A 115,343-nucleotide genomic window follows, 5' to 3' on the forward strand; every position below is an offset into this window, starting at 1 on the left:
GCGAGGGCCGGGGTTTCATCCCGTGCCCCCGAGAGGCCCAAGGGCACGCGCAAGGGGCCCCCAGGTCAAGCCGACCCACCGCTGGAAGCCCAGCGCCCCACGCTGGAAGTCCGGCCAACTCCGCTGGAAGCTCAGCCCACGCAAGCAAGAAGCCCAGCCACGCAAGCAGGAAACCCAACCAGGAACACCATCAAGGCGTCCCGTTGCCACCGTGGATCGCCAGATGAGACCCGGTCATATAAGGGAAATCCGCCGAAGCCATGGTCAGCACGAACGCCGCCACCTCATCCGGCGTCGCCATCCGCCGCAGCCCGCGCACGTTCGACTTCCCCCAGTTCGCCGCCATGGCGTCCCACACCGCGTCCGGCAGGTCCATGGCCCCGCCGACGCGCCGCGTGAACTCGGAGTTCACGGTGCCGGGCAACACCGTGTTGATCTGGATGCCCTGCATCGCGTAGTCGAGCGAGGCGGACTGGACGAGCCCCACGAGCCCGCTCTTCGAAGCGGCGTAAGCACTTCGGTCCGTACCGCTGAGCTTCGCGTTGCCGGAGGAGGTGATCACGATGTTCCCGCCGCCGCGCCGGAGCAGGTGCGGGATCTGGTACTTCATCGAGAGGAACACGCCGCGCAGGTTCGTGCCGATCACATCGTCCCACTCGCCGGAAGTGAACTCGTGCAAGGGTTTCTGGTTGGTGATACCGGCGTTGTTGAAGCATACGTCCAGCCCGCCGTACGCCGACGCGACGCGATCGACGAAGCGCTGGACCTCCGATTCCACCCGCACGTCGGCGCGCACGTACATGGCCTCGCCGCCCGCCGCGCGGATCTCGCGCTCGACCTCGCGGCCGAGGTTCTCGCGCCTGCCGCAGAAGCCGACCTTCCCGCCCTCGGCGGCGAAGCGCACGGTGGCGGCGCGGCCGATGCCGCTGGTGGCGCCGGTGACCACGACGACCTTCCCGGCGTAGCGCCGCGCGGCCGACGGCGTGATCGTCGGGGTCGGCGCGCCGCCCTGCACCAGGGCGACACCGGCGGCGAGCCCGGCGACGGCTCCGGCGCCCGCGGCGACGCCGCCGGTGGTGAGCACGCGGCGTCGGCTGTAAGTCTTGTTCTCGTCCACGCGCCCAGCCTCACCACGCGGGGCGCGAGCGGCATCTGTCGATGTGACCGGTCATCACTACGCTGGGCGGTGTGATGCACGGCCGGGAGCGCGAGCAGCGCCGGATCGACGAGGTCCTGGAGCACGGGGGAGCCCTCGTGCTGCGCGGTCCTGCCGGGATCGGCAAGAGCACGCTGCTGGCCGAGGTGCCCGCGACGTTGCGCGCGTGCGGCGTCGAAGCCGAGGTCGAACTGGCTTTCAGCGGCCTGCACCAGCTCCTCGGCCCGCTGCTGGACCGCCTCGATGAGCTGCCGGAGTCCCAGGCGGACGCGCTGCGCCGCGCGCTCGGCCTGAGCACGGGGGAGACGACCGACCTACTCGTGTGCGCGGCGGTCTGCGCACTGCTCCGAGCCGCCGAGCCCCAGGTCGTGGTGATCGACGACGCGGACAACGTGGACCGCGCGTCGATGCGGGCGCTGCTCTTCGCCGCGCGCCGCCTCGACGGCAGCCGCAGCGCGATGCTGTTCGGCGTGCGGGACCTGGACACCGCCGACCTGCCGGAACTCGTCCTGACCGGACTTGACGACGAGGCCGCCGCGCGGCTCCTGCCCGATCTCGCGCCCGCCACCCGCGCTGTTCTCGTCCGCGCCACCGGCGGCAACCCGCTCGCGCTCCGTGAGCTGAAGCCGGACCGCGCGGTGCTCGACGCGCTGGCCACGGGCACGGTCCCGCTCGGGGAAGCCCTGCGGAAAGCCTTCGCTGACCGCATAGCCGCGTTGTCCCAACCGGAACAAGATGCCTTGCTCGTCGCGGCAGCCGAAGGTGCGGGCCGACCGGAGACGATCGTCGCCGCATGTGCGGAACTGGAGCTACCCGAGCCGCCAGAGTTCGCCCATCCGCTCATGCGCTCCGCCGTGTACCGATCCGCGAGCGCGGAGCGCCGTCGCAAAGTCCACAGTGCACTGTCCACAGTGGAAACCAACTCGACAGCAAGACTGCACCGTGCGCTCGCCACTCCGAACACCGACGAATCCCTTGCCGCAGAACTCGAAGCGGACGCGGCGTCATGCACCTCGCGTGGCGGATTGGCCGCGTCGATCTCCGTGCTGACCGAAGCGGCACGTCTCAGCGGAACCCCGGAAGCGCGAAACAGGCGGCTCGCCGCGGCAACCTACGCGGCGTGGAAGTCAGGTCATCCCGAGCTGGTCGCCGCGGAGCGCGTGTCGACGCGACTGCGCGGGCTGATCGAGCGCTACAGCGGCGATCAGGTCACCGCGTTCGAGTACCTGTCCAGAGCCGCGAAGTCCTTGTGGGACAGCGATCCTGAGCAAGCGGCGGACCTGGCCTTCCTCGCCGGTGACGCCGCGGTCCACGCCGGACTGCTGGACGAGGCGATCGCCACCGTGAACGAGGTCGCCGAGCGCGCGACCGACCCCGGGTACCGGAACTTCGGCCGCTGGCTCGCCGCCTGGGGAGACAACGCCCCGGAGCCGTGGCAGGTCTTCGACGCGGCCCCTGGGGCGATCAAGCGCTCCGGCGCGCACAAGTGGCTGGTGCCGATGGCGATCAGCATGCGCGGTCCGCATCTGCGCCAAGCGCGCGAGTTCGGCCTGGAAGCCGTCGCCGACCTGCGCGAGCACGGGATGTTGGCGATCCACGCCGTCCCGCTGTACTGGCTGGCGGAGATGGAGTTTCGCCTCGGGCTGTGGGACGAGGGGATCGCACACGCGCAAGAGAGCCTGCGCGCGGCCCAAGACGCAGGTCAGCGGCCCGGCGAGGCGAACGCGCACGCGCTGCTCGCCCTGTTCGCCGCAGGACGGGGCGAGGCGGGGGAGTGCCGCGCACACGCCGCCAAGGCTCTCGGAGCGGCGCAGCCCGTGCGTGATCGCCTCGCGGCGGCGCGCGCGACCTGGGCCCTCGCGCTGCTGGACCAGGCGCTGGGCGAACACGAGGCCGCGACGGAGCGCATGGCCGTTCTCTCACATGATCTCGTTGTGCGCCAAGCACAGCAGCGCTCCGAAGCGCATCCCTTCGACCGGGCGCGGACAGCCCTGGAACTCGGGCAGGAACTGCGCAGGAACAAGCAGGTGAAGGACGCGCGCGAGCCGCTGCGGCTGGCTGCGGACCTCTTCGACGTGCTCGGCGCGGCGCCGTGGGCCGAGCGCGCCCGGACCGAACTGCGTGCCTGCGGAGCGTCGAACGGGCGGACCGGGGGAGAGCTGACCCCGCAGGAGTGGGAGGTCGCCCGGCTCGCGGCGGCCGGGCTGAGCAACCGGGAGATCGGCGAGCGGCTGTTCCTGAGCCCCCGCACGGTCGGCTACCACCTGCACAAGATCTTCCCGAAGCTCGGCGTGGCCAGACGGTCCCAGCTCAGGGCGGCGCTAGGCTCCGCGCATGCTGGAGGCGGCCGACTACCGCGCGATGTTCCGGATCCTGGAGGCAGTTGAGCGGCTGGACACCGCGGAGCGGTTCTCCGCGACCCTGGTGGAACAGCTGGCCAGAGAATTCGGCTGGCGTTCGCTCATCTTCCAGTTGTCCCCCACGGACTTCAGCGACTTCCGCGCGGGCCGGGTCTGCCTGCGCACGGTCCGCTTCACGCACAACGTGCGCCCCGGTCTGGTGGACGAGATGGTGGAGCGCTGGGGCGATTACCACCCGCTCGGGCCTGGAGTGAGCGTCGGCATGATGCGCTCTGGTGTCGTCGCGGCGTCGCAGCTCGACACGGATGCCAACGAGATGTTGCGGGACTACTTCGACAGCTACGTCCACCGCCGAGGGGTCGGTGACGTGCTGCACGCGGCGACGGACGCCGGTGCGCGGGGCGGCCTCGGGCTGTGCGCGTACACCGACAACGGTCCGCGTGAGCGCCTCGTGCTGGCCAAGCTGTCCAAGATGCTGGTGCCCTTCCTGCGCCAGCACCCGGCGGTGGTGGACACGCGCGACGACGGGCTCACCGAACGCGAGGCCCTGGTCGCCCGCCTGGTCGCGGAGGGGCACCCGAACCAGGAGATCGCGCTGCAGCTGGGGATCTCACTTGGCACGGTGAAGAAACACCTTTCCAGAGCGTTGGCCAAGACAGGCAGCACCAGCAGGACCCAGCTCGCGTTCCGGCTGGCTCGGCGGGTGGAACCCGAGTAGCCCGGCCCTCGTCATGATCGCGTCGAGGTGGTGCTTCGGCACCAGCCAGCCCCACTCCTCGATGAAGCCGAAGTCGTCGGCGTAGCGCACCCTCGTGCGCCACAACGCCTTGGCGAAGGTCATGATCGCGTCGCCGAAGGGCACCCGGGTGGCGAACTCCGGGTCGCCGCGCCGCGGGCTCTCGTCCACGCAGCCGTGCACCGCGATGCCGACGTGGCCGATGTGGTCCAGCGACATGTCGAGGAAGGCACTGCCCGACCAGCGGACGCTGACGCTGCGCCTGCCCTCGGCCAGGTCCGCGACCGCGACGACGAGGTCGGTGAACACGTACGGCTCCGTTACCGGGGTCAGCGCGTGGTCGTCGAGCACCAGCGAGCACCGGCCACCGTGGAACTCGATGGCAACCGAGAACGTCATGCCGGGCAGCCAAGCGGTTTCCGTGCTGGAAAGACATGGGTCGAAGGTGGAACATTTCACGAATATGAATGGCATTCGTCAATATGGGCGCTTGTCGTCGTGGCCGTCGACGGCACACCCTGGGGGGCCCACACATCCTGGAGGGCACCGCGCCGCCGCAGCCGAAGCAATGCGAGGAGCACCATGCCCAGTCCGGCGCGAAGACTGTTCTCCATCGCTCTCGCCGCCATAACGGCGCTGATCATGACGCCGCCCGCGGTCGCGGCTCCGCCGGTCTTCCAGCACCCGGGGGTGCTGGTCAGCAAGCCACAACTGGACTTCGTCCGGGGCAAGGTGAACGCGGGGGCACAGCCGTGGCGCACCGCCTTCGACCGCCTGCTCGCCAGCCCCTACGCGTCGTTGTCACGCACCCCGAAACCGCGCGCCGTCGTGGAATGCGGGCCTTATTCCAAGCCCAACAACGGTTGTACCGATGAGCGCGAGGACGCGATCGCCGCGTACACGCTCTCCCTCGCCTGGTACCTCACGCAGGACGCGAAGTACGCGAACAAGGCCATCGCGATCATGGACGCGTGGTCGGCGGTGATCCGGGACCACACCAACTCCAACGCGCCGTTGCAGACCGCGTGGTCGGCCTCCTCGTGGACCAGGGCGGCGGAGATCGTCCGGCACACCTATACGAGCTGGCCGGGGGCCGGGCGGTTCGCCACGATGCTGCGCTCGGTCTACCTGCCCGAGGTGATCAACGGACGCGCGAACACCAACGGCAACTGGGAACTGACCATGATGGAGGCGACGCTCGGGATCGCCGTGTTCACCGAGGACCGGGCCGCCTACGACCGCGCGGTCGGCATCTTTCGCACCCGTGTCCCCGCCTTCATCTACCTGACCGGCGACGGCGCGCTGCCGAAGACACCGCCCGGCTCCGGCATCGACACCCGGCCGGAGATCATCGCCTACTGGCACGACCAGAGCACGTTCGTGGACGGCCTGAGCCAGGAGACCTGCCGCGACTTCACCCACACCGGGTACGGACTGGCCTCCATCGCGAACTTCGCCGAGACCGCGCGGCACCAGGGCCAGGACCTCTACGCCGAGGTCCGGGACCGGCTGCGGCACGCGATGGGGCTGCACGCCAGGTACCAGCTGGGCGAGGCCGTGCCGTCATGGCTGTGCGGCGGCAGCGTCAAGCGCGGCCTCGGCCCGGTGCTGGAGGTCGGTCACAACGCGCTCGCCAACCGGCTGGGCATCCCGATGAGCAACACCCAACGGCTGATCGAACAACAGCGCCCCGAAGGCACCAACAACCTCTTCGTCGCGTGGAACACCCTGACCCACGCGAACAACCCGCACTAAACAGTCCACATCGGACAGTCCACATCAGGCCCAGCGCGGTTCCCCCGTCTTCAAGTACCCCGCACCCCCACCACAGCGGTCGCAAACCGCCGCATACCTCGACGTGCGCGCCGGGTTCACCACCGTTTGCGACCGCTGGGACCTGGGTGCGGGGTACTTGAAGACGCACCAACCACGGCGTCAGACGGAGGAGAAGACCAGCGCGGTGTTGTGACCGCCGAACCCGAAGGAGTTGCTGAGCGCGGCGGGAACCTCCATGTGCCGCGCCTCGGCCCTGGTCACCTCGACCGGCAGATCGTCGTCGGGGTCGTTGAGGGTCGGCGTCGGCGGAACCACCCCGTGGTGCACCGAAAGCACCGTCGCCAGCGCTTCGAGCGCACCGGCCGCGCCGAGCAGGTGCCCGGTCATCGACTTGGTCGCGCACACCAGCGCGGCGTCGCCGAACACCTCGTGGATCGCGCGCGCCTCGTTCCCGTCACCGGTCGGCGTGGACGTGGCGTGCGCGTTCACGTGCACGATGTCCTTTTCGGACAGTCCGGCCTCGGCGAGCGCGTGCCGCATCGCGCGGACCTGGCCCTCCTCGGCGGGCGCGACCATGTCGTAGGCGTCGGAGGTGACCCGCGCCCCGGCCAGCCTCGCGTACGGGGTGCGGCCGCGAGCGGCGGCGAACTCGGCGCGCTCGATGACCAGCACCGCCGAGCCCTCGCCGAGCACGAACCCGTCGCGGGTCTTGTCGAAGGGCCGCGAGGCGGTCTCCGGCTCGTCGTTGCGCGTCGAGAGCGCCTGCGCCTGGCCGAACCCGGCCATGGTCAGCTGGTTCACGCACGCCTCGGTACCGCCCGCGATCACCACGTCGGCGCGGCCCAGCCGGATCAGGTCCAGCGCGTGCGCCACCGCCTCGGCCCCGGACGCGCAGGCGCTGACCGGCGTGATCGCCCCGGCCCGCGCGCCGAACTCCAGGCTGATCACGGCGGCGCTGCTGTTGGGCATGATCATCTGGATCATGCGCGGGGAGACCCGGCGCGGCCCCTTGGTGCGCAACGCCTCCTCGTTCTCCAGCAGGCTGTTGATCCCGCCGATGCCGGTGGCCACCACGACCGCGAGCCGGTCGGGGGCGACGGCACCCCCGTTCTCGGACAGGGCGAGACCCGCGTCCGCCCACGCCTCCCGCGCCGCGACGAGCGCGGCCTGGGTGGAGCGGTCCATCTTGCGGGCGACCACGCGGTCGATCTTCTCGGTCGGCTCCTGCGCCATCCGGGCGGCGATGCGCGCCTTGAGCGGTTCGGCCCACTCGTCGGTCAGCGCTGCGGCGCCGGAGCGCCCGGCCAGCAATCCCGCCCATGTGGAGGCGACGTCACCGCCGAGCGGAGTGGTCGCGCCAAGGCCGGTGATCACTGCGTCGGTCATCGATCGTCCTTCTGGTCAGCCGAGGTCGTTCGACGTCCAGACTATTTGATGGCCTCACGGCACTTCTTCTCCGGCAGGTTCGCCGCCGCCCAGTCCGCCAGGCTTTCCAGCACCGGCAGCAGGTTCTCGCCGCTTGACGTCAGCCGGTAGCTCACCGACAGCGGCGGCCCGGGGGTGACTTCCCTGCTCAGCAGCCCCGCCGCGGTCAGTTCGGTGAGCCGGTCGGACAGCATCGAATCGCTGATCCCGGTGATCGCGCGCTTCAGTTCGGCGAAGCCGGCCGGGCCGTGCGAGAGCGTGCCGATGATCACGCCGTTCCACCGCTTGCCCAGGAAGTCGAAGGCGCGCGCCAGCGCCCCGTCGCAGGTCCGCGCGTCCTTGTGGGCTCTGGGCACGGGCTCAGCCTATCTGAACTACTGAACCGGTAGCCACTTCGAATCTAGTAGTGCTACGTTTTCCGTAGTGACTCCGGATAACCGATCCGGTCGAGCACGGGGAGAGCCCTGGATGGAACTGGACAAGGCCGCGCAGGAGCTGCTGTTCACCGAGGCGCGCACCGCCAACGCGTTCAGCCCGGAACCGGTGTCGGACGAGACGCTGCGCGCGATCTGGGAACTGGCGAAGTGGGCGCCCACGGCGATGAACAGCAACCCGCTGCGCGTGGTCTACCTGCGCACCGAGGAGGCCAAGGCCCGGCTGATCCCGCACATGAGCGAGGGGAACCAGGCGAAAACCGCAACGGCGCCCGTGGTCGCGGTGCTCGCCGCCGACTCCGCGTTCCACGAGCACATGCCGCACCTGTTCCCGATCCGCGAGGGCATGCGCGAGTACTTCGCGGGCGACGACGCCGCGCGCACGCACACGGCCGAGTTCAACTCGGCGCTCCAGGCGGGCTACTTCCTGCTCGCCGTCCGCGCGGCGGGGCTGGCCGCCGGGCCGATGGGCGGCTTCGACCGCGCGGGCGTCGACGGCGAGTTCTTCGCCGACGGCCGCCACCGGTCGATCATGGTGGTGAACATCGGCAAGCCGGGCGAGGGCGCGTGGTTCGACCGCCTGCCCCGGCTCGACTACGACGAGGTCGTCACACTGGCCTGATGGCTGACTTCCTCGACGTGGCCGACGACCTGGTGCGGCGTTCGGGGGTGGTGGTGGACCGCCGCAAGGGCTCGCCCCACCCCCGCTTCCCGCTCGCGGGGCCGGACGTGTTCACCTGGGTGTACAGCGGGTTACTTTCGAGTAGAACTCGTATTAACGCCTTAAAAGTGACCTGTTTTACATTTCGCCGAGACGGTTAATCAAAAGCAGATCAAGTGTTATCAAGCGAAGGTCAAGGTTGCTTGACGCTGCTCTCGATTCCTGTCACCTTTTGTGCGTCGAACGCAATGGGGGGCGGAAAAGAGGAGTGAGAACAATGGGTAGCCACCAGTCGAACATGAACCCGGCGCGCGTTTCCCGGCAGGGCGCGAGTTGTCGGTCCCAATGCGAGAACGCGAGCTGTTTCCTCGCGTGCGTCGCCGCCAAGACCCGCGAGCAGGGCAACCCCTGGTTCACCAGTGGGGTCGTCACTTCCCCCAGGTCCCGCCGCCCGCTCGCGCCCGAGCCCGCCTCGCGCCGCCCCCGCGCCGCCGCCTGGCCGACCGCCTTCTGACGGAACCCCCGCTCGTTGCCCGAGCCCCTCCGCCACCGATGCGCGGACGGGGCTCTTGTTTTGTCTGAACCGAAATGAAATCGCTCTCGCTAGATCATCCGGAATAGGGCAACGTTTGCGCGGCGTAGCCCGCGTCACATTGTTCGACTGTCACTCTTTCGAGGAATGAACACCCGGCCACGAAGTGGTATTGGCCAGCAGGCCGAGCATCCCGGAGATCAACCTCATCTGGTCCACGGTGCGGATGTCGGCCTCCAGCAGCCGCGGCGAGCACACGAGGACCGCCACCGCCTGGGCGCGGGAAAGCGCCACGTTCAACCGATTGCGGGACAACAGGAACTCCAGCCCGCGCGGGAGGTCCACCGCCGTCGACGAGGTCATCGTCGCGATCACCACCGGCGCTTCCTGACCTTGGAAGCGGTCCACCGTCCCCACCCGCACGTCACCGAGCCCCGCCGCCTCCAGCTCCCGGCGCACCACGCGGACCTGGAGGTTGTACGGCGCCACCACCATGACGTCGGCCGCGGTCAGCGGGCGCGGCTCGCCGTCGGTCCACGTTCGACCGACGACGTCGGCCGCGATCGCCGCCACGGCGCGCGCCTCCTCGACCGAACTGGTGATGTTGTCGCGGTGGTCCACCGGGTGCAGGTGCAGCCCGGCCGGGACACCGGCCAGCGCGCGGGCCGCCGCGGACGGGTGGGCGTGCAGTCGGCCCGCGTAGGACAGCTCCGACACCGGGCGGCAGACCTCGGGGTGCATGCGGCGGGACTGGTCCAGGAAGTAGCCGAGCCCCGGCGGGATCACGTCGGCTTCCCCGATCAGGTGCCCCAGCGCCGAGGCGTCCGCCCCCGCCGGGTGCGTGCCCTGGACGACCTGGGGCAGCTGCTGCGGATCGCCGAGCAGGACCAGGTTGCGGGCGCACATCGACACCGCGAGCGCGTCGGCCAGCGCGAACTGCCCCGCCTCGTCGATGATCAGCACGTCGAAGGGGTCGGCGCGCAGTGCCGAGTTCGCGAACGTCCACGCGGTCCCGCCGACCAGGTGGCCGCCCGGGTGATCGGCCCGCCAGCTCGCCAGCGCGGCGGTGCTCTTCGGTTGCTCCCAAGGGTTCGCCGGATCGGCCGCCTTCTTCGGGCGCTTCGCCGAGGGCACCGCGGCACCCGTCCGCCGCACCGCGCCGAGCACGTTCTCCACCGCCTTGTGGCTGGTGGAGGTCACCGCGACCTTCTTGCCGTTGCCGACCAGGTGCGCGATGAGCCGCCCGGCGAGGTACGTCTTGCCCGCGCCGGGTGGCCCCTGCACCGCCAGCACCGAGTTCTCCAGCAGGTCCACCGCGCCGATCACGGTCTCGACGAGGTCGGGACCGGGCGGGGGCAGCGGCCGTCCTCCGCGCAGCCTCGGCGTGCGGCTCAGGAGGTCCACGCCCGGGTGCGCGGGGAGCAGCGGGAGGAGTTCCACGACCTGCTCCGCGAGCTCGGCCACCGCCTCGTCCTTGGGGCTCGGCCGGACCGGGCTCCCCGGCAGCACCGCGACGGGCACGGCGCGCTGATCGAGATCGGTCGGCTGGGCGCTCTCCTGGAGGACCAGGGTGTCCGAGCCCGCCTCCTGCACCTCCGCGTCGCGCGTCCACCCCTGGTAGAGCAGGCGCACCTTGTCGCCGACGGTGAACGGGTGCGGGCGCTCGGGATCGCAGGAGGCGCGCACCAGCCGCTTCGCGGTCCTGATCCGCCCGGACGGCATCGTCCAGTCCGCCACCGCCACGGAGATCGGCACCGCGCACTTGCTGTCGGACTCCAGGTCCGGCACGGGCGCGGCGACCTGGCGGAAGAAGTCCCACCACGCCGGGTTGGTCTCCCTGCGGTGGTAGCCGACCGCCGCCGCGAGCAGCCCCCGGGCGCGCTCGTCGTCGCTGGCCAGCGCGGGATTGTCCGGGAGATCCTCGACCAGCGGTTCGACGATGGCCGCGAGCCGCGCCGCGCGCTCCGCTCGACGGGCCGCCGCCTGCTCGTCGTTGGCCGACTCGATCGCGGCGTCCAAAGAGGACAGTTCGATGGCGCGCGCGGGCTCGATCCCCGCTCCTTCCCTTACCCGCAACAGGAATTCGTACAACCGGTGCGTGGACACGCAGTCGTACTCGTTGTAGTCGCTGATCGCCGCGAGCACCGACGCGGCCCGCTCCGGCTCGTGTTCCAACAGCGACAGGTAGTCCTCGTACGCCTCGATGCTCGACGCCGCGGTCTGCACGTCGCCCGCCCGCGAGGTCGGCATGTACAGCGGCTCCAGGTACTTGATCGAGTACGACCGCTGCGAAACCCGCAATGCCTTGCGCACCACGGCGTACAGGTCGACCAGCGCGCCAGCGCGGAGCAGCTCGTCGACCTCGTCCTCGCGCGTGGAATGCAGTGCTGCCAAGCGTTTCAGCGCCGAAGTCTCGTATGGGGCGTAGTGGTAGACGTGCGCGCCCGGGTGCTCGGCCAAGCGCTCGCGGGCGAAGTCGACGAAGTCCTCGAACGCCTTCTTCTCCTGCGCCCGGGTGTGCGCCCAGAACGGGGTGAAGTCCTCGTCGGCGCCGGTCACCGCGCCGAACAGGTACTCCAAGCCCGTGCCGCCCAGCGCGTACGGATCGCCTTCCATGTCGAAGAAGACGTCACCGGGGCTCGGCGCGGGCAGCTCCGCCAACGCGTCCGGCGAGACGATCTCGTAGGTGACCTCGCCGACCGGGTCGTCCTCGGTGCGCGTCGCGTCCTGCCGGATCTGGATCGTGGCCTGCGCGCGCAGCCCGGTGAACGTCGCGATGGACAATGTGGACGGTCGGTCCTCCGGCGTCGCGGTGGCCAACGCGTCGATCGTGTCGATCCCGGCGGTGACGAGCTTGCGCCGCTGATCGGTGCGCATCCCGGCCACCAGGGAGAGGTCGCGGGCCTCGGTGCGCCCGGCCTCGCAGTGCTTGGCGAAGCGGCAGGAGGCGCACGCGGGCCGCTCGTCCGCCCACAGCCGCTCCGGCAGCTCCACCGGCTTGGCCAGGCACTCGCGCAACCGCGACCGCAGATGTGTCAGCAGCGGCAGGAAATCCGCCACCCGCAAGGTGTGCTGCGTGCCGTCGCCCAACATGAGGTGCATGTCCGGCCCGGCCGGATGCCCCGCCCGCGCGAGCGCGTCCGCGTAGGCGGTCAGCTGGAGCACCGCGGCCGGGCGGGCGTGCCGGGCGAGCTTCGCGTCGTAGGGCTCGTACTCACCGGTGCTGGTCAGTACCAGGAAGTCGGCGTGGCCGTAGAAGCCGTCGTCGTAGAACACCGGCTGGTACACCACGAGCGCGCCCGCCTTCAGCGCGTCCCGGGTCTCCTCGGCCGCCTTGGCCAGCGCGCCCGGCGTCGGAGCGGGCTGGTCGATCTCCACGACCCCGGCACCGTGGCGGGCGCGAAAACGTTGCAGCACCGCCTGTTCGTGCGCGAGCCCGTGCTTGGCGACCAGTTGCGCCCCACCCGGGTCCGGCCGCGGCGCCCCGCGCACGCCCGTCGCGAGCGCGTGGGCGAGCAGGCTCCGGTGATCGCACTCCATCAGGTCGACCAGGTCGGTCGGGGAGAGGACGAGGCCGTCGGCTGTGCTGAGCATCGCGAGCAGTCTGCCCCGCGGCGCCGACTGCCCGCTCAGCGGGCACCGGTGAACGCTTTCCGGAGAGAAGGGTGCGAGGGGGCGAATCCCGCCCGTCCACGTTCGCCCGTTCGCTGCTGTCACGCCCGCGCCGCTCGCCGGTAGCGTGGTCATCTTCGCCAGGGGAAACCGTTCCGCACACGGGATTGGGGTACTGGCCGACACGTGCGGCCGGTGCGCTGGACACTGTTCACTGGGCACTGTTCATGGGGCCACTCGGCACCGGTAAGGGCACACGCGACCGCTTCGCCTCGGAGCGGGTCCTTGCCGACCGGTGAGGCCCGGCCAGGGGCCCTGACCCGGCCGCGTTCCGCGCTCGCGGCCGGGTCAGGGTGCCGCCTCTCTGCTTTAGTGCGTTGCGGGGTGCGCACAGCAAAGGGGTGGGGACAGTGGCGGGGACAAATCCTGAACGGGGCCGACCCGGCTATGAACCTGTGGGGATTCCGCAGGTCAGCGTCGGCGGAGTGGGTGAGTCCGGCGGCTACACCGTCGACCTGGACGGCGCCCCACGATTGCTCCAGGCCTTGCGCGAAGCGCGCGCCAAGCTCGCCGAACTCAGCGACCTTCACAAGGATCTCAGGTATGTGCCTATGCCTGACGGAGATCCGTACAGCATCGCCGCTTGCGACGTGATCATGCGGAGGCTGGGTGATGAGCCAGGTGGCTACGCTTGGGCGAACAAGGCGGGGATCGCGCAGCTGGACACGTTGATCGAGAAGCTGGAGACGTCGCCGAAGATCTACCGGGACGCCGAAGAACGCAACCGTCGCAAGTTCGGCCGGGGGGTGTGATGCGGCGCTGGGCGATCTGCTCCGTGCTGGTTCTGGCCGGATGCGCTCCGGTCACCGCCGGGGAGCCGACGGAAGTGGTCAGAGGTCCCGACAGCACGGTTCCGCCGCCGATCACTCAGCCCACGTTGTCGTTCGAGAAGTTCCTCGCCAAGCCCTGTGATCTCCTTTCGCGTGAGCAGTTGGCGTCGATCGGCATCACCACGGACCCAGGTAAGGCGACCACGGAGGTCATCGGTCCCAGATGCAGATGGGAAGCTGACAAGTCGATGGACACCGGTATCTCGGTGACCCTGATGACCTACTCCGACGGGTTGGACTCGGCGTACCACCGGCGCGATCTCGGCTACTTCAAGGAGACCGCGATCGGTGGCTATCCGGCGGTCAACACCGACAACGCGAAGCCGGTTGGGCGGACAACGCCGATCGGTTCATGTGACACGGCGGTGGGGATCGCCAAGTCGGTCGCCTTCAGGGCAGGAGTGATCGCGCACAAGCCGAACCCGGACTACGAGCAGCCGTGCACGGCGTCGGACCGGGTGGCGTCGTGGGTGTTGGAGAAGCTGAAAACGGGGACCTGAGCGGGGGCGCAGCACCTAGGGTAGGCGACTGTGAACCGCACCTTTCAAGTCGACCTGCGCGGCGTCGTTGACCTGCTCAGCCACCACCTCTACTCCAGCCCCCGCGTCTACCTGCGGGAACTGCTGCAGAACGCGGTCGACGCGGTCACTGCCCGGCGCGCGGCCGACGAGGCGGCCCCGGCGGAGATCGCCGTGCGGGTCACCGGCCGGACCCTGACGGTCACCGACTCGGGCATCGGCCTGACCGAGGAGCAGGTGCACGAGCTGCTGGCGACGATCGGCCGCAGTTCCAAGCGCGACGAGCTCGGTTTCGCCCGGCACGAGTTCCTCGGCCAGTTCGGGATCGGCCTGCTGTCGGCGTTCCTCGTCGCGGACGAGGTCCACGTGCTCACCCGTTCCGTCGAGGGCGGGCAGGCCGTGGAGTGGATCGGCCGCGCGGACGGCACCTACCGGATCGGCCCGGCCGAGCGCGAGCTGCCGGGGACCACGGTGGAGCTGACGGCGCGGGAAGGCGCCGAGCAGTGGTTCGCCGAGGAGACCGTCACGGACCTGTGCGCGCTCTTCGGATCGCTGCTGCCGTTCACGGTCACGGTGCAGGGCAAGGCGATCAGCGGTGCGGGAACCCCGTGGCGCAAGGACGATCGCGCTCCGGGGCAGCGCATGGCCGATCTTGTCGGCTACGCGCAGGACGTCCTCGGTTTCACGCCGTTCGACGTGATCGACCTGAACGTGCCCGAGGCGGGGCTGACCGGTGTCGCGTACGTGCTGCCATTCCCGGCGAATCCGGCCGAGCACGCCGGGCACCGCGTGTACCTCAAGCGGATGCTGCTGACGGAGAGCGCGGACAGCCTTCTGCCGGGCTGGGCGTTCTTCGCGCGCTGCGTGGTCGACGCGGGGGAGCTGCGGCCCACCGCGAGCCGTGAAGCGCTCTACGCCGACGGGCTGCTGGACTCGACGCGGGAAGCGCTGGGCGAGCACCTGCGCGGCTGGCTGGTCGGCTTGGCGCGCACCGATCCCGCACGGCTGGGCCGTTTCCTGGAGATCCACCACCTCGGGGTGAAGGCGCTCGCGCTGCACGACGAGGAGATGCTGCGGCTGGTCGAGCAGTGGATGCCGATGGAGACCAACGTCGGCCGGATGACGCTCGCGGACTTCCGCGCCCGCCACGGGGATGTGCGCTACACGCTGACCACCGACGACTTCCGCCAGATGGCCGCGGTCGCCGCCGCGCAGGGCCTCGCCGTGGTCAACGGCGGCTACACCTACGACTCCGAGATCATCGCCAGGCTGCCGCTGATCGACCCGGAGCAGTCGGTGCGGCGCCTGGAGCCGACGGACCTGATGACCCGCTTCGACTCGCTGCCGCCGGCGACCGAGCTGGAGCTGCGGCCGTTCCTCGCCGCGGCGCAGCGCGCCATGGACCAGCTCGGCTGCGAGGTCGTGCTGCGGTCCTTCGAGCCCGCTTCGTTGCCGGTGCTGTACCTGGTGGACCGCTCCGCCGCGTTCCAGGCCGAGCTTCGGTCCACAAAGGACAGAGTGGACGAGCTGTGGGCCGGAGTGCTCGCCGCCTTCGACAAGCCCGCCGACGACCGCCCGCAGCTGGTGCTCAACCACCGCAACGCACTCGTGCGCCGCGTGTGCTCGCTCCGCGAGCCGGAGAAGGTCGCCCTCGCCGTGGAATCCCTGTACGGCCAGGCGTTGCTGCTCGGGTACCACCCGATCCGCCCCGCCGACGCCGCCCTGCTGAACCGCTCTTTCCTTGGTCTCTTGGATGGCCTGCTGGACCAGACCATCCCCCTGGAGGATAAGCCGTGAGCATGACGCACCAGCAGCTCGACGAGATGATGGTGGCCGCGTGGCGGCTGCCGTTCGGCCCGTCGGCGACCGCCGCGGCCGAGGAGGTCGTCCGGCACGCCGACGCCAACATGTGGAAGGACCTGCAGTACGCGGGCCGCATCCTGGCCACCCGCTGCTACCAGTACGGCGCGGAGCCGGGCAAGGCGTTCGTCACGTTCTCGTGGTGCCTCAACGCCTACGACCGCGGCGAGGCGGACCCACGCTTCGACCACCAGTTGTTCTGGTACTTCAAGTGGATCGTGGGATCGCTGACCACCTTCCCCGAGGTGCCGCTGGACCGGGCGCACGCGGTGCTCGACGACATGGAGCGGCGCTACAAGATCGCCGGGCACGGGATGAACCCGGTGCACCAGCGCCGCGAGATGCTGGCGCGGCACGTCGGCGACCTGGACACCGCGCGCGAGCAGTACCGGTTGTGGAACGCCAGCCCGCGTGACGAGATGTCGGACTGCGAGCGCTGCGAGCCGAGTTCGAAGGTCAACCACATGGTGCGCCTCGGCATGGACGAGGAGGCCATCGCGGTCGCGCGGCCCGGCTTGGTCAGCGACGGGGACTGCACGGAGCAGCCGCAGGGCATCCTGACCAACCTGCTGCTGCCCTACCTGCGCACCGGCAGGCTGGAGGAAGCGGTCGACGCCCACCGCAGGGCCTACCGCGCCCTCCAGCACGACCGCGGCGAGCTGCACGCGATCGGCACGCACATCCGCTTCTGCGCGTTGACCGGCAACCATTCCCGCGGCCTGGAACTGCTGGAGCGGCACATCGGCTGGCTGGAGGAGCCGCCGACGCCGATGGCGGAGATGTGGTTCTGCGGTTGCGCGGCGAACCTGCTCGGCCAGCTCGTCGAGGCGGGCTACGAGGACATCACGGTGCAGCGCCAGGAGAGCGAGGTCGAGGTCCGCGACCTGCTGTCGGAGCTGGTGGACCGGGCGCGCGCCATCGCGGAGCGCTTCGACGCCCGCAACGGCACCTCCGAGCAGAGCGAGCGCGTCCGCCTCCTCATCGAGGGCGCGCCGATCGTGGAGTACCTCCCGCTGTCCGGCGTGGCCCGCCGTGCGGAGCTGCTGGAGGAGACCGAGCCCGAGCCGCTGCCGACGAGCTCTCTTGATTCCATTGTGGACCCAGCCGAGCTCGCCGACCTCGCGGAGCTGGAGTTCTTGCGGGACAACGACGATGCCTCGCTGCGCGCCTGGGAGCGCTTCGACGAGCTGTGCCCGGAACCCTCGACGCTGCTGCTCGCGCGCCGGGTGACCGGGCTCGGCGCGCACGCCGCGCGCGAAGAGCCCGAGGAGGCGGAGCGGCACTGGTTGCGCGCGTTGGAGCTGTTCACCGAGGCGGGCAACGAGGTGCTCGCGCTGTCCGTGCGCAGCCGCATCGGCATGATCCGCTGCCTGCTCGGCCGCGGCGAAGAGGGCCTGCCGATGGCCGCCGAGGCCGTGGACCGCTTGGCGGACAAGGGAGAGACCCATCAGCTCGTCCGCGCGCTGTCCCGCCTGGCGACCTGCCACCAGCTGCGCAACGAGTTCGACGAGGCGTGGGAGTTGTTGGCGCGCGCGGAAAAGCTCGCCGAGCCCGCCGGTGATCCCGAGCTGACCGCGGACATCGTCCTCGGCAAGGTCCCGTTGCTCGTGCAGCGCGGCGAGATGCCGGACGCCATGGCGACAGCAGAGCGCGCGATCTCCTTGTACAGCGGCGTTTCCGGCACGGACCGGCTGCGCCAGGCGCAGTTCATGGCCGCCAACCTGCGCGCGGGCGCGGGCGAGTTCGACACCGCGGACGCGCTGCTCGCCGAAGCCGCGCACAGCACTTCGGCTCTGTTGCGCGCCGCGGTGCTGCACACCAGGGGCCGCGTGGCGCTGGACCAGGACCGCTTCGGCAACGCGGTGGAGCACCTGACCGACGCGGTCGCGGTGTTCAGCAACGCCGGTGAGCCCGTGCACGCCGCCAACGTGCGCGTGGACCTCGCCGCCGCCGCGCTGAACAACGAGCAGTTCTCCGATGCCGCAGACGCGGCCGAGGAGGCGCTGCCGGTGCTGGAGCGCTCCGGCGACGCGGAGGAGAACTTCCGCGCGCGGTTCCTGCTCGCCAAGGCGTACGAGATGCTCGGGCAGCCCGGCCAGGCCGTCGACCTGCTCGGCCAGGTCGCGGCGCACTTCGTCAGCACGGGCAACATGCAGGGCGCGGCGCAGATGTTCACCAACGGCGGCGTGATCCTGGACCGGCTCGACCGCGACGGGGAGGCCGGGGCGCACTACGGCGCGGCGGCCGATGCCTGCAACGCGGCGGGGGACATGCAGCTGGAGGAGATCGCCAACCGCAGGGAAGCCGCGCTTTCCTGGCACTGGGCGCAGAACATGGAACGCAGCATGGCCGAACTGTCCACAGCGGACAGTCTCGCGTCCACCCTGCCCGAAGGCGACCCGCACGCGCTCTGGCAGCGCACCCTGGTCAACTACGACGGCGCGCGGATCTTCGCCAACGTCGGCGAGTTCGGGGTCGCGCTCAACCGGACCCTGGTCGCCATCAAGGGTTTCCGCGAGCTGGGCGCGAACGTGGAGGCCACCATCGCCGAGGTGCTGCGCGGCAGGCTGCTGGCCAACCTGGACCGCCGCGAGGAGGCGATCACCGTGCTGACCGCCGCCCTCGACGAGGTGCCGGAGGAGGCGGCGGGCCAGCGCGAGCAGATCGAGTCGCTGCTCAGCGAGCTGCGCGGCTGAGGAACCGTTCCACGGCAAGGGCGAACCCGGCCGGGTCGTCCTGGTACAGCCAGTGACCCGTTCCGGGCAGCTCGACCAACGTGGTGTCCGGCCGCTGCCGCGCCATCCGCTCCGCCATCGCCCGCAACAGCAGCGAGCTGTTGGCGGCGCGGACGAGCAGCGCCGGGCACGTCGAGGACGTCCAGTCCTCCCACCAGCTCCCGAGGTTGCAGTGCTGCGTCGCCATCATGTCGTCGTGGTCGAAGGCCATCCGCCACTGCCCGTCCTCCTCGACGACGCTGTCCAGGAAGTAGTCGGGCGCGGGCAGGCCGAGTTCGAGGTAGGAGGCCTCCAGCTCCTCCCGGCTCGCGGCCGTGCGCGGCCACCCGCTGACGTCGACGATCGGGTTCGGCACTTCGGTCGAGTCCGTCACCGCGCCGATGTCGGCCACCGCGAGCGCGCGCACCAGCTCCGGGTGCCGCGCCGCGAGCTGGTAGGCGTTCACCCCGCCGAGCGAGTGCCCGAGTACGATCGTCCTTTGTAGACCGAGGTGCCGGATGAACTCGGCCGTGTCCCCGACGAACTCGTCCCGCCCGAACGCCCCGCCGCGCTGCGAGAGCCCGTGCCCGCGCTGGTCGAGCGCGATCACCCGGTAGGCGGGCGCGAGGCGGCTCGCCAGATCGGCGAAGGTTCGACCTCGGCCAAAAGTCCCGTGCAGGGCCACGATCGGCTCGCCGTCGCCGCCGAAGTCCACATAGGAGAAACGCCGCCCCCGCAAGTGCACATCCCGTTGCTCCATCCCGACAACCTAACCCGGAGCACAACCGACTAGCCCGTGTCCCGCAAGCCCCGCCCGCACTCCGCACACCAGGTAAACTCTTCCCATGCCCTACACCCGCCCGCACACCCCAACCCCCGCGGGCGCCGTCTAGAGAACCCCGTTTCGTACTCATAGCGGGAAAAAGAGCGCTCCAAAATCCCGACAAGAGTACGAAACGGGATTTTGGGCTGCGCTGGTGACGGTTCGGGGGGTGTCACGATCGCTGGGGCCACGTGCAGGAGACGGCCTAGTCGAAGGTGTGCGTCTCGCGGCGGTACGGGATGTCGACCAGGGCGAGGCGGTGGGGCGGCCAGATGTCGTCCTGCTCGTTGACCGTCAGTTCACCGTCGCGGCGCAACAGCCAGATGGTTTCTGTCTCGCGGTGCAGGACCGCGTCGCCGGGCACCCGCTTCAGCACGCCCACCGTCAACGCGACAACGTCATCCTGCTGGTAGTGCACTGGATTTGATGTGTTGATCTGAAACTCCACTGATGAGGTGGGGGCGAACCCAAGATCGTCCGCGACCACGTCGTACGGCGCTTCCAAGGGCTCCATGACCTGCACCACGGAGCCGCCCTTGGCCAGCGCGCCGTCGCCGAGGATCTGCTCAAGGGTGACGGCGTCGCTGAACAGAGCAGCCTGACGACCGGCCTCGCGAACAGCATGCGCCACCTCGCCCGGTGACAGCTGTGTCGCGATTTCAAGACTGTAGGAGATGGCCATTCGTTCCTCGCTCGACCCGGTTACGGAAAGAAGTCAATCACGGTGTCGTTCTTGTCGATCACGATGACCTCGCGGAGCCCTGGGATCGGCCAGTCGGTCAGCTGGGACCTCATCGTGGCCAGGTCGATCGCGCTGTCGTGGACGTTGAGCACGATCCGGTCGGCCTGCTTCTTCGCCACCTTCTTGGCCATCTGCTGGGCGATGTTGCGCGCTACGTCTGTCGAAGGTGCGTAGTTGTCGAAGATCCTGCCCTCGACGCGGAAGTCCGGTCTCCTGCGTCCTGGTACCTGTGGTCGCTGTTCGACCAGGTAGCCCTGCCTGGCCAGGATGGCCGCAGACTCGTTCTCCCGAGTGATCCCGCGTACGGTCTCCGCTTCGTCATCGGGGAAGATCCGGGCCGGGTGCCCGCTGGGCTTCGCGTTCGGGTAGGGGGACCGGGACGGCCTGGTATGCGGTGTGTCCGGGGCGGTCGGGCGGTCGACCGCCTGAACGGGTGGCGCGGTGGCCGAGGCGATGCCGAGGATGTCGGTGCAGTACGACTCGATCCACGCCGCGGCCTCGCGGAGCCGCCGAGCCGAGGTGGTCGCGGTAGACGCGGCTTCCCGCAGCGCCTTCGCACTGTCGGTCAAGGACGTGTCGTTGCTGCCCCGCTGAGCGGCGAGAAGGTGACCGGCGGCGGCCTCGGCATCGGTCGAGGCGCGGTGCAGCAGGTCGACGGGCACGCGCGCCGCGATCCCCCGCAGCCGCGCGGCCAAAGCTCGACTCAAGGACACCCCAACACCCCCGCCGAGGACCGTAGATGATCATTGGCGCCGCGAGGGTGTCGATGCAGGCAACTGCCCGAGGGCCCTACCGGAAACCCGGCAGGGCCCTCTGCGGACAACTTCTACAAACGCGGGTCCACCGGCTCGGACTCCAGCGCCAGCGTCGCGAACACCGGCTCGTGCACGCGCCACAACGGCTCGCCCCGCACGGCACGATCGAGTGACTCCAAGCCCAGCGCGTACTCACGCAGAGCCATGGATCGCTTGTGCCCCAAGCGTCGTTCGCGCAGCCGCGACAGGTTGGCCTCTTCGGTGTAGTCGGGCCCGTAGATGATCCGGAGGTACTCGCGCCCGCGAACCTTGATGCCGGGCTGCGCAAGGCCACGCTGAGCGCGGCTGAGGTTCGCGTGCGGCTTGACGACCATGCCCTCGCCGCCCGCGGCCGTCATCGACTCCCACCACTCGATCCCGGCCGCGATCGACTCCGGGTCGGTCGTGTCGACGAGCAGGCGACCCGTGCGCCGCACCAACTTCGAGTCGGCCTCAACCAGGCGGTCGGCCACCGCCAGGTGCCACGAGTGGTCGTGGTGCTGGTACGTCGAACCCTCCGTCGCGAGCACCTGGAACGGCGCGAGCGAGATGCCGTCGAGGCCCGAAGTCGGCCAGCAGTACTGTCGATACGACTTGGTGAACGCCTCCGCATTAGCAGCCCGTGATGAGGTCCGCGACAGCAGCGAAGCCACATCGACACCGCGCGCCGCAGCACTCTCCAAAGTGGACACTGCGACGGGGAGTGCCGTGCGCGCCGCAGCACCGACAGCCGCGTACTGGTTGCGCAGCAGGTCTTCTGCCTTGGCAGACCACGGAAGAAGCTCGCAGTCCAGCATCAGCCAGCCGGTGTCCAGCTCCTCCCACAACCCCGCGGCCGTCACCGCCGTGCGCAGCCGCGCCAGCAACTCCTCGGTCAGGTCGCCGTCGAAGAACGGCCGTCCCGTGCGCGTGTAGATCGCACCGGTCGCCCCATTCGTCGCGCCGAACCTAGACGCGGCAACGGATTCGTCGCGGCACACGACGACGACCGCGCGCGAGCCCATGTGCTTCTCCTCGCAGATGACCTGCGCGATGCCGTCCGCCCGGTAGCTGTCGAACGCCTCAGTCGGGTGCTCCAGAACTCCTGGCAGTGCGGACGTCGCGCTCGGCGCCATGGTCGGCGGCAGGTAGAGCAGCCACCGAGGTTCCATGGCGAAGCGGCTCATCACCTCAAGGGCTCCGGCCGCGCTCTCCTCGCTGATGCTGATCCGGCCGTGGTGCGCGGTCTCCACCACGCGCTTGCCGAGCACATCGGTGACGTCCAACGCGTCAGGATCACGACGCTGAGGAGCAACCTCCACTGTGGACGACGGGAAGGGCTTCGTCGGCTCGTACCAGACCTTCTCGGCGGGAACGGAGACGACTTCCTTCTCCGGGTAGCGCAGCGCGGTGAGCTTGCCGCCGAACACGCAGCCCGTGTCGAGGCACATGGTGTTGTTGATCCACTCGACCTCGGGCGTCGGCACGTGTCCATAGAGGACCATCGCCTTGCCCCGGTAGTCGACCGCCCACGGGTACCGCACCGGCAGGCCGAACTCGTCGGTCTCGCCGGTGGAATCCCCGTACAGCGCGAAACTGCGCACCCGCCCGGACGCCCGGCCGTGGTAGGACTCCTTCAGCCCGGCGTGGGCCACGACGAGCTTTCCGCCGTCCAGCACCAGGTGCGAGACCAGTCCGTAGCAGAACTCCTGGACCTCCTTGCGGAACTCCTCGCTCTCCCGGCCCAGCTGCTCCAAGGTCTCGGCGAGCCCGTGCGTCACCTGGACGTTGCGGCCCTGCAAAGCGCGCACGAGTTTGTTCTCGTGGTTGCCCGGCACGGCGAACGCGTGCCCCGCGCCGACCATGCCCATCACCAAGCGCAGTACACCTGGAGAATCGGGGCCGCGGTCGACCAGGTCGCCGACGAACACCGCGCGCCGCGACGGGTGCGCGGCGTCGACGGCCCGTCCGGACTCGTCCCTGGCGATCGTGTAGCCCAGCGACACCAACAGGGTTTCCAGCTCCGCGCGGCAACCGTGGATGTCGCCGATCACGTCGAACGGGCCGGTCTCGTGCTTGTAGTCGTTGAGCAGGCGCTCGCGGACGATCTTCGCCTCCGCGACCTCCTCCTCGCTGTGCAGCACGTGGACCTTGCGGAAGCCCTCCTTCTGCAGGAAGCGCAGCGACCGCCGCAGCTGTCCGCGCTGACGCCGCACCACGTGCTCGCCGAAGTCCCGGTCCGGCCGCGACGCGTTGCGGTCGTGGCACACCTTCTCCGGCAGGTCGAGCACGATCGCGACCGGCAGCACGTCGTGCGCTCGGGCCAGCTCGACCAGCTTCTTGCGCGACTCCGGCTGCACGTTCGTCGCGTCGATCACCGTCAGCCGCCCCGCCGTGAGCCGCTTGCCCACGATGAAGTTCAGGACGTCGAAGGCGTCACCGCTGGCCGACTGGTCGTTCTCGTCATCGGCGACCAGACCGCGGCAGAAGTCGCTGGAGATCACCTCGAACCGGCCGAAGTGCTCCCGCGCGAACGTCGACTTGCCGGACCCGGAGGCGCCGACGAGCACCACCAGGCACAGCTCGGGAACCTCAAGAGTGCTCATTTTTCCACCCCCACAGTGTCAATGCTCGACCCCGCAAGCGGGTCTTCGGCGGAAAACACGGCCATCTGCGTCGGCGAACCCAACGAAGGGTCCTCGGGCCCCACGGGCAAATACCTGACGCCGTAGCCGTGCGCTGTCGCCACCCCGGACGCCCAGGCGCGGAACTCCTCGCGGGTCCACTCGAACCGGTGATCGCGGTGCCGCATCGTCCCGGCGGGCAGGTCCTCGTACAGCACGTTGTACTCGACGTTCGGCGTCGTCACGATCACCGTGTTCGGGCGCGCGTGCCCGAACACCGTCGCGGCGAGCGCGGGGAGCCTCGGCGGGTCGACGTGCTCGACGACCTCCATCAGCACCACGGCGTCGTAGCCGCACAGCCGCTCGTCGCGATAGGTCAGCGAGGACTGGACCAGCGTCAGCCGTTCGCGCTGCCGGTCCGGCATGCGGTCCAGCCGCAGCTTCCGGACAGCGATCTGCAGCGCGCGGTGCGAGACGTCCACGCCGAGCACCTCGCGGAAAGACGCGTCCGCCACGAGGTCCCGCAGCAGCGCGCCCTCACCACAGCCCAGGTCGACGACCCGCGCGGCTCCGGCCGCCCGCAACGCCGCCAGCACGGCACCGCGCCGCTGCTGGGCGAGCGAGACCTTGCGCTCCGGCGGCTCAGCCTCAGAAACGGCGTTGTCCAGCGCCTCCGGCTCGGCGTCGTCGACCTCGGCGAGCCGCCCGGTCGCGGTGATCACCAGCTCCCGGCGGTGCGCGAGGTACCGCCGCGTGATCAGCTCGCGGTCGGGGTGCGTGGCCAGCCAGCCCTCGCCCGCGCGGATCAGCTTGTCCACCTCGTCGGTGCTCACCCAGTAGTGCTTGGTGTTGTCCAGGACGGGAAGCAGGACGTAGAGGTGGTTCAGCGCCTCCGCGAGCCGGATCTCGGCCGTGAGCCGGAGATCGACGTAGCGCGAGTCACCCCACTCCGGGACCTCGGGGTCCAACGGCACCGGTCGCGCGTCGACGGTCCAGCCCATCGGCTCGAACACCCGGCGAGCCACCTCCGCGCCACCGCGGCACGGCAGCACGGGAATCCTGATCTCCAAAGGAAGTGGTTGCCCTGGCAGCTTCGGACGCGCCTTGCACTGCCCGGACATCGCCGTCCGGAAGACCTTGCCCATGGCCACCGCCAGCATCGACGACGCGGCGTAGGGCCGGTCGTTGACGTACTGGGTCAGCGAGAAACCGTCGCTGGGGCGACGGCCGCGCACCAGCGCGACCGGGTCCACCTCCAGCAGGAGGGCGGCGGTGCAACGCCGCTCGGTGGCCTCTGGGTAGAAGACGTGGGCGGAGCCGCCGGACACGGCGAAGGACTGGGCCTTCTCAGGATGCTTGTGCAGCAGGAAGCCCAGGTCGCTCGCGTGCTCGGCAGTGGAGGAGATCGTCAGCAACACCGCCGCAGTCTGTCACCCGGCCCGGTGACCGCGGAGCCGATTTTCCGGCTCCGCTCGCACGATCGGGTGTGACGTGGACCGAATCGCGTCAGAGCCCGCCGGACCGGTCGTCACCCCTGTGCCGCATCTCCAGGCGAGGGAAGGGACGAGGGCCATGAGCTCCGAACACTCCGAGATCCGTTCCGCCGCGATGTTCGACCTGCTGGCCGGAACCCCGGTCGCGGTCGAGGTCGAGTTCAGCTACTCCACCCGTGACCCGTACGCGATCCACGTGCTGTTCAACCCCTACGGTGACCAGAGCGTGCAGTGGATCCTCGCCCGCGACCTGCTCGCGGACGGGCTGCTCGCCGAGGCCGGTGAGGGTGACGTGCGGATCTGGCCGGTCATGGACGAGCTGGACGTGGTGGTGCTGGAGTTCAGCACGCCCGCCGGGCAGGCGCGGTTCGGCGCCGACCCCGAGGACCTGGTCGACTTCCTCAACGAGACCTACGAGCTGGTCGAGCCGGGCCAGGAGTCGCGGTGGTTCGACTTCGACCAGGAACTCGCCCTGCTCGGCGAAGCCAAGCAGTAACCCGCCTCCTGGCGCGGCGCGGGTCGGCAGGTCTTCAAGTACCCCGGACCCCCGCTGTGAAGGTCGTCAACGACGGCAAACCCGCCGAGCGGGACCGGGTTCGTGGCAGTTCACGACCCCGAGGAGGCCGGTTCGGGGTACTTGAAGACCTGCGCACCCCAACAACTGGCTCGGCCTACTCGGGCCCTTAGTCCGTCCCGCACACATGGCCGCCGCGGTCCGCGACGCGCTCGCCCGCGGCTGGAACCCGAAACTCAACGGCCCCACCCACCACATCAGTCACACCTGAGCCCGTTTCGTACTCAAAACGGCTTTTGGGAGCACTCTTTTTCCCGTTATGAGTACGAAACGGGGAGAGAGAGGCTGCGCCGATGTGGGGTGGCGGGTTGAGGATAGCGCGAGTGACGTGGTGTCAGTCCTGCTCGCGGTTGTTGAGGCCGTAGAGGATGCGCTGCATGACCTCGTGGCCGATGTCGGCGCCGTCGTCCACCGGCTGCTCGGCGGCGATGCGCTCGGCGGCTCGGGATCGCTTGCGCTCGCGGCGGGGCAGCGGCACCGAGGAGCCTGTCAGCCCAGCGGGCAGCGGCAGCGCGTGCGCGACCAGGCGGCCGTCGTCGACCTCGACCACCAGGCGGTCGCCGCTCACCAGCAGCCGCACCGTGACCAGGCCCGGGGCCTTCGGGTCGGCGTCGTCGACCTTCTCCGCGACCAGCTGGCAGGCCGCCCGGCTGGTCTCCTCCACCATAGGTCGCAGCGACCACTCGCTCAGCGTGAACCGGACGAAGAGGTCCGTGCAGTTCACGGCGCTGGGCAGCGCGATGAGTTGGAGATCGTCGACCTGTGCGGTGTCGGAGTTCACCCGGGTCCTTCCGTCGTCAACATGCCCTTGTTGAGAGCCGTATCTTGCCAACCCCGTCATTCGCCCTGAAGGCGGGTCTGGTTAGCCCGTTCGGGCAGTGCAACTTGCACGCTCCTTGGCCTCGCATTCTGCGCCCGCAATTTCTTCAGTGCCCGGTGAAATCAAGCTTTTCGAAGTACAACCTCCTTGCGTCGCTTGGCAATCGGTCCCAGCGGCGCGGTGATCGACAGCGCTGGGAAGGGGGCTGGGGACGATAAACCGAGCGGCTGCTCTAGTATTAACGACGTGACCGGTTCGGGGGAGCGCGTCGTCGCGCACAAGTCGTGGGAACAGGCCATCGTCTGGATTGGCGGGCCCGTGCTGGGAGCGGTCGTCGGCTGGCTGGTGAAGCCGCTCGCCGCGTGGGTCGCGACGCTGCCGTGGGCGCCGATGCAGGGGCCGTTCGAGCTCGCGGAGCGGATCCCGGGGTGGGTCCTGGTCGGCGGTGGCGCGCTGCTCGGCCTGGCGCTGGCGTTCTTCGTGTCGCTGGACATGCTGCGGGTGGTGGTCTCCGCCGAGCGCGTGGTGCTGCGGCGCGGGGACGACACCACCGAGGTCGACGGTGCCAAGGTGTCGGCTGTTTTCCTTGACGGCAAACGAATCGTGCTCCTCGGCGCGGACGGCGCGGAGCTGGCCGCGGAGAAGACCGACCTGAACGCGGGCGAGCTCCGGGACGCGTTCACCGCGTCGGGCTTCCGGTGGCTGGCCGAGGGCGACCCGCACGCGGGCGAGTACCGGCTCTGGGTGGAGGACACCCCGGACCTGCCGCCGGGCGCTGACGCGCTCCTGAAGGCCAGGAAGCGGGCGATCGGCAGCGGCGAGGACGAGGACGTGCGGCTGCTGCGCGCCGAACTGGGCAGGCTGGGCGTGGTGGTGCGCGATGACAGGAAGCGCCAGTACTGGCGGATGACCCGGACCGGCTGATGCCCAGGACGGTCGACCCGGCCAAGCACGAGGCGAAGCGCCTGCTCATCCTCGACGCGGCCGCGGAGTGCTTCGCCCGCAAGGGTTTCGAACGGACCACCACCGCCGAGATCTGCGCGCGGGCGGGGATCAGCTCCGGCAGCCTGTTCCACTACTTCCCGAGCAAGCGCGCGATCTTCGTCGCGATCTTCGAGCTGGACGGGCGGCTGCACGCCGACCTGCTCGACCGCGCGGGCCGCGCCGAGGACCCGGTCGCCGGGCTGCTGCAGGTGGTCGACGGGCTGGTGCGACCGCTGTCCGATCCGAGCGCCCCCGGGCTGGTCACCGAGGTGGCCGCGCAGGCGGGGCGCGATCCGGAGCTGGCGGAAGTACTGGTGCGCAACGAGATCCGGCTGCGCGAGGGGCTGGCCGGTCTGCTCCGCCGCGCCGCGGGCCTCGGCCGCATCGACACCGGGCTGGACCCGGACCGGGCGGCCGGGTGGATCGCGGCACTGGTGGACGCGGCGTTCGCCAGGGTGAGCGTGGAACGCGACCTGGAGCCGGACGCGGAGCGGGAGATGCTGCGCCTTATCCTGACCAGGTTCCTGCACATCCGTTAGCCGAAGGGGAGAAGCGTTGGGGCGCAAGCAGATCCCGGTCGTGATCGTCGCTGGGTTCCTGGGCTCGGGGAAGACGACGCTGCTCAACCACCTGCTCTCGGCCAGCGGGGGCACGCGGATCGGCGTGGTGGTCAACGACTTCGGCAGCGTCAACATCGACGCGATGCAGGTGGCCGGGCAGGTCGACTCGATGATCTCGCTGGGCAACGGCTGCCTGTGCTGCCTGGTGGACGCCTCCGGCATGGACGAGCTGCTGGAGCGGCTGGCCCGGCCGGGCCTCGTCGACGTGATCGTCATCGAGGCCAGCGGGCTGGCCGAACCGCGCGACCTGATCCGGATGGTGCTGGCCAGCGACAACCCCGGGCTCTGCTACGGCGGGCTGGTCGAGGTGGTCGACGGCGCGGAGTTCGAGTCGAGCAGACAGCGCCATCCCGAGCTGGACGGCCACCTCCGGTACGCGGACCTGGTGGTGCTCAACAAGATCGACCGGATCGACGCCGAGCAGCAGGCGTTGCTGCGCAAGACCGTCACCGAGCTGAGCGAGGGCAAGCCGGTGCTGCCGACCTCGCACGGCCGCGTCGATCCGGCGCTGCTGTTCGAGCAACGGCCCAAGCGTGACGAGGTGGCGCGGCAGCTGTCCTTCGACGACCTGGACCACGACGACCACTCAGGACATGCGCACGCGGCCTACGAGAGCGTGGTGTTCAGCTCGGCGAAGCCGCTGAACCCCAGGCGCCTCATGGCTTTCCTGGACTCGCGGCCCACCGGGCTGTACCGGATGAAGGGGTTCGTCCACTTCGGACTGCCAGGGCACCGGCAGAAGCACGTGCTGCACACGGTCGGCGGGTTCCTGCGGTTCGAGCGGTCCAGGTGGGAGCGGGACGAGGCGCACCACACCCACCTGGTGCTGATCGGCTCCGGCATCGACGCGGACGCGGTGCGCGCCGGGCTGGCCGACTGCGTGGAGACCGACCCGGCTCCGTCGGACAAGCAGGCGATGCTGCTGATCGCGCCGTACCTGCGCTAGGAGGCGCGGTGGGCGCCGACCGGGATCGGTGCCGCGAGGTCCTCCTCCAGCCTGCGCGCGGCGGTGCGCAGCCGGAGCAGGGCGGGGTGCAGCGCCGCGGCGTCGAAGGTCTCGGCCGACAGGGCGGCGCGGGCCTTGGCCAGCAACGCGACCGTGTCGGTGACGGGGCCGTGCGGGTCGCGGGCGGCGAGCGCGGTCAGGGAGGGTTCGATCACGGCGAGCTCGGCCTCGAACTGGATGGCGAGCTCGGAGATCGCGGCGATCGGCATCTGGTGGCCGGAGAGGCCGCGCAGGCCGCGAACCATGTCGTCGACGACCTGGCGCAGCGCCGCGATCACGGGCATATGACTCACGGGCGCAGTCTAGGCGAATGCTGGACCATTCGGGGCAGCCGCATGCGCCTTTTGGATCATGTGTGCGTTTTCGGGTGAAGATCGGCTAAAGGGGGGCCCTGGCAAGAACACCGCGCACCGCCGGATTCCGGCAAACGCCCAAGATGCCTGACGGGCAAGGGAAAATCTTCCACCGAAGAGGATTCGGGCGTTATCTTCCCGCCATGCGCACAGTCGCGGTGCTGGCCCTGCACGACGTCGTGCCGTTCGACCTGGCCATGCCGGTGGACACGTTCGGCCGGACGTTCCTGCCGGGCGGCGGGAACGCCTACGACGTCAGGGTCTGCTCGGAGGCCGGGGCGGGCAGCGAGGTCGACACGGGCTTCTACGGGGTGCGCGCGCCGTGGGGGCTGGAGGGACTGTCCACGGCGGACACGATCATCGTGCCCGGCCGCAACGACGCGACGATCCCGTTGGCGGAACCGGTGGCCGAGGCCCTGCGCGAGGCGCTCGACGCCGGGACCCGGATCGCGTCGGTCTGCGCGGGTGCTTTCGTGCTGGCGCAGGCGGGAGTGCTCGACGGGTTGCGCGCCACCACGCACTGGCTCGGCACCGCCATCCTCGCCCGCCAGTACCCGGAGATCTCCGTCGACCCCAACGTGCTCTACGTCGACAACGGTCAGGTGCTGACCTCCGCGGGCGCCGCGGCGGGGCTGGACATGTGCCTGCACATGATCCGCAACGACCACGGTTCCGCCGTCGCCGCGGGCGCGGCACGGACGATGGTGATGCCGTTGGAGCGCGCGGGCGGGCAGGCCCAGTTCATCGTGCACGAGCCGCCGACGCCGGACGGGGCGACGCTGGAGCCGTTGCTGCGCTGGCTGGAGGAGAACATGACGCGCGAACTGTCCCTTGAGGACATCGCGGTGCGCGCGGCGATGAGCGCTCGAACGCTCAACCGCCGCTTCCGCGAGCAGACGGGGACGACACCGTTGCAGTGGCTGCACCGGGCGCGGTTGCGGCGGGCGCAGTACCTGCTGGAGACGACGGCGCATCCGGTGGAGCGGATCGCGGCGGAGGTCGGATTCGGCTCCACCACAACGTTTCGCGACCGGTTCAAACGGCTGGTGGGGACGAGTCCGCACGCCTACCGCCGCGCGTTCCGGGGCGGCGGTGAGGCGGCTCTGGCAGGGAAAGCCGAAATCGCGGACTGACACATGCCCCCGGGGTTCGCGTGTCTTCAAGTACAGCGAACCCCGGTCGGGGCTGTCGCTAACCGCCTCCAACCCTCGGTGCGCGCCGGGGTTCGTGGCGGTTGGAGACGGTTGTGCGGGGGGTTGGGGGTACTTGAAGACCGGAGAACCCGGCTGGGAACGGTGTCGCGGCTGACAGGGTTCAGGCGTCAGCAGTTGCGGCTGATCACGTTGCGCCAGGTGCGGCCGTTGGCCTGGCCGTACTCGACGCCGTTGAAGAACGGGCGGACGCGTTCGGTCCCCGCGGCGCCCCACGAGGCGACGCCGTCACCGTTGCGGTCGAACGCCTGCTCGTAGTGCAGGTGCGGGTGGCCGTTGGAGGTCGGCCCGGTCTTGCCGACGCGGCCGATGATCTGGCCCTTCGCCACCCGGGCGCCGACCGCCACGGCGCGGGACTGCAGGTGGATGCCGGTGGTGAACCAGCCGCCGCCGTGGTTGATCTGGATCATGTTGCCCGCGTTGGAGTGGTAGTAGGACTGGCGTACCGTGCCCGCGGCCGAGGCGCGGTAGGGGGCGCCCTCGGTGCCGACCTGGTTCGGCTCCTTCACCATGTCCAGCGCGGGGGCGTGGGCCCAGGTGTCCAGGCGCCATTTCGCGTTGCAGTCGAACGGGAGCTGGAACGCGGGCCTGGCCTCGATGGTGATCTCGTCCGCGGCCGGAGCGGCCTCGGCGAGCGCGGGCAGACCCGCCGCGAGCAGGACCGCGGCGAACACGCCGATGGTTTTGCGGTGCATTCGAACCCTCCTGTGGTCGTCAGGAATATGAATCCCCGACCACGTTAGGTTTGCGCACTTGCACATCACCTACGTTTAACCACAGGCCAAATGGTCCAGCACGGAGCGAGCCGCCGCGCGGGCCTGGCCGACCGGATCGTCGAGATGGCCGATGAGCAGGCCGGTCAGTGCGCCCTCGTAGAGCAGCAGCACGCGTTCGGCCGCCTCCGCCGACCCGGTTATTTCCGTCAGGCGGGCAAGCAGGTCGGCCTTGTGCCGGTTGATCACCGCCCACGCGGGGTGCTCGCGGTCGGTCAGCTCGGCGGCCGCGTCGACGAAGGCGCAACCGCGCTCCACCTCGCCGGAGTCCGCCCACGCCCGCAGCGCGTCGAAGATCGACAGAGATTTGTCCATTGTGGACTCCGCGGCTTCGGTGCGCGCGGTCCAGCTCTCCGTCCAGCGCTCGTGCCGGTGTTCCAGGTAGGCCACCACGAGGCCGTCCTTGCCCGCGAAGTGGTGGTAGAGCGTCATCGTGGCCACGCCCGCGCGGCCGACCGCCTTGTCGACCGGGGTCGCGGCGATGCCGTCGCGGCGGAACAGCTCGTCGGCCGCGGCGATGAGGCGTTCGCGCGCGGTGCCGCGGGGCGGGGCGGGCTTGCGTTGCGTGGCCATGCGAGCGAGTATAACGTGCGTTCTAGTAGAACGGGCGTTATAGGAGGGCGTGTGCGACCCATCGAAACGCGGCTGGTCGCGGCCGGAGTGGCCGTCATCGCCGTCACCTACGGCCTCGGCCGCTATGCCTACGGGCTGTACCTGCCGGAGTTCCGCGCCGAGTTCGGCATGAGCGCGGCCACCGCGGGCGCGCTGGCATCGGGCGGCTACGCGGCGTACTGCCTCGCCGTCGTGCTCAGCGCGCTGCTCACCGCTCGCTGGACCGACCGGGGGACCGCGGTGCTGGCCGCGGCGACCGCGACGGTGGGAACCGCGTTGATCGCCACGGCGGGTTCGGGGACCGCGCTCGTGTTCGGCGTGCTCGTGGCCGGGGCGAGCACGGGGCTAGCCACGCCGCCGCTGGTGTCGATGGTCAATCGCGGTGTGGCGCAAGCACGTCGTGGCGCGGCGCAGGCGATCGTCAACGCGGGCACGGGTGTCGGAGTGCTCGTCAGCGGGCCTTCCGCGTTGTTCGCCAGCGGGAACTGGCGAGTGGCGTGGGTGTTCTTCGCCGCGCTCAGCCTGGTGGCGACCGTCGCTATCTTCTTCGCGGGCCGGGATTTGCCGCCGCACCAACGCAAAGCGGTTTCGTCGGGCGAAAAGCCGGCGAGGTTGGTGATCGCCAGCGCTGTTGTCGGGGCGGCGAGCGCGGCGTTCCTGACCTTCGGGCGGGACCTGGTCGTCACGGTCGGCGGATTCGACGGTGGGCAGTCCGCTCTGTTCTGGATCGTCCTTGGCGCCGCTGGGATCGTGGCCGCGGTGACCGGGGACGTGGTGGCGAAGGTGGGATTGGAGCGGGCATGGCGGCCGTTGACCGGCGCGCTCGCGGCCTCCACGGTTTTCCTTGCTGTGAAACCGAATTCGGTACCAGTGACCTTGATCGCCGCAGCGGTGTTCGGTGCCAGTTACGTCGCGCTGACCTCGGTCATGGTGCTCGCGGCGGGGAACGCCTCTGCGGTGGCGGCGTCGTTCCTGGCGTTGTCGACGGGGCAGGTCGTCGGGGCCGCGGCGGTGGGCTGGTTGATCGACGGAGCTGGCTGGCTGCCCGCGTTCGCGATCGCGGCCGGAGTCGCGCTCGTCGCACCGGCCGCGACCGCGGTCACGCCAGAGCCGATGAGCCGGCCAGTCCCTGGAGCTCGGTGACCGCCTTGGTGACGGCCTTCGTCGCCGTGGGCCACGAAGTCCCCTTCGGCCAGCTGGTCAGCACGACGACCACGTAGTTGTGCTTGCCGCTGACCATGCCCGTCGTGTTCAGCACCATGCGGTCGTCCGTGCTGCCCCAGCCCTGCTTGACCGCCCACTCCCGGCCGGACAACCCGGTGGGGATGCCGAAGTACTGGTCGAAACCGTCCGCCGCCGTGCGCGGCGCCGAGGAGAGCGCGTCGGTCAGCGTGATCCGCCGCTCCTTGGGCAGCTTCGCCGAGATGTGCTGGTAGATCCGGGCCACGTCCGCGGCCGAGGTCAGCGTCTCGCCCCAGCGGCCGGGCCGGGCGGGCGGCCGCGTGTGCTGGAGGCCGATCCGCTCGCTCATCCGGTGCACGATCGCCGCGCCGCCGTTGGCCGTCCACAGCTCGCTGGCCACCTCGTCGTCGCTGGCGGCGAGCATCCGCTCCAGCCCGGCGGGCTCGGACTCCTTGCCCGCCAACGCGTCCAGCGCGATCAGCAGCTTCACCACGGAGGCGGACGGGAACAGCGCGGAGGCGTTCGCCCCGGCCACGTCGGTGCAGCCGGTCAGGTCCACCATCGCGATCCCGGCCGTCGCGCCGCGCGCGGCCGACTGGATCGCCCGCGCGGCGTCCTTGACCTCGGCGGACTGGCGGGTCGGGGTGATCTCCCCGGTGCACGAGGACGCCCACGCGTCCCGGCTGGGCCACAGCGCGAAGCCGAGTGCCACGGCGAGGGCCACGGTCACCACCGGGGCCACGACCAGGAGCGTGCGTCGTTTCATGCTTGGAGGACGCGCCGTCCCGACGGGGGTTGCACCCTTTCACCAATTAAGTAGTGAAAGGGTCCTCAGTGGCGGGGGAAGTGCTCCGCGCGCACGTCGGTGTACAGGGCATCGATGTCGTCCCGGCTCAGCCCCGCGGCTCGCGCGTGGCCCACCCACTTCGCCAGCTCGTAGCGCAGGGGTGAGTTGCGGCCGGTCTGCCCCGAGCCCAGCGAGCGCCGGACGAAGGTGCCCATCCCGCGCTTCGCCTCGACCAGGCCGGAGCGCTCCAGTTCGCGGTAGGCCTTCAGCACGGTGTTGGGGTTGATCGCGGTCGCCTCGACGACCTCGCGCGCGGTCGGCAGCTGGTCGCCGGGGGCGAGCACCCCCAGGCGCAGAGCTTGTTCGACCTGCTGGACCAGCTGCACGTACGTCGCGACGCCGGACCGCTGGTCGATCCGGAACTCGATCACGCGGCTCAGCATAGCCGTGGACGGCGTGCGGTTCCCGCCGTCGCTGTCCGTACATGAGCGGTGACCTGGCAAAACGCGTGGACTCGGCAGCTTAGACTCCCGCGCATGACTACTGGGGGAGTGTGGATCGGCATCGCGGCGGGGGTCCTCGCGGCCGGACTGATCGCCGGAGGGGCGATCTGGCTGTTCGACGAGGACCTGCCGCTCGGCACCAAGGAGGGCGCGGAGGCAACGGCCTTCGGCCCCGACCGCTTCGGCAAACTCAAGATCGGCATGACCAAGGACGAGGCCATCGCCACCGGCGCCCTCGGCCCGTCCCCGGTGGCCGTGGTCACCGGCTGCGAGGACTACTCGTTCCTCGGTGGCCCGTTGCCCGAGCCCGCGCGAATGGCACTGGAAGCCGCCACGGAGAAGCAGTACGAAGCCGCGAAGAAGGAGAACGACGAGATCAGGGCCAAGCTCGACGCGCACCGCGGCCAGTCCGCGCAGTCCGCGCAGGACTACGCCACCCGCGCCGAACTGCTCGCGAAGTCGGCCGAGGCGCTGAGGAAAATGTCCATCGCCTCGGCCGAGTCGTCCGGGCGGTCCTCATTCCGGATTCGACGCGCTAATGAGCATGGTGGAGTGTCGTTTGGGCAGGGGAAGCTGCGGTTGATCTCGGCGCCGCCTTTTGCGAAGACTGCGGAGGGGATTGGGCGGGAGTCCTCTGTTGAGGATTTGAAGAAGGCTTATGAGGGGCGGGGGATGGTTGAGGATCGGGGGCGGTATGAGGTGCCTGTGGAATCGGACTGGGTTCTGGCATTTGATGTGTCGGGTGGGAAGGTGGCGAACTTCTTGTTGTTGAGTAAGGGGATTCGGTGTAGGTAGGGCTTCCTGCTTGGCTTCCAGCTTGCGTCGGTACCAGCGGTGGGGTCGGCTTGACCTGGGGGCCCCTTGCGCGTGCCCTTGGGCCTCTCAGGGGCACGGGATGAAACCCCGGCCCTCGCGATAAGCGTATGGCACGCGCACCCCAGGTAAAGCCGACCCCGATTTCCAGCCCGCCCTCGCCTTTTCGCTGGGGTTGCGTTTCGGGCTTTTCGGGTGCCTGGGAATTCATCCTTTAGGGCCATGATCGTCTATTATTGTGCGATAGAATGGGGACATGTTCCCTGTAGATCCTGACCATAAACTGATGGTCTACTTCGCTGCGATGGGGAAAGCGTCGGCGGACTTCGCGGTCGTGTTGATGGAGTATGTCGCTCGGCTGGAGTTGTGTGATCGTGAGTTGGCCGAGGAAATCCTTATGCGCTTGTTGGCGGTCTCGAAGACGAAGGCCGCCCGGCTGTTGCAGCGCGCGGAGGATTTGACTGGTCGGCCTGTGGTGTTGCGGGCGCTGGCCGAAGGCCGCTTCGACGAGGGCAAAGCGTTGATGATCGTTGACCTGCTCTCCACCCTCACCGCCGTGCACGCAGCGATCGCCGAGCAGGACTTCCTCGCCTTCGCTGAAACGCACAACTACACCGCGACTCGCAGGCATGCGGTGCGGTTCATCACCAAGCTGGACCCGAAGGCTGCTGAGCGTCGGCATAAGGAGAAGCGCAAGGCGAGGTTGGTGGAGAAGATCCCCCAAGACGACGGCATGTGTCTGCTGCGGATGTTCTTCCCGGCGTTGCAAGCCTCTCTGATCTATGACCGGATCGACCGCATCGCCAGGGCTCTACCGAAGGATCACCGGACGTTGGATCAGAAGCGGGCCGATGTGACGATGGATGTGTTGATGGGTAAGGAAACCGGCGCACCCCAAGGCCAGGTCACCGTCTACCTCACGATGCCGATGGGTTCCTTCCTCGGTCTCAGCAATGAGCCCGCCATGCTCCACGGATACGGACCCCTGCCCGCGAAGATCGCCCGGGATGTGGCCGCGAACGGGATCTGGAAGCGCATCCTGACCGACCCGGTCACCGGGATCGCCGAGGACGTCACCACCTACCGGCCCTCAGCCAAGCAGCGGGAGTTGATCCACGCCCGCTACCCGACGTGCACGGCGATCGGCTGCAACCGACCGGCGCACCGTTGCGATCTGGATCACTGCTGTTCGTTCGACGGGACAAACACCACGGTCGATAACTTGCGGCCGAAGTGCCGCAGGCATCACCGGATGAAGCATGAATCCAACTGGAGCTGCGAGAACCTCCCCGATGGTCGGCACGTGTGGACGACACCGAACGGGAAGACTTCGGAGACGGAAGCGGAACCGATCGCGGAACCGGCGCCGTTCTGAGCGGGAGCTAGGGTGACGCGGTGAGACGTCGGCCCAAAGCACCGTTGCCGCAGCGCAACGGGCTTGATCCCGCCCGGTTGCGGCTGCCCGCCGAAGGGGAGTGGGTGACAGTGCGGGACCACCTCGTGGAGCGGTTGCCGAGGGTGGCGCCGGAACGCATCGACATGATGCTGCGCGAGGACCGGATCATGGGGCTCGACGGACCGATCACAGTGGACACTCCGTACGCGCCCGATTCCTACGTGTGGTTCCACCGCGACCTGCCCGTCGAGGTGCCGGTGCCGTTCGAGATCGGGATCGTGCACCGGGACAACGACCTGCTCGTGGTGGACAAACCGCACTTCCTCGCCACGATCCCGCGCGGACAGCACGTGATGGAGACGGCTCTGGTGAAGTTGCGGCACGACCTCGGGTTGCCGGAGCTGGTGCCCGCGCATCGGCTCGACCGGGTCACGGCGGGGCTGGTGATGTTCGTGGTCCGCCCGGAACTGCGCGGGAAGTACCAGACGATGTTCCGGGACCGCTTGGTGCACAAGGAATACGAGGCCATCGCGGGGCACGATCCCGGCTTGGTGTTGCCGTGCACGGTGCGCAGCCACATCGTCAAGGAGCGCGGGGTGATCACCGCGCAGGAGATCGACAGCCCGCCGAACAGCGAAACCCTCGTCGAGCTCGCGGAACACCGGGGTGGGCTCGGCCGCTACCGGCTGGTGCCGAGGACGGGGCGGACGCACCAGCTGCGGTTGCACATGAGCGGCCTGGGCGTGCCGATCCTCGGTGACGACTTCTACCCGGTGCTGACCGAGAAGCCGCTGGACGACTTCACGCGTCCGTTGCAGCTGTTGGCGAAGGTGCTCGCGTTCACCGACCCGGTCAGCGGTGCGGCGAGGCGGTTCGAGAGCAAGCGCGAACTCAGCGCCTGGAGCCGTCCCGGGGAGTGGGCGGCAGGCTGAGCGCTTCGGTGACGCTGTCGAAGACGGCGATCGTGCGGTCGAGGTCGGTCAGGCTGATGGGGCGCAGCACCGGAGCGGTCGTGGCGACCACGCGCAGCGGCGTGCGGTGGCGGGCGCAGACCTCGTGGTGGTGCGCCAGCAGGGTGAGGCCGTCGGAGGAGAAGTACTCCACCCGGGTCAGGTCGAGCACCACGGGAGCCGGTGGGGTCGCGAGGGCCGACGCGGTGGCGATCTCGGTGTTCAAGGTCGGGCCGCTCGCGAGATCGATCTCGCCGAAAACCGTTACCACGACGGCAAAACCCCGGAGCTCGCGCTGGATGTGCACGCCACTGTCAACGGGAAGCACTGCGACCCTCTCCCTTCGGACCCGCCAACGGCAGGGACGACGGGGAAGGCTGCCGTGGCGACGCCCTAGGACAGTAGTTGGGCTTCCGCCAGGGTCAAGCCGCTGATCAGGGAAAACGCTACGTCCGATCGGGTTATCTGGTGTACGCGAGCGCCGTCATCGGTACTCCGGTCGCCTCGACCACCCGGCGACCGATGCCCGCCGGGTCCTCCGAAAGGCACGCGATCCCAACGACGGTTGCGCCCTCCTCGCGCAGCACGCGCACCAGGCTGGCGATCATGTGGCAGTCCGACAGCGCCGCGTCCACGACCAGCACGCGAGTACCCGCCAGCTGGTTGTAGGTGAACAGCTCCGCACCGCGCTGGCGGGGCAGCCTGCTCTGGTTCAGCCGCCACGCCAGGTGGTACGGCAGGCCCGAGGCCAGCGACATCGCCAGCGTCGGCACGATCCCGTCGCCTTCGAGGCCGAGCAGCACCTCCGGCCGCTCGTGCCCGGGATCGGAGATCCACTGCGACCACATCGCGTGACCGACCTCCAGCAGGCGCGTCGGCTCCACGGGGTGCGCGACCCCGTCGAGCTCGTGCACGACCCGGACCGCGGGCACCTCCGGCGGCAGGTCCAGGCAGAGGATCTGGCAAGCCTGGAAGTCCACCGCGGGGGTGTCGGCGCGGTCAAGAGCGGTCATCGTGCTGCTCTCCCTTCCGGCCTGCCAGCCGTGACCGAGGGAACACGGTCGGCTACAGACGATGAGGGCATCACTCTATGAAGTGACTCCACTCGGTGAATGGGCGTTGAGCACAGCGTGAGTCGGCCGCACTGTGCGACCCGCTAGACATGGGATGTCTTGTTTTCACGTTCGGTGTTCGTTGCGCAGGTAGGCGCCGTGCACTGCCCGGGCCCACCTGGCTGTCCGTCGTGCACAGATGATCCATTCGGCCGCTGGCTAACCTCCGCGCCATGGGCGGAGCACGGGTCTCGATGGACATCGGTGGCACGTTCACCGACGTCGTCGTCTACGACGAGACCGACCGCCGCCACCGGATCGGCAAGTACCCGACGACGCCCGCTGATCTCGCCGCCGGCGTGCTCGAAGCGGTCGCCTCCGTGGTGGACCAGCCCGCCGACATCTCCTTCCTCGTGCACGGGACCACGCAGGGGCTGAACAGCCTGTTGCAGCGGCGCGGCGTGCGCGTCCTGCTGCTCGCCTCCGCCGGGGCGCGGGACGTCTACCACATCGCGCGCGGGCCCCGGACCAGGATGTACGACCTCCACTTCAGCAAACCACGGCCGCTTGTGCCGCGCCGCGACGTCGCCGGGATCGACGGCAGGCTGGACGCCTCCGGTGCCGAGCTGGAGCCGCTGGACGAGCGGGCCGTGCGCACCGCCGCGGCGCGCTACCGGGACGAGGGGTTCGGCGGGATCGCGGTGGCCTACCTGTTCAGCCACCTCAACCCGGTGCACGAGCTGCGCACGCGCGAGATCCTGCTGGAGGAACTGGGCACCGAGGTCACGCTGTCGTTGTCGCACGAGACGGCCAACGAGTGGCGGGAGTACGAGCGGACCTCCTCCGCCGTCGTGGAGTCCTACATCGGCCCTGCCGTCCGCGGGTACCTGGCGCGGCTCGGTGATGAGCTGGCGCGGCGGGGGATGACCGTTCCGCTGCACGTCATGCAGTCCTCCGGCGGCATGATCACCGCGGAGTCGGCGCGGCGGCGGCCGTTGCAGACGCTGCTGTCCGGGCCGGTCGGCGGGACCATGGGCGGTGTCGCGCTCGCGGCGGCGATGGGGCGGCCGAACCTCATCTACGTGGACATGGGCGGGACGTCCTTCGACGTCTCCGTGGTGGTGGACGGCAAACCCGACGTCGCGCCCGAGGTGCGGCTGGACGGGCTGCCCATGCTGATGAGCGCGGTCAACATCCACACCGTCGGCGCCGGTGGCGGGTCGGTGGCGTGGGTGGAGGCGGGCGGCCTCCGGGTCGGCCCGCGCTCGGCGGGGGCGCGGCCGGGCCCGGCCTGCTACGGCAACGGCGGTGAGCAGGCCACGGTGACCGACGCCAACCTGGTGCTCGGGCGGATCGAGCCGGAGTCCTTCGCGGGTGGGCGCGTCGCGCTGCACCCGGAGGCGGCTCTCTCCGCGGTCACCGGGTTCGGCCGTGCCCTCGGCATGGACACCCTCTCCGCAGCGGAAGGCATCTGTGCGGTGGCGAACGCGAAGATGGCGCAGGCGATCCGGACGATCACCGTGGCGCGCGGCATCGAGCCGAGGGACTTCGGCCTGGTCGCCTTCGGTGGCGCGGGGCCGATGCACGCGGTGTTCCTCGCGCGTGAGCTGGGCATCCGCGAGGTCGTGGTGCCGCGGTTCCCCGGCGCGTTCTCCGCGTGGGGGATGCTCCAGACGGAGATCCGCCGCGACCTGACAGAGCCGTACTACCGCCTCGACGCGGACGTGGACGGTGCCGAGCTGGCGGACCGGCTCGCGGGGCTGGCCGAGCAGGGGCTGCGGGCGCTGGACGGCGAAGGGGTGCCGGAGGCCGCGCGGCGCGTCGAGCACGCGGTCGATCTCCGTTACGCAGCACAGGAATACGCGCTCACGGTGCCTTTGGAGGGCGCCGACGAGCCCGCTCGGCCGGCCTTCCTTCAGGCGGTCGCGGCCCGCTTCGGCAAGCTGCACGAGCAGCGGCACGGACACGCCAACCCGGGTGCCCCGGTGGAGTTCGTCGCGCTGCGCACGACCGTCTACGGCGATCTCGGCAAGCCCGCGGCAGAACGGCTCGCCCGGGCGGAGGGCGACTTCCCGCGCCGCGGCCGCCCGGTGGTCTTCGACGGCGAAGCGGTCGAGTCGCTGATCGTCGACCGCGCCGATCTGCTTGCGGGACATGCTTTCCAGGGCCCGGCACTGGTGCTCGAACCCACCGCGACGACCGTGGTACCGCCCGGGTACGCGGTCCGCGTCGACGACCTCGGCTCCCTTGTCATCGAAGAGGAACGCTGATGATCGATCCGGTCACCGTCGAGATCATCCGCAACGCGCTCACCTCGGCGGCCGAGGACATGAACGCGATGCTGATCCGCTCCGCCTACACCCCGGTGATCTACGAGTGCGGGGACTGCGTGGTCGCCCTGCTCGACGACCGGCACCGGGTGCTCGGCCAGTCTGCGGGGCTGCCGATCTTCCTGGGCAACCTGGAGGTCTGCACCCGGTTCACCGAGGAGCGCTTCGGCCGCGACGTGTGGCGACCGGGGGACGTGTGGATCCTCAACGACTCCTACCTCGGCGGCACCCACCTCAACGACGTGACGATCTTCGGGCCGGTGTTCACCGGGGACCGGCTCGCCGGGTTCACCGCGACCAGGGCGCACTGGATCGACGTCGGCTCCAAGGACCCGGGCGGGTCGATGGACTCGGTGAACATCTTCCAGGAGGGCCTGCGCCTGGGGCCGCAGAAGCTGGTCTCGGGCGGGGAGCCGGTGTACGGGGTGCTGGACACGGTGCGCACCAACGTGCGCTTCCCGTACCCGACGATGGGCGACCTCAACGCCATGATCGCCACCATCGAGATCGGGCAGCGGCGGCTCGCCGAGCTCGTCGGGCGGTTCGGCACCGAGACGCTGCGCCTGGCCGCCGAGGAGATCTTCGACCAGACCGAGCGCCTGGAGCGGGCGGTGGTGCGCGAGATCCCGGACGGGGTCTACCGCGCGGAGGGCTCGCTGGACAACGACGGCATCGACCTGGACACGCCGGTCCCGGTGCGGCTGAAGATCACCGTCTCCGGCGAGGACATCACCTTCGACGTCACCGAGTCCGCCGACCAGACCGTGGGGCCGGTCAACTGCGGGGTCGCCCAGGCGGTCTCCGCGTGCCGGGTCGGCTACAAGATGTTGGTCAGCCCGGACGTGCCGGGCAACGGCGGGTCGTTCCGGCCGCTCACCGTCGAGGTCCGCGAGGGCTCGGTGTTCGGCGCGCAGGCCCCGGCGGCGTGCCAGTGGTACTTCTCCCACCTGGGCCTGCTGATCGACCTGGTGGCCAAGGCGTTGGCGCCCGCGCTGCCGGAGCGGGTGGCCGCGGCGAGCCACGGCGACTCGATGATCGTGCAGTGCGCCGGGACCGATCCGCGCACCGGCCGCGACTACGTGAGCCTGGAGGCCACGCTCGGCGGGTGGGGCGCGTGGGCGGGCGGCGACGGCGAGACCGCGTTGATCAACAACGTCAACGGTTCGCTGAAGGACATGCCGATCGAGGTCTTCGAGACGCGTTTTCCCTTGCGGGTCACCGAGTACGGCATCCGCACGGACTCCGGCGGGGCCGGGCGGTGGCGCGGCGGCAACGGGGTGGTCCGCGAGTACGTGGCGCTGCACGACTGCTCGCTGTCGCTGTGGTTCGAGCGGTCGGTCACCCCCGCGTGGGGGCTGTTCGGCGGAGCCGGCGCGGCTCCGCCGGAGGTGGTGGTCAACCCGGGCGAGCCGGACGAGCGTCGGTTGCTCAAGTGCAACGGGCTGAGGTTGTCGGAGGGCGACGTGGTGCGCTGCCTGACCGGTGGAGGCGGTGGCTACGGCCCGCCGTCCGAACGCGACGTGCGGCTGCTCGACGCGGATCTGCTCGACGGAAACGTCTCCCCAGGCCACGCTCTGCGCGAGTACACCGCCCGCGTTTCGCCCGTTTCGTACTCTTAGCCGGGAAGAGAGCGCTCCCAAATCCCGCTATGAGTACGAAACGGGAGTTCTCTGGCTGGCCCGGCTCAGGAGGGGTGGGGGGCCGGGTGGAGGGGCACGGGGGAGAGTCTAGTCGGCGGACGAGCTGGTTGGGCTGGTGGCGCGGGCGGGACTACGCAATACGGTCGACAGTGGTTCGACACTGACGCCGTCACGGTGTATTGATCACCCCCGGGGCCGACGAGCGGCCGGCGGGGAGAGTTCATGCGCATTGGTGTCCGGTTGGGCGCGCACGGCGCCGACGGGACCCTCGTCCACGCTGACCGGGTGCTGGCCGCGGCGCGCAGACCGGACGGCGGCTGGCGCGGTCTTCCTGCCCTGTTGCGCGAACTCTCCGCCGCCGCACCGTCCACAGTGGACACGATCGACACTGTTGTCTGGAACATCGCGCCGCTGATCGAGCACGCCCTGCTCGCGGCGGGCCCGCGTGCCCCGGCGCCGCCCGCGTTCACCGTCCCGCCCGCCGTTCCGGTGGCGTCGCTGCTGGTCATGCCGCGCGCGCCGCGGGCGTTGGCGCATCCGTCGGAGCTGGTGCGGTCGCTGATCTCCTGGCGCGGGGTGATCCCCGGCGGGCACGACCTCTTCGGCGCGGAGCTGGTCCCGGTGGACCTCGACGCCGCCGTGCGCGCGGCCACCGAGGCACGGGCGGCCGGGCTCGGCACGCTCGCCATCACCGCGACCGGGGCCTCCAACAGCGTCGCGCACGAGGAGGCGGTCGCCGCGCGGGTTCGCGAGGAGTTCCCCGACCTGCGCATCCGGCTCTCCGGCGACTCGGGCGGCCTGGGCCTGCTCGAACGCGACGCGACCACGGTCATCAACGCCGCGCTGCTCGGTACCGCGGAGGAGCTGGTCGACCGCTGCGAGCGGCTGACCGCGGCCCTGCCCGGCGAGCCCGGCTGCTGGTTCGCCACCGGCGACGGCGGCCGGGTCTCGGCGAAGCGGCTGCGCGCGGTGCCGGTGCGCTGCCTCGGCGCGGACGGCGCGACCGCGCTGACCGGCTCCGCCGTGCTCACCCGCAGGCCGGACGCGCACGTGGTGCTCGCCGCGCGCGGGTTCATCGCGCTCGGCCGGGTCGACGCCGGGCGCCCCAGGATCGCCCCCGACCTGGCGGGCAAACTCGGCGTGCGCACGGTGAGCCCGATCCCCGTGCTCAACGTGCGGGGCACCGCCGCCGAGCCCGCGCTCGCCGCCGAACTGCGCAGCTTGGTCGGGCCGAGCGTGATCGCCGCGTTCGACCGGGAGGCCATGGACATCGCCGACCGGCTGTGCGCCGAGGTCGGCCCCGCGCTCGTGCCGCTGCGCTCAGAGGCGAACCCCAGCGCGGTGGGCGCCGCGTGCAGTGAACCGAGCGCGTGGCTGGACATCGTCGTGCCTGCGGACACCCTCGATGAGCTGCAACGACAGCAGCACCTGGCCGAGCGCCAGGCCATGACGCTGGTCGCCGCGGCGGGCGCGCGCCCGGGGAGTGAGCGGGTGATCAGCTCGGTGGCGACCGCGCTGGCGTTCCTCGGCCGCGACGTCTACCGGCTGCACGTGCGCGCGAGTACCGACAGCGAGTCCGAGGGGGACCGCGCGTGATCACCGAGATCACCGTCGAGGACCTGCCCGCGCTGGAGACGGGCAGCCAGTTGACGTGTTCCTCCGCGGGCAGCACGCACTTCGACGGCACCCTGGCCAACATCGCCGAGCTGCTGCGCGAGCGCGGCCCGGTGCGCATGGTCGGCCTCGACGAGCTGGACGGGGACGCGTTGTGCGTGGCCATCGGCGCGATCGGCGGCTTCGGCCCGATGCTGGAGCTCCCGCCGTCCGGCGACGAGGCGGTCTCCGCCGTGCGCGCCCTGGAAGCCAGGCTGGGCAAGCGCGTCGACGCGATCGTATCGCTGAATGCCAGTGGTCCCAACGCTTTCGCCCCGGTCGCGGCCGCCGCGGCGCTCGGCCTGCCGCTGGTGGACTGTGACGGCATGGGGCGCGTGCTGCCGCTGATGAGCCAGACCACCTACGCGCTGGCCGGTCTGCCGATCGGCCCGCTGGCCGCGGCGAGCCTCGCCGGTGACGTGATGGTGCTGGACACCTCGACGGCGCGCTCGGAACTGCTGCTGCGCTCGGCGATGCAGGCCGCGGGCGGGTTCATGCTGTGCGCCAGCTATCCGTCCATTGTGGACCAATTGGCGAAGTGCGCGATCCGCGGCTCGACCAGCCGGGTGGTGGAGGCGGGCAGGCTGCTGCGCGGCGCACCAGACCGCGGGACGTTGCTGGCCGGGCTCGCTTCCATTGCCGGAGCACGGGTTCTCGGCGGCGGGCGGGTCGTCGAACTCGGCCACGCGACCAGAACCGTTGGCGCGCGGCAGTACCCGGCGGTGCCCACCAGCGTGGTGGTCCGCGAGCCGGGCCCGGACGGGCGGATGATCCGGCTGGAGGGGCAGAGCGAGATCTTCCTCGCGGTGGCCGACGGGGTGGTCAGCGCGGCCGTCCCGGACGTGCTGTGCCTGCTGGACCAGCGCGAGCCGCACATCGTCGGGCTGGAGCGGGTCGCCGTCGGCAACGACGTGGACGTGCTGGTGATGCCCGCCGACCCGATGTGGCACAGCCGGGCCGGGCTGGCGCTGGCCGGTCCGCGCGCGTTCGGTTTCCCGGTCGAGCACCCCCGCGAGGTGGTTTCGTGAACCGCAAGGACGTCGTCGAGCAGCTGAGCGTGGCCGAGCTGGTCCAGTTCGGGCCGCTGGGCCAGGCCAAGGTGTTCGCGGGCGAGGAGCTGGACCGCCAGGTCTCCGGCGTGGTCCTGGTCGCGGAGCTGGAGGAGATCCGGCAGTGCGAGCCGCACTCCGCGGTGGTGCTGCACGGCGCCGCGGCGCAGGGCGCGTGGTCGCTGGAGTCCGCGCTGCGGCTGGCCTGGGAGCGCAACGCCTCCTGCGTGATCGCCCCGGCCGACATCGCGGTCGGCAACCCCACCGCGCAGCTCGCCGAGCGGTTGCGGGTCCCGCTGTTCGTGGTCGCCGACCCGGCGCGGCACGCGCTCGAACTCTCCGCGGCGGTCGCCGACACCGATGCGGCGCGGGCCCGGCTGACCGCGCGCTGCGCCGTGCTCTTCGGTGAGCGCGGCACCCTCCGCGACATCGTCGGAGTGATCAACATCGAGGTCCCCGGCGTGCAGGTCGCGCTCATCGCCGAGGACGGGCACGTGCTCGCCGGGCGGGCCGCCGCCGACCACGCCGAGGGCAAGCGCCGCGTCGAGGTGCACGTGCCGGGGCCGGACGGGCGCCCGTGGGCGCGGCTGGTCGGGCAGCTCGCCGCGTGGTCGCCGTCGTGGGCCCTGACCGTGCGCACGGTCCTGGGCCTGGCGCGGGCGCCGCTCGCCGCGTGCGTGGGACGCGCCTGGCTGCGGCCCGTGCGCCAGGCCGCGAGCGACCGGGTCCTGCTGGACCTGCTGCTCGGCGAGGACGGTGACGACGAAGGGGCGCGCGCCGCGGGGTGGTCGGTCGACGGCAACCACGTCGCCGTTTTCCTCCAGGTCCGCGAGGCGGGCGACGCCGATCAGGAAGCGATGGCGCCGCGGGTGCTCGCGGCGTGGCAGGAGGCTTTCCCGCACCTGCCGCTGATCCCGCGCGGCGAGGGCTGGGTGAGCTGGTGGACCGGCGCCGAGAGCCCGGACGCGGTCGCCGGGCTGCTGCGCCCGTACCTCCAGGCCACGCGGCCCGTGCAGCTCGCCGCGGGCGTCGGCCTGCCGGGAGAGGGTGTCGCGGGTCTGCGCCGCTCGGTCGACGAGGCCCGGCTGGCCGCGGCGGTGGCCGGTCGCCGCGACGGGGAGACGGTCGAACTGTTCGGCGCGCTCGGCCCGCGGGCGGTGTTGGCCTGCATACCCGTGCCCGACGTCGCCGCCGCCGCGCGCGTCGCGCTGGCCGATCTGCTGGCGGCACCGGACGCGGACGTGCTGCTCACCGCCCTGGTCGCGCTGCTGGACTGCGCGGGCTCAACCGGTCAAGCGGCGGCCCGGCTCGGTGTGCACCGCAACACCGTGCTCAGCCGAATCGAGCGCATCCGGGCGCGCGGGGTGGACCTCGACTCGCCAGAACAACGCCTCGCGCTGCACCTCGCGTGCTACTCCCTGCTCAGCGCCACCTGACGGTAGTCTGGATGATCTGAACATCTGGTTCAGTCATCCGACTGGAGGTGGCCGTGCGCCGAGACCTGCCGAAGTGCTCGTTCTGCGGCAAGGACCAGGAGCAGGTGCGCAGGCTCATCGCGGGCCCGGTCGGTGTGTACATCTGCGACGGCTGCGTCGGCCTGTGCAACGAGCTGGCCGCCGAGGACGACGTCCCCGTTGCCGACTCGCCCCTGCTCAAGCCGCGTGAGCTGCGGGAACGGCTGGACGAGTACGTGATCGGGCAGGACGCGGCGAAGCGCGCGCTGTCGGTGGCGGTCTACAACCACTACAAGCGCGTCGGCGGCCCGGAGTCCGACATCGAGCTGGGCAAGTCGAACGTGCTCCTGATGGGGCCGACCGGCTGCGGCAAGACCTACCTCGCCCAGACCCTGGCGAAGCTGCTGAACGTGCCGTTCGCGATCGCCGACGCGACCTCGCTGACCGAGGCGGGCTACGTGGGCGAGGACGTGGAGAACATCCTGCTCAAGCTGATCCAGGCGGCCGACTACGACATCGAGCGGGCGCAGCGCGGGATCATCTACATCGACGAGGTCGACAAGATCGGCCGCAAGAGCGAGAACCCCTCGATCACCCGTGACGTCTCCGGCGAGGGCGTGCAGCAGGCGCTGCTGAAGATCCTGGAGGGCACCACCGCGAGCGTGCCGCCGCAGGGTGGCCGCAAGCACCCGCACCAGGAGTTCATGCAGATCGACACGACGAACATCCTGTTCATCGCGGCGGGAGCTTTCCCTGGCCTCGAAAGCAAAGGCGGCGCGCCCATCGGGTTCGGCGCGCGGGCCGTTCCGGACTCGGACGGGCCCACGGCGCGCGACCTGGTCGAGTTCGGGCTGATCCCGGAGTTCGTCGGCCGGTTGCCGGTGATCACCTCCGTGCGGCCGATGGACCGGATGACCCTGACAAGGGTGCTGACCGAGCCGCGCAACGCGCTCGTCCGGCAGTACCAGAAGCTGTTCCGCTATGACGGTGTCGAGCTGGAGTTCGCCAGGGGCGCGCTCCCGGCGATCGCCGAGCGAGCGCTGAACCGGGGCACGGGCGCCAGGGGCGCGCGGGCGGTGCTGGAGGAATTGTTGTTGCCCGCCATGTACGAGGTGCCCAGCCGCGACGACATCGCGAAGGTCCTGGTCACCCGAGACTGCGAAGTCGTCCTGGTTCCCCGGGAGCTGCGGGCGACTGGTTGAACGTCAGCACGACGCGGAGGTTCAGCTCGGCGTCGTCGGCGTCCAGCCAGGCCAGCTGCGCGGCGTACTCGCGCAGCTCGGTCGCCAGTGCCGCCAAGGGAATTTCGGGGTTCGCGCGGGCGCGTGCGGTGATGACGCCGAGCGAGAGCGGCAGGCCGTCGCAGTAGCTCAGCAGCTCGTTCACGGCGGCGGGCTCGGCCTGCATGCGTTGTACGCCAAGGTGATCCTTGAGTAGATCGCGTGCGTGTCGCTCGCCGAGAGGTTCGACCTTGAGGGGCTGCGCACCCCTCGTGGTGATCCCCTCTCGGCTCGTGATGATCACGGTGCACGCGGGATCGTTGGGCAGCAACGGTTCCAGCTGCTCGTAGTCCCGCGCGTTGTCCAACACCAGCAGCATTCGGCCCTCGGCCCGAGCGGGCTCGACGGGGGCGCTCAGGTCGACGTAGCGTTGCCCGTCCGGAAAGCGGTCGAGGTTGTCGTGCGCCCACCGCAATGCGAGCCAGCTCTTGCCGACACCGCGTTGCCCGTGGATGGCGAGCGTGACCGCTCCCTCTTCGCGCTGGATGGCGAACCGTCGTTCGAGCGCGGCCAGCTCTCCGCCACGCCCGACAAATCCTGTTGGCGCGTCAGGAAGTTCTCGCGGCACAGGTCCGGAGGGTTCCGGCCTGTCGCCGTAGAGTCCGAGCAAAGCCCGGCCGATCTGCCGCTCGTGGTCTTCCGTGTCGGAGGCGAGCAGGTTCGGCAGCAGGCCGCCATGTCCGGCGGTTCGGAGCTGGCTGTCGTTGTCGTCCAACGCCGCGCCGAGCCGCTCGGCCAGCAACGCCGTCCGCGTCTCGTCAGCCCATGGACTGTCCATTTCGGACAGTGGCGTGCCGCGCCACAGCTCCAACGCCTCCGCCGGGTTCTCGGCTGCTAGAGCCCGGAAGCGGTGGAGGTCGATGCTGTCCTCCGGGGCGGCGAGGCGGTAACCGTCGCCGGTGCGCTCGATCTCCACCTCCGGCAGGGCTTCCCGCAGTCGGGAGGCGAAGGCGCGCAAGGTGTTCCCGGCCCGGGGTGGCGTATCGGCTCCCCACACCCGCTCGCTGAGCACGCGGAGCGGGATCACCTGGCCCACCTCGACGAGCAGCACGGCGAGCATCGCCCGCGCCCGCCCCGCCGGGAGCTCTACCCGCCGCCCCTCCCGCAGCGCGACGAGCTCGCCGAGCACTCCGAACCACACCCGCCCATTAGAGCAGGCGGTCCTGGTGCGCGGCGGCCTCCTTGCGGACGCGGTCGAAGAACGCCTTGTCGCGGTCGGCGCGCTGCGGAGCCGGGGTGTTCGGGGGAGCGGCGTCGTCCTCGTAAGCGCGGTAGAGCAACCAACAGCCCCGGATGCCGTCGAGCAGGTCTTCGAGGAGGTCGTGGGCCGGGCGCACCGGGTCCAGCGGGGTGATCCGGTCGGGCACCGTCGCCTCGAAGTCCTCGTCGTCGCCGCTGAGGTCCTCGCCCGCCTGCACGAGGAGCACCATCAGGCCCTCCACGTCCGGGATGCGCCCGTCCGCCACCGCCATCGCGTCACCGACCAGATCGGTCACCACCTGGCGGGGCGACTCCCCGTTGGCCAGCCGCTCCAGCACCAGCGTCGGCGTGTCCACCGCCAGCGGCTCCAGGTCGTCGGCCTCGATCACCACCTCGGTCGGCGCGGTCTCGGCCATCTCCGCTGCGATCTCCGCCGCCACCTGGAGCCAGTGCGCCGCCGCCACCGACGCCGCGGTCGCGTCGACCTCGCTGAACAACGCCGCCGAGCCCAGCGGGTCCTGCTGCAACAGCGCGTCCGCGGCGGCCACCTGCAACGGTGAGGCATCTGCCCTGGTCAGCCGCACCGCCTGGCGGGCACGCCCGGTGAGGTCCCCGCGCTCGGCCGCCTCGATCGCGGCCAGCTCCGCCTCCACCTCGGTGACCAGCTGCTCGGTCAACCCGAGATCGGAGATCCCGTGCAACTCCCGGCCGACCCGGTGCGCCGACTCGATCACCGGGCTGTAGGACTCCAGCAGCATCCCGTCCTCGGGCAGGTTCGGCGCCCGTATCGCCGCCACCACATCGGCGAGGGCCGCGCGTTCGTCCGTGCGCTCCCAGCCCTCGCCGTCCAAGTCCAGCTCGGCGTCGTCCAGCGGGCTGCCAGGATGGGTGTAAGTGCGCCACGCGGCCCGGGAAAGCCCGTTGAGCACGTGCGTCAGCAACAGCGCCTGATCGGTGGAGACCGCGTCGGGCAGATCCGCGGCGGTGTGCGCGATATTGCCCAGTCCCGAGCTCCACATCGCCACCAGTGCGTGCCGATCGGTGTCGACGCCGTAGTCCGTCATGGCGCCATCGTGGCGAAGATCCGGCGATCGCGGGGGGAAAGCGGGCAGGGACACGCGAAGAGGGCTCAAGATCGCCCTTTGTGGCGGGGGGTTCCGGCGGGGGTACGGCTGAGCTTCCAGCTTGCGTGGCTGGGCTTCCAGCGGGGGTACGGCTGAGCTTCCAGCGTGGGCGCTGGGCTTCCTGCTTGCGTGGGCTGGGCTTCCAGCGGAGTTGGCTGGGCTTCCAGCGTGGGGGTCGGCTTGACCTGGGGGCCCCTTGCGCGTGCCCTTGGGCCTCTCAGGGGCACGGGATGAAACCCCGGCCCTCGCGACAAGCGTATGGCACGCGCACCCCAGGTAAAGCCGACCCGCTTTCATGTGCGGCTTGCTGTTTCGTGGGGGTTGCGTTTCGGGCTTTTCGGGCGCCTGGCAATTCACCCTGTAGAGCCATGATCGACTATTTGTCTGCGATAAAATGGAGACATGCCCCTCGATATCACTGATGCGAAAGTCAAGGCAACGTTCACCGGTATCGGTAAAGCCGTCGTCGAATTCCTGGTGGCGTTGATGGAGTACGTCGCTCAGCTCCGGCCCGCCGAGCGTGAGTACGCCGAGGAGTTGCTGATGCCGTTGTTGCGGATCTCGAAGGAGAAAGCATCACGACTCCTGGCGAAAGCCTCAGATTTGACCGCGCGTCCCGTGGTCTTGCAGGCGCTGGCCGAAGGCCGCGTCGACGAGGGCAAAGCGTTGATGATCGTCGAACTCCTTCAGGGCCTCTCGGCGGTGCAGGCGGCGACGGCCGAGGAGGCGTTGTTGGCGCATGCGGAGAACAACGCCTACTCCGCGACCCGTCAGTACGCGCGCCGCTACATCGACCGGCTCGACCCCAGCGCCGTCGAACGCCGCCACGAGGAGGGACGCAAGCAGCGCAGGGTGGAGAAGACCAACCTCGATGACGGCATGGCATCACTCCGGTTGATCATGCCCGCGCTGGACACCGCCCTAGCCTTCGACCACATCGACGCCATCGCACGCGGCCTCCCCAAAGACGGCCGCACCCTCGACCAGAAACGCGTCGATGTCGCCCTGGATCTCTTGTTGGGTAAGGAAACCGGTGCCCCTCAAGGCCAGGTGACGGTGAACCTCACCATGGCGATCAGCTCCCTGATCGGCATGGACGACGACCCCGCCATCCTCCAAGGCCACGGGCCCCTGCCGATCAACATCGCCCGGGATGTCGCAGCGAACGGGATCTGGAAGCGCATCCTCACCGACCCGGTCACCGGCATCGCCGAAGACGTCACCACCTACCGGCCCACCGCCAAGCAGCGCGAACTCATCGCCGCCCGCTACCCGCACTGCACGATGATCGGATGCCGACAGCCCGTCCACCGCTGCGACCTCGACCACTGCTGCCCCTTTGACGGAAGCAACACGTCAGTCGACAACCTCCGGCCTAAGTGCAGGCGGCACCACCGGATGAAGCACGAGACCAGCTGGCAGTGCCAGAACTTGGAAGACGGACGGCACGTGTGGATCACACCGGAGGACAAGACCTACGAATCGGAAATCGAGCCGATTGGCGAACCCGCTCCCTTTTAGGGCTTGGCGAAACTATTGGTCGCGTCGATGATCGCTTCCGTCGTGCCGGTGCCATGTGTGCCGTGCTCGATGATTACCAGTTCGGAACCCGGCCAGGCGTTGTGCAGCACCCACGGATTCCCGGCGAGCGCACTGAGGTCGAGCTGGCCATGCACGATGACGCCGGGAATGTTCTTCAACACATGACCCTCGCGGGCCAACTCATCGTCTTCGAGCCAACAGCGGTTGCTGAAGTAATGGGTGACGAGACGGGCGAAAGCGAGCTGGAAACGCGGCTCCCACGGCTCGTGCACGACATCGCGGCCGGGCGGGACCGTGGCGATGGCGTCCTCCCAAGCGCACCAGTCATCGGCGGCCTTGCGGTGAACGGCGGGATCGGGGTCCATCAGCAGGCGGTGGTAGGCGGCGGAAATGTCGTCACCGGGATCGGGGACACCGGCGCGGAAACGCTCATAAGCCTCGGGGGCCAGCTGGCCGAAGCCTCGGATCAGCCACTCGATCTCGGAATGCCTGCCGGTGGCGACGGCGGTGATGACCATCTCGGAGACTCGTTCGGGGTGACGCAGCGCGTAAGTCACCGAGAGCACCGAACCCCAGGAACCGCCGAACACCAGCCATCGGTCGATGCCGAGGTGCTCGCGCAGCTGCTCCATGTCGCGGAGCAGGTGATCGGTGGTGTTGGCGGACAGGTCGACGACCGGTTCGCTCGCGTGCGGGGTACTGCGGCCGCAGTTGCGCTGGTCGAACAGGACGATGCGGTAGACAGCCGGATTGAAGTAGCGGCGGTGGCCCGGGCGCGAGCCCGAACCGGGGCCGCCGTGCACGACGACGGCGGGCTTGCCGTCGGGGTTGCCGCTGACCTCCCAGTACACGCGGTGACCATCGCCGACGTCGAGCATGCCCTGGTCGTAGGGCTCGATCTCGGGGTACATCCATCCTCCTGGCAAAAGTAACAGCACTAATATAAGTGCTGTTACGATAGCTCGTATGACCGATCCGACCAAGCACAGCCGCTGGCGGCCACTGCGGGTGCTGCTCGCGGCGATGGACGACGAGATCGGCCGCCTCTACACCGAGCGAGGCATCGACGGGGTGCGCCCGCGCTACGTGATGCCGCTGATCCGGCTCGGGCGCTCGGGGCCGATGACGATCCGCGCGCTGGCCGAAGATCTGGACGTCACGCACTCCGCGATGAGCCAGACGGTGACCGCGCTGCGTCGCGAGGGCCTGGTCACGAGCGTGCCCGGGGCGGACGCGCGCACCAGGAGCGTCGAGCTGACCGAGCGCGCGAAGGAGCTGGTCCCCTTCCTCGAAGCCGAATGGCGCGCCACGGAGCAGGCCGTCGCGGAACTGGAGGAGGAGCTGCCCTACGCGCTGAGCCAGGTCGTGCGCGATCTGGAAGCGGCGCTGGCGAAGCGGTCTTTCCACGACCGCATCGAAAGGCACTTGAAGTGAAGCTGTTCATCGACGTGCGGCCGCTGCGCGCGAGCGACGCGTTCCGGCGGCTGTGGATCGGCAGCACCGCGTCGGTCCTGGGCGGCCAGCTCACGGTGGTCGCCGTGCTCACCCAGGTGTGGCAGCTGACGGAGAGCACCGTCGCGGTCGGCGCTATCGGCATCGCCCAGGCCGCACCGATGGTGGTGTTCGGGCTGCTGGGCGGCACCCTCGCCGACACCGTGGACCGGCGACGGCTAGTGCTGATCACAACGGTCGGGCAGGTCGTGACAGCCGCTTTACTTGCCGCGCAAGCACTTCTGGGCTTCGAGTCGCTCGCGGTGGTGCTCGGCCTGGTCGGCGTGCAGGCCACGTTCAGTGGGCTCGGCGCCCCGGCGCGCAAGACCTTCGCGGTGCGGCTGCTGCCGGAACACCTGGTGCGGGCGGGAATCGCTCTGAACCACATCAGTTTCCAGGCGGCCATGCTGGTGGGCCCGGCGATCGCGGGCGTGATCACGGCGCAGTGGGGAGTCGCAACCTGCTACGTGATCGACGCGTTCACCTTCACCATCGGGCTGTACGGCGTGGTCAAGCTGCCGTCGATGCTCCCCGAGGGTTCGGCGCGCCCGGGACTGCGCGCGATCGGCGAGGGCATGCGGTTCCTCGCTGGGCAGCGGGTGGTGCGGGGCGCGCTGGTGACCGACGTGATCGCGACCGTGTTCGCCATGCCGATCGCGTTGTTCCCGGCCATCGCGGACGAGCGCTTCGGGCGGCCGGAAGCGTTGGGGCTGTTCATGTCCGCCATCGCGGTCGGTGGGATCACGGCGAGCGCGGCGTCCGGGGTGGTCACGCGGGCGCGCCAACCGGGGGCCGTCATGCTCGTGGCCGCAGGGGTTTGGGGCGCGGGGCTCGCGGGATTCGGTGTGGCGCAACCGTTGTGGCTCGGCGTGGCGTGCCTGGTGGTCGCGGGGGCGGCGGACACGATCTCGGTGATCTCGCGCGGCGCGATCGTGCAGATCGCCACGCCCGATGCCTATCGCGGCCGAGTCAGCGCGGTCGAGCACATCATCGGCGTGTCGGGTCCGGACGTCGGCAACTTCCGCGCCGGGCTCGTCGCGGGTGGTAGCTCTCCCGCGTTCGCGCTCGTGTCCGGCGGAGCGCTCTGCGTCGCGGGAGTCGCCTACCTGGCGGGGCGGAACAAACCGTTGCGGCGCTTCAGCACTCCGGTCGAGGAGACTGTGCACTAGCCTCCCGGAGGCATGTCGGTAAAACAGTTTCAGGTGGTCCACGCCCCTCAGGGGGACGCGGCGACGGAGCGCGTGGTGCGGGCGGCCCTCGGCGGCGACGTCACGGTGCGGCTCGGCGGTGAGAAGTTCGTCGGCGGCCCCGAGTCCTACCAGGTGATCATCGGCCGCGAGGAGGTCGTGCTCGACGGGGCCGATCCCGCGGGCACGTTCTACGCCGCGCAGACGCTCCGCCGACTCGTCGAGCGGGGCGAGGCGCAGCCCGGCCTGGTCGTCCGCGAGGCGCCCGCGATGCCCTTCCGCGGCTCCATCGAGGGCTTCTACGGAACGCCGTGGTCGCACGCGGATCGCCTGGCGCACTTGGACTTCCTCGGCGAGCACCGGATGAACACCTACGTGTACGCGCCGAAGAACGACGCCTACCACCGCGACCGGTGGCGCGAGCCGTACCCAGCGGACGCGCTCGCCGAGCTGGGGGAGCTGATCACCCGCGCGAACGACAACCACGTGCGGTTCGTCTTCACCGTCTCGCCCGGGTTGTCGATGCGCTACTCCCACCCCGACGACCTCGCGGCGCTGCTGGCGAAGTTCGAGGCGATCCGGGAGCTCGGCGGGACCTCGTTCGCGGTCGCGCTCGACGACATCGACCACAAGGTGTGGCACTGCGAGGAGGACGAGCGCCGGTTCGCCGACAGCGGCGCGGCGCAGGCGTGGCTGCTGAACCAGGTCCAGGAGTGGGCGGGCCCGGACGAGCCCGTGCAGCTCGTGCCGACCGAGTACTACGACCTCGAAGACACCCCGTACAAGAAGGCGCTCCGCGAGCAGCTCCACCGGGACGTCTACGTCTGGTGGACCGGGGTCGGCGTCATCCCGCGCACGATCACCAAGGCGGAGGCGGCGCGCGCCGAGGAGGTCTTCGGGCACCGAATCCTGTTGTGGGACAACTATCCCGTCAACGACTACATCCACGGCAGGGTGCCGCTCGCGGACTACTCCGGCCGGGAGAACGGGCTGTCCGAGCACGTCAGCGGGGTGCTGTCGAACCCGATGAACCAGGCCGCGATGAGCACGGTCGCGCTGCGCTCGTTCGCCGAGTTCGGGTGGGACGACAGGCACTTCGACTCGCGCGCGTCGTGGCGGGCGGCGCTGGACTCGCTGGCCGGTGGGCGGGGCGACGTGCTGGACGCGTTGCTGGCCTTCGCCGACCTCAACACCCTCGACGAGCGGTTGCACCTGGAGCAGGCGCCCGAGCTGAGCGCGCGGATCGCGGAGTTCTGGACCGCGTGGCGCTCCGGGGAGATCGAGGAAGCGCTCGCGCGCCTCGGGCGGATGGCCGACCGACTGTCCACCGCGCCCGGGCTGATCCGCACCGGGGTCACCGTTCCCGGGTTTGCCGCCGAGGCCGACGCGTGGCTGGAGGCGACCGGGCTGTGGGGGCGTGCCCTTGCCGCCGCCGTCACGCTGCTCGCGGGCGGAGAAGCCGAGGCCAGGGCGCGTGTGGTGCGGCTCGTCGAGGCGGCGGGGCGGCCGACCGACACGAGGCGGCCGCACGACAGGGCGCCGGTGCGGGTCGGCGACGGGGTGCTGGACCGGTTCGTCGCCGAGCTGCTGGCCGAAATGCCGGATGACATTTCCGGGACCGATGTGGCAACGTTGCCACACTAGGCGGAAGGGGCGTGCGGATGGGCCAGGCGCTACCCGAGGGTGTCCACCTCTTCGAGGACACCTGCAACGTCTACGTGCTCGTCCGCGAGGGCGCGGCGGTGCTCGTCGACTTCGGTTCCGGTGACGTGCTGGACCACCTCGACCGGTTCGGGGCCGAGGTGGTCACCGACGTGCTGATCACCCACCACCACCGCGACCAGTGCCAGGGCCTGGCGCGCGCGGTGGCGGAGGGCATCCGGATCTGGGTGCCGCCGACCGAGCGGGACCTGTTCGACAGGGTCGACGAGCACTGGCAGCAGCGGCCGGTGTTCAACTACTACGACCTGCGCCAGGACCGGTTCTCGCTGCTCGAACCGGTCGAGGTCACGGGCGTCGTGCCGGAGTACCGGACCCGCCGGTTCGGCGAGTTCGACGTGCTCACGGTGCCGACCCCCGGGCACACGCTCGGCTCGGTGTCGTACCTGGTGGAGCTCGGCGGGCGGCGCGTGGCGTTCACCGGCGACCTGCTCTACGGGCAGGGCAAGGTGTGGTCGCTCGCCGCCACGCAGCGGTCGTACTCCGGGGTGGAGGGCGTGCAGAACACCGTGCTCTCGCTCTACCAGCTGGCCGAGCACGAGCCGGACCTCGTGCTGCCGTCGCACGGGCCGCCGATCGAGGACCCCACGGCCGCGTTCGAGCTGACGGAGGCGCGGTTGCTGGCGTTCTCCGACTCGCGGCGGGACAAGCCATGGGACCTGCGCGACTGGCTCGACCGGCCGTACGAGGAGATCACGCCGCACCTGCTGCGCAACCGGACGAGCTTCGGCACGACCTACGTCCTGCTGTCGGAGACGGGGAACGCGCTGCTGATCGACTACGGCTACGACATGTGCGTCGGCTTCCCGGTCGGCGACGACCGCTCGTCGCGGCGGCCGATGCTGTCCTCGCTTCCCGCGCTGCGCAAGGACTTCGGCGTGCGGCGGGTCGAGGTGGCGGTCGCGACGCACTACCACGACGACCATGTGGCCGGGTTCAACCTGCTGCGCGAGGTCGAGGGCACCGAGATCTGGTGCGAGCGGTCCGTCGCGGAGATCCTGGCCGATCCGGCGCACTACGACCTGCCATGCCTGTGGTACGACCCGATCCTGACCGACCGCGTGGTGGAGGTCGGAGTGCCGCAGCGGTGGCACGAGTACGAGCTGACGCTGTACCCGCTGCCCGGTCACACGCTCTACGCGGTGGCGATCGCGTTCGAGGTGGACGGTAAGCGGGTGATCGCCACCGGCGACCAGCAGACCACGTTGTGGGCGGAGGGCGAGCACACCGAGCTGCTGAACCTCCAGTACAAGAACAGGTTCCGGATCGACGACTTCATCGCCAGCGCGAAGCTCTACCGCGAGCTGCGGCCGGACCTGATCATCAGCGGCCACTGGGCGCCGCGCTGGGTGGACGACGCCTACCTGGGCATGCTGCTGGCCAAGGCGGAGGAGCTGGCCGGGCTGCACCGCGATCTGCTTCCACTGTCCGATGTGGACTTCGGGGCCGAGGGCGTCGGCGCGTGGATCAGGCCGTACCAGGGCAGGACCGCGCCGGGCGAGTCACTTGAGGTGCGGGTCGAGGTGCTCAACCCGTTCCGCGGCCGTGAGGACGTGACCGTGCGGATGGTGGTGCCGGAGGGCTGGACCTGCTCGCCGCCCTCGTGCTCCGAGAAGCTGGCCGGTGGTGCCGGAACGACGTTCGCGTTCACCATCACGCCCACCCGGGATGTGGTGCGGCGCGCGCGGATCGCGGCCGATCTCACGGTGGGCTCGCGACGTTTCGGTCAGCACGCGGAGGCGTTGGTGGACGTTCGATGAAGTACACGGTGGAGCTGGACGAGCGTCGTTTGGTCGCCTCCGTTCGCGGTCCCGACCTGTGGTTTCAGCTTCGGTTGCTGGCATCACTGGACACTGTCGACGGGCCGGACGAAACCCTTGGTACGCCTGAGGTTGTGCGGGACGGCTCGCGCATCGAGGTCCGCTGTCGGAGTTCGCGCTGGCAGAGCAGGACGACGGTGCTGGAGTGCTTCCCGGACCGGCTTGAGGTTCGGACCGCGGTTACCGGCGCGGGCTCGCTGCTGACCGCGCACCTGCTTGGCGGATGGTGGGCGCCGCATGGCTTCCTGCCGAGCGGATCGGCGTTGGACACGGTGTTCACCCCGAACCCCGATCATCCTCGGCGATCCGTGCGACCGGCGGGCGAACCTGCGGTGATCGGTGTGGTCGGCGATGGGGCGGAGCCCGGGGTGGGGCGGTGGTTGTTCGTGCCCGCGCCTTGGTGCTACGCGGTTTCCCGGGATTCGCGGTGGGCGGCGCTGGGCATCGCGGCCCCGATCGCGGAGCAGAACTTCACGTCGATGCATTACACCGGCGGAGTGGACGCGCTCGGTCTGCGGCTGGACTACGAAGGACACACCACAGTGGACGGTGAGTTCCGTGCGCCCGACGTAGTGATCCAGTTCGGTGCGGCGGACCCGGCCTCGGCTTTGCGCATGCACCACGACCTGTTGCTGGACAAGGGTTTGGTGCCGCCACCTCGAACCGAGGCGGTGCCGCGGCATTGGTTGGAGCCGATCTTCTGCGGCTGGGGCGCGCAGAACTGCCTGGGGCAACCCGCGGCCGACTTCGCCACGCAGGAGAACTACGACCGATTCCTGGGGCATCTCGAGGACCACGGTGTGGTGCCGGGAACCATTGTGGTGGATGACAAATGGCAACGGGACTACGGAACCAACCAGCCCGACGAGCACAAGTGGCCCGACCTGCGCGGGTGGATCGCGGCGCGTCGTGCCCGGGGCCAGCGTGTGTTGCTGTGGTGGAAAGCGTGGGACTTCGAGGGCGCTCCGGCCGAAGCCTGCGTGCGGTTGCCGGACGGGACGCCCGTGGCGCTCGACCCGCAGAGCGCGGTGGGGCGTCGGCTGATCGAGGAGACGATCGCGTACCTGCTCGGCCCGGACGGCCTGGACGCGGACGGCCTGAAGATCGACTTCCTGGCGCGCACGCCGAGCGGGGTCTCGTTGACGGCAGCCGGGCCGAAGTGGGGTGCCGCGCTGCTGCACGAACTGCTGCGCCGCGCGTACACGACCGCGAAGCGGGTCAAACCGGACTCGCTGATCATCACGCACACGCCGAACCCCGCTTTCCGGGACGTGACGGACATGATCCGGCTCAACGACATCAGGATGCTCGACGCCGTCGATCCGTCCGGCCCAGTGGTCGAGCACATGCGGTACCGCGCAGCCGTTGTGGCGGCGGCATGTCCGGGAACGCCGATCGACACCGACGGTTGGTGTCTTCCCGACCGCGCGGAATGGGCGGCCTATCTTCGCGTGCAACCGAAACTCGGTGTTCCCGCGCTGTACTACGCCACGCACATCGACCACAGCGGTGAGGAGCTGCGGCCATCCGACCTCGCGGATGTGACGCGGATCTGGTCCGCCTACAGGTCCACACTGGACAGTGCGGCCGATAGGATCGGCACGTGAGCGATGGGGTGGTCCGGCGGCCGACAGGAGCCGATGTGGCGCGGGAGGCGGGAGTGTCCCCGTCCACGGTTTCCCGTGCGCTCAACGGAACCGGCTACACCGCGCCCCAGGTCCGCGAACGCGTCCGCGCCGCCGCCGCGCGCATCGGCTACATCCCCGATGCCAACGCGCGTAGCCTGCGCAACCGCAGCAGCCGTTCGGTCGGCGTGCTCATCTCCGATCTGCGCAACCCCTTCTACGCCGACCTCGCCGCTGGCATCGAGCAGGTGCTCCGCGCGGCCGGCTACCACATGATCCTGGTCAACGACGACGGCAGCGCCGAGGAGGAACTGCTCGCTGTGCAGACCTTCGCGGCGATGCGGGTGTCCGGGGTGATCATCACACCGGTGTCCTCGCGCTCGGTGAAAAGCCTGCGGGAGCACGGGATCAACGTGGTCCAGGCCGACCGCCGCGCGGGCACCCGGCACGGTGACGCGGTCCTCGGCGACAACGAGCAGGGCGCCGAGCTGGTCACCGAACACCTGCTGGCGCTGGGCCACCGCAGGATCGCGCTGCTCATCGACGAGACGAAGTGGACCACCGGGGCTGGTCGGCTCGCGGGCTACCGCGCCGCGCACGAGGCGGCCGGGGTGCCGTTGGACGAGAAGCTGATCGCGTTCACCACGAGCTTCGAGGCGGAGGCAGCCCGGGGCGCGACCGCCGAGCTCCTCGACGCCCACCCCGACGTCACCGCGCTGTTCGCGGCCAACAACGTGATCGCGCAGGGGGCGTTCCAGGAGATCCAGCGCCGTCGGATCGCCGTGCCGCGCAAGCTGTCCCTCGCCGCCTACGACGACGTGCCGTGGATGTCCATGGTCCGTCCGGGGATCACCACCGTCACCCAGCACACGGTGTCCTTCGGGAAGCGCTGTGCCGAGGTGCTGCTGAGCAGGCTCGACGGTGCCGCCGAGCAGGAGCCGACGATCATCCACGTGCAGCCCGAGCTGGTCGTCCGCGCCTCCACCGCCGCACCCCGCTGAAACAAACTCCACCCAGGCTCGCCCCCCGCTTGCCCTCGCGCCCGCCACACCCCACGCTCACCTCCCTGGCACCCGAGGTCCCCGTGGCCCCCGGGCGACCCGCGTTTTCCCCGTTTCGTACTCATTACCGTGGATTAGAGCGCTCCAAAGCCCGTTAAGAGTACGAAACGGGAGGTCTCTAGCCAGGTTGGCGGAGGAGGGGTGGGAGGGGGAGGTGGTGGAGGGGGCGCGCGGGGTTTCAGGGGAGGGTTCAGGAGGAGTGGGGAGACCTTGACGGGGTGGGGGAGGCGCACCTAGGTTGTGGCAACGATTCCACATGGCAACGTTGCCATGCGCTGATCACACTGTGTTGACTGATTCCCCCTCGAAGGCGCGGAGGAACACGGCATGTCGAAGCGCAGTCTCACCGCACTCACCGTGGCGACGGCCCTCGTGCTCGCCGGCTGCGGCGGGGTCGGGCGGTCCGGGCAGGACGGCGCGGCCACCCTGACCACCATGGGGTTCGGCACCGGCGACGAGATCGCCAAGACCCGGGTGGAGCGGGCCAACAAGGTGATCGCCCCGGCCACCGTGCGCATCGGCGGCAACGCCTTCGACGCGCAGCAGTTCCTCTCCGCGGTCGCCTCGGGCAGCCCGCCGGACCTGGTGTACCTGGACCGCCAGCTGCTCGGCACCTACGCCGCGCGCGGCACGGTCGAGCCGCTGGACAGCTGCGTCGCGAACCAGAAGATCGACCTCAAGCAGTACCGCGCGCCCGCGCTGGCCGAGGTCACCCTGGACGGCAAGCTCTACGGGCTGCCGGAGTTCTACAACAACCGGGTGATGATGACCAACGGCGGCGCCGCGGTGAACGTGAGCGACCGCGCCGGGCTGGAGCGCACCGTCGTCGAGCTGACCAGGCGCGGCGGCGACGGCAAGCTCGCCCGCGTCGGTTTCGACCCGAAGATCCCGGAGTTCCTGCCGCTGTGGGCCCGCGCGAGCGGCGTGAAGATGCTCAGCGACGACGGGAAGAAGGCCAACCTCGCCGATCCGAAGCTGGTCGAGGTGCTGGAGTACACCGTTGGGCTGCTGGACAAGCAGGGCGGCTGGGGCGCGGTGAAGGCCTTCCGCGACTCGTTCAACTTCTTCGGCGAGAAGAACCCGTTCAGCCAGGACCAGCTCGCCGCGTTCCCGATGGAGGACTGGTACCTCAACGTGCTGGCCAACATGTCGCCGAACGTGGGCCTGGGCGTCACGCCGTTCACCGACGTCCAGGGCAGGCCGATCGACTGGGTCACCGGCAGCGCGTGGGCGATCCCGACCGCGGGCAAGAACAAGGACAAGGCGTGCGCGTGGATCAAGGAGATGACCTCCTCGGAGTCCTGGATCGCCGCCGCTCAGGCCCGCGCGAACGCCCGCAAGGCCGAGGGCAAGGCGTTCACCGGGGTCTACACCGCCAACGCGGTCGCCGACCAGAAGATCTTCGGTGAGCTGGTCAAGCTGGACGACAAGCCGGTGTTCGACAAGGCGGTCAAGGCCGTGCTCAGCGCCCAGGAGTCGGCCTTCACCATGCCCGCCTCGCCCGCGGGTTCGGAGTTCAAGACGGCGTGGAGCGACGCGGTGAACCGGGTGCTCTCCGGGCAGCAGAAGGCCGCCGACGCCCTGGCCCAGGCCCAGCGCGAGGCGCAGCAGGCGCTCGACCGCGCGTCCGGCGGCCGGTGAGAGCCGCGGTGACGGCCCCGGCCAAGGTCGCCGCCGAGCCGGACCGCAAGGAGCGGATCCGGCGCTGGCGCAAGGGTTTCCGCAGGCGCGAGACCTGGGCGGCGTACGCGTTCCTCTCGCCGTGGATCATCGGTTTCCTGATCTTCATGGCCGGGCCGATGGTGGCCAGCTTCGTGCTCTCGCTGACCGACTACGACGCGCTCGGCTCGCCGAACCTGGTGGGCTGGGCCAACTACGAGCAGCTGCTCAGCGATCCGAAGGTGGCCAAGAGCCTGGCCAACACCGTCGTCTACTCGCTGATGGTGGTGCCCGGCACGATGATCGTCGCGCTGGCGCTGGCCATGGTGCTCAACCGGGTCGGCACGCGCTCGGCGGGCTTCTTCCGCACCCTGTTCTACCTGCCGGAGGTCACCCCGAAGGTGGCCGTCGGCGTGCTGTTCCTGATGCTGTTCAACGGCCAGGTCGGCCTGATCAACGAGTTTCTCGGGCTGTTCGGCATCCAGGGCCCCGCGTGGAGCACCGACCCGGACTGGGTCAAGCCCGGCCTGGTGCTGATGAACCTGTGGTCGGTCGGCGGCACCGTGGTGCTCTACCTGGCGGCGCTGAAGAACGTGCCGCTGGACCTCTACGAGGCGGCCGAGCTGGACGGGGCCTCGCCCTGGCGGCGGTTCCGGCACATCACGCTGCCGATGATCAGCGGCACGCTGTTCTTCACCTTCATCGTGCAGACCATCGCGGCGTTGCAGACCTTCGACGAGGCCTACACCGCCTTCTACGGCAGCACCGCCTCGGCCACCTACAGCAGCGACGCGGCGCTGTTCTACCTGATCTACCTGTTCCAGCAGGCTTTCCAGTTCCTGCACATGGGCTACGCCTCGGCGATGGCCTGGCTGCTGTTCGGGATCATCATGGTCATCACGCTGGTCCAGGTGAAGGTCAGCAAGCGGTTCGTCTACTACGAGGGTGGGTGAACCGTGCTGAAGCAACGGAAAGGCGTCCTGTTCTGGGTCGTGCTGATCGGCGCGTCCGTGCTCTTCCTCTACCCGTTCCTGTGGGTGATCAGCGCCTCGCTGAAGCCGCGGTCGCAGGTCTTCGACAACAAGCTGGTCCCCGACCAGGTCCGGCCGGAGAACTACGTCGACGTCTGGCAGGCCGCGCCGGTGCTGGACTGGTTCGTCAACAGCGTCGTGGTGGCGCTGGCGGCGGCCGCGGCGGTGACGCTGGTCAGCTCGATCGTCGCGTTCGGGTTCGCCTACTTCCGCTTCCCCGGCCGCAACGCGCTGTTCGGCCTGGTGCTGGGCACGATGATGCTGCCTGCCGCGGTGACGATGATCCCGGTCTACCTGATCTGGAACTCGGTCGGCCTGGCCAACACGCAGGTCCCGCTGTGGGCGGTGAACCTCTTCGGCAGCGCGTTCTACATCTTCCTGCTGCGCCAGTTCTTCCTCGGCCTGCCGAGGGAGCTGTTCGAGGCGGCCAGGATCGACGGCGCCAGCCACTGGACGCTGTTCTGGCGGATCGCCGTGCCGCTGTGCCGCCCCGCGCTGATCGTGTCGTTCATCTTCGAGCTCAAGGCCAGCTGGTCGGACCTGCTCAAACCGCTGATCTACCTGCGCGATCCGGAGCTGTTCACCCTGCCCCGCGGCCTGAAGGCGATCTCCGACCAGTTCGGCCAGAGCGGGGAGCAGCAGTGGGAGGTCGTGCTCGCCGGGAGCGTGATCACCACGGTTCCGATGATCATCGTGTTCTTCCTGGCGCAGAGGTACTTCATGCAAGGGATCGCCACCCAGGGCCGGAAGGGTTAGAGATGGACCAGCGCCTCCTGCACATGATCGGCAACTCGCACATCGACCCGGTGTGGCTCTGGCAGTGGCCGGAGGGCTACCAGGAGGTGCGGGCGACCTTCCAGTCCGCGATCGACCGGATGACCGAGTACCCCGAGTTCGTCTTCACCATGGACGGCGTCGTCTACCTGGCGTGGGTGGAGGAGAGCGACCCGGAGCTGTTCGCGCGCATCAGGGAGCGCGTCGCCGAGGGGCGCTGGCAGGTGGCGGGCGGCTGGTGGGTGGAACCCGACTGCAACCTGCCCGGCGGCGAGTCCTTCGCCCGCCACGGCCTCTACTCGCAGCGCTACCTGCGGGAGAAGCTCGGCGTCATGGCCACCACCGGCTGCAACGTGGACCCGTTCGGGCACAACGCCTCCATCCCGCAGATCCTGCGCAAGAGCGGGATGGACTCCTACATCTTCATGCGCCCCGGCCCGCACGAGATGCCCCTGCCCGGACCGTACTTCTGGTGGGAGTCCGCGGACGGCTCGCGCGTGCTGACCTACCGGATTCCGCACGAGTACTGCAGTTCCAGCCAGGACCTCGGCTACCAGGTGGACAAGTCGCTGGCGCAGCTGCCGCCGGATCTGCCCGAGCTGATGGTGTTCTACGGCGTCGGCAACCACGGCGGCGGGCCGACCAAGGCGAACCTGGACAGTATCCGCAGGCTCGACGCGGTGGACGGGCTGCCCAGCATGAAGTGCTCGTGGCCGCGCACCTACTTCGACGGGCTCATCGAACGCGGCGCGGACATCCCCGTCCACGCGGGGGAGTTGCAGCACCACGCGGTCGGTTGCTACTCCGCGCACTCCGGTGTGAAGCGGTGGAACCGCCAGTCGGAGAACCTGTTGGCACGCGCGGAGAAGTGGTGCTCCATCGCGTCGGTGGTCGCGGGCATCCCCTACCCGCTGGCGGATTTCGACGCAGCGTGGAAACTGGTGCTGTTCAACCAGTCGCACGACACGCTCGGCGGCTGCTCGATCGAAGCGGCCTATGAGGACAGTCGTGACCAGTACGGGCACGCGAAGTCCTTGGCCAACAACGCTTTCAACCACGCGGTGCAGTCGGTGAGCAAGCGAATCGACATCCCGGCCGAGCCGGAGATGACGCCGCTCATCGTGTTCAACCCGCACCCGTGGCCGCTGCGCACCGGAGTGGAGTTCGAGTTCGGCGGCTTCCCGGCCTTCGACGCCAAGGCGGTCGACGACGACGGTGAACCCGTTGCCGTGCAGCGGATCCGGTCGTCCGCCACCGTTCAGGGGTGGAGGCGCAAGCTCGTGCTCGACGCCGACGTCCCGCCCATGGGATACCGCACCTACCGGATCTACCCGGCGAAGGAGACCCCCGCCAGCACCCTGGTGCGGGCCGAGGATTCCGTGCTGGAGAACGAGTTCCTGGCGGTGGAGTTCGACCGCGGCACGGGCTGGCTGACCAGCTTGCGGGACAAGGCTTCCGGTGTCGAGCTGATCGACGGGAACTCCGCGGGTCACGCCGTCGTCATCGAGGACCTCTCCGACACGTGGGGGCACCGCGTCCGCTCCTACGACAAGGTCGCCGGTGAGTTCAAAGTGGACTCGGTGCGGCTCGTGGAGAACGGTCCGGTGCGTGCAATCGTTCGCGTTCGCAGCACCTACAACAACTCCACCCTGGTCGAGGAGTTCGTTCTGGGGGTGCACGCCCGGCACGTCGAGGTTCGCGTGACGCTGGACTGGCAGGAGAAGCAGCGCATGCTGAAGCTCCGCTTCCCGACGGTGCTCAGCGAGGCGAAGGCGGCCTTCGAGATCCCGTACGGCCACATCGAGCGGCCAACGGACGGCAGCGAGGAGGCCGCGCAGAGCTGGGTCGACGTCTCCGGGACCCTCCCCAGTGGACAGACGGCCGGGCTGTCGGTGCTCAACGACGGCAAGTACGGGCACGACGTGCGCGACAGCGACATCGGGATCACCGTGGCGCGCAGCCCGGTCTATGCGTGGCACGAGCCGAAGGAGCTGGAGCCCGAGGAGTTCTACTCCTACCTCGACCAGGGCATCCAGCAGTTCACCTACCGGTTGGTGCCGCACGACGGGGACTGGCGGACGGCGGAGACGGTCCGCTCGGCCGCCGAGCTGAACCAGCGCGCGTTCACGCTGCTGGAGTCCTATCACGACGGTGATCTCCCGCAGCGGCAGTCGTTCCTCGCGGTGGACAACGAGGCGGTGCTGCTGACCGTCCTCAAGGGAGCGCAGGACGACGACGGCGACCTGGTCGTGCGCGCGTACGAGACGACGCGGCAGGAGGTCGAGGCGACGATCGAGCTGCCGCTGCTCAACCGCATGGTGCACGCGAAGTTCGGCCCGTCGGAGATCAAGACCTTCCGCGTGCCGAGGGACCCGGAGCAGCCGATCGTGGAGACCGATCTGCTGGAGGACCCGGTTCCCGCGGCGGAGCCGCACGCCCCCGAGCAGCCGCCGCATGCCACGCACGCGGGAGTCGTGGAGTCGGCCTCCGGACCACAACCGTGAGCCTGTTCGGCCCGCGAGGACCACATCTGCCTTGTGTGGCAAAGGTTCTCCGCGCGGACGGCGAGGTCGAGACGATCGCGATCACCAGCACCGCCCACGGTCAGGGCGGCGGCTGGTCGATCGAGGGCGAGTCCCCGTCCTTCCTCGCCGTCGCGCGGGCGACCGCCGAGAACGGGAGGCGCTTCGCGGTCCGGCTCGACGTGACCTGCCGGGCCGGGGAACCGGTGGACGCGACGATCCGGGTGGAGCTCGTGCTCGGCCCGACGGACGACCCCGGTTGGTTGGTGCCCGGGGTTTTCTACGGTGAGAACCGGGTCGCCGAGTGCACCGTTCGCTATCCGCGATTCACCACGGACAGTCCCGACCCCGAGTTGCTGGAGTCCGCCGAGTGGAGCCTGCGGGCTGACCGCGCGGCGACTCCGGCGGTGTTCGCCTGGGATCGCAACGGCGGCGCCGCGCTCGTCACGACCGAGCGCTCAGCCGTGGGGCAGGCCGGAATGGGTTTCGCGCTCGACGGCGATCGTCCCGTGCTGCGACTGCACTTCCCGTATCGCGAAGAGCCCGTGGTCTACGACGGCTCTCCGCGGCCGTTGCCCGCAGACTGCCCGTCGTACCGATGGGAGCCCGGTCAGGCGGAGAGCTTGTACTTCGACATCAATCTCCTTGGTAGTGACCGGCATTCCTACACGAACGTGCTGCGCGGTGTGCATGCGCGCACGCCTTCCGAGGTGACGCCTTGGGTGTCCATCGAGGAGGCCGCGGACCTCGCCGCGTGGGGTTTGTACCGGTGGCACTACAAGCCGGACCCGCCGGTGTTGCTGGAGACGGCCGCGTTCGACCGGCACGCGCTGGGCGAACGCGGTGACCGGCAGGCCATGCACGTGTCGTGGATCAGCGGGATTCCGTACGCGTACGCGCTGTTGCGGCACGGTCGGCGGCGCGGCCGGACGGACTACATCGAGGCCGCGGAGGCGGTTCTCGACCACATCGCAGGCAATCTGACCCCGGGTGGGACATTCTGGGGGCAGTGGACGGCAGAGCGGGGCTGGAGTGTCGGCTGGACACCGGAACCGGGCCGCTTGCATGCCAGAACACTCGGTGAGGCAACACTTTTCCTGCTTCGCGCCGTGGTCGACTGCGGCCCTCGGGGGTCATGGGAAAAGGCCGTTCGGTCCAATTTGGACGTTGTCTGTCGCGGTCAGCGAGAGGACGGCGCGCTCGGTGCGGCTTACGAGTCGGCGACCGGCAATGTGCTGAGCTGGACGGGAACCGCCGCGCTCGCGTGGATTCCAGCTTTGATCGAGGCTGCGGCGGCGTGGAACGAGCCGAGCTACCTACGCGCCGCACAGCGGGCGGGCGAGTACTACCTCTCAGCTGTGGAGAGCGAATTCCTTTACGGAGCACCGGAAGACGTCGACCTGGCGCCGAGCTCCGAAGACGGCTATCTGGCGATCATGGCCTATGTGGCGTTGTTCGAGAGCGATGGTGACGCGCGTTGGCTCGCCGCCGCGCGCAGGGCTGCCGACTGGACGTTGACGTTCCGCTACACCTACGACGTCGACTTCCCCGAGCACACCTTGTTGGCGCACTACGGTTTCCGTACTCGCGGAGCCGACCAGGCGTCCCCCGCGAACCAGCATCTGCACTCCTACGGCCTCATCTGCGCACCGGAACTGACGCGGCTGGGCAAGCACCTCGACGACCAGTACTACCTGGAGTCGGCGCGCGAGAACCTGGCGTGCTTCCGGCAGTTCATCGCCCGCTACGACGGGGACTTCAACGCCTACCGGGGCATGGTGAGCGAGCGGTTCTACCAGACAGCCTGCTACCAGCCCAAGGGAATGCTGCTCACACTGTCGCACTCCTGGTGCATCGGGGTGCTTCTCTACGCTTGCGAGGAAGCCCTTGAAGGCTAAACGGTTCCCGGATGGATTCGTGTGGGGCGCATCGACATCCGCCTACCAGATCGAGGGCGCCGTCGACGCGGACGGGCGCGGAGAGTCCATTTGGGACAGGTTCTCCCGCGTGCCCGGAGCCGTGGGCAACGGTGACACCGGAGATCCAGCGTGCGATCACTACAACCGTTGGCGTGACGACGTTTCGCTGATGAGCGAGCTCGGGCTGTCCGGCTATCGCTTCTCGCTGGCGTGGCCGCGGCTGTTCCCGGAGGGCACCGGCAAGCCGCTCCAAGCCGGGATCGACCACTACGACCGGCTCATCGATGCCTTGCTGGAGAAGGGGATCACGCCGCTGGTGACCCTCTACCACTGGGATCTGCCGCAGGCGTTGCAGGACATCGGCGGCTGGCGCAACCGCGAGGTCGTGGAGCGCTTCGCCGACTACGCGTCCACGTGCTTCGATGCGTTCGGCGACCGTGTGAAGGACTGGGTGACGCAGAACGAGCCATGGATCGTCGGAGTGCTCGGTCACCAGCTCGGCATCCACGCGCCGGGGGAGAAGGACCTCCGTGGCACGGTCGTCGCCATGCACCACCTGCTGCTCAGCCACGGCCGGGCGGTCCAGGCGTTGCGCGCCAGTGGGAGTGACGGGCGGGCGGGGGTGGCTTTCAGCCTCTTCCCGCATTACCCGGCGAGCGACCGCCCGGAGGACATCGGGGCGTCCGAGGCGTCCGACGGTTATGTGAACCGGTGGTTCCTCGATCCCGTGCTGCGCGGGAGTTATCCGGAGGACATGCGGCAGCACTACGAACGGCTGATCGGTCCGCTGGACATGATCCGCACCGGGGACCTCGACGTGATCGGTTCGGGCTCGGACTTCATCGGTGTGAACTATTACAGCCCCCGGCTGATGCGCGCGGACCCGGAGCGCGAGCCGTTCGGCTGGGCCGTCGCCGACGTTCCCGAGGGGGAGCCGGTGACCGACGCGGGCTGGCACATCGCGCCTTCCGCGCTCACCGATCTGATGCTGCGCCTGCACAACGACTACGGCGACATCTCGATCGTGATCACCGAGAACGGCGGTGTGTTCAACGACGCCCCGCACGACGCGCGGCGGATCGAGTTCCTGCGTGACCACCTCGACGCCCTGCACAAGGCGATCGAGGCCGGAGTGCCGGTGCGCGGGTACTTCCACTGGTCACTGATGGACAACTTCGAGTGGGCGATGGGATATGCGCCGAGGTTCGGACTGGTGCACGTCGACTACGAGACCCAGGCCAGGACAGTCAAGGACAGCGGCCGGTACTACGCCCAGATCGCTCGCACGAATGAACTGCCCGCCGATGAGTGACACGGAACTGCTCGTCTACCGCGCGACCGCGGCCGGGGTCACCGCGGCCGTTTCCGCCGCACGGCAAGGTGTTCAGGTCACCGTCGTGGAGCCCGGCCACAACGTCGGCGGCATGGTGTCCGGCGGCCTGGGCTACACCGACCTCGGGGATGCCCGGGTCCTCGGCGGCATGGCGAAGGAGTTCGCAGTCGGCGTCGCGGAGTACTACGACGTTGCGCTCGGCCACTACGCGGGACCGGAACCCCATGTGGCCGAACGGATTCTCACCGGCTGGCTCGACCGTGCCGGGATCACCGTGGTGTTCGGCGTCTCGCTCGTCGCGGTGTCCACTGTGGACGGCAAGATCACCTCGGTGACGGGCTCGAACGGAACCGTCTACCGCGCGGGCGTTTTCGTCGACGCGAGCTACGAGGGCGATCTGCTCGCCATGGCGGGCGTGAGCTACCGCGTCGGCCGAGAAGACCGCGAGCTGTACGGCGAAACCTATGCGGGGCGCCGAGAACCGGCTCCCGGCAAGCACGAGTTCCCGCCTTACCTGTGGCCTTTCGACTCCAACGGTCAGCTGTCCCCGTTCATCCACGACGCTCCCACCGTCGATGTGGGCGAGGGCGACGGCGGAGTGATGGCGTACGGCTACCGTGTGTGTCTCAGCAGCTCGTCGGACCGCATCCCGTTCGCGCGGCGTGACGGTTACCGCGAGGCGGACTGGGATCTCGGTCGGCGATACTTCGCTTTGCTTGAGCGCCAAGGCATTGAGATCGACGCGGGCTCGGTTCTCGGCCTGCTCCCGAACCTTCCCGGCGGCAAGTGCGACGGGAACTCCATCGGTCCGTTCTCGCTGAACCTCCTCGACGGCAGCAACTGGGCCTACCCGGACGCTGAACCCGTTGAGCGGGAACGCATTCGACAGCGCCACCGCGACTACACCCAGGACTTCCTGCACTTCGTCAGCTCCGATCCGGAAGTGCCGCGGCGCGTGCGCGACGGGATGGCGAAGTGGGGGCTGCCCGCCGACGAGTTCGCGACGACCGGCGGACTGCCGCACCAGCTCTACGTCCGCGAGGCCCGACGGATGCTCGGCGAGTACGTGCTGACCGAGCACGACCTGCTGCCCGGTCCGGTGCCGAAGTACGACTCGGTCGCGATGGGCTCGTACCACATCGACATCCGCGAGGTCCGCCGCACTTGGCGCTGGCTGCACGAACACCCCGACCCGATCCCGTCGGTGTACAACGAGGGATACCTCTCGGTTGCGGTGCGGCCGTACCAGATCCCGTACCGCAGCATCGTGCCGCGCTTCGCCGAGTGCTCCAACCTGATCGTGCCAGTGTGCATCAGCGCGTCGCACGTGGCGTTCAGCTCGGTGCGCATGGAGGTGCAGTACCAGATGCTCGGCCACGCGGCGGGCTTGGCGGCCTCGCTCGCTCTCGCCGGAGACCGCGCGGTGCAGCGGGTGGACATCGGCGAGCTGCAGACCCGGTTGGCTGACGACGGGCAGATCCTGGCCACCCCGCAGTAGGGTGGGTGCAACCGGGTTCCACCTTCGTTCCGTCTGGACTGTCATGCGCATGTTCTCGCTCGTGCTCGCCGGAATCGCACTGCTCACCGCCTGCGGGGAGAGCGGACCGGCCGCCGCCGCCTGCCCCGAGATCGCCGCGCGCGCCGGTATCGGCATCGACATCGAGCCGCCGCTGGCCGCGAAGGTCGCCAAGGCGTCGCTGAACGGCACCGACGTTCACCTCGACGAGTCGACCAGGGCCGAGCCGGGCGACTGCGCGGGCAAGAAGCCGGAGGACACCTGCAAGGCCACGATGGTGCCCACCGGCGCCAAGAACGGCTTCCTGGACATGACCGGCCTGAAGCTGGAGCCGACCCGGGTCAGCGTCCGGCTCACCGACTCCGCGGGTGCGGTGCTCGTCGAGAAGGACATCGAGATCACGCCGAAGCAGGTTTTCCCGCACGGCAAGCCCGAGTGCGGCGGCGCTCAGCCCCAGGCGGGTGTGATCGTCGCGGCCGACGGCACCCTCCGCGCCCGCCCCTGACCGCTCAGGCGTAGTACGACAGGAACATGTCCCCCCGAACCGCAGGCCAGGGCTCGTCCTCCAAGTCATCCAAGCGCCCCGCGCATCACGTAAACTGTGCTCATGCGCCCCAACCACCTCCGCACCCAACGTGAGGCGGCCGCAACCTAGAGATCTCCCGTTTCGTACTCATAACGGGCAAGAGAGCGCTCCCAAATCCCGGCAAGAGTACGAAACGGAAGAACGCCGATCGCTTGGCGCTGGATGAGGGGTAAGCACGGGTGGTGTCACGACCGCTGCTGGCCGTATACGGGGCAGGGACTAAGCGCCAGTCACCAAGTGCACGATGTTCGACGGCGAACCGTAGAAGTACGCGCGCACCCGGTAAGCGGCCACCTTCTCCTCCGGCAACGTGATCAACCCGAACGAGTTGACGTCCGGATCCAGCACCGCCGCCACGCGGTACTCCGCAGCCCCCGCCGCGCGCACCTCGATCAGGTACCCCGCCTCGTCCGACGCGTTGTCCGTCCACGTGAACCGAATCCCGTTGGCGTGCATCACTGTTGCGCGCACATCCGTTGGCTGAGCGGCTTCCGAGCGCACGGGATGCTTCCGTGGAGCACCGGGGAGCGTCTGCGGTGGAGCCCAGGAATGATCAGCGGTCTCGTCGAACTCGCCGGGCGGGAGCGCGAGGTCGAGCGGCGCGGAAGCGGGGCCGTGGACGGAACGCAGCCGGTAGTAGAAAGGTGTCTTGGGCATCAGATCGGGATGGGTGAACGTGGTCTGCCCAGGTGGCGCGAAGTGGAGGACGGTGTAGGCGCCTTCGCGCTCGGTCGCGAATTCGAGGACCCGCGTGGTGGAGCCGCCGCGCCACTCCAGGGCGATGTCGTTGGGGGAGAGCATCTTCGCGCTCAGCGACGTTCCCCCACCGGAGCACCCCGTGAGCAGAAGCAGGGCAAGGAGAACTCGCAGCATGGGTACACCCGCATCATGGCCGGGCGGTGGTCCCGTGAGGGCAACGGGACCACCGCGGGGGAGGGACTACTTGCGCCAGAAGCCGATGCTGCTCCAGGTCACCGTGGCCGGGCCGTTGCCGCTGTTGGTGCGGTACGCGCCGAACTTGTCGTAGAAGCTGCCGCCCGGACTGGAAGTCCTGTGCCGCAACGAACCGTTGATGTACGTCCGGTGCTCGCTGCCGACCTGGTGCACGGTGTTGACCCGCACCGTGGTGCCGACCGTCGCGCCGCTGGCGACCGTGGCGCCACCGTGCACGGCGTAGAGCCTGCCGCCGCGTTCGACGGCGAGCATGAAGAACGGGCCGCTGGCGGACTCGTGGAACGTCTGCTTGAGGCTGATCCGGGTGCCACCCATGCTGGTGATCCGGAACGAACCCTCGAACTGGCGGGTGCCGCCGGTGTAGGTCGCGTAGCGCCGTTCGGCGCGCTGGTCACCGCTCGCGGTCGAACAGCTCAGCGTGAAGGTGAGGTTGCTGACGGAGCCACAACCCCTTTCCTGCACGGTGAACGAGGGCGAGTGGGACGTCCAGCCGCCCGGCTCGACCTCGGCGCCCGCGGTGCCGGGCGCGAGCAGCAGCAGTCCGCCGACGAGCGCGGCCCCGGTCAGTGCGCGTGGCCTCATCGCCATCACCAAACCTCCGGTGTGAAGCAGGGATTCGCGGCGGTCCGGCAAGGGTGACAGCCAATCGCGGATGTGACAAGGATTCACATATGTGTGCGGCGCGGGGCGGCCTAGGCTGGGCCCATGCCCGTCGACCGGATCGGACTCGGCCTGGCCGCCCTCGGCCGCCCCGCGTACATCAACCTCGGCCGCGAGGACGCCCTGCCGCGCGACCGCACCGTCGACGCGATGCGGCGGGCCTGCTGGCAGGTGCTCGACGCCGCCTACGGGCGCGGAGTCCGCTGGGTGGACGCGGCGCGCTCGTACGGCCGCTCCGAGGAGTTCCTCGCGGGCTGGCTGGCCGACCGCGAGATCACCGACGTGACCGTGTCGAGCAAGTGGGGCTACGCCTACGTCGCGGACTGGCGTCCGGACGCCGAGGTGCACGAGGTGAAGGAGCACTCGCTCGCCCGCTTCACCGACCAGTGGGCGCAAACCCGAGCGCTGCTTGGCAAACAGGTCTCCTACTACCAGGTCCACTCGCTCACCCCGGACAGCCCGCTGTTCACCGATCGCGCGTTGCTGGAAGCACTCGCCGCGCTCGCGGAGTCCGGTGTCCGCGTGGGGTTCTCCACATCCGGTCCCGCGCAGGCGGAAACCGTGGATCGAGCCCTCGCGCTGGACGTGTTCACCGTCGTCCAGTCCACTTGGAACGTTCTCGAACCCTCCGCAGGGCCCGCCCTGAAGCAGGCCCATGACGCCGGAGCGCACGTGCTGCTCAAGGAAACCGTGGCCAACGGCAGGCTCATCGCGAACCCGCCCGCCAGGATCGCCGAGCTGGCGAAGCGCCACAGTGTCGGTCCTGACGCCATCGCGATCGCGGCGGCGCTGGCCCAGCCGTGGGCGGACACGGTGCTCAGCGGCGCCGCGAGCACCACGCAGCTCGACGCCAACCTCCGCGCGCTCGACGTCGTCCTGGACGGGCTGGAGGACTTCGCCGAACCCGCGACGGAGTACTGGGCGACGCGGTCCCGACTCGCCTGGAACTAAGGCCTCCGCGGTAGCCAAAGACCAAGAGCCGCAAGGGCGAGGCAGAGCCAGGCGAACCAGTCGCCGAACCTGGTGTAGGGCGTGGCGCCGGGACCTGTGGGGATGTCGGCCACGACCGTGGTGAACGGTGCCGGGCCACCTGTCCGCGCGTCGGCCAGCACCCGGCCCCAGCCGTCGGAGACCATCACGGTGCCGGTCCGGGCGGACCAGACCACGGCCTGCCCGTTCTCCATGCCCCGCAACAGAGCTGTACGGCTGTGCTGCCAGCCGTTGTCGTTCTCATCCGAAGCGGGGATCGCCAGGAGCCGGGTGCCCGCCGCGGCGTAGGTCCGGCTGGGCTGGGGGAAGTTGACGTCCAAGCAGATCTCCACACCGGCCTGGGTACTGGTGGTCACGAGTTCGCGGCCGGGCGGGCTGACCTTGTCGTGGTGTTTGAGGTACTTCATCGGAGTGCCACCCGTGGCGGGGAAGACGAGGGCGTAGTTGTACTTGATCTTCCCTTCCCAGTGGGCGAAGCCCACCACGACATCCATCCCGCGAGCCTTGGCGACCCGGCTCATCGGCTCGAAGAGGACGGCGGGGGCGGCCTCGTGCGACCCGAACGACGCCTCGGGCAGCACGACTGTCCTGACTCCGTCGGGAAGATCGGAGATCTGGTCCGCGTACGCGGCGGCCAGATCACGGGCGGCCGGTGTGGCGAGGTCGGGAGCCCATCCCTTCTGGTTGGTGGCGATGGCGGCCACGCGGTGCGTGGTCGTCCCGCCGCTGTCGTCGGCCAGCCGCAGTGCTCCCGCCCCCACCGCGAGCGCGAGCAGGGTCGCGGCAGCGGCAGCGGCGCGCATTCGCCCGGCGAGCCGCACTTCGGACGACAGCAGCGCCGCGATGGTGGAAGGCACGAGCATGAGGAGGAACTCGACTCCCCACATCCCCGTCACCGCCGCGGTCTGCATCACCAGGGGCACGTCGCTTTGGTGGGTGACGAACGTTCCCATCAGGCCCATGGGATTGGACACCGACACCACGTAGAGCGCCCCGGTCCAGACGGCCGAGCCCGTGACGACGGCGAGCAACGCGTTCCCCCGGCGGAGCTGGAGGCGGAAAGCCAAGACGGAGAACATGAACACCAGCGACATGCCCACGTTCATCACAACGCCCACCGGCCACATGGGAGTGTCGTGCGAACCCAGCTGGAAGGACCAGCTGTTGGCGGTGCTCAGCAGATAGGCGAGAAACGCGAGACCGGCCGCCGCCTTGCCGGAGACCCGCGGCGCCACCAGCAGCACCGGCAACGGAGCCAGCCAGGTGAGCGCGGCGACCGGAGTGAACCCGGTGCCGAAGTACAGCAGGACCGCCGAGCACAGCAGGGCACCCGCCGCGGGTAGAGCCTTCCGGCCGTGGTCGATGTCCATGCGTCTCCACCTGTCTCGCGAACGTATACGACGTATACCACGTTGTATACGTTGTAGACGCCGGATGACTTATAGGTCGCACCCTAGGTGGCTCACCGCGACCGGATACGGCGTTTCGACCGGGAGGAGCTCACGCGCCGCATCGTGATCACCTTGTCGCACAAGGCCGTGCACGCGATGGACGAGATCGGTGACGTCCGTGATCGAGACGAGCCATTCATCGGCGTAGCGCCGCGCGGCCTCCCCGCCGAGGCCGAGTTGCAGTGAGCGGTGCGGAAGCGGGTTCAGCCCGAGGTCGCGCTCCGGGTCCCACTGGACGCGGGCGTGCGCGCGCCGGAGCTGCCGCTTCCAGTCGGCCTGGTCGTCGTGCAGGCCGTGCTGGTAGTGGGACAGGCAGGCGTGTTCGAGCGCCCATTCGAAACCCTCGCGCGTGATCTCCACGGCGAGCACGGTTTCCTGCCCCTCCTTGGTGCCCCAGCCGCAGCGGTACATCATCCAGAGGAACGACGGCTTGATCCACGTCATCCGATCCCGTTTCCAGGCCGGGGGAAAGCGTCCGTCCCGCGCGGCGGGCAGCCCGATCAGCGGCGAGTACGCCTGGTAGACGGTGATCGTCGACGGCGTGTGCGCCGCGCGGACCTGGTAGCGGGGCTCCGGCATGGTGATCAGGGTGATGCCGCGCGGCCCGGGTGTGCCAGCGATTTTCCCCGGGTAGTCACGACTGGTACCGGAAGACGGGAGCGAGCCGTGGCCGAAGAGACCGTGAAGACCGACGTGCCCGCGCGGATGGACCGGCTGCCCTGGGCGAAGTGGCACTGGACCGTGGTGCTCGGCCTGGGCACGGTGTGGGTCCTCGACGGGCTGGAAGTGACGATCGTCGGAGCGCTGGGGGAGCGGCTCACCGACCCCGAGAGCGGTCTGCACCTGACCGAGGCCGAGGTCGGCATCGCGGCGTCGTTCTACGTGCTCGGCGCCGTGCTGGGCTCGCTGTTCTTCGGCTACCTCACCGACCGGCTCGGCCGGAAACGGTTGTTCCTGCTGACCCTGGCGCTCTACCTGGTCGCCACGGTGCTCACCGCGTTCTCCTTCAGCGCGTGGTGGTTCTTCCTGATGCGCTTCCTCACCGGAGCCGGTGTCGGCGGCGAGTACGCGGCGATCAACTCGGCCATCGACGAGCTGGTGCCGGCGCGGGTCAGGGGCCGGGTGGACCTCATCGTCAACGGCTCGTACTGGCTCGGCGCGGCCGTGGGCGCGGCGCTCACACTCGTGCTGCTCGACCCGCGACTGTTCGCATTGGACATCGGCTGGCGGGTGGCGTTCGCGCTCGGAGCGGTGCTCGGCGTCGGAATCCTGTTGGTGCGCCGCAATGTTCCGGAGAGCCCGCGGTGGCTGTTCACCCATGGGCGGGCCGACGAGGCGGACAAGCTCGTTGGTGAGATCGAGCGCCAGGTGGAGGAGCAGACCGGCCGCAAGCTGGAGCCGGTGACCGAGCGCATCGAGGTGCGGCAGCGCGGCACGATCGGCTTCGGCACCGTGGGCAAGGTGCTCGTCAAGACCTATCCGAAACGCACCCTGCTCGGCGTCGGACTCTTTGTGGGGCAAGCGTTTCTCTACAACGCCGTCTACTTCACGCAGGCGCTGGTGCTCAGCCGGTTCTTCGGCATCTCCGGTGCGACGGTCGGCGGGTACCTCGTGCCGCTGGCCGTGGGCAGCCTGGTCGGCCCGCTGGTGCTGGGCAAGCTCTTCGACACCGTGGGCCGCCGCACGATGATCTCCGTCTGCTACCTCGGATCGGGTGTGCTGCTGGTCGGCACGGGGCTGCTCTTCCAACAGGGGCTGCTCACCGAGACGACGCTGACGATCGCCTGGACGGCCGTGTTCTTCCTCGCCTCGGCCGGGGCGAGCGCCGCCTACCTCACCGTCTCGGAGATCTTCCCCCTGGAGATCCGGGCGATGGCGATCGCGCTGTTCTACTCCGTCGGCACCGGCCTCGGCGGCGTGATCGGCCCCGCGCTGTTCGGCGCGCTGGTCGAGACCGGGGACCCGGCCGCCGTCGCGATCGGCTACTACATCGGCGCGGCCGTGATGATGCTCGGCGGTGTCGTGGAGATCGTGCTGGGCGTGGAGGCGGCGCAGCGCTCGCTCGAAGACATCGCGAGCCCCTTGTCGGCGAGCACACCCCGTGTTTCCAGCAAGGCCGCCACCCGTTCCGGCTACGCGCCGTTGCCCGGCACCTCCGACTACCCCTCGGCGAGCCCCGATGACCAGCGGGAGGTCGAGGCGATCATCACCGCGCTCCAGCACGAGCCGTTGACCAGGGCGGAACTGCGCGCGCGGCTCGGCGCCGTCCAGTGGGGGCCGGGGCGGTTCGCCGCCGCGTTGCGCCAGGCCGTCGCGGACGGGGACGTCGTGGAGCTCGGGCGCGGTCGCTACCGCTCGCGCTGAGCCCCGCGGAGCCGGTCGGTGCGCTGGGTGAGCTCGGTGATCTCCCGCGCCAGCAACGGATGCGTCTTGTGCAGGTGCGCCGCCGCGTCTGCCAACGGGCCCAGCAGCGCGGCGCTGTTGTTGGAGCCCAACGCATCGCGCACCTCACCGACGTGCTTCCTCGCGGCGCCGGTGAGCCCGCTCAGCCCGGCCACCCGCCCGCTGAGGCCGCGCAGCTCGGCCGCGTTCTCCTCGGCCCACGCGTGCACGGCGCGCTCACCGGCCCGCCGGTCCCGCTCGGCGCGGACCCGCCGTTCGCCGGTGCTCTCCGGGTCCTCGACGCCCTCGGTGCGCAGCCGCAGGTAGCGGCGCTCGGCCGCCTGCCTGCTCGCCACGCCGAGCGCGGGAGCCAGGCGCACCCAGCTCGTCCCGCCCTCGCGTGCCGCGGTGATCAGCCGGGGCTCCCACGCGGCCAGTTCCTCGCGCAGCCCACGCAGCAGCGTCAGTGCCGCCAGCACCTCCTCGGCCGACGCCGCACCGTCGCCGGTCACCGATCGGACCAGCTCAATGGCCTGTGCCACCGGGTCCGGCGATGCTGTCGCGCGGGCCGAGAGCGCGTCGCGCGCGGCCTCCTCGTCCATGCTTGTCGTCCTTCCGTTGACATCAGGACTTGTCATCTTTGTGATGACATGTTAGAACGGAGATGCGCGTTGACGCCAGACAACGACCAGGAGGTGGAACAGATGTTGATGCGCACCGATGCGTTCCGGGAGTTCGACCGGCTCGCCCAGCAGGTCTTCACGGGGACCTGGTCGCGCCCGGCCGCCATGCCGATGGACGCCTACCGCGAGGGCGACACCTTCGTCGTCGCCTTCGACCTGCCCGGCGTCGCCGCCGAGGCCATCGAGCTGAACGTGGAGCGCAACGTCCTCACCGTCAAGGCCGAGCGGCGCCCGGTGACGGGCACGGACAAGGTCGAGATGCAGGTCGCGGAGCGCCCCCTCGGCGTGTTCTCCCGCCAGCTCTTCCTCGGCGACACCCTCGACGCCGAGCGCATCGACGCCAGTTACGACGCGGGCGTGCTGACCTTGCGCATCCCCGTGGCGGAAAGGGCCAAGCCGCGCCGCATCGAGATCAGCGCGGGCGGTGCGGAGCCCAGGCGGATCAACGCCTGATCCGCGCCGCTCCCAGCCTCCGGCCGGTCGCCGGAGACGTCTAGGATTCCTCGCGTGGCCGCCGTGCGGGTCACCCATCGGCGTGATCCGCCGCGCCACGCCCCACCGGAAACCCCGGAGGGACCGATGACCGCCGGACATGCTCTAGTTTGCTCGCGGGCGCGCAGCCGCCCGTCAGCAAGACGCCGTCTCGACAGCGAGGAATCGATGACCTGCTGGGCCAAGGGCACCCTGGACGAGGCAGGCACGTGAGCGGCCTCCGCCAGCGCGGGGTGCCGGCCGCGGTCAACAGCTTCGTCGGCCGCGACGAGGTCCTGACCGAGGTCAGGGAGAAGCTCGCGGGCAACGCCCGGCTGGTCACCATCGCCGGGACCGCGGGCGTCGGCAAGACCCGCCTGGCCGAGGAGATCGCCCGCGTCGAGTTCGACGCCGGGAGCTACCCGGACGGGGTGCACCTGATGCGCCTGGGCGACCTCGCCGACGCCGATCTGCTCGCGCAGACCGTCGCCGGCGAGCTCGGCCTGCGCGACCAGTCCACCCGGCCGTCGCTGGACCTGCTGATCGAGCACCTGCAGACCCGGGACATGTTGCTGGTGCTGGACAACTGCGAGCACCTGGCCGACGCCGCGGCCGAGCTGGTCGGCACCCTGCTGCTGTCCTCGCCGCGGCTGCGGGTGCTGGCCACCAGCAGGCAGTGGCTGGACCTGGCCGCCGAGCACGTGATCGCGCTGAAACCGCTGGCGTTCCCGGACATGCAGCTGGAGCACCCGGTGGACTCGCTTGGCGAGTACGACGCGGTGCGGCTGCTGATCGACCGCGCCGACGCTGACGGCGTCGCCATCGACCGGGACACCATCGTCGACGCCGCGAAGCTGTGCCAGCGGCTGGACGGCATCCCGCTGGCGATCGAGCTGGCGGCGCGGCTGCTCATCGCCCAGTCGCTGCCGGAGGTGCTCAACCGGCTGGAGAAGCTGAGCCCGCGCGCGGCGAGCGGCACCCGGCTAGCCCGCAACCGGCGGCGCACCCTGGAGGACGCGCTCAGCCTGAGCTACAGCCTGTGCGGACCGGACGAGAAGCGGCTCTGGGCGCGGATCTCGGTCTTCGCGGGCGGGTTCGACTGGCTGGCCGCCGAGGAGGTGTGCATCGGCGAGGGCATCCAGCGCGACGACATCCTGCCGCTGCTGGCCGACCTCATCCGCAAGTCGATCATCACCACCGAGATGCAGGACGGCCGGACCCGCTACCGGGTGCTGGACTCGGTGCGGCAGTTCGGCGCGCGGCGGCTGGCCGAGTCCAACGAGGAGCAGGCGCTGCGGCAGCGGCACTTCGACCACTACCGCAGGATGGCCGCGGCCGACGCCCAGGAGTGGTTCGGCCCGCGCGAGGTGGAGCTGCTGGTCCGCTCCTGGCGCGAGCTGCCCAACCTGCGCGCCGCGATCGACTTCTGCCTGGACACGCTCGGCGAGGTCGACGCCTCCGCCGAGATCGCGATGAACCTGGCCCGGCTGCGCACCTGGTTCTTCGCGGGCAGCCTCGGCGACGCCCGCAAGTGGCTGGACAACGCGCTGCGCGAGCAGACGAGCGGTTCGGCGAACGCGCTGAGCGTGAACACCCTCGCGATGGGCTGTTGGATGAGCATCATCGAGGGCAACCGGGGGCGCGCGGAGATCCTGATGCGCCGCTGCGACGCCCAGGTCGAGGAGCTGCTCGGCCCGCTCTCCGGCAAGCGGCAGCTGTTCGAGCTGGCCCCGCCCGCCGCGCTGTGGGCCAAGGGCAGCTACGCGTTCCTGATCGACTGCGACACCGCCTCGCTGGAGGTGCTGACCGCGGCGCGGGACCGCTTCCACGCCGACGGCAACCCCGGTGACGCGCACATGGCGGCGCTGTTCCTGGCGATGGGCTCGGCCTTCATCGGCGACTCGCGGGAGGAGGCGCAGCAGGCCACCGCGGCGCTGCGCGAGGAGGCCGAGACCGCGGGCGCGCAGTGGGCGATCACCTGGGCGGTGTGGGCGCAGGGGGTGGCCGAGCTGGTGCACGGCGACCCGTCCAACGCCGTCTCGCTGTTCCGCACCGCGCTGCGGGAGCAGTACGCCATCGGTGACCGGTGGGGTCCGGTGTGGGCGGTCGAGGCGCTCGGGTGGACGGCCGGTGCGCTGGGCGACCACCGCAAGGCGGCCCGGCTGCTCGGGGCCGCCGCCCGGTTGCAGACCCAGACCGGCGTGACCATCTCGGGCCTGACCCCGTTGGGCGAGCGCCGGGTCATCGCCGAGCGGGCGGCGCGCGAGGCGCTGGCCCCCGAGGACTACGCGGCGGCGTACAACACGGGGCGGGACAAGGACTTCGACCAGATCGTGGCGATGGCGCTGAGCGAGGACGAGGTCGACGCGGCGGGCAACACCGCCGCCGGGAACGCCGAGTCGGTGCTGAGCAAGAGCGTGCTGGCCACCGCGCGGCTGATCGCGCAGGGCCTGACCAACAGCGAGATCGCCGCCCGACGCAACCTCTCGGTGCGCACCATCGAGGACCACGTGAACATCGCCAACGCCCGGCTCCGGGTGAACAACCGGGTCAAGATCGGCAACTGGGTCCGCGAGCACGACCGCCAGCACTGAACCTCAGCACTGGACCCCAAACACTGGACCTCAGTACTGAACCCCAACACTGAGCCCCGAGTCGCGCCGCCCCACGTGTCACCACTCCACCTTGCGCCCGCGGGGTTGTGGCGTCTTCAAGTACCACCGACCCCGGCCCAGGACATCGTCAACCGCCCCCAACCCCCATCCCCGGACGAGGTCGGGGGCGGTTGACGACCGTTCTGGGTGGGGTTCGGGGGTCTTGAAGACCTCCGAACCGCCTAGCCGAAGATGCCGGCGCCGGTGCCGAGGATGCCCTCCGGGTCGTAGCGCTTCTTCGCGGTGAGCACGTCCAGCCAGCTCACGCCGTAGTGCTCGCGCCACTCGCGCTGGCCGAACTCGGTCGTGCCGAGCGGGTAGTGCACCCCGCCGAGCGCGCGGGCCCGCGCCCACAGGCGGCGGTTGCGGGCCAGCATCCGCTCGGTGAAGCCCCGGCCCGGATGCGCGGGCGCCACGGTGAGCAGGTCGAACAGCCACACCAGCTCGGTGTCCGCCGGAATACGCAGCCGGGGGCAGCCGAACGCCCGCGCCCGGTGCGGCATGAGCATCACGAAGCCCTGCGGTCCCCAGTCCTCGCGGGTCAGCGCGGGCACCACGGCGCCGACGTGCTCGGCCACCGTCTCGTCCGGCAGCAGCACGTCGTGCCTCGGCTTGACCCGGTCGTCCCAGCCGCGTTCGCGGAAGTCGTCGATCAGCGTGTCGAACTCGGAGATGTGGTCGAGGTAGGTCTCGTCGACCGCCATCGGCGCGGACACCCCGTCCGGCAGGTCGCGCAGCGTGTGCTCGCGCTCCGGCGGGATGCCGTCGTGGAAGACCTGCACGCGCACCTGGTAGAGCGGGGGAGAGGCCGGGGTCGGCGGCACCACCATGGCGAAGACGCCGTCGATCTCGTCGCGCTCGATCAGCGTCCGCATCGCGGTCAGCGCGGGGTCCGGGTCGGCGTAGTGCAGCAGGTAGGTCCGCGCTCGCTCGGGCGCGGGCAGCAGGCGCAGCCGGACCCGGGTGATGATCCCGCACTGGCCGAGCCCGCCGAGCACCGCGTCGAAGAGGTCCGGGCGCAGGCCGGGCGCGCACCACAGGCGCTCACCGGTCCCGGTGACCACCTCGACCGCGAGCACCTGGTCGACGAGGCCGCCGGAGCGGAAGTTCGGGCCGAACCCGCCCACGGACAGGGTGCCGCCGAGGGTGAGCCGGAGGTAGCCGGGCAGGCACTCGGCCCGGCGGCCGCGCTGCGCGGCGAGGTAGGCGACCGAGCGCCAGGACGCGCCCGCGTCCGCCTCCAGCCAGTCGGTGGTGATCTGGTGCACCTCGGTCAGCGCGGTCATGTCGATCACCAGGCCGCCGTCGACGAGGGACTGGCCGCCGGTGGTGTGCGCCTCACCGCGCGCGGTGACCGGGATGTCCAGCCGGTGGCAGTAGCGCACCATCTCCTGGACGTCGTCGACGGAGGCGGGCACGAGCACGGCGGCGGGGGTCGCGGCGACGATGTTGCCGGTGTCGCGGCCGTAGCGGGTCAGCGTGGCGGGGTCGGTCAGCAGCCGCCCGGAGAGTTCGGGCAGCGGCACCAGTCCGCCTGCGTGCGAGTCGACCGTCCACTGCCGACCGGAACGGTCGAACCCGGCGATCGGCCGGTGGGCGGTGAGCGTCATCGCGCGGTTCATTGCCTTGTTCCTTCCCGGCCTTACCCTCCCGGCTCCGGCCCCGGGCGCGCCGATCGCGGGCGCCAGGCTGGTCTGACCGAGCCGAGGAGTCCTGCAGAGGCGGCTCAGCTTCACAAACGGGCGGCACGGGACACCACCGTGCACGCACGGGATCTGCGCACGGGCAGGTGAGAACAGGTACGGGAGAGTGTTCGGGCGGTAGCTGCCAGTGACCGCAGTGGACGGTGGGCGCCGTCCTGACCTGCTCGGATGGACCGCCGATCGGGGAGCGCAACCCTCGAAGGCGGCACTGTGGACAGACGCGCCGGGTTCACGCCACCGGGTGACTAGCGCTCCCTTGGCACGGGCCGCTGGGGGCGTCTTCAAGACCACCGAACCGCATCCGCACGGGGACGGGGGTTGGTGGTACTTGACGACCGGCTAACGCTCGGTGCTGAATGCGGCGTCGAAGGATGCCGATGGGGGGTCGAACGTTAGGGAACGGACAAATCGGACGGCCTCGGCGGCGCCGATGAGGCGGTCCATGCCCGCGTCCTCCCACTCGATGGAGATCGGTCCGGTGTAGCCGATCGCGGTGAGCGTGCGGAAGCAGTCCTCCCACGGCACATCGCCGTGCCCGGTGGAGACGAAGTCCCAGCCGCGCCTGGGATCGGCCCACGGCAGGTGCGAGGACAGCCTGCCGTTGCGGCCGTTGCCGACGCGCATCCGGGTGTCCTTGCAGTCCACGTGGTAGATGCGATCGCGGAAGTCCCACAGGAAGCCGACCGGGTCGATGTCCTGCCACACCATGTGGCTGGGGTCCCAGTTCAGGCCGAACGCCGCGCGGTGCCCGACCGCCTCCAGCGCCGCGACGGTCGACCAGTAGTCGTAGGCGATCTCGCCGGGGTGCACCTCGTGGGCGAAGCGCACGCCCACCTCGTCGAAGACGTCCAGGATCGGGTTCCACCGCCGCGCGAAGTCGGCGTAGCCCTCCTCGATCACCGACGCGGGCACCGGCGGGAACATCGCCAGGTAGGGCCAGATCGACGAGCCGGTGAACCCGACGACGGTGTCCACGCCGAGCGCCCGCGCCGCCCGCGCGGTGTCCATCAGCTCGGCCGCGGCGCGCTGCCGGACCGCCTCCGCCTCGCCGTCGCCCCAGACCCGCGCGGACAGGATCGCCTTGTGCCGGAAGTCGATCGGGCTGTCGCAGACCGCCTGCCCGGTGAGGTGGTTGGAGATCGCGAAGACCTGAAGACCGTGCCTGTCCAGGATGCGCCTCCGATCGTCCACATAGGACTTGTCGGCGACCGCGCGCTCCACGTCGAAGTGGTCGCCGGAGCAGGCGATCTCCAGGCCGTCGTAGCCCCAGGAGGCGGCGAGCACGCAGACTTCCTCGAAGGGCAGGTCCGCCCACTGGCCGGTGAACAGGGTGATCGCGCGGGGCATCAGCTCGCTCCTACTCGGCTGCCGGTGATGGGGGTCCAGCGGCTCTCGTCGGCCGCGCTCGCCTGCACCGCGTCCAGAACCCGTTGCACCCCAAGGCCTTCCGCGAAGCTCGGGGTGGGCTGCCGGTCGTGCGCGATGGCGTGCAGCAGATCGTGCGCCTGGTGGGTGAAGGCGTGCTCGTAGCCGAGTCCGTGCCCCGGCGGCCACCAGCCCGCCAGGTACGGGTGGTCCGGCTCGGTCACCACCACCCTGCGGTACCCGGCATCGGCCGGATCGGCGGTGCTGTCGTGCCACCAGAGCACGTTCATGTCCTCGAAGTCGAACGCGAGTCCGCCCTCGGTCCCGTTGATCTCCAGCCGGATCGCGTTCTTCCTGCCGGTGGCGAACCTGGTCGCCTCGAAGGTGGCCAGCGCGCCGCCGCTGAGCCTGCCGAGGAACACCGCCGCGTCGTCCACGGTGACCTCGCCGAAGCCGCCCGCCGGGATCGGGCGCTGCCGGACGAAGGTCTCCATCAGCGCGCTGACCCCGGTGAGCCGCTCCCCGGTCAGGTGCTGGACCAGGTCGATGATGTGCGCGCCGATGTCGCCGAGCGCGCCGGAGCCCGCCTTTTCCTTGCGCAGCCGCCAGGACAGCGGTGCGTCCGCGTCGGTCAGCCAGTCCTGGAGGTACTGCGCGCGCACGTGCCGGATGCAGCCGAGCCGCCCCTCCCACAACCACTTCGCGGCGAGCGCGATCGCGGGCACCCGCCGATAGGTGAAGCCGACCGTGGCGTACACACCCCTCGCCAGCGCGCGCTCCGCGGCCTCCGCCATCGCCTCGGCCTCGGCGACCGTGTTCGCCAACGGCTTCTCGCACAGGACGTGCTTGCCCGCCTCCAGCGCGGCGATGGCGATCTCCGCGTGGGTGTCGCCCGGTGAACAGATGTCGATCAGGTCGATGTCCTCGCGCGCAACGAGCTCGCGCCAGTCGCCGGTCACCTCGCCCCAGCCGAAGCGGCGCGCCAGCTCCCGTGCTTTCTCGGTGTCCCGTCCGCACACGGCGGCCAGTTCCGGGGTGATCGGCGGTTCGAAGAAGCTGCGCGCGTTGCGCCAGCCCTGGGAGTGCGCCACACCCATGAAGGCGTAGCCCACCATGCCGATCCGCAGTGGCCTGCCCGGCATCAGGACTCGAATCCCAGCGGCAGGTACTTGTCCACATTGGACGAAGTGACCACGGGCGCGTTGAGCACGATGCGGCGCGGCACCTCGACCTGGAGCAGGTCGGACAGACCCTTCTGCTGCACCAGCAGGCGCGCCAGGCGGATGCCGTCCGCGGCCTGGGTGGGTGGGTAGATCACGGTGGCGGTCATCTGGCCCGCCTTGATCCAGCGCATCGCGTTCGCCGAGCCCGCGCCGCCGATGAAGGAGAACTCCGCGCGCTTCGCGGCGTCGAAGGCGGCCTTCACCCCGACCCCCTGGTCGTCGTCGTGGTTCCACACGATGTCCAGCTTCGGCGCTGCCTGCAACAGGTTCGCCGCGGCAGCCTCCCCGGACTCCACGGTGAACTGGGCGGCGACCCTGCGGTCCACGGTCTGCTGGCAGCCCTTGAGCGCGTCGGCGAACCCGCGCGAACGGTCCTGGGTGAGCGGCAGCGCGTCGATGCCCGCGATCTCCGCGATCACCGGGTCGGCGATCTTCTTGTCCTTGACGAGCTGGCAAGCGTAGGTCCCGGCCGAGACGCCCATGCCGTAGTTGTCGCCGAGGATCGTGGTGCGCGCGGCGAAGGAGCTGGAGAACTCGCGGTCGACGTTGACCACTGTGATCCCGGCCTGCATCGCTTTGGTGGCAACGCTTGTCAGCGCGGCGCCGTCGGTGGGCAGCAGCACGATCGCGTCGACCTTGTCGTTGATGAAGGTCTCGATGTGGCTGATCTGCATGCTGGCGTCGTTGGTGCCCTCGGCAACGCGCAGCGTCACGTCGGAGTACTTCTTTGCTTCTGCGGTGGCGAAGTTGTTGATGGCCGCGAGCCAGCCGTGGTCGGCTGCCGGGCCGGAGAAGCCGATGGTGACCTTCTTGCCGGGCCCATCGTTGGGGCTCGCGGCGTTGCCGCCACCGGCTCCGGGAGCGGGTCCGCTGGGGGTGTTCGAGGTGCACGCGGTGAGGGCGAGACTTGCCACCGCGGCGGCCGTCGCTAACCGAAAAGCCTTACCTGGCATGGGATTCTCCAGCTCTGTTGGCCAGCCGCTGCTGGAGCAGGACCGCGACGACGATGATCACGCCCTTCGCCACGGCCTGCGTCGAGGTGTCGAGGTTGTTGAGGGTGAAGACGTTGGTCAGCGTGGTGAAGATCAGCACGCCGAGCACCGTGCCGACCACGGTGCCGCGGCCGCCGCTGAGCAGCGTGCCGCCGATGACCACCGCGGCGATCGCGTCCAGCTCGTAGAGCCCGCCGTGGGTGGAGGTCCCGGTGGTGGTGCGCGCCATCAGCATCACGGCGGCGATCCCGCACGCGAGGCCGAGCAGCACGTAGAGCAGCGTGGTGTGCCTGGCGACCTTCAACCCGGCCAGCCGCGCGGCCTCCGGGTTGCCGCCGATCGCCAGCGTCCGCCTGCCGAAGGTGGTGCGGTTCAACAGCACCCAGCCGCCCGCGGCCACGAGCGCGAACACCAGCACCAGCACGGGAACGCCGAGCACGGAGCCGCCGAAGAACTCGACGAAGCCCTGGTCGCGGACGATCTGCGTGCGACGGTTGGCGATGATCTCCGCGAGCCCGCGGGCCCCGGCCAGCATCGCCAGGGTCACGATGAACGGCGCGATCTTCCCGTACGCCACCAGCAGTCCGTTGACCAGGCCGCATCCGGCTCCGACCAAGAGCGCGCAGCCGACCATGACGATCCAGTGGAAGTCCTCGGCCATCGACTGCGTGGCGAGGGTGGTCGCCCACACCGACGACAGCGCCACGATCGCGCCCACCGACAGGTCGATCCCGCCGCCGGTGATCACGAACGTCATGCCGACGCTCACCACGCCGATCACCGATGCCAGCCGCAGCACGGTGAGCAGGTTGTCCACGCTGGCGAAGCGCTCGCCCGCGGTGGCCGCGCCGACCACGCACAGCAGGCCGAGCGCGATCACCAGCCCCAGCGTCCGGTTGGCCTTCGATCCGGAGGTCATGCGGCGGCTCCTCGCAGCACGATGTCGAGCACGTCGTGTTCGGTCAGTTCGTCGGCGGGGGCCTCGTGCAGCACACGGCCCTCGCCGACGACGAGCACCCGGTCGGCGAGGCCGAGGACCTCCTCGATCTCGCTGGACACCACGACCACGGCCACCCCTCGACGGGCGAGGTCGCGCACCAGCGCGTAGATCTCCGACCGGGCGCCCACGTCGACGCCTCTGGTGGGTTCGTCCAGCAGCAGCACCCGGCACTCCCGCAGCAACCACCGCGCGAGCACCACCTTCTGCTGGTTGCCACCGGAGAGCGTGCGCACCTCACGGTCCACATCGGACGGACGGACGTCGAGCGCGGCCACCAGCTCCTCCGCGGCCGCGCGCTCGGCGGCGAAGTCGAGGAAACCGGCGCGGTTCAGCGTCGCCATGGTGATGTTGTGGCTGACCGGGTCGCCGAGCACCAGCGCCTGGCTCTTGCGCTCCTCCGGGCACAGGCCCAGTCCGGCGGCGACAGCGGCGGGAACCGAGCCGGGCCGCAGGAGCTTGCCGTCGACCAGAACCGTGCCGCTGGTGGCTCTCCGGGCTCCGTAGACGGTTTCGACGATTTCCGAGCGACCCGAGCCGACGAGGCCCGCCAGCCCGACGATCTCGCCCGGCCGCACGCTCAGGTCGATGTCCTGGAACGAGCCTTCGAGCGACAGTCCCTGGACGTCGAGCACCGGGTCGGCGTCGGTGATCTCCCTGGTGCGCGGCGGAAAGACGTACTCGATCGCGCGCCCGGTCATCATCCGGACGATGTTCTTGGTCGGGGTGCTCGCCACGTCGAGGCCGCCCGCCACGGTGCGGCCGTCCTTGAGCACGGTGACCCGGTCGCCGATCTCGCGGATCTCCTCAAGGCGGTGCGAGATGTAGATGATCGCGACGCCCTGCGCGGTCAGCTCGCGGACCACGGTGAAGAGCCGTTCGACCTCCCGCTGGTCGAGCACGGCCGACGGCTCGTCGAGCACCAGCAGACTCGCGTCGTGGGAGAGCGCGCGGGCCATGCTGACGATCTGCCGCTCCGCCGCGGAGAGCCCGCCGACCTCGGCGCCGGGCCGGATCTCCGGGTGCCCGAGCCTGGTCAGCAGCGCGATGGTGGCTCGCGCGGTTCGGCCCCGCCGGGTGAAGCCGAACCGCGCGTGCTCATGGCCCAGGTGGATGTTGTCCGCCACCGACAGGCCGTCCACCAGGTCGAGTTCCTGGGGGAGCGTCGCGACGCCCAGCCGGGTCGCGGCCTGCGGATCGGTGAGCGTGACGGGCTCGCCACGCCAGCGGATCTCGCCCGCGTCCGGCCGGTGCGCCCCGGCGATGACCTTGATCAGCGTGGACTTGCCCGCGCCGTTCTGTCCCAGCAGGCAGTGCACCTCCCCTGGACGGACCCCCAGTTCGACTCCGTCCAAGGCGCGCACCCCGGGGAACAGCTTGACGATTCCCCGCATCCCCAGCAGCTCGCTGTGCCAGTGCCCCTCCTGGCAGGAAGCTGCTGTGTCCTGAGTCATACGGCAGACCGTAAGCAGGCTTATGACGACGGTCAAGCAAAAGTTTGGGATCAGTTGTTCAAAAGTCCAGCTCGGTGAAACCGAAGTCCCTGTGTTTCACTACGCCCATGGGCGAGTCGATGATCACCGGGGGAGCGGGCGCCGGGGTGCTGCTCCAGTTGATGCGGGACGGCAGGCCGCGCACCCGCGCCGAGCTCGTCCAGCTCACCGGCCTGGCCCGGTCCACCGTGGGCGCGCGGGTGGATCTGTTGTTGCACAAAGGTTTGCTGGCACCCGCGGGCGAGGCGGTGTCCACCGGCGGTCGCCCGCCCGCGACCTTCGCGTTCAACCCGTCGGCCGGGGTCGTGCTCGCCGCCGACATCGGCGCCACCCACGCCACCGTCGCCGTGACCGACCTCGCCGCGCAGGTCCTGGCGCAGCGCGAGGAGACGATGTCGATCACCCTCGGGCCGCGCGCGGTGCTCGACCGGATGCTCCAGATCGGCGCCGAACTGCTCGCCGAGACCGGCCACCGCACCGTCGTCGGCACCGGCATCGGGCTGCCCGGCCCCGTCGAGCACTCCACTGGCAAGCCCAACAACCCGCCGATCATGCCCGGGTGGGACGGCTACGACGTGCCAGGCCACGTCGCGGCCGTGCTGGGTGGGCCGGTGCTGGTCGACAACGACGTGAACCTGATGGCGCTCGGCGAGCACGCCGCGGTCTACCCCGGCGTCGACCACCTGCTCTTCGTCAAGATCGCCACCGGCATCGGCTCCGGCATCATCACCGGCGGCTCCCTGCACCGCGGCGCCCAGGGCGTGGCGGGCGACCTCGGCCACGTGCAGGCCATGGGCTCGCAAGCCGATGCGTGCCGCTGCGGCAACGTCGGTTGCCTGGAGGCCGTCGCCGCCGGGCCCGCCATCGCGGCCCGGGTGCCCGCCGCGGGTGGCTCCGTCACCGAGTTGATCAACCTCGTGCGCGCGGGGGATGTGGTGGCCGCCAACGAGGTCCGCGCCGCGGGCCGCCGCATCGGCGAGGTGCTCGCCGCCTGCGTCAGCCTGCTCAACCCGTCCGTGGTCGTGCTCGGCGGCCAGCTCGTGATCGCGGCGGAGAGCCTGCTGGCGGGGGTGCGCGAGGTCGTCTACGCCCGCTCCCTGCCGCTGGCCACCGGCTCGTTGCAGATCCTCACCGCCCGCACCGGCGCCCAGGCGGGCGTCCTCGGCGCCGCCACCATGGTGCTCCAACACATCCTTTCTCCCACCGAGATCGACGCCCGTCTGGCCGTCTAGTGCGGATGCCAAGGAAACCGCCCGGAGTCGAATCGTTGGGCTCTAAGGTTTCCGCGTGCGACGCGAACCGGCGATCACCTTCCGCGGTGCCCTGCAGATCCTCGGCCACCACGACCACCCCTGGCTCGACCGGCTGAACTCGCTGCTGGGCGGGGCGGTTCTGGCCTCGGGTGTTCTTCCGCCGGTGAACGCGTTGTGGGGGTGGGTGGACCAGAAGAACGAGGCGATGAGCCTGACCCGCCGCGCGCTGGACTCGGTGTCCGGCCGCGTGAACGGCGCGGCGGGTTTGGAGCGGCACCAGCTCGTCATCGCCGCGCACACCACCATCGTGATGACGTCGTTCTTCGAGGTGGTTGGCGAGCGTTTGGGAACACCTCTCCTGACGAAGGGGGAGAAGGTCATGCTCGCTACAGGGGAGTGGCAGCGGGAAAGTGACTCCTTGGTCCGGCTGCTCTACGCGGCCGACGTTCCAGCTCCGTCGGCCGCTGTCGGGTTCGAGGATAATGTCAGCCGCGTCGAGTTGTGGGCGCAGGACCGGCTATGGGGCATCGGCAGCTTTCTCCGCGGTCTCAAGGATTTCTTCGATGTGTCAGTTCAGCTGAACTCCAGTGCCGTCATGGAAGCGGTCAGCAATCGGTACCGGTCGAACTACCTGGCCCTGGCCGCGACGGTGCACGAGTTCAAGGTCTGGGCCGACCTCAACGAACACGCGGCCACCAGGACAGCGTTGCGGCGCATGGAAAAGCTGCTCTCTGTCGCGGCGCGGACACCTCGGGATCTCCGCGCGGTCGTGCACGCGATCAACCAGAGCGAGCTGGACCGGCCGGTGATCGAGCTGGACACCGACAGCTACGGCGTCGGCGCGATCTTCCCGGCCGTGGACGGCATCTTCCGCACACCTCACTTCCGAATCGCCCGCGCGACAACGGAAGCGCGGCCCGCCGACGAGAACTGGTGGGTTGCTCTGGAACGCAGGCGCGACCTCGACCAGGTGCTCGCGCGTCACTTCAGCGGCCCGGGCTCGACCCGCCTGCCGTTGCTCCTGCTCGGGCATCCCGGAGCGGGGAAGTCCTTGCTCACCAAGGTGCTCGCGGCGCGACTGCCGGAGTCGGGCTACACCGTCGTCCGCGTTCCGCTGCGCCAGGTGGACGCCGATGTGCCGGTGGTGGAACAGATCCAGCAGGCGCTGCACGCGAGCACCAACGGGCGCGTCAGCTGGGCCACCTTGGCAGATCAGAGCGAGGATGTGATCCGGGTGGTCCTCCTCGACGGCCTGGACGAGCTGTTGCAGGCGACCACGAACGACCGCGGCGGCTACCTCCGTGAAGTGCAGGAGTTCCAACGGATCGAAGCCACCATCGGCCGTCCTGTCGCGGTGGTGGTCACCTCGCGCACCCTGGTCGCCGACCGCGTCCGCATCCCGGACGGCGCTCCGATGATCAAGCTGGATGAGTTCGACGACGACCAGATCGCCGAATGGATCTCCGTCTGGAACCGGTCCAACCGGCCGATGTCGCTGGAAACCGCGCTGGCACAAGGAGATTTGGCCCGGCAGCCGTTGTTGCTGCTGATGCTCACCCTGTACTTCACCGACCCTGACACGCCCGCGGAGGACGCAGAACTGTCCCAAGTGGACTTGTACGACCGGCTCTTCCACACCTATGCCCGGCGTGAGGCGAAGAAGGTCCCGAACCTGTCCGAGCGGGATCTCCCCGAGGCCGTCGAGACGCAGCTGAGGAGGTTGTCCACGGCCGCGCTCGGCATGTTCAACCGGGGCCGCCAGTCGATCACCGAGACAGAGCTGAGCGCTGACCTCAGAGGGCTCAAAGAGCCTTCGCCGCAAGGGGAACGGCTGCTCGGCGAGTTCTTCTTCGTACACTCCGCCGAGGCGATGACGTCCTCCGTCCAACGCAGCTACGAGTTCCTGCACGCCACGTTCAACGAACACCTGGTTGCCGCGCGGATCGTCGAAGAGCTGCGTGACGTCGCCGCGGCTTCCTTGCGGGGCAGGCGGTTCCGCGAACCCGAAGACGCGTTGCTGTTCGCTTTGCTGTCGCACCAGCCGTTGGCGATCCAGCAACCCACGATGGAGTTCGTGCTGCAACGCCTGCTCCGGCTCGACGACGACGAGCGCGATGACGTGGTCAAGACGGTGGGCTGGCTGCTGGAGCACTACCGCACGCGTCAGCCCGCGCAGAACTTCCCCGACTACCGGCCGCTGCCGCCTGACGTGGTGCGCCCGATCGCCGCCTACTCCGCGAACCTGGTTCTGCTGTGGGTGGTCGCGGACCCGGACGCGCGATCGGTGCGCGACCTGTGGCCCGACGCCCCGGAGACGTGGGCGAGCACGGTCGATCTGTGGTCGGCGGGCTTGGGTACGGAGGGGTTCCGCGCGATGCTCGCCAGCCGGGAGGAGACCGCCGAGTTCGCCGCGGCGTCCGTCTCGGCGTTCAACCAGCTCAGCGCCGCCCGCCTGCGCGAGGACGAGTACACCGAGCGGCGGCTGCGCATCGGGCACGCGGTGCTCGACGACCTGCACTACTACTTCGATGACCGCCCGGACACCTGGAAGGACTACTGCATTAGCCGCTTGCTGACGCAGATGATCGGTGTCTCCGGGCTGGACCTGTCTCCCGTGCCGGACGGCGTCTTGCCGGAAGACGCTTCGGATATGGCGTTCCTCGCTTACGCCCTCTTCGGCCGCACGTGTCAGGACATGACCAGGGAGTACGTGCGCAAGTTCCTGACGTGGCTGGTCCAGATCCCCACCCCCGTGTCGCCCGGCAGTGCGCCTCTTCTCCTGGTCGAGAACGTCCACCGTGGCGTGCTTCGCGAGATCGAGCCCGCGGTTGTGCGGGGGCACTGGCGTGAGGTGATCGACGAGGTTCTCGCGGCCGACGAACCCGCAGACCTGAGCGTGACGGCCGACTACCTCGCGGAGATCAGCAGGATCGAGTCGCGGTCGATGTACTCAAACGAGCCCTACTGACCGCCGAGCCCACGAACGTGCGCCTCGGAGCAACGCATCCCAATGCGGAGCGGGGTTTCGGCGCGACCGGTATTCCCACAGCCCGCAGATGCTGACCGCGAACGCTGTCCGCTCGGTCGGAGTCGGCTCACGTCCGGCGATGACAAGGCGGAGAGCCAGCAGTTCGTGGTCCACCCACGGCGCCGCCCGGCATGCCCACGCCCAGTCGATGACGTGAACCTTCGAGCTGATGAGGAAGTTCAGCGGGTGCAGGTCGCTGTGGACCAACGCGTCACCGTCCACTTCCTTAATCGCTTCACGCTCCATCTCAGCAAACAAGTCGAGCCGTTCTCGTTGCCACTCAAGCAAATCCGCGGGCGGGTCCGCGCGCAGCCTGGCCCAGGCAGAGATCGCGCGCAGCCGCTCGGCGAAGCTCCTTGTTCCTTCCGGCGCGGGTCGGTGCAGACTCGCCACCGTCTCCGCGATCAACGGCAGGTCGGCGGAGCCGGGAGAGAAGTCGGCGTGGCGCCCGGTGATGTGCTCGTAGCCGGGCAGCAGCCAGTTCTCCCCCCTCAACCGTCCACAGTAGACGTGGAGCGCAGTCCGGCAGGTGGGGATTGAGATTCGCTTCGTTGTGGTGCATCCACGCGCCACGGCTGTCCTGCCGAATTCCCTTGCAGAACACCAGACCTGACGCGGTGTGGAGTGTGGTCGAGAGATCGGAGCTGCGGCCCGCGTCGGGGGTGTGCGCCCCGTGAACCGGTCCCGTGCGCCGCTCGACCGCGCGCCGGACGGCTTCGGGAAGCTGTTCCCATTCAACGCGGGCCACGGCCATTCCTTCCTACTCAGCCACCTGCCATTCCACGCATGTTGGCCGCGTGCCGGTCACCCGGAACTCCTCCACGGCGCGCTCCACAATGGACAGGGGAAGTTCGGAATGAGGCGGGAAGTCGTACTCCAGGTAGGTGATCTCGGTGTTGGGGTTGTCCCCGACCGTCACCCAGCCGCCGATGTCCCCGTCGGAGTAGAGCATCACGGCACGGCCGTCCCGGACACCGACGATCACATCGTGGTCGACGAGACCGCTGGGCAGAAGGTCGCGGTCTCGGTGCAGCAGACGTGCGCCGAACGTGCCTTCGAGCCGCGCCAGCAAAGGCCCGATGTCCTCGGTGGTGGTGATCTGTGCGGACTCGGTGGCGACCGCGCTGTTGTGCAGGGCGCGCCAGGTCACGTCGATCGTCACGGCCGTGCTCCTCGATAGGTGTGGCAGGTGCCGTCCTGAACCAGGATGGTCAGGGTGGCACCGGGCGGGAGGAAGGTCGGCAACAATGTGTCACAAGACGGTTCCCCGGGTGCGCGGGGTTCGCAGGGCGGTCGGTCGATCGCGATGGTCTCGACAATCGATGTGTCCGGGTCGCGGTCGTAGGTGGCGCGGAGACGGATGGCGAATTGCAGCTCTAGGTGTCGGGCTAGCGTCCAGATGCCTTTCGGAGGAGCCAATCCGCGCGTGCGGGCGAACTCCAGTGTGGCGCTGAAGTACTCGCCCTTGCCTGAGGACAGGTCCACCTTTTGCGCATCGGCGGCGATCCATACTCCCAGCGTGCGGGCGCCTTCCACCGGGGGCGGCAGGTCACGCCGCGCGCGGTCGATCTGGACCGCTCGTGAGGCGGCAGCATGGTCTTGTCTCGACGATGTAGGTTCAGGGGCCGGGAACGCGGCGGTGCGCGAGGTGGTGCCGGTGAGGCTGGTGATCCACCGGTTGACCGCGTCCGGGAGCAGGATCGTGGCGGTGTGAATGACTGTGTCGAAGTGGTCCTTGGCGCCGTGGTAGGCCGCATGTGCTTCCTCGATGGCGGCATCGTCGCCGCCCTCTGTGGCGTGATGCCATGCCGTCGCTGACTCTTCCAGCAGAGAGCCTGCCTCTACCAACACCGCGCAGGGCAGCATCGTCACCACCCGCTGCGCTGCCTCGACCACCTTCTGTACCGACACCACCACCCCACCCTGCACGCTCGGAGTCAGTGAAAGCCGGGATTGACTACGTGGTACCTGATCGGAGGACGAGTGGCACCGACATCGTGATCTTCGTGCGTGTCCAGGAGTACTACGAAGCCGCCAAGTAGCTGAGTCGCCACTTCTGGTTGAGTGTGTAGAGGTATTGCGACGCAAGGACGTTCGCGCCGTCAGTGAGCTGCGCGCGGTCGACGGAGAGAGCGTGCCCGCCAGCCTTGACGGATATGCGGTAGCCACCGCGCACGGCGTCGATGTACCAACGTTGGTTCGCGCTGGCGGTGGAGCGACGCTGCACGACATCGGCATCAGAGCCTACGGTGAGCAGCTTGTTGCTGTGCTTCGCGCGTAGCTCATAAGTGCCGTCCGCCAGGGATCGCAGACGCCACACCTGGTTCGAGCCACCGTGGGGTTCCCACTGCACGACGTCGGCGTTGTTCTGCGTGCTCGCCTCCGAGACGTCCAGTGCCTTGCCACTGTGCGAAGCGGTCAGCACGTAGTCGCCGTTGGGGAGCCGCGAAGGGCCAGGATCTCCGGAGGGCAGGCGCAATGTCTGTGACGTGGCAACGGGAATCCCGAAGAGCGGTGTGTCGTCAGCGCGCCACTCGACGCGCTGGATACGGGTCGATCGATCGCCGCCGCAGCTGCCGTTGGGGTTGGTGACGCCGTGGTACGCGATCCACGTCTCGGAGCCGTCAGGGGAGGTGAAGAAGCTGTTGTGCGCGGTGCCGTAAGCGTTGTTGGCGGCGGAAGCCTTGAAGTGCGGCTCGGGGGACTTCGACCAAGCAGCGGGATCGAGCACATCGCCGCCGTTGAACGTCAGCAGGCCGATCGCGTAGTTGGGACTCGTGCACCCGCTGGCCGAGAAGGCGAGGAACAACTTGTCGTTGCGCCACAACACCGCGGCGCCCTCGTTGACGGGCAAGTGTTCCATCTCCCACGGATGCTCCGGGCGGGACAACAGCACGCGGGGTCCGCTCGTGGTCCACGGGTTGCTCATCGGTGCTATGTAAAGGTTTTGCGGCCGTTCGGTCCCGGGATCCCAGCCGGACCAGATCGCGTGCAAGCGCCCGTCCGGCATGGTGAGCACAGTGCCGTCCAGCGAGTAGTGGTCAGCTGCGGCGGCGAGAGGCCCCTTGAAGGTGTAGGGACCGAGTGGGTTCTCGCTCTCCAGGACGTACATCCGATGGTCGCCGACCAAGTGACCGTTGTTCATCGCGGTGTAGTAGATGTACCACTTCCCTTGCAGGAAGTGCATTTCCGGTGCCCAGATGGAGCAGCAGCGCGAAGGGGTGTTGTCCCGCCACACCACGGTCTCGGGCGCGGACGCCAGCTCGGTGACGGACGCGGCCTTGCTCACGGCGATGTGGTCGTTGCGCGTGTAGGTGAGGTAGTAGGCCCCGTCGTGGGTGACCATCTGCGGGTCGGCGCCGTTCTCCAGCACCGGGTTGCGGAAGCCGGACATGGGCGCGGCCTGGGCTCCCGGAGCGGTCAGAACTGCGGCGACTAGCGCCAGCACAAGACCGATTCCCTTGGCACGTAACACTCTTGCCCTCCTCGCAGGTGGGGCGGCGGATGCCGGTCACAGCATCGGGCCGCCCTCCGGCGAGGGCAAGGAATTTCAAGTGCGCATGTCTTGTATGTGGGAAATTCACCAGAATGCACTAGGCCCTGTCCTGTAGGTCCTCAAGCACTCCGCACACCAAGTAAACTGAGCCCATGCACTCCACGCGCCCGCACTCCCCATCCCCCGCGCGCGCCGTCTAGAGAACCCCGTTTCGTACTCATAGCGGGAAAAAGAGCGCTCCCATAGCCCGTTTTGAGTACGAAACGGGAGTTTGGGCTGCGGTGGTGATGTTTGGGGCGGCGGGCACGGGGGCGTCACGGTTGCTGGGGACCACTTGCAGGACACGGCCTACGGCTTGTGCCGGTGGTAGTAGCGGGCAACGCGCACGCGGTTGCCGCAGATCTTGGGGGAACACCACCGGCGCCGCGGGTGGGCGGGGAGGAACACCAGGCGGCAGTCGGGGCCCTCGCAGTCGCGGATCTTGCTGATCTCCGGGCCGGTCAGCAGGTCCGCGGTCGCCTCCGCCACCACTGCGAGGAGCACGGCGGTGGCGTCCCCGGCGCGGCGCGGGGTGGCGGCCACGGCTGAGCCGCTCCACGACAGCTCGCGGTAGACCGGAGCGGCGCGCTGCGCGGAAGTCAAGGCGGACAAAGACTTTCGCGGGGGAGCGACACCGATGCGAGCGGCGTGGACGACATCCGAGACGTGGTCGCGCAGCGCGAGCACGGGAGCCAGGTCGACGCGTGACAGCGGGGGGAGCCGCTCGGCCTGGAGGTCGAGCCAGGCGGCCAGCGCCCGCGGGGTGGTGAGCAGGTCCTCCACCGAGGTCCGCGTGTTGAGCAGGTCGATGGGCAGCGGTTCGCCGAGCAGCGGGAACATGTGGCTAATGGTACTACGCGGGCTTGACCCATTAGTGGTGCGCGGGCTATACCTAATGCATCCAAGAGCCAAGGAGGCATGTGAGATGAGGTTCGTCGAGGTTGACGGAGTGCGGGTGCACTACCGCGAGGCGGGATCACCGGAAGCGCCGACGGTGCTGTTGCTGCACGGGTTTCCCTCCGCGTCGCACCAGTTCCGGGGCCTGATGGAGCAGCTGGCCGACCGCTTCCACGTCGTCGCGCCGGACTACCCGGGGTTCGGCCACAGCGACACGCCGGACGTCGAGTACTCCTTCGACTGGCTCTCGGAGGTCGTCGAGGGGTTCATCGAGGCGCTCGGCCTCAAGCGGTTCGTCATGTACGCCTTCGACTACGGGGTGCCGGTCGGGTTCCGCATCGCCACGCGGCGCCCGGAGTGGATCGCCGGACTGGTGGTGCAGAACGGGAACGCTTACGAGGACGGGCTGAGCGACCTCGCCAGGGACTTCATCGAGAAGGGCCCGGCGCCGGAGGTGTTCACCCTGCCGTTCACGCGCTCCCAGTACGAGACCGGAGTGTCCGATGTGGACGCGATCGCGCCGGACGGCTGGACGTTGGACCAGTACTTCATGGATCTGCCCGGCCGCAAGGAGATCCAGACCAGGACCGCCCGCGACTACCGCAGCAACGTCGAGCTGTACCCGGTGTGGCAACAGTGGTTGCGGGACCACCGGCCGCCGACACTGGTCGTGTGGGGGACCGGTGATCCCTTCTTCACCGACGCGGGCGCGCGGGCGTACCTGCGCGATCTGCCGGACGCGGAGCTGCATCTGTTCGCCACCGGGCACTTCGCGCTGGAGGAGAAGCTCGCCGAGATCGCACCGCTGGTCGCGGACTTCGTGATCAGGACGTCCGGGTGAACAACCGCCCGGAGAGGTCGACGCCGACCACGGCGCCCGCGGTGTCACGGCTGAAGTAGCCGCGCTGCCCCTGCAAACCGCCTTCCAGCACGATGTACTCGTCGTCGGGCAGGAAACCGATGGCGGCGGGCACGTAGTCCGGCGGCATCTCGACGTCGGAGGACTCGCGGATCTCCGGCTTGATCCCGACCGCCAGCGTCAGCACGGTCCCCTCGGTGGCGATGTCGACGTTCATGGCGTCGATCTCGTAGCGCCCGGCGACCTCGCGTGCGCGCGCCCCGTCATAGGGCAACGGCTCCGGGTCGCGCTCGACGATGCCGAGGTGGTTCTCCAGCGCCCAGCGGACGACGGCCTGGTTGAAGACGTAGCCGTTCGGGCCCGCGTTGGCCAGGGACACGACGGCGAAGTTCCGCTCCGGCACGATCAGCAGCTCGGCGAACTGGCCGTTGCCCGAGCCACCGTGCCCGATCGAGTGCAGGCCCTCGATGTCGCGCAGGAACCAGCAGATCCCGAAGCCGTCGCCGAGCGTGCTGGCGCGCAGTTCGACCGTCTTGTCCCGCATGCCGCGCACCAGTTCGTCGTCCGTCTCGACGTGGAAGCGGGCCCACTTCAGCACGTCGCTCACCGAGGACACGATGCCGCCGCCCGGGTTGTTGCCGCGCGAGCCCGCTCGCCACGCCTTCCACGGCCGGGCGGCGCGCATCGTGCCGTCCTCATCGCGGTTGTAGCCCACCGCGAACTTCCGCGTGATCACGTCGTCGAGGTCGAAGAAGGTGTTCGTCAGGCCAACGGGTTCGAGCACCAGCTCCCGCACCGCCCGCTCGAACGGCAAGCCGGTGACGTTCTCGACGACCCGCCCGAGCAGGTTGTACCCGGCCTGGCTGTAGGAGGCGCGGGTGCCCGGCGGCGCGATCACCGGCAGCTCCGCCATGCGGGTGACGAAGCCGGGGAGCGAGTCGTCCTCCTCGCCGGTGTCGATCAGGTTCCAGTCCAGGCCGGACGTGTGGTTGAGCAGGTGCAGCACGGTGATGCCCGCGGTCGCCTCCTCGGTGACCAGCCGCAGGTCCGGGACGTAGCGCCGCACCGGCGCGGCCAGCTCCACCTTCCCCTGCCCGACCAGCCGCAGCACCGCGGTCGCGGTGAAGCTCTTGGTCACCGAGGCCAGGTGGAACAGCGTCTCGCCGTCCACCGGCGACGGGGTGCCGACGCTGGTCACGCCGTGCGCGGCGGAGACCTCCTCGCCGTTGACCAGCAGTCCCACCGCGACTCCGGGAATGCCCAGCTCCTCGGCCGTCCTGGCAACGAACTCGGCCAGCTTCTCCTGCGACATCGGGTCCACCCCTCGGTAGTTGAACTAAGTTCAAGTCGAACCATAGGCGAGGACTTGAACAAAGTGCAAGTAGGCTGTCGCCATGCCACGGAACACGCTGACCGCCGAGCAGATCGTCAGGGCCGCGATCGAGCTGCTGGACTCCGAGGGGCTGGACGGGCTCAACATGCGCAGCCTCGGCCAGCGGCTCGGCTCGGCCGCCACGGCGATCTACTGGCACATCAAGACCAAGGACGACCTCGTCCGGCTCGCGGGCGACGCGATCTGGGACGAGATCGGGCTGCCCGACCCGGACGCCGACTGGCGGACGGCCGCGACCGCGCTGGCCACCGGCATGCACGCGATGCTCACCAGGCACCCGTGGTTCGGACAGGCGGCGGGCGGCTACCTGCTCTACGGCCGGGGCAAGTCCCGCTTCGACGAGCACACCATCGCGGCCTACGAGAAAGCCGGGTTCGCGCCCGCGGACGCCGATCGCGCGGCCGCGACGGTGTTCGTCTTCGTGCTCGGCAGCGCGCTCGGCCCGGCCATGGAGGTCTCGCTGACCCGGCGGCTGACGCATGCGGCGCTCCAGGACGCCGTGGCCAGGACCCACGAGATCGCGTCGGAGTTCCCGAGGCTGCGCGAGCGGCTGGACACCCCCGCCGCGGTCGGGTACGCCGACGCGCCCGAGGGCAGCTTCGAGTTCGGGTTGCGAGCGATCCTCGACGGTTTCGAGGCCCGCCTCAGCTCACGCTGAACGCGCCGCACGAGCGTCCGGCAGGCTGAACATCCGGACAAAATTCACGTTCGCCCTTGACTGGTTTAGACCACTCCGCTTCAGTGGGCTGGGTCACAGACGTTCGTCAGCCGCCGACGAGCACTCCTGACACCTGCCGCCGAAAGCCGTGCTTTCCCTGTGCCGCACGGCTGTTCGCACCGCATGAAGGAGTGATCGAGAGTGTTGAGGCAGCGCATCATCGCGTCGTTATCCGCCCTGGCCGCGGCGGTCGCCCTGGCGGTCGGTCTGCCCGCGGCGTCCTCCGCCACCGAGCCCGGCCCCAGTGCGGCGTGCAGCGCGCCGAACTGGGTCGCGGGCCAGTGGTACGACGCCGGCGCCATCGTCAGGTACACCAACGGCGGTTTCTACCGCGCCGAGCACGCCAACCCGGGCTACGACCCGGTGATCAGCCACTGGTACTGGAAGCCGCACAGCTGCGACGGCGGCGGCACGCCCTCGGGCTTCGTGGTCAGCGAAGCGCAGTTCAACCAGATGTTCCCAGGCCGGAATCCCTTCTACACCTACCAGGGGCTGACCGCGGCGCTGAGCGCCTACCCCGGCTTCGCCACCACCGGCAGCGACGTCACCAAGAAGCAGGAGGCGGCGGCGTTCCTGGCCAACGCCAACCACGAGACCGGCGGGCTGGTGCACATCGTCGAGCAGAACACGGCGAACTACCCGCACTACTGCGACCGGAGCCAGCCCTACGGCTGCCCGGCCGGACAGGCCGCGTACTACGGGCGCGGGCCGATCCAGCTGAGCTGGAACTTCAACTACAAGGCGGCCGGTGACGCGCTCGGGCTGAACCTGCTGGGCGACCCGTGGCTGGTGCAGAACAACGCGGCCGTGGCGTGGAAAACCGCGCTCTGGTACTGGAACACCCAGAACGGCCCCGGGACGATGACCCCGCACAACGCGATGGTCAACGGCCGTGGCTTCGGCGAGACGATCCGCAGCATCAACGGCAGCCTGGAATGCGGCGGCAAGAACCCCGCCCAGGTCGAGAGCCGGGTCAACGCCTACCGCAACTTCACCAGGATCCTCGGTGTCGATCCGGGCGGAAACCTGTACTGCTGAGCCGTTTCAGGAGGCGGCCGTCACCGTGTCCCACGCGGTGACGGCCGCCTCCGCGACGGCGGACAGCGACGCGGCGTCGGCGCCGTCGCGCGCCTGGATCGACAGGCCCTGGAGAACCGCGTTGTAGAACGCCCCGACCTTGGCCGCGTCGGTTCCCGCGGGCACGTCCCCTTCGGCGATCCCGCGTTCGACGCGCTCGCGGAAGGACTGCTCGGTGCTGCGGCGCATTTCCGCCAGGTGGTCCCGAACTCCCTCGCTGCGGTCGGTGTAGGTGTTCGCCGCGAGCACGATCATGCAGCCGGTCGGCGTCGCGGGGTCGATGTAGGCGCGCACGTTGGCGCGCAACACTTCCGCCAGCGCCTCGCGCGCGGTCGGCTGCTCTCGCAAGGCTCTCGCGGTGTGGGAGCCCTCGGTCCGGCCGTAGTGGGCGACCGCCTCGCGGAAGAGCTGTTCCTTGCAGCCGAACGCGGAGTACAGGCTCGGCGAGTTGATCCCCATCGCCGAGGTCAGGTCCGTCAGCGACGCGCCCTCGTAGCCGTGCTCCCAGAACACCACCATCGCGCGGGCCAGCGCGGTCTCCCGGTCGAACGCGCGCGGGCGACCCCGTCCCGGCATCGGCCGCCTCCCTTTTTGTAGTGATCGGCACGAATGTACTACCCTATTTGTGTATCGACCGCTACAAAATGGGAGCCGACATGCTCGCAGGTAAGAAAGCACTGGTCACCGGGGGTAGCAGGGGGATCGGCGGTGCCATCGCGCTCCGGCTGGCCGAGCTCGGCGCGGACGTCGCGATCACCTACGCCAGCGCCAAGGACCGGGCCGAGGAGGTGGTCGGGCTGATCACCGCGACGGGGCGGCGCGGCCTGGCGATCGCGGCGGACAACACCGACTCGGCCGCGGTCGTGGACGCGGTCGACCGGACCGCCGCCGAGCTGGGCGGGCTGGACATCCTGGTCAACAACGCCGGGATCTTCCCGAGCGGCCTGATCGGCGAGGTGACCGAGGAGGAGATCGACCGCACGCTCGCCGTCAACACGCGCGCGGTGTACGTCGCCAGCCAGGCGGCGCTCAAGCACATGACCGAGGGCGGCCGGATCATCAGCATCGGCAGCAACCTCGCCGAGCGCGTGCCGTTCCCCGGGGTCGCGCTGTACGCCATGAGCAAGGCCGCGCTGCTCGGCTTCACCCGCGGCGCCGCGCGGGACCTCGGCGACCGGGGGATCACCGTCAACCTCGTGCAACCGGGCTCCACCGACACCGACATGAACCCCGCCGACGCCGCGGGCGCCGACCACCAGCGCGCGCTGACCGCGCTCGGCCGCTACGCCGACCCCCGCGAGATCGCCGAGACCGTCGCGCACCTCGCGGGACCGGGCGCCCGCAACATCACCGGTTCCTTGATCACCGTCGACGGCGGCGCCAACGCCTGACCGCCGCACTCCGCCCGGGTGGGCCCGTCTTCAAGACGGGCGCACCCGGCTGAACACCACGGAGTAGAGCAGTGCCAAGGGGATCAGCACGCCCAGCCCCAGGAGCACGGTCTGCCAGAGCGCGGCGCCGAAGGTGTAGCCCTCCAGATGGAACGCGTGGAACACGAAGTGCGGCAACGTGAACACGAGGTTCGCGGCGAGCGCGGTGCACACGATCCGCCGCTCCATCGTCACCGCCGCGACGACGAGCACGAACACGTAGGCCAGCGTCAACGCTCCGACGTCGCGCATCAGGTGCTCGTTGTACGGCGGGAGCATTGACACCCAGGGGCCGTGCTCGTAGAACACCCGCGGCAGGAACAACTGCGTGGCTCCGGCCAGCCCCTGACCGACGGCCAGGAAGATCAACCCCGCGCGGATCACAGGTACTCCTCGAAGGTGATCCGACCGTCCGCGTGCTCGGGGGTGAGGTTGAAGCCCGCCCGGTAAGCGCGGAAAGCCTTGCCCGGCAAGCGAATCGGGACGATGCGGCGACGCCTCCCTGCCAGGTACGAGCGGGCCAGGTCCGCCGCTTCGCGAACCTCCGGCCCGCCGAAGTCCGGCGCCCGGCCGATCGGATCGCCGAGCGCCAGCTCGACCAGGCGCGCCGCGACATCGCGGACGTCGACCGGCTGGAAGCGGAGATCCGGCACGAGCACCAGCGGGAGCTTCGCGAGGCCGGAGAAGACCCGCCGGAGCAGATCGTGGAACTGCGTCGCGCGCAGGATCGTGTGCGGGACCGCGCGCACCACCTCCTCGCTCGCGAGTTTCCCGTTGTAGTAGCCGAAACGGATGCGGTCGACACCGACGATGGACACGTGCACCAGGTGGCGGCAGCCCGCGCGCCGGACCGCGTCGACCAGGGTCTTGGTCGCGGTCACGTCCCGCTTGCCCCGCAGCGTCGTCGCGCAGTTGATCACGGTGTCGACGCCGTCGAGCGCGGCGTCCACGCCCGAACCGGTCACCAGGTCCGCGACGACGTGTCCCGGACCTGGACGGCGGCTCATGACGCGCGGTCGGTGGCCGGTTTCTCGCAGGTGTGCGACCACGGCGCGGCCGAGTGTTCCCGTGCCGCCCGTGACGAGGATCGATGTGTTCACACTCCCTTGAACCGGCGAGCCGTCAGTTTTGTGACAGCTGCTTCGCCAGGAAGGTCAGCTTCGCCGGATTCGCCAGGATGCTGAGGGCGACGACGCGTTCGTCGGCGACCTCCAGGACGACCACGCCGGCCACCACGCCGTCGACCCGGAACACCGCCGCTGCCGCGCCGTTGACCTCGGCCGGCTCCAGTGTGATCACGCCTGGGGGGATCTTGGTGAAGCCACCCGCGAGGTAGCGCGCGACGCGGTCCCGGCCCAGGATCGGGCGGCGTGCCATGCCGACCTGACCGCCGCCGTCCGCCCGCGACGTCACGTCCTCGGCCAGCAGGCGCTCCAAGCTCGGCAGATCCCCGTCCCGCGCCGCGGCCAGGAACCGTTGCACGAGCTCGAAACGCTGTCGCGGATCTGCGTCGAAACGCGACCCGCGGGTACCGACGTGCTCGCGGGCGCGGCGGTGGAGCTGACGGCAGTTCGCCTCGGAGAGGTTCAGGATCTCCGCGATCTCCCGGTGGCTGTAAGCGAACGCCTCGCGCAGCACGAACACGGCGCGCTCGGTCGGGGTGAGCCGTTCAAGCAGGACGAGCAGCGCCATCGACACCGAATCCCGCTGCTCAGCCGTCTCCAGCGGGCCGAGGGCGCCGTCCGTGGTGAGGATCGGCTCGGGCAACCAGGGGCCGACGTACCGCTCCCGCCGCACGCGCGCCGAGGTGAGCCGGTTCAGGCACAGATTGGTGACCACCTTGGTCAGCCACGCGGGCGGGGAGCCGACCGCGTCGCGCTTCGCGCCATCCCAGCGCAGGAACGCGTCGTGCACCACGTCCTCGGCTTCGTGCGCCGAGCCGAGCATGCGGTAGGCCATGCCGAACAGCCGTGACCGTTGCCGCTCGAACTCCTCGACCGCGCTCGTCTCCACGACCTCAAGCCTGCCACCGGAGTACCATCGCGCCGTCTCCACCCCGTGCCCCGCAACCTCCGCCGGAGTGGTCTAGAGAACCCCGTTTCGTACTCAACGCCGCCTTTTGGAGCGCTCCAAAACCCGCTAAGAGTACGAAACGGGAAAAAAATGGCGGCTGTGCGTCAGGGGAGGAGGCCCGCCCGGCGCGCCGCGACCACGGCCTCGCCGCGACCGTGCACGTCGAGTTTGCGCATCGCCTCGCGGAGATAGCTCTTCACCGTCTCCGGGCTCAGGCACAGCCGCCGCGCGATCTCCGCGTTCGCGCAACCCGTCGCCACCCACGTCAGCACGTCCAGCTCGCGCGAGGTCAGCCGGACCGACGACGCGGGCGGGGGAGAGGTCAGCTGGTCGCAGACCCCGTGCAGCTCCGCGCGCAGATCGTGGTCGGGCGTCCGCTGCGCGATGAGCCGCAGCTCCGCGTGGGCCTGGCGGACGGACTCCCACTCCGCACCCCACCGCCTGCTGCGGTCGGCCTCGTGCAGCCGCCGGACGCGCTCGTCGACCTCGTCCTGCACGACCAGGTCCTGTTCGAGCGTGCGGGCGGCGTCGACGACCGAGCTCATCACCCGGTCACCCAGCACCGTGCTGGTCCTGGACGCCGTGTACAGCACCGCGCGCACCTTGCGCCGCACCACCACCGGCGCGGCGACGACCGACCGGATGCCCTCCGCGTTCACCACGGCGTCGTAGTCGTGCGTGATCGTCAACGCGGTGGCGTAGTCGTTGAGCGCGATCACCCGGCCCAGCGCCAGCACCTTGCCGCCAAGCCCCACCCCGGGCTCCACGCTGAACCCGCGCAGCACGTTCGTGACCGTGCCGACCTGCTCGGTGAGCTTCAGCCTGCCCTGCGCGGCGAGGGTGCCGCCGAGCGCGATCGGCAGCCCGGTCTCCCTGCGCAGCTGGAGCAGAGCTCCCCGGACCGCGGCCCGATGGTCCCCGGTCACGCGATCACCTCCAGTTCGCTTCACCCCCGGACGGGGGTGGTGAGGCGGTGCGGGCTGATTCAAAGATCCTACGCAACACCCGAGGGGAGCTCACATGGTCCGTACCGCCGCAGGCAGGGCGTTCCGCGAGGCGCGGGACTTCCTGCTCGCGCACGCACGCGACCTCGACACCGCGCGCGCCGGTTTCAGCTGGCCGCGGCTCGACGAGTTCAACTGGGCGCTGGACTGGTTCGACGCGATCGCCGAGGGCAACGAACGCACGGCGCTGTGGATCGTCGAGGAGGACGGCAGCGAGGGCCGCTGGTCCTTCACCGAGCTCTCCCGCCGGTCCAACCAGGTGGCGAACTGGCTGCGGGACAACGGGGTCGAGCGCGGCGACCGGATCGTGCTGATGCTCGGCAACCAGGTCGAGCTGTGGGAGACGCTGCTCGCCGCGATGAAGCTCGGGGCCGTGGTCATCCCCGCGACCACCCTGCTCGCCGCCGCCGACCTCCGTGACCGCATCGATCGCGGCGCGGCCAAGCACGTGATCGCGCGAGCCGCCGACGCGGACAAGTTCGCCGACGTGCCCGGCGACTACACCCGGATCGCGGTGGGTGAGGAGACGCCCGGCTGGTTCTACTACCGCGACTCCCACCACTCGGACGTGGTCTTCTACCCCGACCGCCCCACCAAGGCCACCGACACGCTGCTGCTGTACTTCACCTCCGGCACCACCGCGCAGCCCAAACTGGTCGAGCACACCCACGTCTCCTACCCGGTGGGCCATCTGTCCACTATGTACTGGATCGGCCTCGTGCCCGGCGACGTGCACCTCAACATCTCCTCACCGGGGTGGGCCAAACACGCGTGGAGCAACGTCTTCGCGCCGTGGAACGCCGAAGCGACGGTGTTCATCCACAACTACTCCCGTTTCGACGCCGCGCGGCTGCTGACCGAGATGCAGCGCTGCGGGGTCACCAGCTTCTGCGCCCCGCCCACCGTGTGGCGGATGCTGATCCAGTCCGACCTCGGCTCCCTGCGCACCCCGCCCGCCAAGGTCGTCGGCGCGGGCGAACCGCTCAACCCCGAGGTGATCGACAAGGTCCGCGCCGCCTGGGGCGTGACCATCCGCGACGGCTTCGGCCAGACCGAGACCACCGTGCAGATCGCCAACACCCCCGGCCAGCCGGTCAAACCGGGCTCCATGGGCCGCCCCGTCCCCGGCTACACCGTCGCACTGCTCGACCCGGTGACCGGGCGGGCGGGCGACGAGGGCGAGATCTGCGTCGACCTCGCGCGGCGCCCGCTCGGGCTGATGACCGGCTACCACGGCGACCCCGGGCGCGACGCCGAGGTCATGCGCGACGGGTACTACCGCACCGGCGACGTCGGCTCCCGCGACGCGGACGGCTACATCACCTACGTCGGCCGCACCGACGACGTGTTCAAGGCATCGGACTACCGCATCTCACCCTTCGAACTGGAAAGCGTGCTGCTGGAGCACGAGGCCGTCGCCGAGGCCGCCGTCGTCCCCGCACCCGACCCGGTGCGCCTGGCAGTGCCCAAGGCGTACGTGGTGCTCTCGGCGGGCTGGACCCCGGACGCCGCCACCGCCGAGGCGGTCCTGCGGTACGCCAGGGAGAACCTCGCGCCGTACAAGCGCGTCCGGCGGCTGGAGTTCACCGACCTCCCCAAGACCATCTCCGGCAAGATCCGCCGCGTCCAGCTCCGCGGCCAGGAAACCGGCGAACGCCGCGCGGAGGAGTACCGGGAGGAGGACTTCCCAGCTCTCCGGGGGTGATCCGGGGTTGACTGTCAGGGGTGTTGGGCATCATGCAGTGCCAAGCGGCTACTGAAGTATGTTAAGCCGCTGGTAAGCCTGCCCACCGCGCTGCATAGTCCACGCCATGACCCGGGAGAGCGACCCTGTGACTGCCGAGACCCTCTACGGGGCCGACGACCTCACGCACCTCGAAGGTCTAGAGGCGGTCCGCAAGCGACCCGGCATGTACATCGGCTCCACGGACAGCCGCGGCATCAACCACCTCTTCAACGAGATCGTCGACAACTCCACCGACGAGGGCATCGCCGGGCACGCGGGCAAGGTCGTGGTCACCCTGCACGCCGACGGCAGCGTCCAGGTCGACGACGACGGCCGCGGCATCCCCACCGGAACCCACGCCCGCTCCGGCCTCTCCGGCGTCGAACTGGTGATGACCAGGCTGCACGCGGGCGGCAAGTTCGGCGGCTCCGGCTACAAGACCTCCGGCGGCCTGCACGGCGTCGGCGCCTCCGCGGTCAACGCCCTGTCGCACCGCTTCGACGTCACCGTCAAGCGCGACGGCAAGGTCTACCAGATGTCCTTCGCCCGCGGCGTCCCCGCCGTGTTCGACGGTCCCGGGCCGAAGGCCAAGTTCACCAAGCAGTCCGGCCTCACCGTCGCCGGGAAGATGAAGCGGAACGAGCGCACCGGCACCTCGATCCGCTACTGGTACGACGCCCGCTACTTCGAGAACGGCGCGGCGCTGGACGTCGAGGCCGTGCGGACCAAGCTGCGCAACACCGCCTTCCTCGTCCCCGGCGTCACCTACGTGCTGCGCAACATCACCGAGGGCGCCATCGAGGAAGAGAAGTTCCACTTCCCCAACGGCCTCGCCGACATGGTCGACTTCCTCGCGCCCGCGGGCGACCGCCCCGTCTCCGGCACCCTGCTGGTCACCGGTGAGGGAACCTACTTCGAGAACGCCGCCGACGAGAACGGCGTCATGCGGTCCAAAGTGGAGCGTCACGCCGAGGTCGAGGTCGCTTTCCGCTGGGGCACCGGCTACGAGCGCACCGTGGAGTGCTTCACCAACACGATCCGGAACGTGCACGGCGGCACCCACCGCAAGGGTTTCGACCGCGCCGCGGTGAAAGCGTTGCAGGAAGCCATCTCCAAGACCCGCGGACTGCTCAAGCCCAAGGAGGACCCGCCGACCCTGGACGACGTCCTCGAAGGCATGACCGCCGTCATCCACGTCCGGCTGCCCGAACCGCAGTTCACCTCGCAGACCAAGGACGAGCTGTCCACCGCGGGCATCACCAAGGTCATCCAGGGCATCATCGAGCGGCACATCAAGGCGTGGACCGAGGACAAGAAGACCAAGACCGAGGCGAAGACGGTCCTGCAGAAGATCGTCGACGCCGCCCGTGTCCGGCTGACCCAGAAGCAGCAGAAGGACGCCGCGCGCCGCAAGACCGCGCTCGAAGGCGCCGCGATGCCGCCGAAACTCGTCGACTGCCGCACCACGGGTGTTTCGCGAAGCGAACTTTTTCTCGTGGAGGGCGACAGCGCCCTCGGGTGTTTTACCGGCGACACGATGGTCGCGCTCGCCTCTGGGAAGAGCAGGTCCTTCGCCGACCTGGCCGATGACTGGGCGCAGGGGATCACGCACTTCGGCTACACCACCAACAAGGCCGGGCGCGTGGTCGTCGCGCCACTGGTGGAACCACGACTCACCAAGCGAAATGCCGCGCTGGTCCGCGTCACGCTCGACAACGGCGAGTCGGTGCGGTGCACGCCAGACCACCTCTTCCGCCTGCGGGACGGCTCCTACCGCCGCGCCGACGCACTGGCGCCCGGCGACTCGCTGATGCCTCTGTACCGCTCGCTCTCCTCGAAGGCTGCGAGCGACAAGCTCGACGGGTACGAGCGGGTCTGGATGAACGACCGCGAGGAGTGGGTGTACACGCACTACCTCGCGGACGCGTACAACCTGCGCCGCGGCCTGGACAGCGCCGACAACGGCAACGTCCGACACCACGTCGACATCGACAAGCGCAACAACGATCCGCGGCGCGAGGCCGTGTCGCTGGCCAACCACCGTGTCGTTTCCGTTGCGCCCCTTGCGGAGACGGCCGACGTCTACGACCTGACGGTCGACGACTACCACAACTTCGCGCTCGAAGCCGGGGTGTTCGTGCACAACAGCGCGCGCATGGCCAGAGTCTCGGAGTACCAAGCACTTCTGCCGTTGCGCGGCAAGATCCTCAACGTGCAGAAGGCCAGTCTCGGCGACACGCTGCGCAACGCGGAGATCTCCTCCATCGTGCAGGTGCTCGGCGCGGGCAGCGGGCGCACCTTCGACCTGACGCAGATGCGCTACGGCCGAGTGATCCTGATGGCCGACGCCGATGTGGACGGTTCGCACATCCGGACGCTGCTGATCACGTTGTTCGCCAAGTACATGCGGCCGGTGATCTCCGACGGCAGGCTGTTCGCGGCCATGCCGCCGTTGCACAAGATCACCACCAGGGGCCGCAACCCGCAGACGATCTTCACCTTCACCCAGCGGGAGATGGAGACCACCCTCGCGAAGCTGGAGAAGTCCGGCAAGCAGGTCGTCACCCCGGTGCCGCGGTTCAAGGGCCTCGGCGAGATGGACGCCGACGAGCTGTGGGAGACCACGATGAACCCGGCCACCCGCTCGGTCCGGCGGATCACGCTGGACGACGTGGAGGCCGCGGAGCAGGCGCTGGAGCTGCTGATGGGCGAGAAGGTCGAACCCCGGCGCGCGTGGCTGGTCGAATCCGCCGCCCGCGTGGACCGCGCGGCGATCGACGCCTGAGAACAACCCGAGACACGGAGAGCGCTGAAGCTATGGCACGCCGCAAGGGCCCCACCACCAAGGTCGACCCCACCGCGTTCGACCGGGCGGGCGCGCAGGTCTTCGACAACCCGGTGAAGACCGAGATCGAGGACTCGTACCTGGAGTACGCCTACTCGGTCATCCACGCCCGCGCCCTGCCCGACGCGCGGGACGGCCTCAAGCCGGTGCACCGCCGCATCCTGTATTCTATGAATGAGCAGGGATATCGCCCGACTCATGCTTACGTAAAGTCTTCTCGTGTCGTAGGCGACACAATGGGCAAATACCATCCACATGGTGACACCGCCATTTACGACGCGATGGTGCGCCTTGCTCAGGACTTTTCCCTGAATACTCCGCTCATTGATGGGCACGGAAACTTCGGTTCTCCGGACGACGGTCCGGCCGCATCGCGTTACTGCGTTGTCGGTGACACCAGAATCCGTCTCGCCGACGGTTCCAGCGCGCGCATCGCCGACGTGGTGAACCTGCCTGCGGACTCCGAGGCGGACGCCGACTTCGAGGTGCTCGACAAGGACGGTAAGGCCGTCCGGGTGAACAAGGTCTTCAACTCGGGTGTGCATCCGACGCTGAGCATCACGTCGAAGTCCGGGTTCTCCCTGCGCGGGAGCGAGAACCACCTGGTCCTGTGTCTGGAAGCGCCGATGGGCGTGCCGTTGTTCCAGTGGCGCAGGCTCGACGAGATCCAGCCGGGCGCCGTGGTCTGCGTCGCTCGCAACGCCTGGTCGCAGGTGGTGCCGACCGCTCGGGAGTACATGCTCGGCGTCCTCGGCGGAGCGTGGGTGTCCGAGGGGTGGGCCAACGAGAACCGGGCCGGGTTCAACAACACCGACGACCATTTCTTCGGTGAGGTGTTGCACGCCTACGATCAGATTGTCGGTGGAAAGCGTTACGTCTCTCAACGGGAGACTCGGCGTGACCGCAAGCGAATCCAGGAACTCGACATCCAGGACTACGCGGGCGGGATGGATGCATTTCGGGCGAGCCCGCTCGCTGAGCTGATCGGGCACCAAGCGCGTGACAAGTTCATTCCCGAATTCGTCTGGAACGGCGGATGGGGTGTCAAGCGCGCGTTCCTGATGGCGGCGTTCGAAGGGGACGGCGGCCCGCGCGTCGCCAAGGACGGCTTCACGATTCACTACAGCACCTACAGCGAGCGTCTCGGCCGTGAGATGCAGGAGATGCTCGCCGAGTTCGGCGTGACCGCACAGCGCCGCCAGTACGTCCGGCCGAGCGGTTCGATCGAGTTCCGGCTGATCATCTCGGGGCTGCGCAACGTCCGGGCTTTCGTCGAGCGGGTGGGCTTCCTCAAGACCAAGCAGGACAAGCTCAAGGCGCTCCTCCGGCGTTCGCCGCTGCGGCCGCACCGGCTCAGCCGGGACCACGTGCCCTTCGTCGCCGACTACGTTCGCGGTGCATTGGACTTCGACCGGCGCGGCAGCGGCCGGAAGTGGTTGACCACGCACAACTTCGACCGTGTCGAGCGGTGGGAGACGGAGCGGCTGCGGATCATCGACCGGATCAAGGACACCGAGGTGCTCCGGACGATCCTGCCGATCATGGACTCTGGCTACCGTTTCGAGACGGTCGTCGAGGTCACGCAGGAAGAGCCCGCCGAGGTCTATTCGGTGCGGGTGGACTCCGAGGACCACTCGTTCCTGGCCGGTGGGTTCGTCAACCACAACACCGAAGCACGCATGTCGCAGGAGGCGATGCTGCTCGTCGGGGAGCTGGGCGAGGACACCGTCGACTTCCGGCCGAACTACGACGGTTCGCTCATGGAGCCGACCGTGCTGCCGGCGGCCTTCCCGAACCTGCTGGTCAACGGCACCTCGGGGATCGCGGTTGGCATGGCCACCAACATGATCCCGCACAACCTGGGCGAGGTCATCGCGGCGGCGCGGTGGCTGATCTCGCACCCGGACGCCTCGCTGGACAAGCTGATGGAGTTCATCCCGGGCCCGGATCTGCCGACCGGCGGGATGCTGCTCGGGCTGGACGAGGTGCGCCGGGCGTACGAGACCGGGCGCGGCGTGGTGCGGATGCGGGCGAAGGCCGAGACCGGGCCGCTGGAGGGCAGCCGGGGGCGGCAGGCGATCACGGTGACCGAGCTGCCCTACGGCGTCGGGCCCGAGAAGATCATCGAGAAGATCACCGACGAGGTGAACAAGTCCAAGCGGCTCACCGGGATCGCCGATGTCAAGGACCTGACCGACCGGGAGAACGGCACCCGGCTGGTGATCGAGTGCAAGGTCGGGGTGAACCCGCAGGCGCTGCTGACCGACCTGTACCGGCTGACCCCGCTGGAGCAGTCCTTCGGCATCAACAACCTGGTGCTGGTGGACGGGCAGCCGCGGACGTTGGGGCTCAAGGGTTTGCTGGAGGTCTTCCTCGACCACCGCTACACCGTGGTGCGGCGGCGGACCTCCTACCGCAAGCGCAAGCGCGAGGAGCGGCTGCACCTGGTCGAGGGCCTGCTGACGGCGCTGCTGGACATCGACAAGGTGATCAAGCTGATCCGCGGCAGCGAGAACGCGCAGGAGGCCAAGGACGGCCTGATGCGGCGCTTCAAGCTCTCCGAGATCCAGGCGAGCTACATCCTGGACACGCCGCTGCGCCGGTTGACCAAGTACGACAAGGTCGAGCTGGAGACCGAGCAGAACCGGCTGCGGGCCGACATCGCCGACCTCTCGCGCATCCTGGACAACGAGGCGGTGCTGAGGAAGCTGGTCTCCGCGGAGCTGGCGAAGGTCGCCCGCGAGCTGGCCACCGAGCGGCACACCTCGCTGATCGACGGTGACCTGAAGGAGGTGCTGGCGGCCTCGCGGGAGTCCGGGCCGCTGGAGGTGGCCGACGACCCGTGCCAGGTGATCCTGTCCGCGACCGGCCTGGTCGCCAGGACCGCGGCGGAGTCGGAGGAGGCCACCGAGGCGCGCAGGCGCAAGGGCCGCGCGAAGCACGACGTGGTGTCCGCGGTGGTGCACACCACGGCGCGCGGGCAGGTGCTGCTGGTGACCAACCACGGGCGGGCGTACAAGATCGAGGTGTTGCCGCTGCCGGTGCTGCCGGAGCAGGTCGGCACGGTCTCGCTCAGCGGGGGTATGGCGGCGCGCGAGCTGGTGCCGCTGGAGAAGGGCGAGAAGGTCATCGGCATCGCCCCGCTGGGGGAGCGCAGCGAGGGGTCGCCGGGCCTGGCGATCGGGACGAAGCAGGGCGTGGTGAAGG

General features: G+C 69.6%; 96 protein-coding genes (1 of these 96 running past the window's edge). 53 read left to right on the top strand and 43 right to left on the bottom strand.

Annotated features, from left to right (window positions below):
- Positions 1–190: 190 nt before the first annotated feature.
- Positions 191–1,117, bottom strand: coding sequence for an SDR family NAD(P)-dependent oxidoreductase (locus tag NLX83_RS32110; RefSeq protein ID WP_254238984.1), 927 nt, complete (start codon positions 1,115–1,117; stop codon positions 191–193).
- Positions 1,118–1,191: 74 nt separating this feature from the next.
- Here NLX83_RS32110 and NLX83_RS32115 point away from each other — a divergent pair, with 74 nt between their 5' ends.
- Complete coding sequence (locus NLX83_RS32115; RefSeq protein WP_254239177.1) at positions 1,192–3,543, top strand: helix-turn-helix transcriptional regulator; 2,352 nt, start codon at positions 1,192–1,194, stop codon at positions 3,541–3,543.
- Positions 3,491–4,234, top strand: coding sequence for a helix-turn-helix transcriptional regulator (locus tag NLX83_RS32120; protein ID WP_254238985.1), 744 nt, complete (start codon positions 3,491–3,493; stop codon positions 4,232–4,234). Before NLX83_RS32115 ends, NLX83_RS32120 begins: the two co-directional genes overlap by 53 nt.
- Here NLX83_RS32120 and NLX83_RS32125 read toward each other — a convergent pair.
- Positions 4,127–4,651 (bottom strand): hypothetical protein, encoded by a 525-nt coding sequence (locus NLX83_RS32125; RefSeq protein WP_254238986.1) that lies wholly within the window; start codon positions 4,649–4,651, stop codon positions 4,127–4,129. The genes NLX83_RS32120 and NLX83_RS32125 overlap by 108 nt on opposite strands.
- A 243-nt stretch (positions 4,652–4,894) precedes the next feature.
- Between NLX83_RS32125 and NLX83_RS32130 the strand changes: the two genes are divergently transcribed.
- Positions 4,895–6,007 carry an alginate lyase family protein gene (locus NLX83_RS32130; protein ID WP_374118838.1) on the top strand — a complete coding sequence of 371 codons (1,113 nt, stop codon included), beginning with the start codon at positions 4,895–4,897 and terminating at the stop codon, positions 6,005–6,007.
- A 180-nt stretch (positions 6,008–6,187) separates the two neighbouring features.
- Here the strand turns inward: NLX83_RS32130 and NLX83_RS32135 are convergent, their stop codons facing one another.
- Positions 6,188–7,414, bottom strand: coding sequence for a beta-ketoacyl-[acyl-carrier-protein] synthase family protein (locus tag NLX83_RS32135; protein ID WP_254238988.1), 1,227 nt, complete (start codon positions 7,412–7,414; stop codon positions 6,188–6,190).
- Between the two features lie 41 nt (positions 7,415–7,455).
- On the bottom strand, positions 7,456–7,809 hold the full coding sequence (locus tag NLX83_RS32140; protein ID WP_254238989.1) for a winged helix-turn-helix transcriptional regulator: 354 nt from the start codon (positions 7,807–7,809) through the stop codon (positions 7,456–7,458).
- A gap of 112 nt (positions 7,810–7,921) precedes the next feature.
- Between NLX83_RS32140 and NLX83_RS32145 the strand changes: the two genes are divergently transcribed.
- From NLX83_RS32145 to NLX83_RS32155, 3 genes are all read left to right on the top strand, one after another.
- Positions 7,922–8,509 carry a malonic semialdehyde reductase gene (locus tag NLX83_RS32145; RefSeq protein ID WP_254238990.1) on the top strand — a complete coding sequence of 196 codons (588 nt, stop codon included), beginning with the start codon at positions 7,922–7,924 and terminating at the stop codon, positions 8,507–8,509.
- Entirely contained in the window at positions 8,509–8,709 is a 201-nt protein-coding gene (locus tag NLX83_RS32150; protein ID WP_254238991.1) for a hypothetical protein, read from the top strand. Before NLX83_RS32145 ends, NLX83_RS32150 begins: the two co-directional genes overlap by 1 nt.
- A gap of 116 nt (positions 8,710–8,825) precedes the next feature.
- Positions 8,826–9,062, top strand: a complete 237-nt coding sequence (locus NLX83_RS32155) for a hypothetical protein (RefSeq protein WP_254238992.1) — start codon at positions 8,826–8,828, stop codon at positions 9,060–9,062.
- A gap of 150 nt (positions 9,063–9,212) precedes the next feature.
- On the opposite strand, the gene NLX83_RS32160 is transcribed toward NLX83_RS32155, so the two are convergent.
- Positions 9,213–12,674, bottom strand: coding sequence for a TM0106 family RecB-like putative nuclease (locus tag NLX83_RS32160; RefSeq protein ID WP_254238993.1), 3,462 nt, complete (start codon positions 12,672–12,674; stop codon positions 9,213–9,215).
- A 503-nt stretch (positions 12,675–13,177) separates the two neighbouring features.
- Here NLX83_RS32160 and NLX83_RS32165 point away from each other — a divergent pair.
- The 4 genes from NLX83_RS32165 to NLX83_RS32180 are packed head-to-tail and all read left to right on the top strand — an operon-like array spanning position 13,178 to position 18,656.
- Complete coding sequence (locus NLX83_RS32165) at positions 13,178–13,504, top strand: hypothetical protein (RefSeq protein ID WP_254238994.1); 327 nt, start codon at positions 13,178–13,180, stop codon at positions 13,502–13,504.
- Positions 13,504–14,082, top strand: a complete 579-nt coding sequence (locus NLX83_RS32170; protein ID WP_254238995.1) for a DUF3558 domain-containing protein — start codon at positions 13,504–13,506, stop codon at positions 14,080–14,082. The genes NLX83_RS32165 and NLX83_RS32170 overlap by 1 nt, the downstream gene beginning before the upstream one ends.
- Positions 14,083–14,112: 30 nt before the next feature.
- Positions 14,113–15,897 (top strand): HSP90 family protein, encoded by a 1,785-nt coding sequence (locus NLX83_RS32175; RefSeq protein WP_254238996.1) that lies wholly within the window; start codon positions 14,113–14,115, stop codon positions 15,895–15,897.
- Entirely contained in the window at positions 15,894–18,656 is a 2,763-nt protein-coding gene (locus tag NLX83_RS32180) for a tetratricopeptide repeat protein (protein ID WP_441296819.1), read from the top strand. The genes NLX83_RS32175 and NLX83_RS32180 overlap by 4 nt, the downstream gene beginning before the upstream one ends.
- Here NLX83_RS32180 and NLX83_RS32185 read toward each other — a convergent pair.
- From NLX83_RS32185 to NLX83_RS32205, 5 genes are all read right to left on the bottom strand, one after another.
- Positions 18,637–19,434, bottom strand: coding sequence for an alpha/beta fold hydrolase (locus NLX83_RS32185; RefSeq protein WP_254238997.1), 798 nt, complete (start codon positions 19,432–19,434; stop codon positions 18,637–18,639). The genes NLX83_RS32180 and NLX83_RS32185 overlap by 20 nt on opposite strands.
- Before the next feature lie 268 nt (positions 19,435–19,702).
- Positions 19,703–20,179 (bottom strand): SitI3 family protein, encoded by a 477-nt coding sequence (locus NLX83_RS32190; RefSeq protein ID WP_254238998.1) that lies wholly within the window; start codon positions 20,177–20,179, stop codon positions 19,703–19,705.
- A 20-nt stretch (positions 20,180–20,199) separates the two neighbouring features.
- Entirely contained in the window at positions 20,200–20,952 is a 753-nt protein-coding gene (locus NLX83_RS32195) for a hypothetical protein (protein ID WP_254238999.1), read from the bottom strand.
- A 113-nt stretch (positions 20,953–21,065) separates the two neighbouring features.
- Positions 21,066–23,618 (bottom strand): polynucleotide kinase-phosphatase, encoded by a 2,553-nt coding sequence (locus tag NLX83_RS32200; RefSeq protein WP_254239000.1) that lies wholly within the window; start codon positions 23,616–23,618, stop codon positions 21,066–21,068.
- Positions 23,615–25,054, bottom strand: coding sequence for a 3' terminal RNA ribose 2'-O-methyltransferase Hen1 (locus tag NLX83_RS32205; RefSeq protein WP_254239001.1), 1,440 nt, complete (start codon positions 25,052–25,054; stop codon positions 23,615–23,617). Before NLX83_RS32205 ends, NLX83_RS32200 begins: the two co-directional genes overlap by 4 nt.
- Positions 25,055–25,208: 154 nt before the next feature.
- Between NLX83_RS32205 and NLX83_RS32210 the strand changes: the two genes are divergently transcribed.
- Entirely contained in the window at positions 25,209–25,625 is a 417-nt protein-coding gene (locus NLX83_RS32210; protein ID WP_254239002.1) for an SsgA family sporulation/cell division regulator, read from the top strand.
- Positions 25,626–26,037: 412 nt separating this feature from the next.
- Here the strand turns inward: NLX83_RS32210 and NLX83_RS32215 are convergent, their stop codons facing one another.
- Positions 26,038–26,484 (bottom strand): ATP-binding protein, encoded by a 447-nt coding sequence (locus tag NLX83_RS32215; protein WP_254239003.1) that lies wholly within the window; start codon positions 26,482–26,484, stop codon positions 26,038–26,040.
- Positions 26,485–26,769: 285 nt separating this feature from the next.
- Between NLX83_RS32215 and NLX83_RS32220 the strand changes: the two genes are divergently transcribed.
- Genes NLX83_RS32220 through NLX83_RS32230 form a run of 3 tightly spaced genes read left to right on the top strand, consistent with a single transcriptional unit; the run spans position 26,770 to position 29,073 of the window.
- Positions 26,770–27,447 carry a YqeB family protein gene (locus NLX83_RS32220; protein WP_254239004.1) on the top strand — a complete coding sequence of 226 codons (678 nt, stop codon included), beginning with the start codon at positions 26,770–26,772 and terminating at the stop codon, positions 27,445–27,447.
- The gene (locus NLX83_RS32225; RefSeq protein WP_254239005.1) at positions 27,447–28,046 is read left to right on the top strand and encodes a TetR/AcrR family transcriptional regulator; all 600 of its coding nucleotides are present in this window, start codon (positions 27,447–27,449) and stop codon (positions 28,044–28,046) included. The genes NLX83_RS32220 and NLX83_RS32225 overlap by 1 nt, the downstream gene beginning before the upstream one ends.
- A 16-nt stretch (positions 28,047–28,062) precedes the next feature.
- Positions 28,063–29,073 carry a CobW family GTP-binding protein gene (locus NLX83_RS32230; RefSeq protein WP_254239006.1) on the top strand — a complete coding sequence of 337 codons (1,011 nt, stop codon included), beginning with the start codon at positions 28,063–28,065 and terminating at the stop codon, positions 29,071–29,073.
- Here NLX83_RS32230 and NLX83_RS32235 read toward each other — a convergent pair.
- A complete protein-coding gene (locus NLX83_RS32235; RefSeq protein ID WP_254239007.1) occupies positions 29,070–29,426 on the bottom strand; it encodes a hypothetical protein in 357 nt (118 codons plus the stop codon). The two genes, NLX83_RS32230 and NLX83_RS32235, sit on opposite strands and share 4 nt — an antisense overlap.
- Before the next feature lie 203 nt (positions 29,427–29,629).
- On the opposite strand from NLX83_RS32235, the gene NLX83_RS32240 reads away from it, so the two are divergent.
- The gene (locus tag NLX83_RS32240) at positions 29,630–30,619 is read left to right on the top strand and encodes a GlxA family transcriptional regulator (protein ID WP_254239008.1); all 990 of its coding nucleotides are present in this window, start codon (positions 29,630–29,632) and stop codon (positions 30,617–30,619) included.
- A 188-nt stretch (positions 30,620–30,807) separates the two neighbouring features.
- On the opposite strand, the gene NLX83_RS32245 is transcribed toward NLX83_RS32240, so the two are convergent.
- Both NLX83_RS32245 and NLX83_RS32250 read right to left on the bottom strand, forming a co-directional pair.
- A complete protein-coding gene (locus tag NLX83_RS32245) occupies positions 30,808–31,392 on the bottom strand; it encodes a M23 family metallopeptidase (RefSeq protein WP_254239009.1) in 585 nt (194 codons plus the stop codon).
- 75 nt (positions 31,393–31,467) lie between these two features.
- On the bottom strand, positions 31,468–32,043 hold the full coding sequence (locus NLX83_RS32250) for a TetR/AcrR family transcriptional regulator (RefSeq protein WP_254239010.1): 576 nt from the start codon (positions 32,041–32,043) through the stop codon (positions 31,468–31,470).
- Between the two features lie 51 nt (positions 32,044–32,094).
- Here NLX83_RS32250 and NLX83_RS32255 point away from each other — a divergent pair, with 51 nt between their 5' ends.
- Positions 32,095–33,225 (top strand): MFS transporter, encoded by a 1,131-nt coding sequence (locus tag NLX83_RS32255; RefSeq protein ID WP_254239011.1) that lies wholly within the window; start codon positions 32,095–32,097, stop codon positions 33,223–33,225.
- Here NLX83_RS32255 and NLX83_RS32260 read toward each other — a convergent pair.
- On the bottom strand, positions 33,182–34,030 hold the full coding sequence (locus tag NLX83_RS32260; RefSeq protein WP_254239012.1) for a serine hydrolase: 849 nt from the start codon (positions 34,028–34,030) through the stop codon (positions 33,182–33,184). The genes NLX83_RS32255 and NLX83_RS32260 overlap by 44 nt on opposite strands.
- Positions 34,031–34,095: 65 nt before the next feature.
- Complete coding sequence (locus tag NLX83_RS32265) at positions 34,096–34,482, bottom strand: GntR family transcriptional regulator (RefSeq protein ID WP_254239013.1); 387 nt, start codon at positions 34,480–34,482, stop codon at positions 34,096–34,098.
- A 105-nt stretch (positions 34,483–34,587) separates the two neighbouring features.
- Between NLX83_RS32265 and NLX83_RS32270 the strand changes: the two genes are divergently transcribed.
- From NLX83_RS32270 to NLX83_RS32280, 3 genes are all read left to right on the top strand, one after another.
- Entirely contained in the window at positions 34,588–35,349 is a 762-nt protein-coding gene (locus NLX83_RS32270; RefSeq protein WP_254239014.1) for a hypothetical protein, read from the top strand.
- 397 nt (positions 35,350–35,746) lie between these two features.
- Positions 35,747–36,742 (top strand): HNH endonuclease signature motif containing protein, encoded by a 996-nt coding sequence (locus NLX83_RS32275; protein WP_254239015.1) that lies wholly within the window; start codon positions 35,747–35,749, stop codon positions 36,740–36,742.
- A gap of 20 nt (positions 36,743–36,762) precedes the next feature.
- Complete coding sequence (locus tag NLX83_RS32280) at positions 36,763–37,695, top strand: pseudouridine synthase (protein WP_254239016.1); 933 nt, start codon at positions 36,763–36,765, stop codon at positions 37,693–37,695.
- On the opposite strand, the gene NLX83_RS32285 is transcribed toward NLX83_RS32280, so the two are convergent.
- Both NLX83_RS32285 and NLX83_RS32290 read right to left on the bottom strand, forming a co-directional pair.
- The gene (locus tag NLX83_RS32285) at positions 37,655–38,041 is read right to left on the bottom strand and encodes an anti-sigma factor antagonist (protein WP_254239017.1); all 387 of its coding nucleotides are present in this window, start codon (positions 38,039–38,041) and stop codon (positions 37,655–37,657) included. The genes NLX83_RS32280 and NLX83_RS32285 overlap by 41 nt on opposite strands.
- A 133-nt stretch (positions 38,042–38,174) precedes the next feature.
- A complete protein-coding gene (locus NLX83_RS32290; RefSeq protein ID WP_254239018.1) occupies positions 38,175–38,726 on the bottom strand; it encodes a phosphoribosyltransferase in 552 nt (183 codons plus the stop codon).
- Positions 38,727–38,998: 272 nt separating this feature from the next.
- On the opposite strand from NLX83_RS32290, the gene NLX83_RS32295 reads away from it, so the two are divergent.
- The 6 genes from NLX83_RS32295 to clpX all read left to right on the top strand — a co-directional run bounded on the left by NLX83_RS32295 (position 38,999) and on the right by clpX (position 48,093).
- Complete coding sequence (locus tag NLX83_RS32295) at positions 38,999–41,035, top strand: hydantoinase/oxoprolinase family protein (protein ID WP_254239019.1); 2,037 nt, start codon at positions 38,999–39,001, stop codon at positions 41,033–41,035.
- Complete coding sequence (locus NLX83_RS32300; RefSeq protein WP_254239020.1) at positions 41,035–42,714, top strand: hydantoinase B/oxoprolinase family protein; 1,680 nt, start codon at positions 41,035–41,037, stop codon at positions 42,712–42,714. The genes NLX83_RS32295 and NLX83_RS32300 overlap by 1 nt, the downstream gene beginning before the upstream one ends.
- Positions 42,715–42,957: 243 nt before the next feature.
- The gene (locus tag NLX83_RS32305) at positions 42,958–44,331 is read left to right on the top strand and encodes a hypothetical protein (RefSeq protein ID WP_254239021.1); all 1,374 of its coding nucleotides are present in this window, start codon (positions 42,958–42,960) and stop codon (positions 44,329–44,331) included.
- Positions 44,328–45,416, top strand: coding sequence for a DUF917 domain-containing protein (locus NLX83_RS32310; protein ID WP_254239022.1), 1,089 nt, complete (start codon positions 44,328–44,330; stop codon positions 45,414–45,416). Before NLX83_RS32305 ends, NLX83_RS32310 begins: the two co-directional genes overlap by 4 nt.
- Positions 45,413–46,873, top strand: coding sequence for a PucR family transcriptional regulator (locus tag NLX83_RS32315; RefSeq protein ID WP_254239023.1), 1,461 nt, complete (start codon positions 45,413–45,415; stop codon positions 46,871–46,873). Before NLX83_RS32310 ends, NLX83_RS32315 begins: the two co-directional genes overlap by 4 nt.
- A 47-nt stretch (positions 46,874–46,920) precedes the next feature.
- Entirely contained in the window at positions 46,921–48,093 is a 1,173-nt protein-coding gene (clpX, locus tag NLX83_RS32320) for an ATP-dependent Clp protease ATP-binding subunit ClpX (protein WP_254239024.1), read from the top strand.
- Here the strand turns inward: clpX and NLX83_RS42105 are convergent.
- Positions 48,038–49,312 carry an AfsR/SARP family transcriptional regulator gene (locus NLX83_RS42105; RefSeq protein WP_254239025.1) on the bottom strand — a complete coding sequence of 425 codons (1,275 nt, stop codon included), beginning with the start codon at positions 49,310–49,312 and terminating at the stop codon, positions 48,038–48,040. The two genes, clpX and NLX83_RS42105, sit on opposite strands and share 56 nt — an antisense overlap.
- Positions 49,313–49,319: 7 nt before the next feature.
- On the bottom strand, positions 49,320–50,435 hold the full coding sequence (locus NLX83_RS32330) for a hypothetical protein (RefSeq protein WP_254239186.1): 1,116 nt from the start codon (positions 50,433–50,435) through the stop codon (positions 49,320–49,322).
- Positions 50,436–50,897: 462 nt separating this feature from the next.
- Here NLX83_RS32330 and NLX83_RS32335 point away from each other — a divergent pair, with 462 nt between their 5' ends.
- Complete coding sequence (locus NLX83_RS32335) at positions 50,898–52,016, top strand: HNH endonuclease signature motif containing protein (RefSeq protein WP_254239026.1); 1,119 nt, start codon at positions 50,898–50,900, stop codon at positions 52,014–52,016.
- Here NLX83_RS32335 and pip read toward each other — a convergent pair.
- The gene (gene pip / locus NLX83_RS32340; protein WP_254239027.1) at positions 52,013–52,948 is read right to left on the bottom strand and encodes a prolyl aminopeptidase; all 936 of its coding nucleotides are present in this window, start codon (positions 52,946–52,948) and stop codon (positions 52,013–52,015) included. The genes NLX83_RS32335 and pip overlap by 4 nt on opposite strands.
- Positions 52,949–53,003: 55 nt before the next feature.
- Between pip and NLX83_RS32345 the strand changes: the two genes are divergently transcribed.
- From NLX83_RS32345 to NLX83_RS32410, 14 genes are all read left to right on the top strand, one after another.
- Positions 53,004–53,471, top strand: coding sequence for a MarR family winged helix-turn-helix transcriptional regulator (locus NLX83_RS32345; RefSeq protein ID WP_254239028.1), 468 nt, complete (start codon positions 53,004–53,006; stop codon positions 53,469–53,471).
- A complete protein-coding gene (locus NLX83_RS32350; RefSeq protein WP_254239029.1) occupies positions 53,468–54,697 on the top strand; it encodes an MFS transporter in 1,230 nt (409 codons plus the stop codon). The genes NLX83_RS32345 and NLX83_RS32350 overlap by 4 nt, the downstream gene beginning before the upstream one ends.
- Positions 54,698–54,730: 33 nt before the next feature.
- Positions 54,731–56,359, top strand: coding sequence for a beta-N-acetylhexosaminidase family protein (locus NLX83_RS32355; RefSeq protein ID WP_254239030.1), 1,629 nt, complete (start codon positions 54,731–54,733; stop codon positions 56,357–56,359).
- Positions 56,360–56,376: 17 nt separating this feature from the next.
- Positions 56,377–58,194, top strand: a complete 1,818-nt coding sequence (locus tag NLX83_RS32360; RefSeq protein WP_254239031.1) for an MBL fold metallo-hydrolase — start codon at positions 56,377–56,379, stop codon at positions 58,192–58,194.
- Positions 58,191–59,861, top strand: coding sequence for a hypothetical protein (locus NLX83_RS32365; RefSeq protein WP_254239032.1), 1,671 nt, complete (start codon positions 58,191–58,193; stop codon positions 59,859–59,861). Before NLX83_RS32360 ends, NLX83_RS32365 begins: the two co-directional genes overlap by 4 nt.
- The gene (locus NLX83_RS32370; protein ID WP_254239033.1) at positions 59,858–60,880 is read left to right on the top strand and encodes a LacI family DNA-binding transcriptional regulator; all 1,023 of its coding nucleotides are present in this window, start codon (positions 59,858–59,860) and stop codon (positions 60,878–60,880) included. Before NLX83_RS32365 ends, NLX83_RS32370 begins: the two co-directional genes overlap by 4 nt.
- Positions 60,881–61,267: 387 nt before the next feature.
- Complete coding sequence (locus NLX83_RS32375) at positions 61,268–62,581, top strand: ABC transporter substrate-binding protein (protein WP_254239034.1); 1,314 nt, start codon at positions 61,268–61,270, stop codon at positions 62,579–62,581.
- An 8-nt stretch (positions 62,582–62,589) separates the two neighbouring features.
- Positions 62,590–63,552, top strand: coding sequence for a carbohydrate ABC transporter permease (locus NLX83_RS32380; protein WP_254239035.1), 963 nt, complete (start codon positions 62,590–62,592; stop codon positions 63,550–63,552).
- A 3-nt stretch (positions 63,553–63,555) separates the two neighbouring features.
- Positions 63,556–64,386, top strand: coding sequence for a carbohydrate ABC transporter permease (locus NLX83_RS32385; RefSeq protein WP_254239036.1), 831 nt, complete (start codon positions 63,556–63,558; stop codon positions 64,384–64,386).
- Positions 64,387–64,388: 2 nt separating this feature from the next.
- Positions 64,389–66,908: an alpha-mannosidase gene (locus tag NLX83_RS32390; protein WP_254239037.1), complete on the top strand. Its 2,520-nt coding sequence runs from the start codon at positions 64,389–64,391 to the stop codon at positions 66,906–66,908.
- 35 nt (positions 66,909–66,943) lie between these two features.
- On the top strand, positions 66,944–68,824 hold the full coding sequence (locus NLX83_RS32395) for a hypothetical protein (protein WP_254239038.1): 1,881 nt from the start codon (positions 66,944–66,946) through the stop codon (positions 68,822–68,824).
- Entirely contained in the window at positions 68,814–70,157 is a 1,344-nt protein-coding gene (locus tag NLX83_RS32400) for a GH1 family beta-glucosidase (RefSeq protein ID WP_254239039.1), read from the top strand. Before NLX83_RS32395 ends, NLX83_RS32400 begins: the two co-directional genes overlap by 11 nt.
- On the top strand, positions 70,150–71,676 hold the full coding sequence (locus NLX83_RS32405) for an FAD-dependent oxidoreductase (protein ID WP_254239040.1): 1,527 nt from the start codon (positions 70,150–70,152) through the stop codon (positions 71,674–71,676). The genes NLX83_RS32400 and NLX83_RS32405 overlap by 8 nt, the downstream gene beginning before the upstream one ends.
- Positions 71,677–71,725: 49 nt before the next feature.
- Positions 71,726–72,199 (top strand): hypothetical protein, encoded by a 474-nt coding sequence (locus NLX83_RS32410; protein WP_254239041.1) that lies wholly within the window; start codon positions 71,726–71,728, stop codon positions 72,197–72,199.
- Positions 72,200–72,499: 300 nt separating this feature from the next.
- Here the strand turns inward: NLX83_RS32410 and NLX83_RS32415 are convergent, their stop codons facing one another.
- Together NLX83_RS32415 and NLX83_RS32420 are read right to left on the bottom strand one after the other, a co-directional pair.
- The gene (locus NLX83_RS32415) at positions 72,500–73,153 is read right to left on the bottom strand and encodes a fibronectin type III domain-containing protein (protein ID WP_254239042.1); all 654 of its coding nucleotides are present in this window, start codon (positions 73,151–73,153) and stop codon (positions 72,500–72,502) included.
- A 66-nt stretch (positions 73,154–73,219) separates the two neighbouring features.
- A complete protein-coding gene (locus NLX83_RS32420) occupies positions 73,220–73,816 on the bottom strand; it encodes a hypothetical protein (RefSeq protein ID WP_254239043.1) in 597 nt (198 codons plus the stop codon).
- Positions 73,817–73,939: 123 nt separating this feature from the next.
- Here NLX83_RS32420 and NLX83_RS32425 point away from each other — a divergent pair, with 123 nt between their 5' ends.
- A complete protein-coding gene (locus NLX83_RS32425) occupies positions 73,940–74,845 on the top strand; it encodes an aldo/keto reductase (protein WP_254239044.1) in 906 nt (301 codons plus the stop codon).
- Here NLX83_RS32425 and NLX83_RS32430 read toward each other — a convergent pair.
- Positions 74,842–76,254 (bottom strand): nitrilase-related carbon-nitrogen hydrolase, encoded by a 1,413-nt coding sequence (locus NLX83_RS32430; protein ID WP_254239045.1) that lies wholly within the window; start codon positions 76,252–76,254, stop codon positions 74,842–74,844. The genes NLX83_RS32425 and NLX83_RS32430 overlap by 4 nt on opposite strands.
- Before the next feature lie 69 nt (positions 76,255–76,323).
- Entirely contained in the window at positions 76,324–76,914 is a 591-nt protein-coding gene (locus NLX83_RS32435; protein WP_254239046.1) for a DUF4291 domain-containing protein, read from the bottom strand.
- 87 nt (positions 76,915–77,001) lie between these two features.
- Between NLX83_RS32435 and NLX83_RS32440 the strand changes: the two genes are divergently transcribed.
- Complete coding sequence (locus NLX83_RS32440; protein WP_254239047.1) at positions 77,002–78,699, top strand: MFS transporter; 1,698 nt, start codon at positions 77,002–77,004, stop codon at positions 78,697–78,699.
- On the opposite strand, the gene NLX83_RS32445 is transcribed toward NLX83_RS32440, so the two are convergent.
- Positions 78,684–79,319 carry an HSP18 transcriptional regulator gene (locus NLX83_RS32445; RefSeq protein ID WP_254239048.1) on the bottom strand — a complete coding sequence of 212 codons (636 nt, stop codon included), beginning with the start codon at positions 79,317–79,319 and terminating at the stop codon, positions 78,684–78,686. The two genes, NLX83_RS32440 and NLX83_RS32445, sit on opposite strands and share 16 nt — an antisense overlap.
- Positions 79,320–79,421: 102 nt before the next feature.
- Here NLX83_RS32445 and NLX83_RS32450 point away from each other — a divergent pair, with 102 nt between their 5' ends.
- Both NLX83_RS32450 and NLX83_RS32455 read left to right on the top strand, forming a co-directional pair.
- Positions 79,422–79,853 carry an Hsp20/alpha crystallin family protein gene (locus tag NLX83_RS32450; RefSeq protein WP_254239049.1) on the top strand — a complete coding sequence of 144 codons (432 nt, stop codon included), beginning with the start codon at positions 79,422–79,424 and terminating at the stop codon, positions 79,851–79,853.
- 248 nt (positions 79,854–80,101) lie between these two features.
- On the top strand, positions 80,102–82,465 hold the full coding sequence (locus tag NLX83_RS32455; RefSeq protein WP_254239050.1) for an NB-ARC domain-containing protein: 2,364 nt from the start codon (positions 80,102–80,104) through the stop codon (positions 82,463–82,465).
- Positions 82,466–82,707: 242 nt separating this feature from the next.
- Here the strand turns inward: NLX83_RS32455 and NLX83_RS32460 are convergent, their stop codons facing one another.
- The 6 genes from NLX83_RS32460 to NLX83_RS32485 form a co-directional block, all read right to left on the bottom strand.
- Entirely contained in the window at positions 82,708–84,147 is a 1,440-nt protein-coding gene (locus NLX83_RS32460) for an FAD-binding protein (RefSeq protein WP_254239051.1), read from the bottom strand.
- 420 nt (positions 84,148–84,567) lie between these two features.
- A complete protein-coding gene (locus tag NLX83_RS32465; RefSeq protein WP_254239052.1) occupies positions 84,568–85,575 on the bottom strand; it encodes a sugar phosphate isomerase/epimerase family protein in 1,008 nt (335 codons plus the stop codon).
- A complete protein-coding gene (locus NLX83_RS32470; protein ID WP_254239053.1) occupies positions 85,575–86,735 on the bottom strand; it encodes a Gfo/Idh/MocA family protein in 1,161 nt (386 codons plus the stop codon). Before NLX83_RS32470 ends, NLX83_RS32465 begins: the two co-directional genes overlap by 1 nt.
- On the bottom strand, positions 86,735–87,769 hold the full coding sequence (locus NLX83_RS32475) for a substrate-binding domain-containing protein (RefSeq protein WP_256564782.1): 1,035 nt from the start codon (positions 87,767–87,769) through the stop codon (positions 86,735–86,737). The genes NLX83_RS32470 and NLX83_RS32475 overlap by 1 nt, the downstream gene beginning before the upstream one ends.
- Positions 87,759–88,727, bottom strand: coding sequence for an ABC transporter permease (locus NLX83_RS32480; protein WP_254239055.1), 969 nt, complete (start codon positions 88,725–88,727; stop codon positions 87,759–87,761). Before NLX83_RS32480 ends, NLX83_RS32475 begins: the two co-directional genes overlap by 11 nt.
- On the bottom strand, positions 88,724–90,259 hold the full coding sequence (locus tag NLX83_RS32485; protein WP_254239056.1) for a sugar ABC transporter ATP-binding protein: 1,536 nt from the start codon (positions 90,257–90,259) through the stop codon (positions 88,724–88,726). The genes NLX83_RS32480 and NLX83_RS32485 overlap by 4 nt, the downstream gene beginning before the upstream one ends.
- A 107-nt stretch (positions 90,260–90,366) precedes the next feature.
- On the opposite strand from NLX83_RS32485, the gene NLX83_RS32490 reads away from it, so the two are divergent.
- Positions 90,367–91,530, top strand: a complete 1,164-nt coding sequence (locus NLX83_RS32490; RefSeq protein WP_254239057.1) for an ROK family protein — start codon at positions 90,367–90,369, stop codon at positions 91,528–91,530.
- A 55-nt stretch (positions 91,531–91,585) separates the two neighbouring features.
- Entirely contained in the window at positions 91,586–94,519 is a 2,934-nt protein-coding gene (locus tag NLX83_RS32495; RefSeq protein ID WP_254239058.1) for an NACHT domain-containing protein, read from the top strand.
- On the opposite strand, the gene NLX83_RS32500 is transcribed toward NLX83_RS32495, so the two are convergent.
- From NLX83_RS32500 to NLX83_RS32520, 5 genes are all read right to left on the bottom strand, one after another.
- Positions 94,502–95,074 (bottom strand): phosphotransferase family protein, encoded by a 573-nt coding sequence (locus NLX83_RS32500; RefSeq protein WP_254239059.1) that lies wholly within the window; start codon positions 95,072–95,074, stop codon positions 94,502–94,504. The two genes, NLX83_RS32495 and NLX83_RS32500, sit on opposite strands and share 18 nt — an antisense overlap.
- Positions 95,075–95,339: 265 nt before the next feature.
- Positions 95,340–95,741: an Imm1 family immunity protein gene (locus NLX83_RS32505; protein ID WP_254239060.1), complete on the bottom strand. Its 402-nt coding sequence runs from the start codon at positions 95,739–95,741 to the stop codon at positions 95,340–95,342.
- Entirely contained in the window at positions 95,738–96,490 is a 753-nt protein-coding gene (locus tag NLX83_RS32510) for a DddA-like double-stranded DNA deaminase toxin (protein ID WP_254239061.1), read from the bottom strand. The genes NLX83_RS32505 and NLX83_RS32510 overlap by 4 nt, the downstream gene beginning before the upstream one ends.
- 112 nt (positions 96,491–96,602) lie before the next feature.
- On the bottom strand, positions 96,603–98,054 hold the full coding sequence (locus tag NLX83_RS32515; RefSeq protein WP_254239062.1) for a family 43 glycosylhydrolase: 1,452 nt from the start codon (positions 98,052–98,054) through the stop codon (positions 96,603–96,605).
- A gap of 369 nt (positions 98,055–98,423) precedes the next feature.
- Positions 98,424–98,954 (bottom strand): CGNR zinc finger domain-containing protein, encoded by a 531-nt coding sequence (locus NLX83_RS32520; RefSeq protein ID WP_254239063.1) that lies wholly within the window; start codon positions 98,952–98,954, stop codon positions 98,424–98,426.
- A gap of 85 nt (positions 98,955–99,039) precedes the next feature.
- On the opposite strand from NLX83_RS32520, the gene NLX83_RS32525 reads away from it, so the two are divergent.
- Positions 99,040–99,852: an alpha/beta fold hydrolase gene (locus NLX83_RS32525; RefSeq protein ID WP_254239064.1), complete on the top strand. Its 813-nt coding sequence runs from the start codon at positions 99,040–99,042 to the stop codon at positions 99,850–99,852.
- Here the strand turns inward: NLX83_RS32525 and NLX83_RS32530 are convergent.
- A complete protein-coding gene (locus NLX83_RS32530; protein ID WP_254239065.1) occupies positions 99,836–101,182 on the bottom strand; it encodes a serine hydrolase domain-containing protein in 1,347 nt (448 codons plus the stop codon). The two genes, NLX83_RS32525 and NLX83_RS32530, sit on opposite strands and share 17 nt — an antisense overlap.
- An 82-nt stretch (positions 101,183–101,264) precedes the next feature.
- Between NLX83_RS32530 and NLX83_RS32535 the strand changes: the two genes are divergently transcribed.
- Both NLX83_RS32535 and NLX83_RS32540 read left to right on the top strand, forming a co-directional pair.
- Complete coding sequence (locus NLX83_RS32535; RefSeq protein WP_254239066.1) at positions 101,265–101,921, top strand: TetR/AcrR family transcriptional regulator; 657 nt, start codon at positions 101,265–101,267, stop codon at positions 101,919–101,921.
- 204 nt (positions 101,922–102,125) lie between these two features.
- Entirely contained in the window at positions 102,126–103,019 is an 894-nt protein-coding gene (locus NLX83_RS32540) for a glycoside hydrolase family 19 protein (RefSeq protein WP_374118839.1), read from the top strand.
- Positions 103,020–103,025: 6 nt separating this feature from the next.
- Here NLX83_RS32540 and NLX83_RS32545 read toward each other — a convergent pair whose 3' ends face one another.
- Positions 103,026–103,634 carry a TetR/AcrR family transcriptional regulator gene (locus NLX83_RS32545; RefSeq protein ID WP_254239068.1) on the bottom strand — a complete coding sequence of 203 codons (609 nt, stop codon included), beginning with the start codon at positions 103,632–103,634 and terminating at the stop codon, positions 103,026–103,028.
- 80 nt (positions 103,635–103,714) lie between these two features.
- Here NLX83_RS32545 and NLX83_RS32550 point away from each other — a divergent pair, with 80 nt between their 5' ends.
- Complete coding sequence (locus tag NLX83_RS32550) at positions 103,715–104,449, top strand: 3-oxoacyl-ACP reductase family protein (RefSeq protein ID WP_254239069.1); 735 nt, start codon at positions 103,715–103,717, stop codon at positions 104,447–104,449.
- Positions 104,450–104,479: 30 nt separating this feature from the next.
- On the opposite strand, the gene NLX83_RS32555 is transcribed toward NLX83_RS32550, so the two are convergent.
- The 4 genes from NLX83_RS32555 to NLX83_RS32570 form a co-directional block, all read right to left on the bottom strand.
- Positions 104,480–104,872 carry a hypothetical protein gene (locus NLX83_RS32555; RefSeq protein ID WP_254239070.1) on the bottom strand — a complete coding sequence of 131 codons (393 nt, stop codon included), beginning with the start codon at positions 104,870–104,872 and terminating at the stop codon, positions 104,480–104,482.
- Positions 104,869–105,588, bottom strand: a complete 720-nt coding sequence (locus tag NLX83_RS32560; protein WP_254239071.1) for an SDR family oxidoreductase — start codon at positions 105,586–105,588, stop codon at positions 104,869–104,871. Before NLX83_RS32560 ends, NLX83_RS32555 begins: the two co-directional genes overlap by 4 nt.
- A gap of 22 nt (positions 105,589–105,610) precedes the next feature.
- Positions 105,611–106,501 (bottom strand): RNA polymerase sigma-70 factor, encoded by an 891-nt coding sequence (locus NLX83_RS32565; RefSeq protein WP_308209420.1) that lies wholly within the window; start codon positions 106,499–106,501, stop codon positions 105,611–105,613.
- A gap of 164 nt (positions 106,502–106,665) precedes the next feature.
- Positions 106,666–107,487, bottom strand: coding sequence for a LuxR C-terminal-related transcriptional regulator (locus tag NLX83_RS32570; RefSeq protein WP_254239072.1), 822 nt, complete (start codon positions 107,485–107,487; stop codon positions 106,666–106,668).
- 94 nt (positions 107,488–107,581) lie between these two features.
- Between NLX83_RS32570 and NLX83_RS32575 the strand changes: the two genes are divergently transcribed.
- From NLX83_RS32575 to NLX83_RS42345, 3 genes are all read left to right on the top strand, one after another.
- The gene (locus NLX83_RS32575) at positions 107,582–109,270 is read left to right on the top strand and encodes an AMP-binding protein (RefSeq protein WP_254239073.1); all 1,689 of its coding nucleotides are present in this window, start codon (positions 107,582–107,584) and stop codon (positions 109,268–109,270) included.
- A gap of 106 nt (positions 109,271–109,376) precedes the next feature.
- Positions 109,377–112,076: an ATP-binding protein gene (locus tag NLX83_RS42435; protein WP_256564784.1), complete on the top strand. Its 2,700-nt coding sequence runs from the start codon at positions 109,377–109,379 to the stop codon at positions 112,074–112,076.
- 32 nt (positions 112,077–112,108) lie between these two features.
- A protein-coding gene (locus NLX83_RS42345) for a DNA gyrase subunit A (RefSeq protein WP_254239074.1) crosses the window boundary here: on the top strand, positions 112,109–115,343 show its 5' portion. It continues 539 nt past the right edge of the window; only the first 3,235 of its 3,774 coding nucleotides appear in the window; its start codon is at positions 112,109–112,111; its stop codon lies beyond the right edge, outside the window.

This window comes from Allokutzneria sp. A3M-2-11 16 (genome assembly GCF_024213555.1).
Taxonomy (GTDB): Bacteria; Actinomycetota; Actinomycetes; order Mycobacteriales; family Pseudonocardiaceae; genus Allokutzneria.

What these genes read in the sequence shown, in the direction of transcription:
- NLX83_RS32115 (WP_254239177.1), top strand. Translation starts at nt 1,192, where the DNA reads ATGCACGGCCGGGAGCGCGAGCAGCGCCGGATCGACGAGGTCCTGGAG.
- NLX83_RS32120 (WP_254238985.1), top strand. Translation starts at nt 3,491, where the DNA reads ATGCTGGAGGCGGCCGACTACCGCGCGATGTTCCGGATCCTGGAGGCA.
- NLX83_RS32125 (WP_254238986.1), bottom strand. Translation starts at nt 4,651, where the DNA reads ATGACGTTCTCGGTTGCCATCGAGTTCCACGGTGGCCGGTGCTCGCTG.
- NLX83_RS32130 (WP_374118838.1), top strand. Translation starts at nt 4,895, where the DNA reads ATGACGCCGCCCGCGGTCGCGGCTCCGCCGGTCTTCCAGCACCCGGGG.
- NLX83_RS32135 (WP_254238988.1), bottom strand. Translation starts at nt 7,414, where the DNA reads ATGACCGACGCAGTGATCACCGGCCTTGGCGCGACCACTCCGCTCGGC.
- NLX83_RS32145 (WP_254238990.1), top strand. Translation starts at nt 7,922, where the DNA reads ATGGAACTGGACAAGGCCGCGCAGGAGCTGCTGTTCACCGAGGCGCGC.
- NLX83_RS32150 (WP_254238991.1), top strand. Translation starts at nt 8,509, where the DNA reads ATGGCTGACTTCCTCGACGTGGCCGACGACCTGGTGCGGCGTTCGGGG.
- NLX83_RS32155 (WP_254238992.1), top strand. Translation starts at nt 8,826, where the DNA reads ATGGGTAGCCACCAGTCGAACATGAACCCGGCGCGCGTTTCCCGGCAG.
- NLX83_RS32160 (WP_254238993.1), bottom strand. Translation starts at nt 12,674, where the DNA reads ATGCTCAGCACAGCCGACGGCCTCGTCCTCTCCCCGACCGACCTGGTC.
- NLX83_RS32170 (WP_254238995.1), top strand. Translation starts at nt 13,504, where the DNA reads ATGCGGCGCTGGGCGATCTGCTCCGTGCTGGTTCTGGCCGGATGCGCT.
- NLX83_RS32185 (WP_254238997.1), bottom strand. Translation starts at nt 19,434, where the DNA reads ATGGAGCAACGGGATGTGCACTTGCGGGGGCGGCGTTTCTCCTATGTG.
- NLX83_RS32190 (WP_254238998.1), bottom strand. Translation starts at nt 20,179, where the DNA reads ATGGCCATCTCCTACAGTCTTGAAATCGCGACACAGCTGTCACCGGGC.
- NLX83_RS32200 (WP_254239000.1), bottom strand. Translation starts at nt 23,618, where the DNA reads ATGAGCACTCTTGAGGTTCCCGAGCTGTGCCTGGTGGTGCTCGTCGGC.
- NLX83_RS32210 (WP_254239002.1), top strand. Translation starts at nt 25,209, where the DNA reads ATGAGCTCCGAACACTCCGAGATCCGTTCCGCCGCGATGTTCGACCTG.
- NLX83_RS32225 (WP_254239005.1), top strand. Translation starts at nt 27,447, where the DNA reads ATGCCCAGGACGGTCGACCCGGCCAAGCACGAGGCGAAGCGCCTGCTC.
- NLX83_RS32240 (WP_254239008.1), top strand. Translation starts at nt 29,630, where the DNA reads ATGCGCACAGTCGCGGTGCTGGCCCTGCACGACGTCGTGCCGTTCGAC.
- NLX83_RS32245 (WP_254239009.1), bottom strand. Translation starts at nt 31,392, where the DNA reads ATGCACCGCAAAACCATCGGCGTGTTCGCCGCGGTCCTGCTCGCGGCG.
- NLX83_RS32250 (WP_254239010.1), bottom strand. Translation starts at nt 32,043, where the DNA reads ATGGCCACGCAACGCAAGCCCGCCCCGCCCCGCGGCACCGCGCGCGAA.
- NLX83_RS32260 (WP_254239012.1), bottom strand. Translation starts at nt 34,030, where the DNA reads ATGAAACGACGCACGCTCCTGGTCGTGGCCCCGGTGGTGACCGTGGCC.
- NLX83_RS32270 (WP_254239014.1), top strand. Translation starts at nt 34,588, where the DNA reads ATGACTACTGGGGGAGTGTGGATCGGCATCGCGGCGGGGGTCCTCGCG.
- NLX83_RS32290 (WP_254239018.1), bottom strand. Translation starts at nt 38,726, where the DNA reads ATGACCGCTCTTGACCGCGCCGACACCCCCGCGGTGGACTTCCAGGCT.
- NLX83_RS32295 (WP_254239019.1), top strand. Translation starts at nt 38,999, where the DNA reads ATGGGCGGAGCACGGGTCTCGATGGACATCGGTGGCACGTTCACCGAC.
- NLX83_RS32300 (WP_254239020.1), top strand. Translation starts at nt 41,035, where the DNA reads ATGATCGATCCGGTCACCGTCGAGATCATCCGCAACGCGCTCACCTCG.
- NLX83_RS32305 (WP_254239021.1), top strand. Translation starts at nt 42,958, where the DNA reads ATGCGCATTGGTGTCCGGTTGGGCGCGCACGGCGCCGACGGGACCCTC.
- NLX83_RS32330 (WP_254239186.1), bottom strand. Translation starts at nt 50,435, where the DNA reads ATGACGGACTACGGCGTCGACACCGATCGGCACGCACTGGTGGCGATG.
- NLX83_RS32335 (WP_254239026.1), top strand. Translation starts at nt 50,898, where the DNA reads ATGCCCCTCGATATCACTGATGCGAAAGTCAAGGCAACGTTCACCGGT.
- pip (WP_254239027.1), bottom strand. Translation starts at nt 52,948, where the DNA reads ATGTACCCCGAGATCGAGCCCTACGACCAGGGCATGCTCGACGTCGGC.
- NLX83_RS32345 (WP_254239028.1), top strand. Translation starts at nt 53,004, where the DNA reads ATGACCGATCCGACCAAGCACAGCCGCTGGCGGCCACTGCGGGTGCTG.
- NLX83_RS32360 (WP_254239031.1), top strand. Translation starts at nt 56,377, where the DNA reads ATGGGCCAGGCGCTACCCGAGGGTGTCCACCTCTTCGAGGACACCTGC.
- NLX83_RS32365 (WP_254239032.1), top strand. Translation starts at nt 58,191, where the DNA reads ATGAAGTACACGGTGGAGCTGGACGAGCGTCGTTTGGTCGCCTCCGTT.
- NLX83_RS32375 (WP_254239034.1), top strand. Translation starts at nt 61,268, where the DNA reads ATGTCGAAGCGCAGTCTCACCGCACTCACCGTGGCGACGGCCCTCGTG.
- NLX83_RS32390 (WP_254239037.1), top strand. Translation starts at nt 64,389, where the DNA reads ATGGACCAGCGCCTCCTGCACATGATCGGCAACTCGCACATCGACCCG.
- NLX83_RS32405 (WP_254239040.1), top strand. Translation starts at nt 70,150, where the DNA reads ATGAGTGACACGGAACTGCTCGTCTACCGCGCGACCGCGGCCGGGGTC.
- NLX83_RS32410 (WP_254239041.1), top strand. Translation starts at nt 71,726, where the DNA reads ATGTTCTCGCTCGTGCTCGCCGGAATCGCACTGCTCACCGCCTGCGGG.
- NLX83_RS32415 (WP_254239042.1), bottom strand. Translation starts at nt 73,153, where the DNA reads ATGCTGCGAGTTCTCCTTGCCCTGCTTCTGCTCACGGGGTGCTCCGGT.
- NLX83_RS32420 (WP_254239043.1), bottom strand. Translation starts at nt 73,816, where the DNA reads ATGAGGCCACGCGCACTGACCGGGGCCGCGCTCGTCGGCGGACTGCTG.
- NLX83_RS32425 (WP_254239044.1), top strand. Translation starts at nt 73,940, where the DNA reads ATGCCCGTCGACCGGATCGGACTCGGCCTGGCCGCCCTCGGCCGCCCC.
- NLX83_RS32430 (WP_254239045.1), bottom strand. Translation starts at nt 76,254, where the DNA reads ATGGACATCGACCACGGCCGGAAGGCTCTACCCGCGGCGGGTGCCCTG.
- NLX83_RS32435 (WP_254239046.1), bottom strand. Translation starts at nt 76,914, where the DNA reads ATGCCGGAGCCCCGCTACCAGGTCCGCGCGGCGCACACGCCGTCGACG.
- NLX83_RS32445 (WP_254239048.1), bottom strand. Translation starts at nt 79,319, where the DNA reads ATGGACGAGGAGGCCGCGCGCGACGCGCTCTCGGCCCGCGCGACAGCA.
- NLX83_RS32450 (WP_254239049.1), top strand. Translation starts at nt 79,422, where the DNA reads ATGTTGATGCGCACCGATGCGTTCCGGGAGTTCGACCGGCTCGCCCAG.
- NLX83_RS32460 (WP_254239051.1), bottom strand. Translation starts at nt 84,147, where the DNA reads ATGAACCGCGCGATGACGCTCACCGCCCACCGGCCGATCGCCGGGTTC.
- NLX83_RS32465 (WP_254239052.1), bottom strand. Translation starts at nt 85,575, where the DNA reads ATGCCCCGCGCGATCACCCTGTTCACCGGCCAGTGGGCGGACCTGCCC.
- NLX83_RS32470 (WP_254239053.1), bottom strand. Translation starts at nt 86,735, where the DNA reads ATGCCGGGCAGGCCACTGCGGATCGGCATGGTGGGCTACGCCTTCATG.
- NLX83_RS32475 (WP_256564782.1), bottom strand. Translation starts at nt 87,769, where the DNA reads ATGCCAGGTAAGGCTTTTCGGTTAGCGACGGCCGCCGCGGTGGCAAGT.
- NLX83_RS32480 (WP_254239055.1), bottom strand. Translation starts at nt 88,727, where the DNA reads ATGACCTCCGGATCGAAGGCCAACCGGACGCTGGGGCTGGTGATCGCG.
- NLX83_RS32485 (WP_254239056.1), bottom strand. Translation starts at nt 90,259, where the DNA reads ATGACTCAGGACACAGCAGCTTCCTGCCAGGAGGGGCACTGGCACAGC.
- NLX83_RS32490 (WP_254239057.1), top strand. Translation starts at nt 90,367, where the DNA reads ATGGGCGAGTCGATGATCACCGGGGGAGCGGGCGCCGGGGTGCTGCTC.
- NLX83_RS32520 (WP_254239063.1), bottom strand. Translation starts at nt 98,954, where the DNA reads ATGTTCCCGCTGCTCGGCGAACCGCTGCCCATCGACCTGCTCAACACG.
- NLX83_RS32525 (WP_254239064.1), top strand. Translation starts at nt 99,040, where the DNA reads ATGAGGTTCGTCGAGGTTGACGGAGTGCGGGTGCACTACCGCGAGGCG.
- NLX83_RS32530 (WP_254239065.1), bottom strand. Translation starts at nt 101,182, where the DNA reads ATGTCGCAGGAGAAGCTGGCCGAGTTCGTTGCCAGGACGGCCGAGGAG.
- NLX83_RS32535 (WP_254239066.1), top strand. Translation starts at nt 101,265, where the DNA reads ATGCCACGGAACACGCTGACCGCCGAGCAGATCGTCAGGGCCGCGATC.
- NLX83_RS32545 (WP_254239068.1), bottom strand. Translation starts at nt 103,634, where the DNA reads ATGCCGGGACGGGGTCGCCCGCGCGCGTTCGACCGGGAGACCGCGCTG.
- NLX83_RS32550 (WP_254239069.1), top strand. Translation starts at nt 103,715, where the DNA reads ATGCTCGCAGGTAAGAAAGCACTGGTCACCGGGGGTAGCAGGGGGATC.
- NLX83_RS32575 (WP_254239073.1), top strand. Translation starts at nt 107,582, where the DNA reads ATGGTCCGTACCGCCGCAGGCAGGGCGTTCCGCGAGGCGCGGGACTTC.
- NLX83_RS42435 (WP_256564784.1), top strand. Translation starts at nt 109,377, where the DNA reads ATGACCCGGGAGAGCGACCCTGTGACTGCCGAGACCCTCTACGGGGCC.